This is a genomic window from Ornithinibacillus massiliensis (assembly GCF_018310345.1).
GTDB classification, from domain to species: Bacteria; Bacillota; Bacilli; order Bacillales; family Amphibacillaceae; genus Ornithinibacillus; species Ornithinibacillus massiliensis.
This window is the reverse complement of the sequence record NZ_JAGXBY010000002.1, coordinates 576,712-692,054: the sequence shown is the minus strand read 5'-3', so window position 1 is coordinate 692,054 and position 115,343 is coordinate 576,712. Positions and strand designations below refer to the sequence as shown.

General features: G+C 36.7%; 120 protein-coding genes (2 of these 120 only partly in view). 115 read left to right on the top strand and 5 right to left on the bottom strand.

Going from position 1 to position 115,343, the window contains the following annotated elements; genetic code table 11:
• Positions 1-100 carry the beginning of an Rqc2 family fibronectin-binding protein gene (locus KGF86_RS07795; protein WP_211741514.1) on the bottom strand. It extends 1,604 nt beyond the left edge of the window, so the window shows 100 of its 1,704 coding nt (coding positions 1-100); it begins with the start codon at positions 98-100; its stop codon lies off the left edge, out of view.
• Between the two features lie 114 nt (positions 101-214).
• On the opposite strand from KGF86_RS07795, the gene KGF86_RS07790 reads away from it, so the two are divergent.
• From KGF86_RS07790 to spoVM, 15 genes are all read left to right on the top strand, one after another.
• On the top strand, positions 215-2,872 hold the full coding sequence (locus KGF86_RS07790) for a calcium-translocating P-type ATPase, SERCA-type (protein ID WP_186868617.1): 2,658 nt from the start codon (positions 215-217) through the stop codon (positions 2,870-2,872).
• 445 nt (positions 2,873-3,317) lie between these two features.
• The gene (locus tag KGF86_RS07785) at positions 3,318-4,205 is read left to right on the top strand and encodes a YicC/YloC family endoribonuclease (protein WP_246521357.1); all 888 of its coding nucleotides are present in this window, start codon (positions 3,318-3,320) and stop codon (positions 4,203-4,205) included.
• A gap of 73 nt (positions 4,206-4,278) precedes the next feature.
• Positions 4,279-4,539, top strand: a complete 261-nt coding sequence (gene remA, locus KGF86_RS07780; protein ID WP_186868619.1) for an extracellular matrix/biofilm regulator RemA — start codon at positions 4,279-4,281, stop codon at positions 4,537-4,539.
• A gap of 25 nt (positions 4,540-4,564) precedes the next feature.
• Entirely contained in the window at positions 4,565-5,185 is a 621-nt protein-coding gene (gmk, locus tag KGF86_RS07775) for a guanylate kinase (protein ID WP_211741512.1), read from the top strand.
• A complete protein-coding gene (gene rpoZ, locus KGF86_RS07770) occupies positions 5,182-5,382 on the top strand; it encodes a DNA-directed RNA polymerase subunit omega (RefSeq protein WP_186868621.1) in 201 nt (66 codons plus the stop codon). Before gmk ends, rpoZ begins: the two co-directional genes overlap by 4 nt.
• Positions 5,383-5,489: 107 nt before the next feature.
• On the top strand, positions 5,490-6,701 hold the full coding sequence (gene coaBC / locus KGF86_RS07765) for a bifunctional phosphopantothenoylcysteine decarboxylase/phosphopantothenate--cysteine ligase CoaBC (RefSeq protein WP_211741511.1): 1,212 nt from the start codon (positions 5,490-5,492) through the stop codon (positions 6,699-6,701).
• Complete coding sequence (gene priA / locus KGF86_RS07760; protein WP_211741510.1) at positions 6,698-9,106, top strand: primosomal protein N'; 2,409 nt, start codon at positions 6,698-6,700, stop codon at positions 9,104-9,106. Before coaBC ends, priA begins: the two co-directional genes overlap by 4 nt.
• 14 nt (positions 9,107-9,120) lie before the next feature.
• Positions 9,121-10,062 (top strand): methionyl-tRNA formyltransferase, encoded by a 942-nt coding sequence (gene fmt / locus KGF86_RS07755; protein ID WP_211741509.1) that lies wholly within the window; start codon positions 9,121-9,123, stop codon positions 10,060-10,062.
• A gap of 1 nt (position 10,063) precedes the next feature.
• Positions 10,064-11,413, top strand: coding sequence for a 16S rRNA (cytosine(967)-C(5))-methyltransferase RsmB (gene rsmB, locus KGF86_RS07750; protein WP_211741508.1), 1,350 nt, complete (start codon positions 10,064-10,066; stop codon positions 11,411-11,413).
• A gap of 121 nt (positions 11,414-11,534) precedes the next feature.
• On the top strand, positions 11,535-12,296 hold the full coding sequence (locus KGF86_RS07745; protein WP_211741507.1) for a Stp1/IreP family PP2C-type Ser/Thr phosphatase: 762 nt from the start codon (positions 11,535-11,537) through the stop codon (positions 12,294-12,296).
• Complete coding sequence (gene pknB / locus KGF86_RS07740; RefSeq protein WP_211741506.1) at positions 12,290-14,311, top strand: Stk1 family PASTA domain-containing Ser/Thr kinase; 2,022 nt, start codon at positions 12,290-12,292, stop codon at positions 14,309-14,311. Before KGF86_RS07745 ends, pknB begins: the two co-directional genes overlap by 7 nt.
• A complete protein-coding gene (gene rsgA, locus KGF86_RS07735) occupies positions 14,312-15,193 on the top strand; it encodes a ribosome small subunit-dependent GTPase A (RefSeq protein ID WP_211741505.1) in 882 nt (293 codons plus the stop codon). It abuts the gene before it with no gap.
• 1 nt (position 15,194) lies between these two features.
• Positions 15,195-15,851: a ribulose-phosphate 3-epimerase gene (rpe, locus tag KGF86_RS07730; RefSeq protein WP_211741504.1), complete on the top strand. Its 657-nt coding sequence runs from the start codon at positions 15,195-15,197 to the stop codon at positions 15,849-15,851.
• Positions 15,852-15,863: 12 nt separating this feature from the next.
• A complete protein-coding gene (locus tag KGF86_RS07725) occupies positions 15,864-16,508 on the top strand; it encodes a thiamine diphosphokinase (RefSeq protein WP_211741503.1) in 645 nt (214 codons plus the stop codon).
• A gap of 32 nt (positions 16,509-16,540) precedes the next feature.
• The gene (gene spoVM / locus KGF86_RS07720) at positions 16,541-16,642 is read left to right on the top strand and encodes a stage V sporulation protein SpoVM (RefSeq protein WP_339215383.1); all 102 of its coding nucleotides are present in this window, start codon (positions 16,541-16,543) and stop codon (positions 16,640-16,642) included.
• A 311-nt stretch (positions 16,643-16,953) separates the two neighbouring features.
• On the opposite strand, the gene rpmB is transcribed toward spoVM, so the two are convergent.
• A complete protein-coding gene (rpmB, locus tag KGF86_RS07715) occupies positions 16,954-17,142 on the bottom strand; it encodes a 50S ribosomal protein L28 (protein ID WP_186868631.1) in 189 nt (62 codons plus the stop codon).
• A gap of 269 nt (positions 17,143-17,411) precedes the next feature.
• Between rpmB and KGF86_RS07710 the strand changes: the two genes are divergently transcribed.
• Both KGF86_RS07710 and KGF86_RS07705 read left to right on the top strand, forming a co-directional pair.
• Positions 17,412-17,774: an Asp23/Gls24 family envelope stress response protein gene (locus tag KGF86_RS07710; RefSeq protein ID WP_186868632.1), complete on the top strand. Its 363-nt coding sequence runs from the start codon at positions 17,412-17,414 to the stop codon at positions 17,772-17,774.
• A gap of 30 nt (positions 17,775-17,804) precedes the next feature.
• On the top strand, positions 17,805-19,460 hold the full coding sequence (locus tag KGF86_RS07705) for a DAK2 domain-containing protein (protein ID WP_211741502.1): 1,656 nt from the start codon (positions 17,805-17,807) through the stop codon (positions 19,458-19,460).
• Positions 19,461-19,987: 527 nt separating this feature from the next.
• Here KGF86_RS07705 and KGF86_RS07700 read toward each other — a convergent pair.
• Positions 19,988-21,259, bottom strand: coding sequence for an NCS2 family permease (locus KGF86_RS07700; RefSeq protein ID WP_211741501.1), 1,272 nt, complete (start codon positions 21,257-21,259; stop codon positions 19,988-19,990).
• A gap of 147 nt (positions 21,260-21,406) precedes the next feature.
• Here KGF86_RS07700 and sdaAB point away from each other — a divergent pair, with 147 nt between their 5' ends.
• From sdaAB to rnc, 9 genes are all read left to right on the top strand, one after another.
• A complete protein-coding gene (sdaAB, locus tag KGF86_RS07695; protein ID WP_211741500.1) occupies positions 21,407-22,069 on the top strand; it encodes an L-serine ammonia-lyase, iron-sulfur-dependent subunit beta in 663 nt (220 codons plus the stop codon).
• Positions 22,070-22,083: 14 nt separating this feature from the next.
• The gene (gene sdaAA / locus KGF86_RS07690) at positions 22,084-22,950 is read left to right on the top strand and encodes an L-serine ammonia-lyase, iron-sulfur-dependent, subunit alpha (protein WP_211741499.1); all 867 of its coding nucleotides are present in this window, start codon (positions 22,084-22,086) and stop codon (positions 22,948-22,950) included.
• Positions 22,951-23,053: 103 nt separating this feature from the next.
• A complete protein-coding gene (gene recG, locus KGF86_RS07685) occupies positions 23,054-25,087 on the top strand; it encodes an ATP-dependent DNA helicase RecG (protein WP_211741498.1) in 2,034 nt (677 codons plus the stop codon).
• 104 nt (positions 25,088-25,191) lie between these two features.
• A complete protein-coding gene (gene fapR / locus KGF86_RS07680; RefSeq protein ID WP_211741497.1) occupies positions 25,192-25,770 on the top strand; it encodes a transcription factor FapR in 579 nt (192 codons plus the stop codon).
• Positions 25,767-26,774: a phosphate acyltransferase PlsX gene (gene plsX, locus KGF86_RS07675; RefSeq protein WP_186868639.1), complete on the top strand. Its 1,008-nt coding sequence runs from the start codon at positions 25,767-25,769 to the stop codon at positions 26,772-26,774. Before fapR ends, plsX begins: the two co-directional genes overlap by 4 nt.
• A complete protein-coding gene (fabD, locus tag KGF86_RS07670; RefSeq protein ID WP_211741496.1) occupies positions 26,771-27,709 on the top strand; it encodes an ACP S-malonyltransferase in 939 nt (312 codons plus the stop codon). The genes plsX and fabD overlap by 4 nt, the downstream gene beginning before the upstream one ends.
• A complete protein-coding gene (gene fabG, locus KGF86_RS07665) occupies positions 27,709-28,449 on the top strand; it encodes a 3-oxoacyl-[acyl-carrier-protein] reductase (RefSeq protein ID WP_186868641.1) in 741 nt (246 codons plus the stop codon). The genes fabD and fabG overlap by 1 nt, the downstream gene beginning before the upstream one ends.
• Positions 28,450-28,482: 33 nt before the next feature.
• Positions 28,483-28,719, top strand: a complete 237-nt coding sequence (gene acpP, locus KGF86_RS07660; RefSeq protein ID WP_186868642.1) for an acyl carrier protein — start codon at positions 28,483-28,485, stop codon at positions 28,717-28,719.
• A gap of 69 nt (positions 28,720-28,788) precedes the next feature.
• Positions 28,789-29,472 carry a ribonuclease III gene (rnc, locus tag KGF86_RS07655; protein WP_186868643.1) on the top strand — a complete coding sequence of 228 codons (684 nt, stop codon included), beginning with the start codon at positions 28,789-28,791 and terminating at the stop codon, positions 29,470-29,472.
• A gap of 80 nt (positions 29,473-29,552) precedes the next feature.
• On the opposite strand, the gene KGF86_RS07650 is transcribed toward rnc, so the two are convergent.
• Positions 29,553-29,774: a DUF1128 domain-containing protein gene (locus KGF86_RS07650; RefSeq protein ID WP_186868644.1), complete on the bottom strand. Its 222-nt coding sequence runs from the start codon at positions 29,772-29,774 to the stop codon at positions 29,553-29,555.
• 314 nt (positions 29,775-30,088) lie between these two features.
• On the opposite strand from KGF86_RS07650, the gene smc reads away from it, so the two are divergent.
• The 80 genes from smc to KGF86_RS07250 all read left to right on the top strand — a co-directional run bounded on the left by smc (position 30,089) and on the right by KGF86_RS07250 (position 107,576).
• Positions 30,089-33,655: a chromosome segregation protein SMC gene (gene smc, locus KGF86_RS07645; protein ID WP_186868645.1), complete on the top strand. Its 3,567-nt coding sequence runs from the start codon at positions 30,089-30,091 to the stop codon at positions 33,653-33,655.
• 15 nt (positions 33,656-33,670) lie between these two features.
• The gene (gene ftsY / locus KGF86_RS07640) at positions 33,671-34,669 is read left to right on the top strand and encodes a signal recognition particle-docking protein FtsY (RefSeq protein WP_186868646.1); all 999 of its coding nucleotides are present in this window, start codon (positions 33,671-33,673) and stop codon (positions 34,667-34,669) included.
• A gap of 80 nt (positions 34,670-34,749) precedes the next feature.
• Positions 34,750-35,076, top strand: coding sequence for a putative DNA-binding protein (locus KGF86_RS07635; protein WP_186868647.1), 327 nt, complete (start codon positions 34,750-34,752; stop codon positions 35,074-35,076).
• 13 nt (positions 35,077-35,089) lie between these two features.
• Positions 35,090-36,439, top strand: a complete 1,350-nt coding sequence (gene ffh / locus KGF86_RS07630) for a signal recognition particle protein (RefSeq protein WP_186868648.1) — start codon at positions 35,090-35,092, stop codon at positions 36,437-36,439.
• Between the two features lie 133 nt (positions 36,440-36,572).
• A complete protein-coding gene (rpsP, locus tag KGF86_RS07625; RefSeq protein ID WP_186868649.1) occupies positions 36,573-36,845 on the top strand; it encodes a 30S ribosomal protein S16 in 273 nt (90 codons plus the stop codon).
• A gap of 14 nt (positions 36,846-36,859) precedes the next feature.
• The gene (locus tag KGF86_RS07620) at positions 36,860-37,087 is read left to right on the top strand and encodes a KH domain-containing protein (RefSeq protein WP_186868650.1); all 228 of its coding nucleotides are present in this window, start codon (positions 36,860-36,862) and stop codon (positions 37,085-37,087) included.
• A gap of 286 nt (positions 37,088-37,373) precedes the next feature.
• Positions 37,374-37,763: a YlqD family protein gene (locus KGF86_RS07615; RefSeq protein WP_186868651.1), complete on the top strand. Its 390-nt coding sequence runs from the start codon at positions 37,374-37,376 to the stop codon at positions 37,761-37,763.
• Positions 37,764-37,778: 15 nt separating this feature from the next.
• Positions 37,779-38,294 carry a ribosome maturation factor RimM gene (rimM, locus tag KGF86_RS07610; RefSeq protein WP_186868652.1) on the top strand — a complete coding sequence of 172 codons (516 nt, stop codon included), beginning with the start codon at positions 37,779-37,781 and terminating at the stop codon, positions 38,292-38,294.
• The gene (trmD, locus tag KGF86_RS07605; protein WP_186868653.1) at positions 38,294-39,028 is read left to right on the top strand and encodes a tRNA (guanosine(37)-N1)-methyltransferase TrmD; all 735 of its coding nucleotides are present in this window, start codon (positions 38,294-38,296) and stop codon (positions 39,026-39,028) included. The genes rimM and trmD overlap by 1 nt, the downstream gene beginning before the upstream one ends.
• Positions 39,029-39,336: 308 nt before the next feature.
• A complete protein-coding gene (gene rplS / locus KGF86_RS07600; RefSeq protein WP_186868821.1) occupies positions 39,337-39,681 on the top strand; it encodes a 50S ribosomal protein L19 in 345 nt (114 codons plus the stop codon).
• Positions 39,682-39,814: 133 nt separating this feature from the next.
• Positions 39,815-40,357, top strand: a complete 543-nt coding sequence (gene lepB, locus KGF86_RS07595; protein WP_211741495.1) for a signal peptidase I — start codon at positions 39,815-39,817, stop codon at positions 40,355-40,357.
• Positions 40,358-40,364: 7 nt separating this feature from the next.
• Positions 40,365-41,219 (top strand): ribosome biogenesis GTPase YlqF, encoded by an 855-nt coding sequence (gene ylqF, locus KGF86_RS07590; RefSeq protein WP_211741494.1) that lies wholly within the window; start codon positions 40,365-40,367, stop codon positions 41,217-41,219.
• 79 nt (positions 41,220-41,298) lie between these two features.
• Positions 41,299-42,069 (top strand): ribonuclease HII, encoded by a 771-nt coding sequence (locus KGF86_RS07585; protein ID WP_186868656.1) that lies wholly within the window; start codon positions 41,299-41,301, stop codon positions 42,067-42,069.
• A gap of 9 nt (positions 42,070-42,078) precedes the next feature.
• The gene (locus KGF86_RS07580) at positions 42,079-43,797 is read left to right on the top strand and encodes a hypothetical protein (protein WP_211741493.1); all 1,719 of its coding nucleotides are present in this window, start codon (positions 42,079-42,081) and stop codon (positions 43,795-43,797) included.
• Positions 43,794-44,072 carry an EscU/YscU/HrcU family type III secretion system export apparatus switch protein gene (locus KGF86_RS07575; protein ID WP_186868658.1) on the top strand — a complete coding sequence of 93 codons (279 nt, stop codon included), beginning with the start codon at positions 43,794-43,796 and terminating at the stop codon, positions 44,070-44,072. Before KGF86_RS07580 ends, KGF86_RS07575 begins: the two co-directional genes overlap by 4 nt.
• A 94-nt stretch (positions 44,073-44,166) precedes the next feature.
• Positions 44,167-45,333 (top strand): ADP-forming succinate--CoA ligase subunit beta, encoded by a 1,167-nt coding sequence (gene sucC / locus KGF86_RS07570; protein ID WP_186868659.1) that lies wholly within the window; start codon positions 44,167-44,169, stop codon positions 45,331-45,333.
• Between the two features lie 54 nt (positions 45,334-45,387).
• On the top strand, positions 45,388-46,290 hold the full coding sequence (sucD, locus tag KGF86_RS07565) for a succinate--CoA ligase subunit alpha (protein WP_186868660.1): 903 nt from the start codon (positions 45,388-45,390) through the stop codon (positions 46,288-46,290).
• Between the two features lie 195 nt (positions 46,291-46,485).
• Positions 46,486-47,337 carry a DNA-processing protein DprA gene (dprA, locus tag KGF86_RS07560; RefSeq protein ID WP_211741492.1) on the top strand — a complete coding sequence of 284 codons (852 nt, stop codon included), beginning with the start codon at positions 46,486-46,488 and terminating at the stop codon, positions 47,335-47,337.
• Between the two features lie 226 nt (positions 47,338-47,563).
• Entirely contained in the window at positions 47,564-49,642 is a 2,079-nt protein-coding gene (topA, locus tag KGF86_RS07555) for a type I DNA topoisomerase (protein WP_211741491.1), read from the top strand.
• A 428-nt stretch (positions 49,643-50,070) separates the two neighbouring features.
• Positions 50,071-50,979: a tyrosine recombinase XerC gene (xerC, locus tag KGF86_RS07550; RefSeq protein WP_186868662.1), complete on the top strand. Its 909-nt coding sequence runs from the start codon at positions 50,071-50,073 to the stop codon at positions 50,977-50,979.
• A 24-nt stretch (positions 50,980-51,003) separates the two neighbouring features.
• Positions 51,004-51,549, top strand: a complete 546-nt coding sequence (hslV, locus tag KGF86_RS07545; RefSeq protein ID WP_186868663.1) for an ATP-dependent protease subunit HslV — start codon at positions 51,004-51,006, stop codon at positions 51,547-51,549.
• 17 nt (positions 51,550-51,566) lie between these two features.
• Positions 51,567-52,958: an ATP-dependent protease ATPase subunit HslU gene (gene hslU / locus KGF86_RS07540; RefSeq protein ID WP_186868664.1), complete on the top strand. Its 1,392-nt coding sequence runs from the start codon at positions 51,567-51,569 to the stop codon at positions 52,956-52,958.
• A gap of 25 nt (positions 52,959-52,983) precedes the next feature.
• Positions 52,984-53,763 (top strand): GTP-sensing pleiotropic transcriptional regulator CodY, encoded by a 780-nt coding sequence (codY, locus tag KGF86_RS07535; RefSeq protein WP_186868665.1) that lies wholly within the window; start codon positions 52,984-52,986, stop codon positions 53,761-53,763.
• A 501-nt stretch (positions 53,764-54,264) separates the two neighbouring features.
• On the top strand, positions 54,265-54,660 hold the full coding sequence (gene flgB, locus KGF86_RS07530) for a flagellar basal body rod protein FlgB (protein WP_186868666.1): 396 nt from the start codon (positions 54,265-54,267) through the stop codon (positions 54,658-54,660).
• A gap of 3 nt (positions 54,661-54,663) precedes the next feature.
• Positions 54,664-55,122, top strand: coding sequence for a flagellar basal body rod protein FlgC (flgC, locus tag KGF86_RS07525; protein WP_211741490.1), 459 nt, complete (start codon positions 54,664-54,666; stop codon positions 55,120-55,122).
• Between the two features lie 11 nt (positions 55,123-55,133).
• On the top strand, positions 55,134-55,436 hold the full coding sequence (gene fliE, locus KGF86_RS07520; protein WP_186868668.1) for a flagellar hook-basal body complex protein FliE: 303 nt from the start codon (positions 55,134-55,136) through the stop codon (positions 55,434-55,436).
• Positions 55,437-55,564: 128 nt separating this feature from the next.
• Positions 55,565-57,175 (top strand): flagellar basal-body MS-ring/collar protein FliF, encoded by a 1,611-nt coding sequence (gene fliF, locus KGF86_RS07515; RefSeq protein WP_186868669.1) that lies wholly within the window; start codon positions 55,565-55,567, stop codon positions 57,173-57,175.
• A 12-nt stretch (positions 57,176-57,187) separates the two neighbouring features.
• Entirely contained in the window at positions 57,188-58,201 is a 1,014-nt protein-coding gene (gene fliG, locus KGF86_RS07510; protein ID WP_211741489.1) for a flagellar motor switch protein FliG, read from the top strand.
• Positions 58,194-58,937, top strand: a complete 744-nt coding sequence (gene fliH / locus KGF86_RS07505; RefSeq protein ID WP_186868671.1) for a flagellar assembly protein FliH — start codon at positions 58,194-58,196, stop codon at positions 58,935-58,937. Before fliG ends, fliH begins: the two co-directional genes overlap by 8 nt.
• A complete protein-coding gene (gene fliI / locus KGF86_RS07500; RefSeq protein WP_186868672.1) occupies positions 58,934-60,253 on the top strand; it encodes a flagellar protein export ATPase FliI in 1,320 nt (439 codons plus the stop codon). The genes fliH and fliI overlap by 4 nt, the downstream gene beginning before the upstream one ends.
• Positions 60,254-60,255: 2 nt before the next feature.
• Positions 60,256-60,702 carry a flagellar export protein FliJ gene (fliJ, locus tag KGF86_RS07495; protein ID WP_186868673.1) on the top strand — a complete coding sequence of 149 codons (447 nt, stop codon included), beginning with the start codon at positions 60,256-60,258 and terminating at the stop codon, positions 60,700-60,702.
• Positions 60,703-60,707: 5 nt separating this feature from the next.
• Positions 60,708-61,289, top strand: coding sequence for a MotE family protein (locus tag KGF86_RS07490; RefSeq protein ID WP_211741488.1), 582 nt, complete (start codon positions 60,708-60,710; stop codon positions 61,287-61,289).
• A 30-nt stretch (positions 61,290-61,319) separates the two neighbouring features.
• On the top strand, positions 61,320-62,600 hold the full coding sequence (locus KGF86_RS19570) for a flagellar hook-length control protein FliK (RefSeq protein WP_211741487.1): 1,281 nt from the start codon (positions 61,320-61,322) through the stop codon (positions 62,598-62,600).
• A 9-nt stretch (positions 62,601-62,609) separates the two neighbouring features.
• On the top strand, positions 62,610-63,116 hold the full coding sequence (flgD, locus tag KGF86_RS07480; RefSeq protein WP_186868676.1) for a flagellar hook assembly protein FlgD: 507 nt from the start codon (positions 62,610-62,612) through the stop codon (positions 63,114-63,116).
• Positions 63,117-63,130: 14 nt separating this feature from the next.
• A complete protein-coding gene (locus KGF86_RS07475) occupies positions 63,131-63,505 on the top strand; it encodes a TIGR02530 family flagellar biosynthesis protein (RefSeq protein WP_186868677.1) in 375 nt (124 codons plus the stop codon).
• A 78-nt stretch (positions 63,506-63,583) separates the two neighbouring features.
• Positions 63,584-64,384, top strand: a complete 801-nt coding sequence (gene flgG / locus KGF86_RS07470) for a flagellar basal body rod protein FlgG (protein WP_211741486.1) — start codon at positions 63,584-63,586, stop codon at positions 64,382-64,384.
• A gap of 61 nt (positions 64,385-64,445) precedes the next feature.
• On the top strand, positions 64,446-64,664 hold the full coding sequence (locus KGF86_RS07465; protein ID WP_186868679.1) for a flagellar FlbD family protein: 219 nt from the start codon (positions 64,446-64,448) through the stop codon (positions 64,662-64,664).
• Positions 64,657-65,076 (top strand): flagellar basal body-associated protein FliL, encoded by a 420-nt coding sequence (gene fliL, locus KGF86_RS07460; RefSeq protein ID WP_186868680.1) that lies wholly within the window; start codon positions 64,657-64,659, stop codon positions 65,074-65,076. Before KGF86_RS07465 ends, fliL begins: the two co-directional genes overlap by 8 nt.
• Before the next feature lie 31 nt (positions 65,077-65,107).
• Complete coding sequence (gene fliM, locus KGF86_RS07455; protein WP_186868681.1) at positions 65,108-66,106, top strand: flagellar motor switch protein FliM; 999 nt, start codon at positions 65,108-65,110, stop codon at positions 66,104-66,106.
• Positions 66,099-67,256, top strand: a complete 1,158-nt coding sequence (gene fliY, locus KGF86_RS07450) for a flagellar motor switch phosphatase FliY (protein ID WP_186868682.1) — start codon at positions 66,099-66,101, stop codon at positions 67,254-67,256. The genes fliM and fliY overlap by 8 nt, the downstream gene beginning before the upstream one ends.
• A 21-nt stretch (positions 67,257-67,277) precedes the next feature.
• Complete coding sequence (locus KGF86_RS07445; RefSeq protein WP_186868683.1) at positions 67,278-67,640, top strand: response regulator; 363 nt, start codon at positions 67,278-67,280, stop codon at positions 67,638-67,640.
• A 6-nt stretch (positions 67,641-67,646) separates the two neighbouring features.
• Positions 67,647-68,315 (top strand): flagellar biosynthetic protein FliO, encoded by a 669-nt coding sequence (locus KGF86_RS07440; protein WP_343221433.1) that lies wholly within the window; start codon positions 67,647-67,649, stop codon positions 68,313-68,315.
• Positions 68,308-68,973 carry a flagellar type III secretion system pore protein FliP gene (gene fliP / locus KGF86_RS07435; protein WP_186868684.1) on the top strand — a complete coding sequence of 222 codons (666 nt, stop codon included), beginning with the start codon at positions 68,308-68,310 and terminating at the stop codon, positions 68,971-68,973. Before KGF86_RS07440 ends, fliP begins: the two co-directional genes overlap by 8 nt.
• Positions 68,974-69,008: 35 nt before the next feature.
• Entirely contained in the window at positions 69,009-69,278 is a 270-nt protein-coding gene (gene fliQ / locus KGF86_RS07430; RefSeq protein WP_186868685.1) for a flagellar biosynthesis protein FliQ, read from the top strand.
• Positions 69,279-69,281: 3 nt separating this feature from the next.
• Positions 69,282-70,061 (top strand): flagellar biosynthetic protein FliR, encoded by a 780-nt coding sequence (gene fliR, locus KGF86_RS07425; RefSeq protein WP_186868686.1) that lies wholly within the window; start codon positions 69,282-69,284, stop codon positions 70,059-70,061.
• Position 70,062: 1 nt separating this feature from the next.
• Complete coding sequence (gene flhB / locus KGF86_RS07420) at positions 70,063-71,142, top strand: flagellar biosynthesis protein FlhB (RefSeq protein ID WP_211741485.1); 1,080 nt, start codon at positions 70,063-70,065, stop codon at positions 71,140-71,142.
• 19 nt (positions 71,143-71,161) lie between these two features.
• Positions 71,162-73,198: a flagellar biosynthesis protein FlhA gene (gene flhA / locus KGF86_RS07415; RefSeq protein ID WP_186868688.1), complete on the top strand. Its 2,037-nt coding sequence runs from the start codon at positions 71,162-71,164 to the stop codon at positions 73,196-73,198.
• Positions 73,195-74,319 carry a flagellar biosynthesis GTPase FlhF gene (flhF, locus tag KGF86_RS07410; protein WP_211741484.1) on the top strand — a complete coding sequence of 375 codons (1,125 nt, stop codon included), beginning with the start codon at positions 73,195-73,197 and terminating at the stop codon, positions 74,317-74,319. The genes flhA and flhF overlap by 4 nt, the downstream gene beginning before the upstream one ends.
• Positions 74,309-75,184, top strand: a complete 876-nt coding sequence (locus KGF86_RS07405; protein WP_211741483.1) for a MinD/ParA family protein — start codon at positions 74,309-74,311, stop codon at positions 75,182-75,184. The genes flhF and KGF86_RS07405 overlap by 11 nt, the downstream gene beginning before the upstream one ends.
• Positions 75,185-75,189: 5 nt before the next feature.
• Positions 75,190-76,242, top strand: coding sequence for a protein-glutamate methylesterase/protein-glutamine glutaminase (locus KGF86_RS07400; protein WP_211741596.1), 1,053 nt, complete (start codon positions 75,190-75,192; stop codon positions 76,240-76,242).
• A gap of 1 nt (position 76,243) precedes the next feature.
• Entirely contained in the window at positions 76,244-78,277 is a 2,034-nt protein-coding gene (locus KGF86_RS07395) for a chemotaxis protein CheA (protein ID WP_211741482.1), read from the top strand.
• A gap of 27 nt (positions 78,278-78,304) precedes the next feature.
• Complete coding sequence (locus tag KGF86_RS07390) at positions 78,305-78,775, top strand: chemotaxis protein CheW (RefSeq protein WP_211741481.1); 471 nt, start codon at positions 78,305-78,307, stop codon at positions 78,773-78,775.
• Positions 78,776-78,780: 5 nt separating this feature from the next.
• Positions 78,781-79,416 carry a chemotaxis protein CheC gene (locus KGF86_RS07385; protein ID WP_186868692.1) on the top strand — a complete coding sequence of 212 codons (636 nt, stop codon included), beginning with the start codon at positions 78,781-78,783 and terminating at the stop codon, positions 79,414-79,416.
• Complete coding sequence (locus tag KGF86_RS07380; RefSeq protein WP_186868693.1) at positions 79,413-79,907, top strand: chemotaxis protein CheD; 495 nt, start codon at positions 79,413-79,415, stop codon at positions 79,905-79,907. Before KGF86_RS07385 ends, KGF86_RS07380 begins: the two co-directional genes overlap by 4 nt.
• A gap of 48 nt (positions 79,908-79,955) precedes the next feature.
• Complete coding sequence (locus KGF86_RS07375; protein ID WP_186868694.1) at positions 79,956-80,726, top strand: FliA/WhiG family RNA polymerase sigma factor; 771 nt, start codon at positions 79,956-79,958, stop codon at positions 80,724-80,726.
• A gap of 32 nt (positions 80,727-80,758) precedes the next feature.
• Complete coding sequence (locus KGF86_RS07370; protein WP_211741480.1) at positions 80,759-82,129, top strand: flagellar assembly protein A; 1,371 nt, start codon at positions 80,759-80,761, stop codon at positions 82,127-82,129.
• Between the two features lie 56 nt (positions 82,130-82,185).
• The gene (locus KGF86_RS07365) at positions 82,186-82,491 is read left to right on the top strand and encodes a hypothetical protein (RefSeq protein ID WP_186868696.1); all 306 of its coding nucleotides are present in this window, start codon (positions 82,186-82,188) and stop codon (positions 82,489-82,491) included.
• A gap of 7 nt (positions 82,492-82,498) precedes the next feature.
• Positions 82,499-82,945, top strand: a complete 447-nt coding sequence (locus KGF86_RS07360; protein WP_186868697.1) for a DUF6115 domain-containing protein — start codon at positions 82,499-82,501, stop codon at positions 82,943-82,945.
• A 159-nt stretch (positions 82,946-83,104) separates the two neighbouring features.
• On the top strand, positions 83,105-83,854 hold the full coding sequence (gene rpsB / locus KGF86_RS07355) for a 30S ribosomal protein S2 (protein ID WP_211741479.1): 750 nt from the start codon (positions 83,105-83,107) through the stop codon (positions 83,852-83,854).
• A gap of 132 nt (positions 83,855-83,986) precedes the next feature.
• The gene (gene tsf, locus KGF86_RS07350; protein ID WP_211741478.1) at positions 83,987-84,871 is read left to right on the top strand and encodes a translation elongation factor Ts; all 885 of its coding nucleotides are present in this window, start codon (positions 83,987-83,989) and stop codon (positions 84,869-84,871) included.
• 97 nt (positions 84,872-84,968) lie between these two features.
• Positions 84,969-85,691, top strand: a complete 723-nt coding sequence (gene pyrH / locus KGF86_RS07345) for a UMP kinase (RefSeq protein ID WP_186868700.1) — start codon at positions 84,969-84,971, stop codon at positions 85,689-85,691.
• A gap of 2 nt (positions 85,692-85,693) precedes the next feature.
• Complete coding sequence (frr, locus tag KGF86_RS07340) at positions 85,694-86,251, top strand: ribosome recycling factor (protein ID WP_186868701.1); 558 nt, start codon at positions 85,694-85,696, stop codon at positions 86,249-86,251.
• Between the two features lie 577 nt (positions 86,252-86,828).
• Positions 86,829-87,593, top strand: coding sequence for an undecaprenyl pyrophosphate synthase (gene uppS / locus KGF86_RS07335; protein WP_186868702.1), 765 nt, complete (start codon positions 86,829-86,831; stop codon positions 87,591-87,593).
• A gap of 15 nt (positions 87,594-87,608) precedes the next feature.
• Positions 87,609-88,415, top strand: a complete 807-nt coding sequence (locus KGF86_RS07330) for a phosphatidate cytidylyltransferase (RefSeq protein WP_186868703.1) — start codon at positions 87,609-87,611, stop codon at positions 88,413-88,415.
• A gap of 48 nt (positions 88,416-88,463) precedes the next feature.
• Complete coding sequence (gene rseP / locus KGF86_RS07325; protein WP_186868704.1) at positions 88,464-89,732, top strand: RIP metalloprotease RseP; 1,269 nt, start codon at positions 88,464-88,466, stop codon at positions 89,730-89,732.
• Between the two features lie 225 nt (positions 89,733-89,957).
• Positions 89,958-94,247 carry a PolC-type DNA polymerase III gene (locus tag KGF86_RS07320; RefSeq protein ID WP_211741477.1) on the top strand — a complete coding sequence of 1,430 codons (4,290 nt, stop codon included), beginning with the start codon at positions 89,958-89,960 and terminating at the stop codon, positions 94,245-94,247.
• Between the two features lie 171 nt (positions 94,248-94,418).
• Positions 94,419-95,291, top strand: a complete 873-nt coding sequence (locus KGF86_RS07315; RefSeq protein ID WP_211741476.1) for an STAS domain-containing protein — start codon at positions 94,419-94,421, stop codon at positions 95,289-95,291.
• Between the two features lie 260 nt (positions 95,292-95,551).
• Positions 95,552-96,022 carry a ribosome maturation factor RimP gene (gene rimP, locus KGF86_RS07310; protein ID WP_186868707.1) on the top strand — a complete coding sequence of 157 codons (471 nt, stop codon included), beginning with the start codon at positions 95,552-95,554 and terminating at the stop codon, positions 96,020-96,022.
• A gap of 15 nt (positions 96,023-96,037) precedes the next feature.
• A complete protein-coding gene (gene nusA, locus KGF86_RS07305) occupies positions 96,038-97,138 on the top strand; it encodes a transcription termination factor NusA (protein ID WP_211741475.1) in 1,101 nt (366 codons plus the stop codon).
• Between the two features lie 13 nt (positions 97,139-97,151).
• A complete protein-coding gene (rnpM, locus tag KGF86_RS07300) occupies positions 97,152-97,430 on the top strand; it encodes an RNase P modulator RnpM (protein ID WP_186868709.1) in 279 nt (92 codons plus the stop codon).
• Positions 97,420-97,722 (top strand): L7Ae/L30e/S12e/Gadd45 family ribosomal protein, encoded by a 303-nt coding sequence (locus KGF86_RS07295; RefSeq protein ID WP_186868710.1) that lies wholly within the window; start codon positions 97,420-97,422, stop codon positions 97,720-97,722. Before rnpM ends, KGF86_RS07295 begins: the two co-directional genes overlap by 11 nt.
• Positions 97,723-97,742: 20 nt before the next feature.
• Positions 97,743-99,902, top strand: a complete 2,160-nt coding sequence (gene infB / locus KGF86_RS07290; protein ID WP_186868711.1) for a translation initiation factor IF-2 — start codon at positions 97,743-97,745, stop codon at positions 99,900-99,902.
• Complete coding sequence (locus KGF86_RS07285) at positions 99,899-100,177, top strand: DUF503 domain-containing protein (protein ID WP_186868712.1); 279 nt, start codon at positions 99,899-99,901, stop codon at positions 100,175-100,177. Before infB ends, KGF86_RS07285 begins: the two co-directional genes overlap by 4 nt.
• Positions 100,178-100,218: 41 nt before the next feature.
• Positions 100,219-100,563 carry a 30S ribosome-binding factor RbfA gene (gene rbfA / locus KGF86_RS07280; RefSeq protein WP_186868713.1) on the top strand — a complete coding sequence of 115 codons (345 nt, stop codon included), beginning with the start codon at positions 100,219-100,221 and terminating at the stop codon, positions 100,561-100,563.
• A 211-nt stretch (positions 100,564-100,774) separates the two neighbouring features.
• Positions 100,775-101,662 carry a tRNA pseudouridine(55) synthase TruB gene (gene truB, locus KGF86_RS07275; RefSeq protein ID WP_211741474.1) on the top strand — a complete coding sequence of 296 codons (888 nt, stop codon included), beginning with the start codon at positions 100,775-100,777 and terminating at the stop codon, positions 101,660-101,662.
• Positions 101,663-101,681: 19 nt separating this feature from the next.
• Positions 101,682-102,623 (top strand): bifunctional riboflavin kinase/FAD synthetase, encoded by a 942-nt coding sequence (locus tag KGF86_RS07270; protein ID WP_186868826.1) that lies wholly within the window; start codon positions 101,682-101,684, stop codon positions 102,621-102,623.
• Positions 102,624-102,771: 148 nt separating this feature from the next.
• Positions 102,772-103,041: a 30S ribosomal protein S15 gene (gene rpsO, locus KGF86_RS07265; protein WP_186868715.1), complete on the top strand. Its 270-nt coding sequence runs from the start codon at positions 102,772-102,774 to the stop codon at positions 103,039-103,041.
• Positions 103,042-103,164: 123 nt separating this feature from the next.
• Entirely contained in the window at positions 103,165-105,279 is a 2,115-nt protein-coding gene (locus KGF86_RS07260) for a polyribonucleotide nucleotidyltransferase (protein WP_211741473.1), read from the top strand.
• 100 nt (positions 105,280-105,379) lie between these two features.
• Positions 105,380-106,330, top strand: a complete 951-nt coding sequence (locus tag KGF86_RS07255) for a polysaccharide deacetylase family protein (RefSeq protein ID WP_186868717.1) — start codon at positions 105,380-105,382, stop codon at positions 106,328-106,330.
• 22 nt (positions 106,331-106,352) lie between these two features.
• Positions 106,353-107,576: a M16 family metallopeptidase gene (locus KGF86_RS07250; RefSeq protein WP_186868718.1), complete on the top strand. Its 1,224-nt coding sequence runs from the start codon at positions 106,353-106,355 to the stop codon at positions 107,574-107,576.
• Between the two features lie 28 nt (positions 107,577-107,604).
• Here KGF86_RS07250 and KGF86_RS07245 read toward each other — a convergent pair whose 3' ends face one another.
• Entirely contained in the window at positions 107,605-107,865 is a 261-nt protein-coding gene (locus KGF86_RS07245) for a hypothetical protein (RefSeq protein WP_211741472.1), read from the bottom strand.
• A 164-nt stretch (positions 107,866-108,029) separates the two neighbouring features.
• Here KGF86_RS07245 and KGF86_RS07240 point away from each other — a divergent pair, with 164 nt between their 5' ends.
• The 9 genes from KGF86_RS07240 to KGF86_RS07200 form a co-directional block, all read left to right on the top strand.
• Positions 108,030-108,263 (top strand): YlmC/YmxH family sporulation protein, encoded by a 234-nt coding sequence (locus KGF86_RS07240; RefSeq protein WP_186868720.1) that lies wholly within the window; start codon positions 108,030-108,032, stop codon positions 108,261-108,263.
• A gap of 178 nt (positions 108,264-108,441) precedes the next feature.
• The gene (dpaA, locus tag KGF86_RS07235; protein WP_186868721.1) at positions 108,442-109,326 is read left to right on the top strand and encodes a dipicolinic acid synthetase subunit A; all 885 of its coding nucleotides are present in this window, start codon (positions 108,442-108,444) and stop codon (positions 109,324-109,326) included.
• The gene (gene dpaB, locus KGF86_RS07230; protein WP_186868722.1) at positions 109,326-109,916 is read left to right on the top strand and encodes a dipicolinate synthase subunit B; all 591 of its coding nucleotides are present in this window, start codon (positions 109,326-109,328) and stop codon (positions 109,914-109,916) included. The genes dpaA and dpaB overlap by 1 nt, the downstream gene beginning before the upstream one ends.
• A 76-nt stretch (positions 109,917-109,992) precedes the next feature.
• Entirely contained in the window at positions 109,993-111,042 is a 1,050-nt protein-coding gene (gene asd, locus KGF86_RS07225) for an aspartate-semialdehyde dehydrogenase (protein WP_186868723.1), read from the top strand.
• 21 nt (positions 111,043-111,063) lie between these two features.
• Positions 111,064-112,317 (top strand): aspartate kinase, encoded by a 1,254-nt coding sequence (dapG, locus tag KGF86_RS07220; protein WP_186868724.1) that lies wholly within the window; start codon positions 111,064-111,066, stop codon positions 112,315-112,317.
• A gap of 6 nt (positions 112,318-112,323) precedes the next feature.
• Positions 112,324-113,196, top strand: coding sequence for a 4-hydroxy-tetrahydrodipicolinate synthase (gene dapA, locus KGF86_RS07215; RefSeq protein ID WP_186868725.1), 873 nt, complete (start codon positions 112,324-112,326; stop codon positions 113,194-113,196).
• A gap of 164 nt (positions 113,197-113,360) precedes the next feature.
• Positions 113,361-114,092, top strand: a complete 732-nt coding sequence (locus tag KGF86_RS07210; protein WP_186868726.1) for a ClpP family protease — start codon at positions 113,361-113,363, stop codon at positions 114,090-114,092.
• Positions 114,089-114,295 (top strand): YlzJ-like family protein, encoded by a 207-nt coding sequence (locus KGF86_RS07205; RefSeq protein WP_186868727.1) that lies wholly within the window; start codon positions 114,089-114,091, stop codon positions 114,293-114,295. Before KGF86_RS07210 ends, KGF86_RS07205 begins: the two co-directional genes overlap by 4 nt.
• Positions 114,296-114,416: 121 nt before the next feature.
• On the top strand, positions 114,417-115,343 hold the start of the coding sequence (locus tag KGF86_RS07200; RefSeq protein WP_186868728.1) for an FtsK/SpoIIIE family DNA translocase. 1,362 nt of this gene lie beyond the right edge of the window; 927 of the gene's 2,289 nt are visible here — the first part of the coding sequence; the start codon lies at positions 114,417-114,419; its stop codon lies off the right edge, out of view.

Sequence of the window (115,343 nt, the reverse complement as noted above, 5' to 3'; positions counted from 1 at the left end):
CCGTATCCGTAGGTTGATATATTTTTGTTATTTTTCCGGGGACAAGTGTGTCGGACAATTCTTTTGTCACAGCTCTTGTTACTATTCCGTCAAATGGCATTTGACTCACCTCACAATCCAAATTATAGCATTAAATAGGACAAGTCTGCATAGATATCACTATAAGATTTATGGTTTTGAAATGCTAAAGAGGTTAAGCGTGGAGGAATGCGTCATGAAAAAGTGGTATCAGTTAGATGTAGAACAAGTAGAACAAAAGCTTCAAGTAACCACCAATAGAGGGCTTAGTTCAAAACAAGTGGATCAACGGCATAAGCAGTATGGTTATAATGTTTTGGAATCGGCCAAAAAGCAATCGAGGTGGATAATTTTTTTAAAGCAATTTCAGGATTTTATGGTACTCATCTTACTTGCTGCTACTTTGATTGCAGGTATGTTAGGCGAATTTGTTGATGCGATTGCGATTATGGTCATTGTATTAGTCAATGGAGTTATTGGATTTTTTCAAGAACAAAAAGCAGAAAAGTCACTGGAAAAGCTTAAAGAATTGTCTGCACCATTAGCGCATGTCTATCGTGATCAAAAATGGGAAAGGGTTTTATCACGAGAGCTTGTGGTTGGTGATGTCGTTAAAGTGACTAGTGGTGATCGTATCCCGGCAGATATTCGCATCGTGCAATCGAATAGCTTAGAAACGGAGGAGTCCGCATTAACTGGAGAATCTTTACCAGTTATGAAACATGCTACTGCTATTACTAGGGATGGTCTTGATGCCGGAGACCAAGTAAATATGGGTTTTATGGGTACCTTAGTTACCCGTGGGTCAGGTATAGGAATAGTTGTAGGAACTGGTATGAACACGGTAATGGGACAAATTGCTTCTCTTATGTCTAATACGAAAAAAATTCCAACCCCATTAGAGAGAAAGCTTGCAGAATTAGGAAAGATATTAATTGTTGTTGCTATATTACTAACTATCTTAGTTGTTGGTCTTGGGGTAATACAAGGTCATCCAGTTTATAATATGTTTCTTGCAGGGGTATCGCTTGCGGTTGCAGCAATTCCGGAAGGGTTACCTGCTATTGTTACCGTTGCGCTTTCATTAGGTGTTCAACGCATGATTCGCAAGAAAGCCATTGTACGTAAATTATCCGCGGTAGAAACATTAGGCTGTGCTTCGGTTATTTGTTCTGATAAAACCGGAACGATGACAGAGAATCAAATGACTGTTAAGGAGATGTACGTAAATGGCGAATCTATTACCGTTACTGGTGATGGGTATGATATTGAAGGAAGCTTCTTACTCGGTAATAAGAAATTAACGGATGAGTATCCGAATTTAGAGAAGATGCTCCTATACGGCCAGTTATGTAATAATGCGGAGCTACAAGTAAAAAAGGGTAAATACATGGTTGATGGAGATCCAACAGATGGTGCATTATTAGTTGCAGCTAGAAAAATTGGTCTAAATCATTTAAGTAGAGATAATTTTCATATTGTGAAAGAAATCCCCTTTGATTCAGATCGCAAGCGAATGAGTATAGTGGTTGATGATGATAATGGGCAGCGGTTTCTAATTACGAAGGGTGCACCAGATGTTTTATTACCACGCTGTAATTATGTATTAGACAAGGACAATCGAAGAATTTTAAAGCAACAGGATAAGGACAAGATAGAACGTGCTATAGATGGAATGGCCAACAAGGCATTACGAACCATTGCGATAAGTATAAGGCCTTTATCTAAGGAAATGTCACTGGAAACGGCTTTTCTTGAAAAAGACTTAACATTTATTGGTTTGTATGGCATGATAGATCCTCCTCGCAAAGAGGTTAAAGCAGCAATAGAAGAATGTCGCCAAGCTGGTATTAAAACGGTTATGATTACAGGGGATCATGTAAAAACAGCTCGTGCAATTGCAAAAGAGCTTAAGCTTTTACCGGAAGATGGAATGGTATTAGAGGGCAGTCAGCTAAATCAAATGTCTACGGAAGAACTAGAAGATATAATTGAAGATGTATATGTATTCGCCCGTGTAACCCCAGAGCATAAGTTAAAAATTGTAAAGGCGTTTCAATCTCGAGGGCATATCGTTGCGATGACAGGGGATGGGGTTAATGATGCACCTGCCATTAAGGCTAGTGATATTGGGATTAGTATGGGAATTAGTGGTACAGATGTAACGAAGGAAGCTTCTTCCCTCGTTCTAATGGATGATAACTTTGCTACGATAAAAGCAGCTATTCAAGAGGGACGTAATATATACGAGAACATTCGAAAATTTATTCGTTATTTATTGGCATCAAATGTCGGAGAAATATTAGTTATGCTCTTTGCTATGTTATTAGGTATGCCACTACCATTAGTGCCAGTACAAATCCTTTGGGTTAATCTTGTAACAGATGGATTACCTGCGATGGCACTTGGCTTAGACAAGCCTGAAGATGATGTGATGAAACGTACGCCAAGAAGTCCGAATGAAGGAGTCTTTGCTAGGGGCTTAGGTTATAAAATTATAACAAGAGGTATCTTAATTGGTATCGTTACGCTAATTGCGTTTATGGTTACGTACCAGAATAATCCTGAAAACCTTGTATATGCTCAAACAGTTGCTTTCACAACACTAGTTATGGCCCAGTTAATTCACGTGTTTGACTGCCGTAGTGAAGTTTCTGTCTTTGACCGAAACCCTTTTGGGAATATCTATTTAGTACTAGCTGTGTTATCTTCAGTCCTTCTATTATTAGTCGTTATCTACTGGGCACCATTACAGCCGATATTCCATACTGTATCATTAGGATTACGTGACTGGTTGCTAATCTTAGGTCTAGGTGCAATACCAACTGTCCTATTTGGTTTTACAAGGAAGTAATTCAGCTAGAAAGAAAGTGTCTAATATCTAGAGGCTTTAGACAAAACGAATTCGAACAGAGGATAAACTGAACATGAAAGTTAGCGCATCAAATCCGCCCCGGAAATATACTACTTCCGTGGGCGGCTGGTGAGCCTCCTCAGAGCTAAAGCTCCCCAGGGTCTCACCGATGCCTTTCCTCACACAGGAGTCTCCGTATATTTCCGGGTAATGATAGTGATGGTTCGTTTTTTATTACCTTTGTTTTCGTTTTGTCCCCAGCCTCTTTTTGTGTTCTTGAGTAAAGAGAATGCTTATAATTTGGCTTGTACTGTAACTTTACCGTTCTATTTCAACCTCGAATTAGTTGCTTCCATCACAAATTGTATTCACTATTCAAAGTCCAATAATCGTAGGATGACAACAAGATATGCTATAATTAATGATAAGTTAATTGAAGTAGGTGATGTTTTTGGTGAAAAGTATGACTGGTTATGGAACAAGCACATTCAATTTAGAGAATACATCCATTACAGTAGAAATAAGATCGGTAAACCATCGATTTTTGGATATTGTACCAAAGTATCCGAGAACATTTTTATTCCTGGAAGATAAAATTAAACGGATTATAAAATCTTACTTTAATCGAGGCCGAATTGAAATACATATCGACATGGATGGAAAGGGTTTTGTTAATAAGTCCATTCTGACGGATTGGGATTTAATGGATCACTATATGCAACAACTACAAATCGCTAAGGATCGCTATTCGCTTCCTAGTGACATTCCCCTCTCTATGTTGACTGTTCTCCCAGACTTAATGACAGTTCAGGAAAATGAAGAAAAGCCAAGTCAACTTCAGGAACAATTATTAACTCATGTAGAACAAGCCTGTCAGCAAGTTGTAGAAATGCGTGTAGAAGAAGGGAAGTACTTAGTCGATGATATTATGAAACGTGTATCCACTATTCGAGATATGGTACGATTGTTAGAAGGACGAAGAGAAGCGGTTGTCGAGGAATATCGTTTACGTATAAAAAAACGTATTTCTGAATATGTTAATAACCAAATTTCAATAGAAGATGGTCGTATCCATCAGGAAATAGCCTTATTAGCAGAAAAGGGAGATATTACCGAGGAGCTGACACGACTACATAGTCATTTAGACCAAATGAAAGAGTTATGTCAAAGCGATGAACCAATAGGAAGAAAACTCGACTTCATCGTACAGGAAATGAATCGAGAGGCCAATACGATTGGGTCGAAATCAAATGACCACAAGATCGGAGAATGGACCGTAGGCTTAAAGAGCGAAATTGAAAAGATTAAAGAACAAGTTCAAAACATGGAGTAAAACTTTTTCTGACACTTTTATTTTCCTAAAAAAGCCTATATAATAGTTTAGAATGATTAAGGGGGAAGGCAAGTTGGGTTTACAATTAATAAATATTGGTTTTGGAAATGTTGTTTCAGCGAATAGAGTAATATCGATTGTATCACCTGAATCAGCACCAATAAAAAGAATTATCACCGTTGCACGGGATAACAATAAATTAGTAGATGCTACATATGGGAGAAGAACAAGGGCGGTTATTATTACCGACAGTGATCATGTAGTGCTTTCTGCTGTACAACCAGAAACGGTTGGCCAACGAGTACTAAGTCATGAAGAAATCGCTGATGAATAAACACGGGTAATTAGGAGGAAAAAACTTGATTGAAGAGAAAGGCATTTTATTTATTCTTTCAGGACCATCTGGTGTAGGAAAAGGGACTGTTAGAAAAGAAGTTTTTAAGCGTAAAACCGAATTACGCTATTCGATATCTATGACTACTAGAGAAAAACGTCCTGGTGAAGTAGATGGTGTAGATTATTTTTATAAGACAAATGAAGAGTTTGAAAAACTTATTGAACAAGGAAAACTGTTAGAGTATGCTAAATTTGTCAATAATTATTATGGTACACCTAAGGACTATGTATTGGAAACATTGGATAAAGGGCATGATGTGTTTCTAGAAATTGAAGTTCAAGGTGCCATGCAAGTAAAGCAGAACTTCCCAGAAGGCGTATTTATCTTCTTATTCCCTCCTAGTTTAGAGGAATTAAAAAATAGAATAACTAATCGTGGTACAGAAGAAGAGGATGTAATCCTTAATCGATTAAAGGAAGCGCGCAATGAAATTGAAATGATGGATGCCTATGATTATGTTGTGGTGAATGACGATGTTGACAAGGCAGTCGATAAAATCCAATCCATTATTCAAAGTGAACATTGTAAGAGAGAACGCATTGCCGCACAATATAAAAAGTTATTGGAGGATGAACTATCATGATGTTAGAACCGTCTATTGATGAATTACAAGAAAAGGTAAAATCAAAATATTCCCTTGTGACATTATCTGCGAAAAGAGCTAGACAGCTACGTGAATTAAAAAACCTGCGAATTGAAAGTCCAAAATCACATAAATTTGTTGGTATGGCACTAGAAGAGATTGCTGCAGAGGAACTAAAATTAGAAGATGAACAATAAAACGGATAATCCCTTGCATGTAAAATGCGAGGGATTATTTTTTATGTCGAAATTATGGTATAACTAGACTAGAAGATTTATTCATGACTGGAAAGGTGTATGTTACTATGCGAAATAAAAAAATATTGCTAGGCGTCTCAGGTGGAATTGCGGCTTATAAGGCATGTGCCTTAACGAGTAAATTAACACAACAAGGTGCTAATGTTAAAGTAATGATGACAGAATCGGCAACTAAGTTCGTATCGCCACTTACGTTCCAAGCTTTATCACGTAATCCAGTATATACGGATACATTTGATGAAAAAGATCCTAAAAAAATTGCTCATATTGAACTAGCAGATTGGGCTGATATTATCGTCCTAGCACCTGCCACAGCAAATGTAATTGGCAAGATAGCAAATGGCATAGCGGACGATATGTTATCCACTACCATACTTGCTACTAAAGCGGAAGTCTATATTGCACCAGCGATGAATGTCCATATGTATGAGCATCCTGCAGTAATCAAAAATATGCAAACCTTAACAGAGTATGGTTATCATTTTATTGAGCCAGGTGCAGGGTACCTTGCGTGTGGCTGGATTGGAAAAGGCAGACTAGAGGAGCCAGAAACGATTATTGAAGTAATTAAAGCCCATCAACAAGATACTAGGTTATTAGCTGGCAAAAAAGTATTAATTTCTGCTGGACCAACAAGGGAAAAGGTAGACCCAGTTAGATTCTTTTCTAATCGATCTACAGGGAAAATGGGGTATAAATTAGCAGAAGCAGCCTATGAATTAGGAGCTGATGTAACCTTAGTGTCTGGACCTGTTCATATCCAATTAGAATCAGGAGTAGGATCCATTAAATTGGTTCATGTCACCACTGCTGAAGATATGTATCAAGCAATGATGGATAATTTTCGAGAGCAAGATATTGTAATTAAAGCAGCCGCTGTCGCGGATTACCGTCCCAAAGTTACTTATGAGGAAAAAATGAAAAAGCAAGACGGTAATCTACATATAGAATTAGAGCGAACAAAAGATATTTTAAAAGAACTTGGAGAAGTGAAGACAAATCAATATCTGGTAGGCTTTGCTGCCGAAACACAAAAGTTACAAGAATATGGTCAGGATAAGTTGAGACGAAAGAATTTAGATGCCATCGTGTTGAATAATGTATCACAACAGGGAGCAGGGTTTGGTAGTGATACAAATATCGTGACGTATTTAAATAAAAACTTAGAGGAATACAAAATTCCAAAAGCATCAAAGAAAGAAGTAGCAATCCAAATATTGCAATATATATTACGTGATATGAAGGATGAGAAGGCGTGAGTATTGCGAAGGTTATAGTGGATGTCCAGGCAAAAACAATCAATCAGACATTTGATTACCTTGTTCCTGAACGGTTTCAAGATATTATCAAAGAAGGAATGCGCGTTATTGTTCCTTTTGGTCCTAGAAAGATAACCGGATTTGTTGTAGCAATAAAGGAAGAATCCGAATTTAATAAGCTTAAACCAATTCTTGACGTATTAGATATCCAGCCGGTTCTTACTAAAGAATTACTAGAATTAGGAAAATGGGTTGCGGAAGATACGTTAACATTATATATTACAGCTTATCAAGCCATGCTTCCACAAGTTTTAAAAGCACAATATAAGAAAGAATTAATACGAAACACAGAAGAACCTCTCATTCCGGAAATGGAGGACCTCTTTGCTGGCAGAGATGTGATAGGTTTTGAAGAATTTGAGCATTCTAGTATTTCATACTCAAAATTACAGCGAGCCATTCAGGATACAACGATTTCCATTAATTATGTCGTAAAGTCAAAGGTTACGAAAAGGCAAGTGACCTATATTGAACCGAATAAAGAGACTTATTTATTAGAAGAGGCGTTCATGGATCTATCACATAATGCCAAAAAGCAAAAGCAAGTTCTTTCGTATTTTATAGAATTTCCTGAACCAATAGAACAAAGTAAGCTCTTTAAATTAACGAATACAAACCGAACCGTAATAAGGGCGTTACTCGAAAAACAGTTATTAAGAGAGTATAAAAAAGAGGTATACCGTAATCCTTATGAGGAGGCCTCCTTTCAAAAAACGTATCCACTTACGTTAACAGTACAACAGGAGAGAGCACTAGAACCTATCAATAGAAAAATACAGCAAAAAGAACATGATGTATTTTTAGTTCATGGGGTGACCGGTAGTGGAAAAACAGAAATTTACTTACAAGCAATTCAAGAAGTTTTAGAACAGGGTAAAGAAGCTATTGTATTAGTTCCGGAAATTTCCCTTACCCCACAAATGGTTAGTCGGTTCAAAGGACGCTTTGGGGAAAAAGTCGCTGTTATGCACAGTGCGTTGTCTAACGGGGAAAAATATGATGAATGGCGTAAAATCCAATCTAAAAAGGTTAAGGTCGTAGTAGGTGCTAGGTCAGCAATATTTGCACCGTTTGAAAATCTAGGAATTATTATTATCGATGAAGAGCATGAAACGACATATAAACAAGAGGATCAACCACGCTACCATGCAAGAGATGTTGCCATAAAACGCGGACAATATCATCATTGTCCGGTAGTACTAGGTAGTGCAACACCAACATTAGAATCCTATGCCCGAGCAAAAAAGGGCGTATACCAACTTGCTACCCTTAGTGAACGTACTAACAAACAGGAAATGCCAGATATCGAAATTGTCGATATGCGAGAGGAATTGCATAACGGGAATCGTTCTATGTTTTCTACTAGGTTAAAAGAAAGTATGGAAAGTGCAATCAATCGCGGGGAACAAGTTGTTCTATTGCTGAACAGGAGAGGGTATTCTACTTTTGTGATGTGCCGAGATTGTGGTCATGTAAAGCAATGTCCACATTGTGATATCGCACTGACCTATCATAAACGATCAAATCAATTAAAATGTCACTACTGTTCGTATGAGGAACCAATGCCAAATCAATGCCCGGAATGTACTAGTGATGCTATCCGATATTTCGGAACAGGGACACAGCGTGTGGAGGAATCGTTACATGAGTTAATGCCCCATGCTAGAGTTATTCGGATGGATGTGGACACTACGAGAAAAAAAGGAGCTCATGAAAGACTGCTTAAAAGCTTTGCCAATAAAGAAGCAGATATATTATTAGGAACACAAATGATTGCCAAAGGGTTAGATTTTGCCAACGTGACGTTGGTAGGTGTGTTAACCGCAGATTCTATGCTGCATTTACCGGACTTTCGTTCAAGTGAAAAGACATTTCAACTATTAACACAGGTTAGTGGTAGAGCTGGTAGACATGAGCTTCCTGGACAAGTAATCGTACAATCCTATACACCAGATCATTATAGTATTCAACTCGCAAGTGAATATGATTTTAATCAATTCTTTTTACGAGAAATGCAAATAAGAAAGACATTTCGCTATCCTCCATATGTATATCTAGCATTGGTAACTGTTTCCCATCCTAATCACGTGAAGGTGGTACAAATTACACAACGAATTGTTCAATTACTTCTAAAAGTTGTAAATGAGGAAACCGTTGTACTCGGGCCGACCGCGTCACCAATAACTAGGATCAAAGATAGATATCGCTATCAATGCATGATAAAATACAGAAATGAACCTAACTTAAGAAAGTATTTAAAAAAGATAATCGACCAATTTGCGGATGAAGCTCGCAAAGAGGACTTATTAATTACAATCGATATGCAACCATATCACCTGATGTAGAAAGAGGTAATGTTATGAAACGAATCGTTTTTATGGGAACACCAGATTTTTCTGTCCCTATATTAAGAGAACTTGTTCAATCGGAATATGAAGTCGTTCTTGTCGTAACGCAACCAGATCGACCAAAAGGGAGAAAAAAGGTTATAACTCCTCCACCTGTAAAAGTAGAAGCAGAAACACATGGTATACCTGTTTTTCAACCGGAGAAAATTCGCCATGATTATCAACCAATCTTAGATGTAAAACCGGATATTATTGTGACTGCTGCATATGGTCAAATTTTACCGAATGAGCTTCTGGAAGGTCCACAATATGGCTGTATTAATGTCCATGCCTCCTTACTTCCTGAATTACGTGGTGGTGCACCAATACATTATGCCATTATGCAAGGCAAGAAGGAGACAGGGATCACCATCATGTACATGGCTGAAAAATTAGATGCTGGCGATATCCTTACTCAAAGAAGTATTCCGATTGAATTAGAAGACCATGTAGGTTCACTACATGATAAGCTTTCCGTCGTTGGTGCACAATTATTAATGGAAACATTGCCCAACTTGTTTAGAGGACAAATTCAACCAATTAAACAAGACGACTCCAAGGCTAGTTTTGCATCGAATATAAAACGTGAACAAGAAAAGATTAACTGGCATCAATCACATACCGAAATTTATAATCAAATACGTGGTCTTCATCCATGGCCAGTTGCCTTTACGACCTATGCTAATCAAACCATGAAAATATGGTGGGGTGAACCAGTAGAGCAGGTTCTTAATGGGGAGCCAGGTGAGATTGTGGCGAAAGAGAATGACGAAGCTTTTATTGTTGTATGTGGAAATCAAAAAGGAATACGAATTACCGAAATACAGCCAGCTGGGAAGAAACGAATGACTGTAAAAGATTATTTACAAGGCTCCAGTGATCGAATCCAAATCGGTATTAAAATGGGTGAATAATATGGAAAAATATCTTCTTAGAAATACAGCAATAGAATTATTAATGAGAATTGAACAAGATAGTGGTTATAGTCATCTATTAATAAGTCATGAGATTAATGCTAAGCATATATCACAAAAGGATGAGGGTTTATTAACGGAGCTTGTTTATGGAACCATTCAATATAAAATGACATTGGACTTTTATATCGATTCTTTTATTGATAAAAAGAAAAAGCTATCACTATGGGTTCGTATGCTGTTAAGGATGTCTATTTACCAAATGGTGTATTTAGATAAAGTTCCAGACCATGCCATTATTCATGAAGCGGTTGAAATAGCTAAGCAAAGAGGCCACAAAGGAATAGCCTCCTTAGTCAATGCTGTTCTTCGGAATATACAACGGAATGGTGTCCCAAAAATCGAAAACATAGAGGATCCTACAAAGCGTTTAAGTATTGCTACAAGTCATCCAGAATGGTTGGTCAAACGCTGGATAGATCATTATGGCTATGAGACGACAAAAGAAATGTGTGAAGCGAATTTACAACACAAGCCCATCTCGATACGGATTCAGCCAATGAAAATTTCAAGAGTCGAAGCAATGAAACAATTAGAGGATGAGGGCTATGTTGTTTCAACTTCACCGTTTTCTGAACAAGGAATTATCGTACAAAAAGGAAATGTTTTAAAATCTTCCTTGTTTATGGAAGGAATGGCTACGATTCAAGACCAAAGTTCGATGTTAGTTGGTGAAATGATTCAGGTTATGCCAGGTCAAAACGTACTGGATGCCTGTAGTGCTCCTGGTGGGAAGGCCACTCATATAGCGGAAAAGATGCAGAATAATGGCGTTGTGTATGCCCATGACTTGCATAAGAAAAAAATAAAGCTTATAGAAGAGAAGGCACAAGTATTAAATCTGACCAATATCAAAGCTGAACAACTAGATGCTCGGAAATTAGCAGAACGATATAAACCAGAAACCTTCGATCGTATATTAGTAGATGCGCCGTGCTCTGGTTTAGGTGTTATGAGAGGCAAACCAGATATAAAGTATAATAAAAGTGAAGAAGACATTGAAAGACTTGCTATCATTCAAAAGGATATTTTATCAACCGTTGCTCCATTGCTAAAGCCTGGTGGGCTATTAGTATATAGTACTTGTACGGTGGATCCTGGAGAAAATGAAGAAGTAGTGAAAGATTTTTTAAGAGAAAATAATAATTACCAAATCGATGAGCGGTTTTATGAGGACTTGCCTACTGAATTAAACGCTTCACCAGGTATTACACAATATGGGTTACAGATTTTTCCACAAAGCTATCAAACAGACGGTTTTTTCTTAACTAGAATGGTTAAAAAATCTTAAAAAATAATTAGAATGGATATGCTGACAGTATAAAGTACTAGAAAAGGATATTCTTAATTTGAAAAGTGTGTAATACTTATGTACAAAAGTAGAATGATGCTAAGGAAAAGGGGTGGTAGAAATGGAAGGACATTTTTTGACGGATCGTGGTCAAGTGAGAGCACATAATGAAGACTCTGGTGGAATATTCTCAAACAGTCACGGACAATATCTGGCAATTATTGCTGATGGTATGGGTGGCCATCAAGCAGGAGATGTTGCAAGTGATATGGCGACGACCATTTTGGAGAAGAAATGGAAAGAAATTAAAGGCTTTGATTCCCCAGAGGAAGTAGAAGAATGGTTACAACAATCTCTACTGGATGCAAATACGTCTATATATCAACTATCACTAGAAAAGGAAGAATGCCAAGGTATGGGCACTACTGTTGTTGTTGCTGTCTGTACAGGGGAATTTATTACGGTTGCTCATATTGGTGATAGTAGATGCTACTTATTCAACGATTTTAGATTTAAACAAATTACAGAAGACCACTCGTTAGTCAATGCACTTGTTCAATCGGGACAAATTTCAAAGGATGACGCGATGTACCACCCGAGAAAAAATGTTGTCCTTAGAGCTTTAGGAACGAATGAATTAGTTGAACCTGATATCCAAACCATTAATTGGGAAGCTGGAGACAGACTATTATTGTGCTCAGATGGTTTAACAGATAAAGTACATGACGGAGAGCTTGCTGATTATTTAAAGTCTACTGAAGATATTGAAGAGGTTGGCAAACGATTAGTTGATTTAGCAAATGAACGTGGTGGGGAGGATAATGTTTCTCTTATCATCATACAGCATGAAGCATCGTTGGAAGAAGGTGAACCACCATGCTAAATGGTCGTTTGCTTAGTGAGCGTTACCAAATAAAAGAAAAAATTGGCGGAGGCGGAATGGCAGACGTCTACCTAGCCGAAGACATTATATTAGATCGAAAAGTAGCTATAAAAGTGCTGCGATTGGAATATGCCAATGATGAAGAATTTATTGCTAGATTTGATCGTGAAGCACAGTCTGCCACGAGCCTGTCACATCCGAATGTCGTAACCATTTATGATGTTGGTGAAGAGGACCAAATTTTGTATATGGTGATGGAATATGTGGATGGGATGACATTAAAAGAATTTATTCAGCGGTATGGTCCGATCGATGTACCTGAAGCAATCGAAATTATGAAGCAAATCACAGCAGCGATATCTCACGCTCATGAGAATGGAATTGTTCATCGTGACATAAAACCGCAAAATATCTTAATTGATACATATGGTCATATTAAAGTTACAGACTTTGGTATTGCGATGGCGTTAAGTGCAACATCATTAACGCAAACTAATTCTGTATTAGGTTCTGTACACTATTTATCTCCTGAACAGGCAAGAGGCGGAATGGCTACGAAAAAATCAGACATCTATTCATTAGGTATCGTATTTTTTGAAATGCTTACCGGTAGATTGCCTTTTTCTGGACAATCCCCGGTTTCCATTGCACTGAAACATTTACAAAGTGAAACACCATCCGTTCGTAGGTTTAGCCCTGAGGTTCCACAAAGTGTCGAGAATATCGTACTTAAAGCGACAGCGAAGGATCCTTTTCATCGATTTGAAACCGTTTATGATATGGAAGATAATTTGGAATTGGCACTTTCTCCTGATAGGTTGGACGAACCTAAATTCACTCCACCAACAGAAATAGGAGAAGAAACTAAAGCTATCCCAATTATTACGGAGAACCAACTTGAAAATATCCATCATGATACGATTGTTCATCAGGCAAATGCTGAAACAAAGAAGGTAGAAGATAAAGAGAAGTCAAAGGGAAAAGGCAAAAGCACTTCTACAGCAAAAGGAAAAACAAAGAAAAAGCGCAATAAGAAAAAAATACTTATTATTTCTATTCTATCCTTTTTGCTTTTGTTAATCGTGGCTACCCTTCTGTTTATCGTTCCTGGACTAACGAAACCGAAGGATGTTACGATACCAGAGGATATAATCGGTCAAGAATTTAGTGAAGTAGAAGATGAATTAGAAGCCCTTAACTTAGTTGTCGAAAGGGAAGATATGCCTCATGATGAAATAGAGGAAGGAAAAGTCGTCAAAACAAATCCAAGACCAGGTAGAACGATTAAAGAAGGACAAACGATAACCGTTTATGTTAGTGAAGGTAAAGCAAAAGATATGTTTGGCGATTATGTTGGTAGACAAATTGGAGATGTCGAACGATTACTGGAAGAAAAAGGATATAAGCCACCGCAAATTTATGAGGTGTTTTCGGACGAACCTGCTGGTGTCATTATCAAGCAAACTCAGCCAGATCCTGGAGATGAGGTAGTTCCGGAAGAAACGACAGTTATTTTTGAAGTTAGTAAAGGGAAAGAACCTATCGAACTGGATAATCTAACTGGATTAACTAGAGAAGAGGCGAGAGGATATCTTGAAGCAAAAGGGTTAATAATGGAGCCTCATGAGGAGTACTCAGATACCGTACCAGAAGGTCAGGTTATTAGACAAGACCCTAGAGCTAAAACAGAATTAAATCAAGGTGATAAAGTAAATGTCTATTTCTCTATCGGTCCAGAAATATTACCTCCAAGATCCTATTCCGTGACACTTCCAATTGAATATACGTTGGAGGAAGAGGAAAACAATGAACCGATACAACAAGTAATTACCATTTATATACAGGATATGAACAATCCTGATATAACGGTTGCTAATGAAGAAATGTCAATCACGGAAGATACCGAAATAAATATAGACTTAATGATTGAACAGAAAAGTCAGGCGAGGTATCGAGTAATGCGTGATAATGAAGTAATTTATGATGAGACGATTTCATATGAAGAGGGTGAATAAATGCCAGAGGGCAGAATAATTAAAGCTTTGAGTGGCTTCTACTATGTACAAACAACTAAGGATATATTTCAATGTAAAGGTAGAGGAGTATTCCGTAAAAAGAATATTACACCACTTGTAGGTGACTTTGTATCCTTTGATATTCGTGAGGATAAAGAAGGCTATATTACGGAAATAAAACCAAGGACGAATGAATTAATTCGTCCTCCTATTGCGAACATTAGCCAAGCCATTATAGTCAGCTCCGCGATCGAGCCGGAATTTAGTTCGACCTTATTGGATCGGTTCTTAGTATTAATTGAGGCAAAGGGTATTCAACCCATTATCTTTATTACGAAAATAGACCTCCTTACAGAAGAACAATTACAGGTCATTCAAAAATATCAAGCAGACTATGAAGCAATAGGGTATAGGACAGAGCTGTTTTCTACTAAGAAAACGATGGATTCTGAGCGAATACAAGGCTATTTACAAGACCACGTCACTGTAATTGCTGGACAATCTGGAGTAGGAAAATCTTCTTTAATTAATGTATTAAGTCCTGACACGCAATTAAAAACAGCGGATATTTCCAAAAGTCTCGGACGAGGGAAACATACGACTAGACATGTCGAATTAATTGAAATTAATCATGGGTTAGTTGCGGATACCCCAGGATTTAGCGCGTTGGATTTTGATGAGATTGAAGCAGAAGAGTTGTCGGATTGCTTCCCTGAAATGCGTGAAAGGAAGGAATACTGTAAATTTAGGGGATGTTTACACGCAAAAGAACCAAAATGCGCAGTAAAAGATGCAGTAGAAAACGGAGAACTTCCAAAATATCGGTATGACCATTACATCAGTTTTTTGGAAGAAATACAAACACGAAAGCCGAGGTATTAACATGGTAAAAATAGCACCATCTATATTATCAGCAGACTTTGCAAAATTAGGGGAAGAAATAAAAGATGTGGAAAAAGGGAATGCAGACTATATTCATGTTGACGTCATGGATGGTCACTTTGTACCCAATATAACGATTGGTCCATTGATTGTGGAAGCTATTAAGCCAACAACGAAATTACCGTTAGATGTTCACCTCATGATAGAAAATCCAGATCAATATATTCCTGCTTTTGTAAAGGCTGGAGCATCGATTATTACGGTTCATCAGGAGGCTAGTGTCCATTTACATCGAACAATCCAATTAATTAAAGCAAATAATGTAAAGGCAGGGGTTGTCATTAATCCAGGTACACCTGCAGAAATGATTCGTGATGTATTAGGTGATGTGGACTTAGTGTTAATTATGACTGTGAACCCTGGATTTGGTGGTCAGTCGTTTATTGAATCAACGTTAAAAAAGATTAAGCAAATAGCAACATGGCGTGAAGAAAATGGCTATACGTTTGAAATTGAGGTTGATGGTGGAGTAAATGTATCGACAGCGAAACAATGTGTTGATGCTGGAGCAGATGTGTTAGTGGCAGGTAGTGCAGTGTTTAATCAAGAGGATCGGACAAAAGCAATATTAGATATTCGTAAAGCATGTGAAATGTAGAGGATAGAAGAAATGGTAAATATAGCAATTATTGGAAATGGCCCTTCTCATCTAATTCCAAATTTATCTCACTATCAACATAACATAGATATTTGGATTGGAGCCGATAGAGGGGCTCTTTCTATTATCCAACAAAATATAGAATTAGATTATGCTATAGGTGATTTCGATTCGGTAAATGATGGAGAACTCCAACAAATAAAGATACAAGCAAAGCGGTTTGAACAGCATAACGTGGAAAAAGATGAAACCGACTTGGAGCTTGCTTTAAGGCTTGCAATTTCCTTGCGTCCAACGATGATTTACTTTTTTGGTGTAACAGGTGGCAGATTAGACCACACATTAATCAATATCCAGTTATTACAACAATTGGTTAAAAAGAATATTGGTGGAGCTGTGATCGATAGTAAGAACCATCTTGAACTGAAGTTTGCGGGTTCTTATACGATTAAGAGATGTGAGAATTACCCGATTGTATCGTTTATTCCATTAACACAAGAAGTCAGTGGACTTACACTCGAAGGATTTTATTATCCGCTATCGAAGGCAACGATACATATGGGATCCACTCTTTCTATTTCAAACAAGCTAATCTCAAATAATGGTACTTTTTCATTTGATGATGGCATAGTATTAGTTGTAAGGAGTCGTGATTAGGTAAAAAAGCGATTCATGAAGCGTGTTTGGAAATGGAGGAGGGCGAACTTATGAAATTTTATACGATTAAGCTCCCTAGAGTAATTGGCGGATTTGTACGTGTTGTAATTGGTATTTTTAAGAAAGATAAGTAAGGCTTTGTTTTGCTTTTGTCAATAATTGGCAGAAGCAGTTTTTTTGAGGAATTTATTATGCGGGAGGAATTGCCAAGCCTGTGGCTCGTATTTAGTTCAACTATAATAAAGCTGAATTTAAACTATCGTGCTTTACCTTAGTGAGATGCAAGCGAGAACAGTGCGAGCATTGATAAACAACACATAAAGTGAATTCCCTCGGGTACTGTTAAATGGACTAGAAAGCTATAAAACTATAGAAAAAAGCACCCGTTTAGTTTGGGTGCTTTTAGCTAATAACTAATGTATCAGTAAAATGAATTAGGTATATATTATACGCGTTCCACTTTACCTGATTTAAGTGCGCGTGCAGAAACATAAACACGTTTTGGTTTTCCATCTACCATAATACGAACTTTTTGCACATTAGCTTTCCATTTACGTCTGTTGGAATTCATAGCGTGTGAGCGTTGGTTTCCACTAGTTGTTTTACGTCCAGTAACAACACATTTTCTAGCCATGTTAATCCCTCCTACTCTAAACAAAAGTCAAGTTAATACTTATACAATTTACCATAACTACGAAAAGATTGCAATACGTATATAAAGAATTTTCACTTGACAGAATGAATGTAATCGTTCATTGTAGTAAGAGGCAAAAAGTGTTGAGATTCTATTTATATACTTGTTTTGCCTTAAATCAATTTCTATTGAAATAATGACGTGATGTGCAAAAACATAATAATTGTAGTAAAATATCGGTAAGATAATGTTGTCTAAGGAGGATTATAATGTCCATTGAATTGAATACCAAAGATGGTCATGTAACTATAACGAATGAAGTTATTGCAACAATTGCTGGTGGTGCAGCTGTTGAATGCTACGGTATTGTTGGAATGGCATCTAAAAGTCAAATCAGAGATGGTATTGCAGAGATTCTTCGTAAGGAAAATTATTCTCGAGGAATCGTAGTTAGACAAGAAGACAATTCCTTACATATTGATATGTATATTATTGTTAGTTACGGTACTAAAATATCTGAAGTTGCACATAATGTACAATCTCAAGTGAAATACACCTTGAGTAAAACATTAGGACTTGAAATTGATTCCGTAAATATTTACATACAAGGGGTACGTGTAGCAAAAGATTAATTTTGCTACCCTGCTAAGGGAGGAACTATTGTGGCAGTACAAAAGCTTGACGGTATTATGTTTTCACAAATGGTGCTCACGGGAGCTCACCATTTAACCAATAATGCCAAGAAAATTGATGCTTTAAATGTATTTCCGGTACCAGATGGTGATACTGGAACGAATATGAACTTATCGATGACTTCTGGTGCAAATGAAGTACGGAAAAATAAATCGGAAAGTATTTCCGATGTGGCAAACGCTTTCTCTAAAGGATTGTTAATGGGAGCAAGAGGGAATTCTGGTGTAATTCTTTCCCAGATCTTTAGAGGGTTTGCAAAAGGGATGGATAAAAAGATATCCTTAACAACTAAAGATTTAGCGCTTGCATTTGATTCTGGTGTGCAAACAGCGTATAAGGCTGTAATGAAACCAGTAGAAGGTACCATTCTAACAGTAGCTAAAGATGCTGCGAAAAAAGCGGTAGAAATAGGCGAACAAGAAGATGATGTAATTGTTATGATGGAAAAGGTTCTACAAGAAGCTAAAGCTTCCTTAAAGCGCACACCAGATTTATTACCAGTTCTTAAAGAGGTTGGTGTAGTTGATTCTGGTGGACAAGGTCTTGTAACGGTTTATGAAGGATTTTTATCAGCGTTAAAAGGTGAAGAACTACCAGATGACGTAGTTGAGATGGATGATATGATAAATGCGGAACATCATAAATCTGCACAGGATTTTATGGATACTTCTGAAATCGAATTTGGTTATTGTACAGAGTTTATGGTGAAATTTGAAGAAGACAAGTTACAGGAAAATCCTTTTGATGAGTCTGAATTCCGTAATGAATTAAGTCAACATGGTGATTCGCTATTAGTTGTTTCTGACGAGGAAATTGTTAAAGTGCATGTTCACACAGAATATCCTGGTAATGTATTAACGATTGGTCAACGCCATGGTAGCTTAATCAATATGAAGATCGAAAATATGCGTGAACAGCATACTGCTATTGTCGGTGAGCCTGTTAAACCGGCTACACCAAAAGAGAAAGCAGAGTTCGGAATTGTGACGGTTGCAATGGGTTCTGGCTTAAAGGCATTGTTTGAGAGTCTGGGAGCAACAGTAGTAATAGAAGGCGGCCAAACGATGAATCCAAGTACACAAGACATTGCGGATGCAATCAATCAGGCTAATGCCAAGAATGTAATTGTACTACCAAATAACAAAAATATCGTGATGGCTGCAGAGCAAGCTGCTGAATTATCGGAAGTTAATGCTGCGGTAGTTGCAACTAAAACGATTCCACAGGGGATTAGTGCATTGCTTGCATTCCATCCAGAAGAAAATCTTGATGCGAATAAAGCAAATATGCTGGAAGCTAGTTCACATGTAAAAACCGGACAAATTACCTATGCGGTTAGAGATACACAAATTGATGGCATATCCATTGAAAATGGTAACTTCATGGGAATTGCTGAAGGTAAAATTGTAACGACCGATAAAGACCGTCTAGAAGCGGTAAAACAATTATTCCAAGAATTAATTACCGAAGACGATGAAATCCTTACGATTTTATCTGGTGAAGATGTGTCAGAAGATGAAGTGAATGAATTAGTAAGTTATGTAGAAGAGAATTATGAAGATGTTGAGATAGAAGTACACAATGGAAATCAACCAATTTATTCTTATATTTTCTCTGTTGAGTAATACAGTTTAATAAAAAGAAAACCGAACTTATTTGTCAATCTTTATGAATGACAGATAGTTCGGTTTTCTTTTTCGTTAAATTTTTCTCCGGAAAGGAAATTCTTACAGGGAAAAGGTGAAAAGAAGGGCGAAAGAAATTATCGTAAAGGAAAAAACGAATGATGAGCAAATACCTCGCTCCGGAAATATACTTCGCTTTCACTTCCAGTACAGGGGCGACATCTGATCGAAAAGACCATCGCAGTGTCTACCTTGCCGTCGGGCGGCTGGTGAGCCTCCTCAGAGCTAAAGCTCTTCCGGGGTCTCAACCGTGCCCTATCCTCCCACTGGAGTCTCCGTATATTTACGGGGCTAATGTGGTTGTTCGTATTTTATTACCTTTGTTTTCGTTATGTCCCAACCTCTATAGTTCGGTTTTCTTTTTTGTTAAATTCTTCTCCCTGGAAGATACTTTTTACTGGAGAAGATGAAACGAAGGACATAAAGAAATAGCCGACAGGAAAAAGACCTGTCAGCTATTTCTTTTCTTATATACCTGCTATTTTTAATGCGAAGTCACAAATGAAGAGTAAAGAGATAACCATAATAGCAGCAGATAATTCTTTTTGTTTACCTAAAGCAAGCTTAACAATTGGATAGGCGATAAATCCAAATGCCATACCGTCAGCAATACTATACGTAAACGGAATCATGACAATAATTAAGAATGCTGGAATAGCCTCTGAAATATTATCTAAAGGAATGTGACGAATATTTTGTACCATCAGAAAGCCTACTATGATTAAGATAGGACTAATTGCTACATTGGGAATCATGGTAATCCAAGGTATTATGAAGATAGTAGCTAGAAATAATAAGCTAGCAATTATCGCCGTCATTCCTGTTTTACCTTTAGAAGCAATAACGGCAGCATTTTCAGCTGCAGAAACAGTTGGCGATGTCCCTAAGAAAGCACTTGCTATTGATGAGATAGCAGTCGTTTTATAACCTTTTTGATACGCGCTCTCTCCACGCTTTAACATCGCTAGCTGCCCATTCAGTAGTCCCATATTCTCGAAAATCAATATCATAGCTAGCGGAAATACTGCTAGCCAAAATGAAAGTTCATTTATGGCTGAAAAAGATGGCATAAACACTACGTTACTACTTACATGATCCATCGTCGTACCAGATTCTATAATGCCAAAACAGTAAGCTAATATCGTACCAATTACCATCGTAATCAGAAAATTAGCTGGTACATTTTTAACAAATAAAAATATCGCGATAAATAATGTTAGGATACTAACTAGAATAGTTGGTGAGCTAAAATCACTGATTGATATAATGGTACTTTCACCATTCGTTATCAAACCACTTTTTTCAAGTCCAATTAATATAAGGAATAGCCCTAACCCAACACTTATACCGTGTTTTAACGAATCTGGTATAGCTTCTTTTAGGAGCAGCCCTAATTTGGTAAATGCTGTTACTAAGAAAAGCAAGGATGCTACTAATACGACAGCGAGCCCTTCTTGGAAGGTTAGTCCATTTCCTTGAATAATGGAATAGGCGAATAAAGCATTAATTCCCATACCAGGTATTAGAATTAGTGGTAATCTGCCATATAACCCCATAATCAAGGTGCCGACAAAGCTTGCTAAAATCGTAGCCATCATACCAGCTTCTACTGATATTCCGGCTTCACTAAGAATAGATCCGTTTACAACAACAATATACACTGTTGTTAGATAACCGATAATACCAGCGATAATTTCATTCCGATATGTTTTCTTTGTATACTTGGAAAATATAGGCATGTAAATTCCTAATTTCTTCGTATCCCTCTCCCACCCGATTATAAAATAATTATGTTATTCTATAATCCACAAATGATTATTATAATAGTTTTTGTTATAATTTACAATAGATGTTTAAATTGATAAGAGTATGAAGGCGGTGTCAAGATGAAATACAATTCTGTTTTTGATATTATTGGTCCAGTTATGGTTGGGCCATCAAGTTCGCATACTGCAGGCGCTGCACGTATTGGGTTGGCTGCCCGTAATTTGTTTGGAAAACAACCGAAATGGGCTAAAATATACTTATATGGCTCTTTTGCCAAAACCTATCAAGGGCATGGAACTGACTTTGCTTTAGCTGGTGGATTATTGGGATTTGAGACAGATGATATACGTATGAGAGATGCATTGAATATAGCGAAGGACGAAGGAATTAAAATAGAGTTTATTGAAGATAGTGCAAAAACAGACCATCCTAATACTGTTCGTATGGTCATTGGAGATGAAGAAGAACAATTAGAGATAGTTGGGATATCCATTGGTGGAGGAAAGGTCGAAATTACAGAACTAAATGGCTTTGAATTAAGGTTATCTGGTAATCATCCAGCTGTACTTATTATGCATAATGATAGATTTGGAGCCATTGCATCGGTAACCAAAATATTAGCGAAGCATGAAATTAACATTGGCCATATGGAAGTTAATCGTAAGGATGTCGGCAAAGAAGCATTAATGGTTATTGAGGTTGACCAAAATGTTGAAGATGAAATTCTATTAGAATTAGAAAAGGCTGACCACATTATTCAAATTGCAAAAATCGTTAGCTAAAGGGGAGAAGTACCATGTTCCGAACTGTTGCGGAATTAGTAGAAATTGCTGAGAAAGAAAATATGTTAATTTCTGAAGTGATGATCCGTCAAGAGATGGATGTTAAAAATAAAACACGTGAAGAAGTATTTGCAGAAATGGAAAAGAACCTGCAAGTGATGGAAAAAGCGATAGAAGATAGCTTAAAAGGGGTTCAATCAGTAACTGGTCTAACCGGTGGGGACGCTGTTAAAGTTCAAACCTATATGCGAGAGAAGACACCATTATCTGGACATTTAATGCTAGATGCGGTTAGTAAAGCAATGGGAACGAATGAAGTGAACGCTGCAATGGGTGTGATATGTGCTACGCCAACTGCTGGTAGTGCAGGTTGTGTTCCGGGGACATTATTTGCTGTTAAAGAACAACTGAACCCAACACGTGAGCAAATGATTCGCTATTTATTTACGGCAGGGGCATTCGGATTAGTTGTTGCGAATAATGCATTTATTTCTGGCGCAGCAGGCGGATGTCAAGCAGAAGTAGGTTCTGCTGGCGCCATGGCTTCCGCTGCGATTGTAGAAATGGCAGGTGGTTCCCCACAGCAATCGGCAGATGCATTTGCCATGACATTAAAAAACATGTTAGGACTTGTATGTGATCCAGTTGCTGGACTTGTTGAAGTTCCATGTGTAAAGCGGAATGCGGGAGGTGCTTCTTTAGCAATTGTCTCTGCTGACTTGGCCTTAGCTGGAGTGACAAGCCGTATCCCATGTGATGAAGTAATCGGCGCGATGTATCGGATTGGAAGACAAATGCCTGTAAGTTTACGAGAAACCGGTGAGGGTGGTTTAGCTGATACACCAACAGGTAGATTTTTAAAAGAAAAGATTTTTGGCTAATGAACATGTTCTATAATGAGCATTTTGTGTAAGATAATTTTTTAATTCTAGAAATATGTGAAGAAGATTTTCTAGAAGGTCTGTTTAGAAAGAGTGATAAATTATGCTAGATTATTCTGTATCCGAAGTAAAGGGAATAGGAGAGAAATTTGCAGAGGATTTAATGGCATTAAATATTCATACAGTGGAGGATCTTTTGCTGTATTTTCCTTCAAGATATGATGTTTTAGAAATTCTTCCGCTTAGTGAATTAATTCATGAGGATAAAGTAACGATTGAGGGAAGGGTACTAAATACCCCTTCTCTTTCCTATTTTGGAAGAAAAAAATCCCGCCTTTCGTTTAATGTTGAGGTAGAAAATATTGCCGTTAAGGTAGTGATGTTTAACCGGGCGTTCGCGAAGAAGCAACTTAATGTAGGGGATATCGTTACATTAACCGGTAAGTGGGATGCCCATCGTTTACAAATAACGGTCAGTAACTATCAAAAAGGCTCCATGGAAAAATCCTCCGATATACAACCTATTTATTCTGTTAGAGGCGATGTAACAAGTTTTCGACTTAAAAAGGCTATTCAACAAGCTATCCAAGATTTCGGAGACAAAGTGGAAGAGATTTTTCCTCCTGATATGATAACAGCCTATAAGATCCCGACACGTAACCATGCGATTAAAACCATGCATTTCCCCGAAAGTCGAACCGCTTTAAAGCATGCAAGAAGAAGATTTACGTATGAAGAATTTCTATTATTTCAATTGAAAATACAGCTATTACGAAAACGACGTAGAGAGGCTTCCATGGGGAATGCACAACATTATGATGAGGCTAAAGTGGCAAATTTCATTAAAGGATTCCCGTTTTCTTTAACCAATGCACAAACTAAATCATTAAATCAAATTTTATCGGATATGAAATCTCCCTATCGAATGAATCGATTACTACAAGGGGATGTTGGATCAGGGAAAACAGCTGTAGCTGCTATTGGACTCTATGCTACCATTACGGCAACTAAGCAAGGTGCCTTAATGGTCCCGACAGAAATATTAGCAGAACAGCATTACCAATCTCTAAAGGAAATGTTTGGAGAGCTGGCAAGAGTAGAGCTACTTACGGGATCGGTAAAAGGGAAGAAGCGAAAAGAGATTTTAGCAGATCTACAAAATCACCAAGTTGATATACTAGTAGGTACCCATGCACTAATCCAGGATGAGGTGCATTTTGCTGATTTAGGTCTTGTTGTAGTAGATGAACAGCATCGATTTGGGGTTGAGCAAAGACGAGCACTCTCTAGTAAAGGATTACACCCGGATGTGTTGTTTATGACTGCTACTCCAATCCCACGGACACTTGCTATTACGGCGTTTGGTGATATGGATGTGTCGGTCATTGATGAAATGCCTGCTGGGCGAAAGGAAATAGAAACCTATTGGACGAAGGCAAATACGTTCGATCGTGTACTAGGATTTATAGAAAACCATATTAAAGCTGGTGAACAAGCCTACATCATTTGTCCGCTTATTGAAGAGTCAGACAAACTAGATATTCAGGATGCTGTTGATTTATACAATCAATTAGTTGATTTTTATCCACCATCTATACGTGTCGGACTGATGCATGGGAGATTGCATCCAACCGAAAAGGATCAAGTGATGAAAGAATTTGCAGCTAATGAAGTTCAAGTACTCGTTTCTACCACGGTGGTAGAAGTAGGTGTTAATGTGCCAAATGCGACCATTATGGTCATTTATGACGCGGAACGATTTGGACTATCGCAATTACATCAATTACGAGGAAGAGTTGGTAGAGGAGATAAGCAAAGCTATTGTATTCTAATTGCTGACCCGAAAAGTGAGACAGGTAAAGAGCGAATGCGGATTATGACCGAAACGAATAATGGTTTCGAGTTATCAGAGCAGGATTTAAAATTACGTGGTCCAGGGGATTTCTTTGGAACGAAGCAGAGTGGAATACCAGATTTTAAAGTGGCAGATATGATTCATGATTATCGAGCACTTGAAACGGCGAGAAATGATGCTGCAGAAATTATCCAATTTAACTTATTGGAGGAAGACCCTAAATACGTTAAATTAAGGAATTTTCTAGATAATGAAGGGGTATTTGATAGAGTGCTTGACTAACTCTTACTTGCATAATTTCATCATGTAATATATATTACTATTAGTACCAAGTCATAATAGCAACAATTATTACCCTAAAATATAGAAAAGTGGATGGTGCTTTGATGAGGATACCGAAAGTAAAGAGACAAGAAAAATTAAAAGAAACAATTGAAGAGACTCCATTTATAACCGATGAGGAATTGGCAAAAAAATTTGATGTAAGTATTCAAACTATCCGTCTTGACCGAATGGAATTATCCATTCCAGAGTTAAGGGAAAGAATAAAAACAGTAGCAAAGCATCAGTGGAATGAAACCGTCAGATCTTTGCCACTAGAAGATGTTATTGGGGAAATTATCGACTTAGAGTTAGATAATCGAGCAATCTCGATTTTAGATATAGGACGAGAACATGTTTTTACAAGAAATAATATTGCAAGAGGACATCATTTGTTTGCACAGGCTAATTCATTGGCTGTTGCAGTTATGAATGATGAGCTTGCCCTAACAGCAAAATCTGTCCTTAACTTTAAGAGACAGGTTCGACAAGGGGAAAGAGTCGTCGCGAAAGCCTTTGTACAAGGTACAGATGAAAAAGGGCTAACGTTAGTACAGGTTGATAGTTTTGTAGATAGTGAAAAAGTCTTTTCTGGCGAATTCCATATGTATCGGTCAACCGATAAAAAGGAGAATAACCTATGAGAATTGCAATTGACGCTATGGGAGGCGATCATGCACCGAAAGAAATCGTATTAGGTGCAATGGATGCTGTCCAAGATATAAAGAACTTACAGATTACATTGGTTGGTGATGAGGAAAAAATCAATCAGTACTTAACGAACTCAGAACGAATTGAGATTTTACATACAGATGAAGTTATTACTGGAGATGATGAGCCAGTTCGCGCGGTAAGAAGAAAGAAAAATTCATCTATGGTAAAGGCAGCGGCTGAAGTGAAAGAGGGACGAGCAGATGCATGTATATCTGCTGGTAATACGGGTGCCTTAATGAGTGCAGGTCTGTTTGTTATCGGAAGAATACCTGGGATAGATCGTCCGGCATTAAGTCCGACCCTGCCGACATTAGAAGGGGAAGGCTTCTTAATGTTGGATGTCGGTGCAAATGTGGATGCAAAGCCAAACCATTTGCTGCAGTACGCGATTATGGGTTCAGTTTACGCTGAAAAGGTACGTTCGATAAAAAATCCACGAGTTGGCTTATTAAACATTGGTACTGAAGATGGAAAAGGGAACGAGCTAACGAAGAAAGCATTCGAATTAATGAAAAAAGCCCCGATTAACTTTGTTGGTAATGTGGAAGCAAGGGACTTATTAAACGGAGTCGCAGATGTAGTCATTACTGATGGCTTTAGTGGAAATGTTGCATTAAAGACGATTGAAGGAACAGCTTCTGTACTATTTTCTATGATTAAAGAAACCTTTATGTCCTCACTTAAAACAAAGCTAGCGGCAGGCTTAGTGAAAAAGGACTTAAAAGGATTAAAAGATAAACTAGATTATTCTGAGTATGGTGGGGCAGCATTATTTGGATTAGCAGCTCCTGTTGTAAAGGCACATGGTTCTTCTAACCACCGAGCAATCTATAGTGCCATAAAGCAGACCTGCCATATGGTCGACCACCATGTCATAGAGACCATTAAAGAAACAGTGGAGTCGATGCAAGTGGATGAGGAGGAAACAGAATGAAAAAAGTAGCATTTATGTTCCCAGGACAAGGATCGCAAACGGTTGGTATGGGGAAGGAAATTCATGATGCGTATGAGAGTGTTCAAAACCTATATACAAAAGCTAATGAAGTATTAGGGAAAGATTTACGTTCTTTGATGTTTGAAGGACCGTCAGAGAAGTTGACTGAAACAGAAAATGCACAACCTGCTTTATTACTTTCTAGTATCGCACTACAGAATTTACTAGAACAAGAGGGAATTCAATCATCTATGGTAGTCGGGCACAGTCTTGGAGAGTATAGTGCTTTAGTAGCTGCTAAAGCAATGACACTAGAAGAAGCTCTGCCATTAGTTAGCACACGTGGTCGCTTAATGGAACAAGCATTTCCAAAAGGGCAAGGGACCATGGCAGCCGTGTTAGGTTTATCGGTAGAGACGATCCAAGAAGTAGTTGATTCGATTACGGAAGAGATTGTGGACGTTGCGAACATCAATTGTCCAGGACAGATTGTTATTTCTGGTTCTGTTGCAGGAATCGAGGAAGCAAGTAACAAGTTAAAAGAAAAAGGCGCTAAACGGGTAATCCCGCTAAATGTCAGTGGTCCATTTCATTCAAGATTAATGGAAGCAGCTAATAATGATTTTGCGACATACTTGAACCAAGTGAACATAAAGAATGCCGAGATTCCTGTCTATGCAAATGTTACAGCAAATCCTGTTAATGACCAAAACGAAATAAAGGAATTACTTTTAAAACAGCTATATTCACCAGTTCGCTTTGAGGAATCGATTCGAAATATGATGCAAACCGATGTTGAGGCATTTGTAGAAGTAGGAACTGGAAAAGTACTTAGTGGATTAGTAAAGAAAATCGATCGAAAAGCTACGATATTTACTGTTCAAGACCAAGCATCTTTAAATGATTTTATTACATGGTATCGAGGTGAAGCGTAATGTTACAAGGGAAAACGGCAATCATCACAGGTGGTTCAAGAGGAATCGGAAGAGCTATAGCATTAGAATTAGCGGAAAAGGGTGCTAATGTGGTCGTAAACTATGCTGGTAATGAGGCAAAGGCACAGGCTGTTGTTGAGGAAGTCATCGCATTAGGTGCTAACGCAATAAAATTCCAAGCGGATGTTGCAGATGAAGAACAAGTAAAAGATATGATAAAATTAACCATCGAAACATTTGGTAGTGTTGATATTCTTGTAAATAATGCTGGGATTACAAAAGACAATTTACTAATGAGAATGAAAGAGTCTGAATTTGACCAAGTTATTAATACAAATTTAAAAGGTGTCTTTGTTTGCACGAAGTCTGTAACACGTCAAATGATGAAGCAACGTTCTGGTAGAATTATTAATGTGGCATCTATTGTAGGTGTAAGTGGTAATCCTGGCCAAGCAAATTATGTAGCTGCTAAAGCGGGTGTCATTGGACTAACGAAAACGACGGCTAAGGAACTAGCTAGTCGTAATATATTAGTAAATGCAGTAGCTCCTGGTTTTATATCAACGGATATGACGGATGCATTAACAGAGGAACAAACTGAAGGTATGCTAAGTATGATTCCTCTCGCAAAACTTGGCGAACCGGAAGATGTTGCTAAAGTAGTACGCTTTCTAGCATCTGATGATGCAAACTATATTACAGGACAGACCATTCATATCGATGGCGGTATGGTCATGTAATCGGTATAATACTTTGAAGGGAGGTGAACGTTAATGGCAGACGTATTTGAAAAGGTAAAAGAAATTATTGTTGATAAACTTGATGTAGAAGAGTCAAAAGTAACAATGGAAGCATCTTTTAAAGATGATTTAGAAGCAGATTCATTAGACGTAGTTGAGCTTGTAATGGAGCTTGAAGACGAATTCGATATGGAAATTGCTGATGAAGAAGCAGAAAAAATTAACACTGTTGGTGATGCTGTAAATTACATAAAGGATTTACAGGGCTAATATAATACATGTTTAAGGTCTCGCTAATGCGAGACTTTTCTATATATCAACAAGAGGTGGCAAGTATCTATGGATCGAAAAAAGTTAGAACAGATGCTTCAAATAGAATTTCAAAATATTGATGTAATCAGGCAAGCATTTACCCATTCATCTTATGTGAATGAGCATCGTGACATAAACACTTCTGATAATGAACGTTTAGAGTTTTTGGGGGATGCAGTTTTAGAACTCGGAGTTTCACAATACTTATATCGAAAATATCCTCAAATGCCTGAAGGGGAAATGACTAAATTACGTGCTGCTATTGTTTGTGAACCTTCATTGGAAACGTTTGCACGTAGCTTAAATTTTGGTGATCATATCCTTTTAGGTAAGGGAGAAGAGATGACGGGTGGAAGAAACCGTCCCGCTTTATTGGCAGATGTTTTTGAAGCTTTTTTAGGGGCTTTGTATTTAGATAAAGGATTTGACACAGCCTTACATTTTCTAGAAAAACACGTATTTCCTAAAATTGACACTGGTGCTTTTTCGCATGGGATGGATTATAAGAGTAAGCTTCAGGAGATAGTTCAGCAAGACAAAAATCAAACCATCGAATATCAAATTATAGAGGAAAAAGGTCCTTCACATAATAAAGAGTTTGTAGCAGAGCTGCGTATTAATGATAAAGTACTTGGCTCGGGGATCGGCCGTACCAAAAAGGAAGCAGAGCAGCGTGCAGCAAAAAATGCGCTAGATCAACTTGGAGTATAAAAAGAGGTTGCCCTACTTTAGAATGTCCTGTTATAAAGGTTACATTTCAATGTAGGGCAACCCCTTTTTTATGTACCATTTTATAGTCTTACTTTTCTAAGTTCCTCAATGAAGGCCTGGGTTTCTAATGCGGATAGATTCCCTTTCTTAACAACCATATCATACATAAATTTAATATCCTCATATTTTGAAAGGTCATAGTCCTCAGGGTCAAATAAAGAGCGATTCACTACGGATAAGTGATCTGCTAATTCGTTTAAAAGGTATGTAAGATTTTCAATTGTAGGGTTTTTTAAATTCATTTTCCACCTCTATGGTTAATAATAATGTGTTGATATGTTATGTACACTTCTTTTGTTTCCGTCTTTATGATAAAATAAATGCATTAAAAAGCCAATCCATATGGTTTATTATACTATATGCTAATGGAATCTTACCTTGTTAACCGTCTATATGCTCAATAGTTATGTCTCATATTAATTGAGGTATACTAGACACAGTTCATAGGATAATTATTATAGTGATAGTTTAACATATCATGGTAAAAAGAGAAAAAGGGAAAATGGAATCGAGCTTACATATTTTGGAGAGATTCGTTTCCGGTAGGAGAATGTTTATGTTTTTGAAACGTTTAGAAAGTGTTGGATTTAAATCTTTTGCAGAACGGATAAATGTTGACTTTGTGCCAGGGGTTACCGCGGTTGTTGGCCCTAATGGGAGTGGCAAAAGTAATATTACCGATGCTATCCGTTGGGTATTAGGGGAGCAGTCTGCAAAGTCACTACGTGGTTCAAAAATGGAAGATATTATTTTCCAAGGTAGTGATACTAGAAAACCGTTAAATATAGCAGAAGTAACGCTAGTACTTGATAATAGTGATCAAGCTCTACCGCTTGATTACGAAGAAGTTAGTGTAACAAGACGAGTTTATCGTTCTGGCGAAAGCGAATTTTATATTAATAAACAATCTTGTCGATTAAAGGATATCGTAGACTTATTTCTTGATTCTGGCTTAGGAAAAGAAGCTTTTTCTATTATAAGTCAAGGGAAAGTAGAGGAAATTTTAAGCTCTAAAGCAGAAGAAAGACGGACCATTTTTGAAGAAGCAGCTGGTGTGCTTAAATATAAACAACGTAAAAAGAAGGCAGAATATAAACTTGCCGAAACACAAGAAAATTTAAACCGCGTAGAAGATATTATATATGAAATAGAGAATCAGCTAGAGCCCTTACAAAGGCAAGCAGAAACAGCAAAAGAATATTTAAAGCAAAAGGATTTACTAAAAACTCAAGAAATATCGTTATTAATCACGGAAATCGAATTATTACATGAAGAATGGCAAGAGCTTTTAAAAGAAATAGACGCTGAAAAGTTGGATGAGATTGCCCTCAAAACACAAATTCAGAAGAAAGAAGCTAGCTTGGCTTCTGCTCGTGAAGAAGTAGAGCGGATGGATGATCAGATTAATGAATTACAAGAACGCCTACTGACAACGACCCAGCAGCTGGAACAATATGAGGGAAGGAAACAAGTATTCCACGAGCGTACAAAGCATTTCTCAGAAAATAAAGAAAAGCTAGTAATGCAGAAGCGTGAAGCAGAGGAACAGATAACCAATTTAGAGTCTGAGCTATTAGAGGAAACAGAGAAATTAGCTACGCTTCAAGAAGAGAAGAAAAAAACGAAAAAACTAGTTGAAGAGTTAAAGACAAGGTTAACAACAGATAAAGATAGTCTAGTTGATCAAATCGAAGAGCTTAAATCGGAATATATCGAATTCCTTAATAAGCAGGCAGCCAAGAGAAATGAAAGGCAATCAATTGCACAACAAGTACAGCAAATTAATGCCAAAAAAGATAAGCAAGCTGATAAGTTCCAGGATTTAATTGATCTAAGAGAAAGTTATTCGGAGCAATTACAGACACTCCATCAATTGGTAGAATCCTCAGAGGCTGAATATCGTCACGAAGAGGAGTCATTACGAAATTTAAAGAAAGAAATTGAAACTAAGCGTGATAAGTACCAGGAATCACAAACAAAACTATATCAAGGCTATCAATATATTGAAAAATTAAAATCGAAAAAAGAAATGCTTGAAGATATGAAAGAAGATTTTCAAGGGTTCTTTCAAGGTGTTAAAGCAGTTTTGAAGGCTAGAGAAGATGGGAATTTATCTGCAATTCATGGAGCTGTCATTGAGCTCATGGACGTTCCGAAGGCGTATATTACCGCAATCGAAACTGTACTTGGTGGGCAAGCGCAGCATATTGTTGTGCAAAATGATGCTTCAGCAAGACAGGCAATTTCTTGGTTAAAGCAAACAAATAATGGGCGAGCAACGTTTTTACCATTAGAATCCATTCAACCAAGATATATACCGCAAGATATATTGAATCAAATTAGAACACATTCAGGATTTGTTGGGATAGCAGGACAATTGGTAACAACGAACCCCTCTTATCAAAAAGCAATAGACCATTTAATGGGGCATGTTGTGATTGCAAAAACTCTAAAAGATGCGAACGAAATTGCCCGTATGGTTATGCGAAAGTATCGAATTGTTACCCTTGAGGGGGATGTTGTAAACCCTGGTGGATCAATGTCTGGTGGTGCACAAAAGAAAACAAATTCGTCCCTTTTCACCAGAGAAAAGGATCTCCAGGAGCTTACGGAAAAGCTACAGGATTATGAACTTAAGGCGCAAGATTTTGAACGACAAGTTAAGATGCAAAAGCAATTATTGGCAGATCTAGAACAGCAACTGAACCTAAGGGAACAAAGCCTTAGTGAAAAACAACAAGTGTTACAAGAGGCAAAATCGAATCACAAGGAAATAGAATTAAAGCTTGCATCTCTTTCAGAAAATCTTTCTGTATATGATCAGGATAAACAACAGTATGACCGGGATTTAGCTGAATTGGAGAACCGTGATCAAGAGTTGCGTTCAGAACTTATAGCGATTGAAGAAAGCTTACAATCCTTCCAAGCGCAAATTGATATGTTGTCCAAGCAGGAACTAGAATTAAAGGAAAATCAAGATCAAATACAACAAGACTATCATCACTATCAAGTTCTACTTGCTGAACAAGAAGAACGTGTAAAAAACCAACAAGAGAAGTCCAATATTCTGAAAGAACGATTAACAGAACTAACAGAGCGTTTTACCAAAATTGCTGAAGAGTTAGAAGAGCTTATCAGTATTTCACAATCGAATGAGACAGAAGAGGAAATCAATGAAAAATTAATAGAGAAAAGCAAAGAAAAAGAAGCTATAACGTTATCGATTCAAGAGATGCGTTCAGATAGAATGGTTCGTACACAGCGAATGCAGGATGAAGAACGAGAATTAAAAGAAGAAAGCAAGAAACATCATGGCCTATTACAGCATATTCAACAAAAGGAAGTAAAAGCAAATCGTATTGATGTGGAACTTGAAAATCGTTTATCTTTATTACAAACAGAGTATATGATGACATATGAAAGAGCGAAAAAAGAATTCGAGAAGGTTGAGAATGTCGAAGAAGCGAAGCATAATGTAAGTGAAATTAAAGCGAGACTTGAGCGCTTAGGTAATGTTAATATCGGAGCAATCGATGAATATGATCGTATTTCTGAGCGATATACATTCCTAACGGATCAACGAAATGATTTAGTTGAAGCAAAGCAAACCTTATTTGCTGTTATTAAAGAAATGGACGAAGAGATGGAACACTTATTTAGTACAACCTTTGGACAAATAAAAGATGAATTTGCCATTGTATTTAAAGAACTTTTCGGTGGTGGTCATGCCGAGTTAAAGCTTACCGACCCGAAAAATTTATTAGATACAGGTGTTGACATTATTGCACAACCACCAGGTAAGAAGCTTCAAAATTTAGGACTGCTCTCCGGTGGAGAACGTGCACTAACCGCTATCGCATTGTTATTTGCTATCTTAAGGGTACGTCCAGTACCGTTTTGTGTCCTGGATGAAGTGGAAGCGGCCCTTGATGAAGCAAATGTTGTCCGTTTCGCAAAATATGTTAAACATTATAGTGAGAATACACAGTTTATCGTCATTACACACCGACAAGGTACTATGGAACAGGCAGATGTATTATATGGGGTAACGATGCAAGAATCTGGAGTGTCCCGACTAGTATCCGTGCGTTTAGAAGAAACGAAAGAGCTTATACAATCATAAAGGGGTGTCATATACATGGGCTTTTTACAAAAGTTAAAAAATAAATTTAAACAAGATAATCAAGAAGAAGTCTCGACTAAGTATAAAGAAGGAATGGAGAAAACGAGAAAGTCATTCTCTGGTAGAATCAATGATTTAATAGCACGGTATCGTAAGGTAGATGAAGATTTTTTTGAAGAATTAGAAGAGGTATTAATCACTGCCGATGTCGGTGTTATGACCGTTATGGATTTAATTGAAGAGCTAAAATTCGAAGTACAACGTCGTAATATTAAAGATACAGAAGAAGTAAAGGAAGTTATCTCAGAGAAATTAGTCGATATTTATTATGGCGATGATGATCAAGAAATTGAGACATTAAATATACAAAAAGAAGGACTTTCTGTCGTTTTAGTAGTTGGTGTTAATGGAGTAGGGAAAACAACCTCGATTGGTAAATTAGCACATAAATTGAAAGCAGAAGGAAAAAACGTCATGCTTGCCGCTGGAGATACATTCCGAGCAGGGGCGATAGAACAGTTAGAGGTCTGGGGAGATCGTGCAGGTGTTGATGTAATCAAGCAATCTGCTGGAAGTGACCCGGCAGCAGTTATTTTTGATGCAATAAAAGCGGCTAAATCTAGAGATGTTGATGTGCTATTATGTGATACAGCAGGTAGGCTACAAAATAAGGTCAACCTGATGAACGAATTATCGAAAGTTAAACGAGTAATAGAAAGAGAAATTCCAGGAGCTCCCCATGAAGTGCTTTTAGTATTGGACGCAACAACCGGTCAAAATGCACTTAGTCAGGCAAAGACTTTTTCAGAAGCTACAGATGTTAGTGGGATTGTGCTAACAAAACTAGATGGAACTGCTAAAGGTGGTATTGTTCTTGCAATTAGGCATGAACTTCACATACCCGTAAAGTTTGTTGGACTTGGAGAAAAAGCAGAAGACTTACAAAAGTTTGATGCAAATGCATTTGTATATGGGTTATTTGCTGATATTTTAGATGAATCAAACGAGGATTAGAACGGTCTTCTACTTGCAAAAGGTTCATCTGTTCGTTAAGATAAAATGTAAAGGTAATTCACTTAACAAGGGGTGATGAAATGCTCGAGAAAACGACAAGAATGAATTATTTATTAGATTTTTACCAAGCATTACTGACACCCAAGCAACGTAGCTATATGGAAATGTACTATCTTGAGGACTATTCGTTGGGGGAAATATCAGAAGAAGCAAATGTTTCCAGGCAAGCAGTATATGATAATATTAAGCGTACTGAAGCAATGCTAGAGTCCTATGAAGAGAAACTACATTTGTATGAAAAGTTTGAGCAAAGAATGAAGATCATCCAGCAAATAGAAAGCTATATATCAGATATAGAAGATGATAAGCTTCATCAGTATATGAACCAATTAAAAGACTTAGATTAGGGGGACACCTTCTATGGCATTCGAAGGATTAGCCGAGCGCCTACAAAGTACGATAAAGAAAATTACCGGAAAAGGGAAAGTTTCTGAACAAGACGTTAAAGAAATGACCCGTGAAATTCGCTTAGCACTATTGGAAGCAGATGTTAACTTTAAAGTGGTCAAGGATTTAATTAAACGTATTAAAGAACGTGCAGTGGGGCAAGAGGTAATGGAGAGCCTTACACCTGGCCAACAGGTTATTAAGGTAGTGAAAGAAGAATTAACCGAGCTTATGGGAGGCGAGCAAAGTAAAATAGCCGTAAGTGACCGTCCACCAACCGTCATCATGATGGTTGGATTACAGGGTGCTGGTAAAACAACGACAACAGGAAAACTAGCGAACCTATTAAGAAAAAAACATAATCGCTCGCCATTATTAGTTGCCTGTGATGTGTATCGACCTGCTGCAATTAAACAATTGGAAACACTTGGCGGACAGCTAGATATGCCGGTCTTCTCTATGGGGACAGAAGCAAAACCAGTTGATATCGCTAAGAAGGCAATTGAAAAGGCTAAAGAGGAACACCGTGATTATGTGCTGATTGACACGGCTGGTAGACTTCATGTAGACACGGAGTTAATGGGTGAATTAGATGAAATTAAAGCCGCTGTTAAACCAGATGAAATCTTCCTAGTTGTAGACGCAATGACTGGTCAAGACGCTGTGAATGTAGCAGAGAGCTTTAACGACCAGTTAGATGTTACCGGTGTTGTTTTAACGAAACTAGACGGTGATACTCGTGGTGGTGCTGCACTTTCCATTAGAGCAGTTACAGGTAAAGCAATTAAATTTGCCGGTATGGGTGAAAAGCTGGATCAATTAGAGCCATTTCATCCAGAACGTATGGCATCACGTATATTAGGAATGGGTGATGTGCTAACACTAATTGAGAAGGCACAAGCATCAGTAGATGAAAAGCAAGCAAAAGCGTTAGAAGAAAAAATGAGAAATGCAAGCTTTACATTTGATGACTTTTTAGAGCAGATGGGTCAAGTGAAGCAAATGGGTCCACTTGATGATTTATTAGCGATGATACCTGGAGCTAATAAAATGAAGGGTCTTAAAAATGTACAAATCGATGATAAGCAGCTTGTCCATGTAGAGGCAATCATTAAGTCCATGACAAAGAAAGAACGTCAGGATCCAAGTATAATGAATGCCAGCCGTAAGAAAAGAATTGCCAAAGGCTCTGGTACATCTGTATCTCAAGTAAACAGGCTATTAAAGCAATTTGACGAGATGAAAAAAATGATGAAACAGATGACGAATATGCAAAAAGGAAAGAAAGGAAAAGGATTTAAGCTTCCTTTCAATCCGTTTTAAAATTTAGAAATACCCTTGATTTATAAGTGGTTTTCAACTATTATAATAGATGTAATGTAAAAACACTTTACAGACTTTCAAGTTTTTGATAAAATCAATTCTTGTGAAGAACATATTAATGGAGGTGCAAGTAATGGCAGTAAAAATTCGTTTAAAACGTATGGGTTCTAAAAGAAATCCTTTTTATCGTATTGTAGTAGCAGATTCTCGTTCTCCTCGTGACGGACGTTCTATTGAGCAAATTGGAACTTATAATCCTGTAGTTGATCCAATTGAAGTTAAAATAGATGAAGCAAAAGCACTTGACTGGATGGCAAAAGGCGCTAAGCCAAGCGATACAGTACGTAACTTATTCTCAAAAGAAGGCATCATGAAGAAATTCCACGAACAAAAAACTAACAAGTAAAGTAGTGTGATATCATGAAAGCCCTAATAGAGTCGATTGTTACACCATTAGTTGATTACCCTGAGGATGTTAAGGTAACGGAAAGAGAAGAGGACAGCAAGATTGTTTATCATCTTACCGTGAATCAGCATGACGTCGGCAAGGTAATTGGTAAGAATGGACGTATTGCAAAAGCGATTCGTACAGTGGTTTATGCAGCTAAGTCTGATGCTAATAAACGAATCTATTTAGATATCATGTGAGGGAAAGGGAAACCTTTCCCTTTTTTAGCAGATTGGGAACAAAGTGTACCCAAATCAATATAAGCATTATTTGCGTAGAGGATAAGCAGAGACAGTTTTTCTAATACATTCACAAGAAACTAGCTTCTTTCAATCATTTTAGCCTTAGAAATAATAAATACTTTTTGAAGGTGCACGGATTAGTTCCATTACACCATACTCGAAGGGAAATACTAGGAGTATATTTGGTAAGAGAATAACAGACGAATGGACACCAATAAAAGGGAAGGTTGAGGCGAGAAATAACGTGAATATCATAAAAAAGGTTGTCATAAAACAAGTAATCACGGATAAAAGTAAAGCAGCTTTAAAAGAAAAATTTATGAAACATAAAATGCGACTTGAACAAGAGTGTCAACAATTGTTATTCGAACAACGAAAACTACAAAATAAAAAAAGCTTGTCTAAACAGGAATTCCAAGATCGATTCCAGCAAGAGATAAAAAATAGAAAAGAAAAAATAAAGCTAGTAGAGTTTAAAATAGAGCAATTGGAAATGCTAGAAATTGGAAGCGAGATTGTTGAAGGTGAAGTTGAAGCTCTTGTTGAGGTGAAGGTTGGCACGCATTGGAATGAAATTATGGAACAAACAGCCATTATTATTAAAGACGGCGTTGTCGTCAGAATAGATAACTAGCAGCAGGTGAGAGATATGGAAGAAAAAATGTTTACAGTAGGAAAAATAATTAATACACATGGTATCCGTGGAGATTTAAAAGTCCTTCGAGTAAGTGATTTTGATGATCGATTTAAGGTTGGGAACTTGCTATATTTAGTTACGAATCAAAAAGTCATTCGCGAATTAGAAATTGATGGACATCGAATTCATAAAGGTTTTGATTTAATTCATTTTAAAGGCTTAGATAATATTAATGATGTCGAGCACTTTAAAGGCTCAACCTTGAAAATCAAGGAGTCTCAGCTTACTGAATTAGATGAAAATGAATACTATTATCATGAAATCATAGGATGTGAAGTATTCACTACGGATGGAGATAGTATAGGGAAAGTGAAAGAAATACTAGCTCCAGGTGCAAATGATGTATGGGTGGTAAAGCAACCAAAGGGAAAAGATATTTTAATTCCATATATAGAAGAAGTGGTAATTGAAATTGATGTAGATCATAAACGAATTATGATAGAACCTATGGAAGGATTGCTTGATTAATGCAAATTGATATTCTAACTTTATTTCCTGAAATGATTGAAAGTGTATTTAATACTTCCATCTTAAAAAAAGCACAGGAAAAAGAAAAGTTTCATTATAATCTCATAAACTTCCGTGATTATACGGAAAACAAACATAATAAAGTAGATGATTATCCTTACGGTGGCGGAGCTGGTATGGTATTATCTCCTCAACCTATATTTGATGCGGTAGAAGCGGCCACAAAGGATAAAGTAGCTAAACCACGAGTTGTTTTAATGTGCCCTCAAGGTGAGCGATATACACAGAAAAAAGCCGAGGAATTAGCAAAGGAAGAACATTTAGTTATTATTTGTGGACATTATGAAGGGTATGATGAGCGAATACGAGAGCATCTTGTTACGGATGAGATTTCGATAGGCGATTATATTTTAACTGGCGGAGAATTAGGGGCAATGGTTGTTGTAGATAGTGTGGTACGACTTTTGCCAGATGTTTTAGGTAACCAAGAATCAGCACCGCAGGATTCTTATTCAACAGGACTTCTCGAACATCCACACTATACAAGACCAGCCGATTTTAGAGGTATGAAAGTTCCAGAAGTACTTACTTCAGGAGACCATGCTAAAATAGAAGCCTGGCGAAAAGCCGAATCTCTAAAAAGAACCTATGAGCGACGAAAGGATTTGCTAGAAAATTATCCACTAACCGAGGAAGATAAGAAGATTCTAGAGAATTTTAAAAACCGAACGTAACAGAACATCAATGCTCTAATTTTCATGTAGCATACAGGAATAGGACGATCTATCCGCATCGTAATAGTTAAATATTATGTGTCCATGAAACAAAATCTACTTGCAAAGTAGAACATTCAGCTATGCTACTATAGTAAACTCGGGTAGCAGTAGGTGGAGCATGATTATTTTTATGATTAACTAGTTGAAGTCTATCTCGTATTATGATATATTAATTATTGTGCTTAAGTACGATTAAGTACGTATAAACGATGTTCCGCTGTTACCAATTGGAAATAAGAGCATTGGTTTGGAAGGAGTTGAACAGGATGCAAAAATTAATCGAAGAAATCACACAAGATCAGCTTCGTAACGATCATCCTGATTTCCGCCCAGGAGATACTGTAAAGGTTCACGTTAAAGTTGTCGAAGGCAGCCGTGAACGTATTCAGGTATACGAAGGTGTCGTTATTAAACGTCAAAACGGTGGAATCAGCGAGACATTTACAGTAAGAAAGATTTCTTATGGTGTAGGTGTAGAACGTACTTTCCCAGTACATTCACCTCGTATTGATAAAATCGAAGTTACACGTCGCGGTATCGTACGTCGTGCTAAACTTTACTATCTTCGTAATCTACGCGGAAAAGCAGCACGTATTAAAGAACGTCGATAAGACTAGAAATCAAAAAAAGCATTTAGAAAGGAGCTTGGTATTTTATTCAAGCTCCTTTTTACATAATATAATAAAAACAGAATTGCTACATGGTAATAACGAGTACAATATTGTAGGTTTCGGAGGTTGAATTATGGCTAAAAAGGGTAAAAGTGAGTGGCTAGATTGGATAAAAGCACTATTGATCGCATTCGGATTAGCCTTTCTTGTCAGAACCTTTTTATTCACACCCATTATCGTCGATGGTCCTTCTATGCAGCCAACATTACATGATCGAGATCAAATGATTGTGAATAAGTTTTTGTATAACTTTAACGAACCAGAACGATTTGACATTGTCGTATTTCATGCTAATGACCAAAAGGATTTTATCAAACGTGTTATTGCATTACCTGGAGAGCATGTAGCATATAAAGATAATATATTATATATAAATGGTCAACCTATTGAAGAAAACTTCCTTCATGATAAGGAAGTCTGGACATATAACTTTGAGCTAGAGGAATTAACAGGTAATTATAGTACCGTTCCAGAAGGGTATGTATTCGTATTAGGTGATAACCGTACAAACTCAACAGATAGCCGCATACTTGGTCCAATACCAATGGATCAAATAGTTGGGAAAGCAAGTGTTATTTATTGGCCATTCGATAGATTTGAATTCATAGGAGAGTAGACTAGCTATGACAATACAATGGTTTCCCGGCCATATGGCCAAAGCAAGAAGAGAAATAGAGGAAAAGCTTAAACTCGTTGATTTTGTAATGGAGCTTGTAGATGCGCGTGCACCACTATCTTCACAAAATCCAATGCTGCAGCAAGTATTACAAAGCAAAGAGAAAATGGTTTTATTAATGAAACGAGATTTAGCGGATTCGAAAGTAACAAATGAATGGATAGACTATTTTAAAGAACGTGGCATACCTGCATTAGCAGTTAATGTTAATGACAAAGCTGATATCAATCGAGTTATTCAGTTAGCAAAAGAACTAGGACAGAAAAAGCTTGAGAAATTAATAAAAAAAGGAATTAAACCTCGGCCGGCTAGAGCGATGATAGTAGGGATACCAAATGTTGGTAAATCAACTTTAATAAACCGACTTGCCAAGAAAAAAATTGCTAAAGTTGGTGACCGACCTGGCGTAACAAAACAGCAGCTATGGATCAAAGTGAAAAAGGAATTTGAACTATTGGATACGCCTGGTATTCTTTGGCCCAAATTTGAAGACCAAACTGTCGGATATCGACTAGCAGCAATTGGAACGATAAAAGATCAATTACTTTCCTTACAGGATATTGTGGCTTTCGTTATCAATTATTTACAAGAATATTACCCTAATTCGTTAGAAGAGCGTTATCAAATTGAGCAGACGGAAGATGACATGTTGGAAATTTTTATGAAAATTGGTAAGCTAAGAGGTGCTCTTGAAAGTGGTGGTAATGTCAATTTCGATAAGGTTTCGGATATTGTTATCCGTGATTTAAGAACGGGTCGTCTTGGTATGATTACACTAGAACGACCAACAGAGGAAGCATAAAGACATACATCAAGTTGATGGATGTCTTTTATTTTTTTTGGTACATGCCGATATAAAGGGAAGAAGGATAGGTGTTACAATGGGGAAACAATCAATAAATGAAATAAAAGTATTACTTCAAGAGGACAAGCTTTCAGATGCTGAGATAATGTTACTTCAATCGGATACACGTAAAGGTGTACAACAACTCATAAAAACGTATGAAAAAAGAAAACGGAATGAAGCAGCACTAGTGCAGGCCTATGAGGAGATGTGTACATATGAAAGAAAATGTTATCAAGTTGGTAAGAAATTAGTAGCTGGTATTGATGAAGCAGGTCGGGGGCCTTTAGCAGGTCCGGTGGTTGCCGCTGCCGTTATTTTACCCGTGGATTTTAAATTACTCGGTCTCAATGACTCTAAACAATTGAATGAAGCTAAACGAGAAGAATACTTTGAGGTTATTCGGGAAAAAGCAATCTCCTATGGGATATCCATCATTGATAGTCAAACAATAGATCAAATTAATATTCTAGAAGCGACCAAATTGGCGATGAAGAATGCACTATTACAGTTGAATCCTTATCCTCAGCATGTATTGATTGATGCGGTTAAATTAGATGATTTACCTTATAGTTCCGAAGCAATCATTAAGGGAGATGCAAAAAGTATATCGATTGCCGCAGCTAGTGTGCTTGCTAAAGTAACCCGTGATAGACTGATGAAGGAAATACATAACGAGTTTCCGATGTATGATTTCCGCTCCAATATGGGATATGGAACCCGTGAACATATGGTGAATTTAGTACAATATGGGCCATCGCCATACCATCGTAAATCATTTGCACCAGTTAAAGAGAATATAAAGTGAGTGATGTAGTTGAATATCCAAGATGTTCTAGGTAAAACGTTAACTAATAGTAAGGAGCCCGTTCAAACACTTCGCTTAGGTCAAATAGTCCAAGGCAGAATTTTGAAGCTTTATCCAAACAATAAAGCCCATATTCAACTTGGGGTGATGCAGTTAATTGCGCAGCTAGAGGCGCCATTAGAAATAGGAAATAACTATCACTTTCAGGTACAAGCATTAGGACAAGTAGCCCAGCTGAAAGTAATAGCAGAATCTCCTACTAATCCTAATAGGTCAGAGTTACCTATTATCCATTTACTACAACAGCTGGGAATAAATCCTACTAAAATAATGCAGGAATTTGTAAAGGTTCTCATGCAGGAAAAGATTCCATTTGAGAAAGGACAATTACAAAATTCTTATGTTCTATTAGAGTCTGCAAGTAATAAAGAACAGGCACAAGCTTTATTAAAAGAAATGATAGTAAGTCGTATGCCAATAAACGATTCTGTTTTTCAGGCCTTGTTTGCAAGTAAGTTTGGAAGTTTTACCAATCAACTTGAATCACTAGACTCGGTGTTACGACAGAATTTAGCTACGCAGCCAAATATAAATAATGGGTTAGTCTCCCAGATTAATCAATTAACCGGAAATACAAACCAAATACCGGTAAAACAAATTATTCCATTACTAAACAGTCCGGAATTAGTCTATGTTTTAAAAGCAAGCGGAATGATTGATCAAGATATTCCGTTTCGCATATGGAATAATCGGGTAATACAGAATGCAGACAACGGATTGATGAATTTAAATCAGCTGTTTACTACTAATACAGTAAAGGAATTACAAGCTAGCATATCCAAGCTGGAAGTAATACAACAGCATGCTTCTTCTCTATTAACTAAATGGGAGAATCTTCTTCAACAAAGTGTAACGAACAATGTTTCGATTTCTGAAGAAAATTTTACTAATTTGAAGCGAGAAGTGGAGTTAAGTACTCTTCCATTTACTTTAAAACATGGGGAATTACGTAATCACCCACAATCATTACGAGTCTTACTCCACCATTTAGCAACATTAAGTAACCAAGAAAATTATTCGAAAGTGGATTCATTTTTACATCATTTCATAAAGGAATCTTTTGTTCAACAGACGAAGACGATCTTGGAGGACATGGGAATACAGTATGAGAAAGCTATCTTGAAAGATGAAACTAATCCGAGCAATTCGTTAAAAGGAATGTTATTACAGCTTATCCAATCAAGTGATGGAACGATCCTAGAACAAGGAACCAAGCTATTACATGTTATAAATGGTATACAGCTACAATCATACAGTGAATCCGATAAAATGATTCAGGCTAATCTCTTATTACCAGGTGGTAGAATCGGCCTAGATAGTGATATTGCGTTAAACTTTGAAGGGAAGAAAACAGAAGCTGGTGAGATCAATCCTGATTATTGTCGAATTGTGTTCTTTTTGGAACTAGCAAACTTGGAACAAACGGTGATTGATATGAATATTCAAAAACGTTCAATCTCCATAACGGTATTAAACGATCAACCGATAGAAGGGATTACCCAGTCACTAAAACCGTTACTAAAGGAGGGATTAGAGAAGCTTGAGTACTATCTTTCCAATGTATCGGTTAAGCCGTTAACTAACCAAGAGAATGTGGCGAAGAATAGTAAACCAACGTACCAAACTAAACAACAAGCTTCCTACCAAGGAGTTGATTTTCGTATATGAATCAGATAAGAAAAAAGGCTGTAGCATTAAGCTATGAGCAAGATAAGAAGCACCCTCCACGAGTAAGTGCTACCGGAAAAGGATTAGTTGCGGATAATATTATTAAGATTGCTAATGAAAATCAAGTACCCATTATGGAGGATAAGACATTAGTTGAACTACTATCTGAGCTAGATATTAATGAAAAAGTTCCAGAGGAATTGTATCAGGCAGTAGCAGAAGTGTTTGCATTTATATACAGGGCTGACCAAAAGCTAGAGCAAAAAAATATTTAAAAATATTTTACGACAAAAGTTGGCTCTTTTCTTGTGCAATTTTCTGTTTTTTAATACAATAAAACTGCAGTGATTTTTGATGGGAGGACAAAGAATGAATATTCATGAGTATCAAGGGAAAGAAGTTTTACAGAGTTTTGGTGTAAAGGTTCCTAATGGATATGTTGCATATACGGTAGATGAGGCTGTAGAGGCAGCCGAAAAATTAGGTACATCCGTTACTGTAGTAAAAGCACAAATTCATGCTGGTGGACGAGGAAAAGCTGGTGGAGTGAAGGTTGCTAAGAATTTAGAGGAAGTACGTACATACGCTGAAGAAATTCTTGGTAAAACATTAGTAACTCACCAAACAGGTCCTGAAGGAAAAGAAGTTAAGCGTTTACTTATTGAAGAAGGATGTGATATTAAGAAAGAATATTACATCGGTGTTGTTCTTGACCGTGCTACCTCTCGTGTTGTAATGATGGGATCTGAAGAAGGTGGTACAGAGATTGAGGAAGTGGCAGCTGCTACTCCAGAAAAGATCTTTAAAGAAGTGATAGATCCTGTTGTTGGGCTAATGCCTTACCAAGCTCGTAGACTAGCATTTAATATGAATATTCCCGATGAATTGCTAGGGAAAGCAGTTAAATTTATGACTGGATTATACCAAGCATTTGTTGAGAAAGATTGCTCCATTGCAGAAATTAACCCACTAGTTACTACTGGTGATGGAGAGGTTTTAGCACTTGATGCTAAATTGAACTTTGATGATAACGCATTATACCGTCAAAAAGATGTGCTTGAATATCGCGATTTAGATGAAGAAGATGAAAAGGAAATTGAAGCATCCAAATATGACCTTAGTTATGTTGCGCTAGATGGTAACATTGGTTGTATGGTTAATGGTGCTGGTCTAGCTATGTCTACGATGGACATCATTAAGCATTACGGCGGAGAACCGGCTAACTTCTTAGATGTTGGGGGCGGTGCTACTGCAGAAAAGGTTACAGAAGCATTTAAGATTATTCTATCTGACAAAAATGTAAAAGGGATTTTCGTTAATATCTTCGGTGGAATCATGAAATGTGATGTAATTGCTGAAGGTGTAGTGGAAGCGACTAAACAAGTTGGATTAAATCTTCCATTAGTTGTTCGTCTTGAAGGAACGAATGTTGATTTAGGGAAGAAGATTTTAAATGAATCAGGATTGAACATTATTCCTGCAGACTCTATGGCTGATGGTGCAGAAAAAATAGTAACCTTAGTTAAAGAAGCTTAATGGATTTAAAATCTTGTATATTAATAGACTAGACTTTGGAAAGGGCGGACTATAATGAGTGTATATGTAAATAAAGATACGAAAGTAATTGTCCAGGGTATAACTGGTGGTACTGCAAGATTCCATACAAAACAAATGCTTGAATATGGTACAAAGATTGTTGGTGGAGTAACACCGAAAAAAGGTGGAACTGAAGTAGAAGGTGTACCTGTATTCAATACAGTACAAGAGGCGGTTGAAGTGACAGGTGCTACAGCTTCTGTTATTTATGTTCCTGCACCATTTGCAGCGGATGCTATTATGGAAGCGGTAGATGCTGAGCTAGACCTAGTTATTTGTATCACTGAACATATTCCAGTACTTGATATGGTTAAAGTGAAACGTTATATGGAAGGCAAGAAAACACGTTTAATTGGACCAAACTGCCCAGGGGTAATTACTGCAGATGAATCGAAAATTGGTATTATGCCTGGTTATATTCATACGAAAGGTCATATTGGTGTCGTTTCCCGTTCTGGAACATTAACGTATGAAGCTGTTCATCAATTATCACAAGCAGGTTATGGTCAAACAACTGCTGTAGGTATTGGTGGAGATCCGGTTAATGGTACAAACTTTATTGACGTATTAAAAGAATTCAATGAAGACCCTGAAACTTATGCAGTCGTCATGATTGGTGAAATCGGTGGTACTGCTGAAGAAGAAGCTGCTGAATGGGTAAAAGCGAACATGACGAAGCCAGTAGTTGGTTTCATTGGTGGAGCAACAGCACCTCCAGGAAAACGTATGGGTCATGCTGGTGCGATTATTTCTGGTGGTAAAGGTACAGCAGATGAAAAAATCAGAGTGATGAATGAATGTGGAATCGAAGTTGCAGAAACGCCTTCAGTAATTGGAGAAACAATGATTCGCGTTCTTCAAGAAAAAGGATTAGCAGAAAAGTGTAAAACACACTAATCTGTATAGCTAAAGGGGCAGGGACCTAATAAGGGATAATCAGAAATAGCCTATTGTATATCAACAAGAGGGATCTTCTGTGATTATCTACTTTGTCTCGGCCTCTTCCTTTATACAGATAGCATATAGAAGGGAAGTGACAATTTGTTACAAAATACAAGGCAAAGATTAATTCATCTCCACCGATGTCGTTATATGTCGAGAAGGAATTTACGACGTTTACTACGAATGGATCCCTCCTTAGCTTATATCTTCCTTATATCCTCAACCGAAATAAGCCATTATCTATCCATTAGAAAAAATCAAGCCGAGATACTATATCAGGATATACACAACACACAATTGATTCATGATACTTTACAGGATATAAAAGCCTATCATATCATTACGTTAATTGACGAAACCTATCCTCCCATGTTAAAAACAATTAAAGATGCACCAATCGTACTTTATTGCTATGGGGACGATACATTACTCTATAAAACTCCATCCATAAGTGTAATAGGTACTAGAAATCCTTCTTTAGATGCTATGAACAAAACAAAGTATATTATTAGTCCATTAATAAAGGATAACTGGGTCATTGTCAGTGGGATGGCTAAAGGAATTGATAGTTATGCACATCGACTGGCATTACATGAAGGGGGAAAAACGATTGCAGTATTAGGTAGTGGATTTGAGTATATCTACCCTAATGAAAATACATTCCTTTTTCAGCTGCTAGTAAAAGATGGCTTAGCCCTCTCAGAATATCCACCAAAAGTACCACCAAGAAAATTCCACTTTCCTGAAAGGAACCGAATTATTAGTGGACTAAGCTTCGCTACAGTTGTGATAGAGGCGACAGAAAGAAGTGGAACCATGATAACGGTAGATCAGGCATTAGATCAGGGAAGGGAAGTATTTGCTGTACCAGGATCACCCCATATCCCTCAATCAATTGGATGTCTGAAACTAATTCAGGAAGGGGCAACAATGGCAGTTACTTATGAAGACATTATGAGTGATTGGAGAAATAAGTCTTTCTTACGCACTAATCCAGAATGAAATTCATTCTATGTTTGACAATTATGTCGTATATATTTATTATTAGTGAGGATTTGATAATCAATTATATACTGGTAAATATACTTATTTTAATTAGGTTTAATTTGAAAATGTTGACATTTACTACATCAATTCTTACATTTAGATGTATAGCACTTTTAGGACACGAATGATTTAGGAGTAATGGTACTAGGTTTTTCGTTACCTCAGGCTAAGGAGGAAGAGAATGGCAGACTATCTCGTAATTGTAGAATCACCTGCGAAAGCGAAAACAATTGAACGATACTTAGGTAAAAAATACAAAGTAAAAGCTTCTATGGGACATGTTATTGACTTACCGAAAAGTCAGATGGGTGTCAATGTAGAAGAAGGTTATAAATTAAAATATATTACTATACGTGGTAAAGGTGATGTATTAAAAGATTTAAAAAAATCAGCTAAAAAGGCAAAAAAAATATATCTCGCAGCCGACCCGGATCGCGAAGGAGAAGCAATTGCCTGGCATCTTGCACATGCCTTGAATGTCGATGAAAATTCGAAATGTCGTGTAGTATTTAATGAAATAACAAAAGATGCCATTAAGGAATCCTTTAAAAATCCCCGCTCTATTGATATGGACTTAGTAGATGCACAGCAAGCTAGAAGAGTGCTGGATCGATTGGTCGGTTATAACATTAGCCCGTTACTATGGAAAAAAGTTAAAAAGGGATTAAGTGCTGGTCGTGTACAATCCGTAGCATTGAAGATGATTATTGACCGTGAAAATGAAATTAATGACTTTAAACCAGAAGAATATTGGTCAATTGAAGCTAGCTTCTTAAAGGATCAGGACTCATTTGAAGGAGCTTTTTACGGAATCGATGGGAAAAAATTAGAGCTTAAATCAGAGGCAGAAGTAAAAGAAGTTCTAAATAAACTAGTAGATAAACAGTTTACGATTAATACAGTGACGAAAAAGGAAAGAAGGCGAAATCCTGCCTTACCTTTTACAACTTCATCATTACAACAGGAAGCAGCAAGAAAGTTAAACTTCCGAGCTAAAAAGACGATGATGATAGCACAGCAATTGTATGAAGGTATTGATCTTGGAAAGGCTGCAGGTGGTATAACTGGTCTCATTACGTATATGCGTACCGATTCAACCCGTATTTCTGAAACAGCAAAAGGTGAAGTAAAGGAATACGTTGAGAATAAATATGGGAGTGAATATCTAGGTACTGAAAGAAAAGAAAAGAAAAGTGAAAATGCCCAGGATGCCCATGAAGCAATACGTCCCACATCAGTGATGAGAGAGCCAAACTCATTAAAGACAGTTTTATCTAGGGATCAATTACGCCTGTACAAGCTAATTTGGGAACGCTTTTTAGCAAGTCAAATGGCACCAGCTATCTTAGACACCATGTCAGTACAGTTAGTTAATAATAATGTAGAATTTCGTGCAAATGGTTCAAAGGTAAAATTTAAAGGTTTCATGAAGGTATATGTGGAAGGTACAGATGATAATAAAAAAGACGAGGATAAATTTTTACCGAATCTGGAAGAAGGAATGATTGTAGAGGCAAGTGAAATCAATCCGAACCAACATTTCACGCAACCACCACCACGCTTTACTGAAGCTAGATTAGTCAAAACGATGGAAGAGCTAGGTATTGGTAGACCTTCCACTTATGCTCCTACTCTTGATACGATTCAAAGACGAGGATATGTGACATTAGATAACAAACGATTCGTACCAACGGAACTGGGGATTATCGTTGTGGATTTATTAAAGGAATTTTTCCCGGAAATTATTGATGTGGAATTTACAGCCAAAATGGAACATGACCTTGACTCCATAGAAGAAGGAGAAGTGGAGTGGGTAAATATTATCGATGATTTCTATCATGGGTTTCAGAAGCGCTTAACAAAAGCGGAAGAGGAAATGGAAAAAATAGAAATTAAAGATGAGCCTGCTGGTATTGAATGTGAAAACTGTGGTCATGAGATGGTTTATAAAATGGGACGATACGGCAAATTCTTAGCTTGTTCGAACTTCCCAGAATGTCGAAATACAAAACCGATACTAAAAGAGATTGGCGTAACATGTCCTACTTGTAAGAAAGGTAATGTGGTAGAACGTAAATCTAAGAAACGACGTGTATTCTATGGTTGTGATCGCTTTCCGGAATGTGATTTTGTTTCTTGGGATAAGCCGATAGCAAGACCATGCCCTAAATGTGATTCACTCTTGGTAGAGAAAAGGTTGAAAAAGGAAACCCAAATTGTTTGTACAAATTGTGATTATCAAGAAAATACGCAAGGATAAAAGAGTCGCTCCTATGAGCGCCTTTTATTTTGCTTTCGTTCTGTAGTTGGCGTAAAATGTCTAATTGTGAAGAGTAAAAAAGTTCTAATTTGTATTAAATGTTTCGGTATTTTTGAAAAGGGTAAATAATAATGTGAATTTTGATTATAAATTTTTGAACAATTGGTAAAAATAGGGATAGGGTGTTTTTACATTTTTGAAGGTATCGGAAAATGTCGAAAAATTAGTTGTTACGGATTGACTATTTATAGTGAAGTCGCTATAATTATCCAGTGGTAAGCCGAACTACTTGACAGTACTAACATAAATACTTCGTTTAGTATTGCGGTTATTTCAGAATTTTGTTACAATTTTGTTAAGTTGATTGCAAAGTTAATCACATAGTGGTATATTTTTATGTGGCTGTTAAGCAAGTTTGGGGTGAGTATTTGGATTATCTTACACAACACAAACAGGCATTTACAGAGTACCTTCAAATTGAAAAAAATGCTTCGCCATACACTGTAGAATATTACAATCATGACTTAGAAGAATTTTTTGCTTTTGTAGAACGAGAAGGCTTTGAGTCCCTTCGAGAAATCGATCAGCGTGCTGTTCGTGTTTTTCTTACTGCTCTTTATGATCGACAGCTTTCAAGAAGATCTGTATCAAGAAAGATATCAAGTATACGAACTTTTTTTAAGTTTTTAGAGAGAGAGAATGTAATTGATTCAAACGCCTTTATGCTAATAAGTTTGCCGAAAGCTGCAAAGCCTATTCCGGGATTTCTCTATGAAGAGGAAATGGAAAAACTATTTGAAATAAATGATGCTAATGATCCATTAGGACAACGAAATCAAGCATTATTAGAAGCACTATACGGAACTGGGATTCGGGTGAGTGAATGTCAGAGTCTTAGATTGAAGGATATAGATTTTTCTGTTGGAACATTGCTTGTAAGAGGAAAAGGAAAGAAAGAACGATATGTTCCTTTTGGAAGCTATGCAGAAAAAGCACTTCAATTGTACATACATGACGGTAGAAAAAAGTTACTCGAAAAATCTGGTTCAAATTCCGAAGTGGTTTTTCTGAACTCAAGAGGTAATCCGATAACAACTAGAGGAATTCGATTAGTGTTGAAAAATATGATGGAAAAAGCAGCACTTACTATAAATGTACATCCACATAAATTAAGACATACCTTTGCAACACATATGTTAAATGAGGGTGCTGATTTACGAACAGTACAGGAACTCTTGGGACATGAAAGTTTATCATCTACGCAAATTTATACACATGTTACGAAGGATCATTTGCGTAATATTTACTTAAATAGTCACCCAAGGGCAAAAAAGTAAGGATGACGGAAGAGGTGATCTTTGTTGGCACAAGAAATTCATGCAACCACCATATTTGCAGTGAGACATAACGGTCATTGTGCAATGAGTGGTGATGGTCAGGTAACACTGGGGAATTCCGTTGTAATGAAACATAAAGCTAAGAAGGTTCGTAGATTGTTTAATGGTCAAGTACTAGCGGGATTTGCAGGTTCTGTCGCAGATGCGTTTACCCTTTTTGAAAAATTTGAAGGGAAATTACAGGCTTTTAATGGAAATCTGACTCGAGCTGCTGTGGAATTAGCACAAGAATGGCGCAGTGATAGAGTTTTACGTAAGTTAGAAGCTATGTTGATTGTCATGAATAAAGATAGTATGTTGTTAATCTCAGGGACTGGTGAGGTAATTGAACCAGACGATGGTATTCTAGCAATTGGTTCAGGTGGTAATTATGCACTGAGTGCTGGTAGGGCACTTGTAAACTACGCAGAGCATCTTACAGCAGCAGATATTGCACTAGCTGCAATGAAAATCGCGGGTGAGATTTGTGTGTTTACAAACGATCAAATTACGCTGGAAGTACTTGATTAAAGAGGAGGCCATGCATAATGGAGATGAACTATACTCCAAGACAGATCGTAAATCAACTAGATAATTATATTATTGGACAACAAAGTGCCAAGAAATCTGTTGCAGTTGCCCTAAGGAATCGATATCGCAGAACCTTATTAGATGAAAAACTCAAAGAAGAAATAGTCCCCAAAAACATCTTAATGATTGGCCCTACTGGGGTTGGTAAGACAGAAATTGCTAGACGTCTTGCGAAATTAGTTAGTGCCCCATTTGTGAAAGTTGAAGCAACTAAGTTTACTGAAGTTGGATATGTAGGAAGAGATGTTGAATCCATGGTCCGAGATTTAGTCGAAATGTCTTTACGAATGGTAAAGGAAGAAAAGATGAACGGAGTCATGGATAAGGCAAAAGAAGAGGCAAATAAAAAACTTGTAAAATTATTAGTGCCTCAAGTTAAGAAACAATCCACTATCTCCAATCCATTTGAAATGCTTTTTTCTAATCAAGGTAATCAAGAGGATTCAGATGAGAGTGAAAAGGATGAGGAGATTAAGAATAAACGGAGTAGAGTGGCACATCAACTTGCCATGGGGGAATTAGAAGACCATATTGTTACCATTGAAATGGAAGAAATTCCACCTTCCATGTTTGATCTATTACAAGGTTCAGGAATGGAACAAATGGGTATGAACATGCAAGATGCTCTTGGGCAATTTATGCCAAAGAAGAAGAAAAAACGTAAGCTTCCTGTTTCCGAAGCAAGAAAAGTTCTCATCCAACAGGAAGCTCAAAAGCTTGTTGATATGGAGGAAGTATCACAAGAAGCGATACAAAAGGCTGAACAGTCTGGCATTATTTTTATTGATGAGATTGATAAAGTTGCCGGAAAACAAGATAACTCTCCGAATGTATCACGAGAGGGAGTACAGCGAGACATCCTTCCGATTGTCGAAGGTTCTACTGTCGTAACGAAGCATGGTCCGGTTAAAACAGATCATATGCTATTTATAGCTGCAGGAGCTTTTCATATGGCTAAACCATCCGATTTGATTCCGGAACTGCAAGGGAGATTTCCAATTCGGGTAGAATTAGAGAAGCTTTCCGTTGAAGATTTTGTTCGTATTCTAAATGAACCTTCGAATGCTTTACTAAAACAGTATCAAGCTCTATTAAAAACAGAAGGTATAAATGTAGTATTTACAGACAAAGCTGTAAATAGAATTGCAGAAATTGCCTATCAAGTAAATCAAGATACAGATAACATTGGTGCTAGAAGACTTCATACCATACTAGAGAAGTTATTAGAGGATTTATCCTTTGAAGCACCTGATGTTTCGATGGACACGGTTGAAATAACACCAGAGTACGTCGATCAAAAACTTAGCACAATTGTTAAAAATAAAGACTTAAGTCAATTTATACTATAATAAATAAAATGGAGGAATAACTATCATGGAACTATTAGACCGCGCTAGAAAAATTAACTCAATGTTGCAAAAAGCAACAGGTAAATCAGTAAACTTTAACGACATGGCTGTATCACTAACAGAGGTAATTAAGGGGAATGTGTTCATCCTTAGTAGAAGAGGGAAATTATTAGGATATGCCATCAATCAAGAAATTGAAAATGAGCGAATGAAACAAATGCTTGAGGAAAGACAATTCCCAGAGGAATATACAGAAGGATTATTCCATATCCATGAAACAACTGCTAACCTAGATATTAATAGTCAGTACACAGTATTTCCAGTTGAGAACAGAGATCTATTCAAGGATGGCTTAACGACAATTGTACCAATTATTGGTGGTGGAGAACGTCTTGGAACATTAATCATCGGTAGATTAAAAGAATCATTTAACAATGATGATCTATTGTTAGCTGAATATGGTGCAACTGTTGTTGGAATGGAAATTCTTCATGAGAAGACAGAAGAGATTGAAATGGAAGCTAGAAGTAAAGCAGTGGTACAAATGGCAATCAGCTCTCTTTCTTATAGTGAACTAGAAGCTATTGATCATATCTTCGAAGAGCTTAACGGTAATGAAGGACTTTTAGTAGCAAGTAAAATTGCTGATCGCGTAGGAATTACAAGATCTGTTATTGTTAATGCATTAAGAAAGCTTGAAAGTGCTGGTGTAATTGAATCACGCTCACTAGGTATGAAAGGTACTTATATTAAAGTACTAAACGATAAATTCCTAGTTGAATTAGAAAAATTACGTTCTAGATAAATAGCTAAAAAGAGCTCCTGGGTGGTACCCCCAAAAGTTAGTTTTCTACTCTAACTTTTGGGATGGACCCCTAAGGTAGCTCTTTTTTATTTTCAACTTATTTGCCTCTTAAGCAGTTGACAATTAGGAAAGATATCCTCTAAACTGGCTCGTTATAATTTATCTTCTAATAATCCTTCAAGGAAAATAAGGCTAAACACCACATATTTACCAATAAATTCACATTTGTATAGATACTAAGTACTAAGTCTTTAGTATAATTAGTGTAAGATTTTTACATTTTTCACCAATCGAATTGTACTATTTAGGAAAGCGGTACCATAAATATTATCGTATTTTATAGTTAGATATACCTAGTATTACACTCCTGTTTTGCTTGTTAGACCAGAAAACTGTCGAATTTTGATAGACTTTGTATCGCATATAAATTACAATGTTCGTAGAGAAACGATTATTTGTGTCGGTCTTTAAAAAAATAGTAATCATAAGGAGGTTGCAATGATGGATTTGTTTAGTGGAACGATTAATACGTTACAACAATCACTTAACTACGCTTCGATTAAAAACCAGACAATAGCTTCCAATATTGCGAATGTGGATACTCCGAACTATAAGTCCAAGGAAGTGGTCTTTAAAGATGTACTTCAAGGTGAACTTTCCAATACGTTAACAGCTAAGCGAACAAACCCCAGACATTTACCGTTTGAACACGAGCAAAATTTATCTTATAAAATTGTTCAACGAAATAACACGTTGTATAACCATAACGGAAATAACGTGGATATTGATAAAGAGATGGCTGAACTAGCAGAAAATCAAATTTATTACCAAAGTCTAGTAGACAGAATTAACGGCAAGTTTAATAGTTTACAAACTGTAATAAAAGGAGGTAGGTAATCCATGTCTATCTTTAACGCAATGAATGCTAGCGCAAGTGCACTAACAGCACAACGCTTAAGAATGGATGTCATATCATCCAACATCGCAAATGCAAATACAACAAGAGCATCAGTAAATGAAAATGGTGCGGTAGAACCATACCGTAGGAAGATGGTAGAGGTAGAGCCTTCTGACCGTAATTTTCGTACTTTTTTAAATAAGGCAACGAATAATACCTCCAATAATCCTGCGAGTGGTGTGAAAGTGACTAGTATTGTAGAGGATGAAGAGCCATTTAAATTAGTTTACAATCCAACACATCCAGATGCTAATGAAGCTGGTTATGTACAAATGCCGAATGTCGATCCACTCAAAGAAATGGTTGATTTAATGAGTGCGACAAGATCCTATGAGGCCAATATAACCGCACTGAATGCTAGTAAAAGTATGTTGATGAAGGCTTTAGAAATTGGCAAATAAGGAGAATAGTGATGAGTTTATCGATTAATGGATTACATAATTCAACAATAAATTCAACGAATGGTAAGCAATTAATTACACCTGGAGAAGCACAAGCGAATTTCGCTAACTTGTTAAAGAATGCGATTTATAATGTCAATGAATTACAAGTAGAATCTGACAAAAAGACAGAGGCACTTGCTATGGGCCAAATCAATGACTTACATGACGTTATGATTACTGCTCAAAAAGCGAGTGTAACACTGCAAGCTACAGTTGAAATTCAACGTAAGGCAATTGATGCATATACCGAGATAATGAGAATGCAAGTATAAAAGGTATTCTATTAAAGTATATATCGGATTGACTTAATGGTCTTTTAACAAAAAATATAAAATTAATAACTAGACTTGTTATAAAGGTTTTGGTTGTTAATTTGTTTTCGAATTTGGCGGGGGAGTACATGAACAACGAAAAAATAATGAAATTAAAAGAAACGGCAAAAACTTTTTGGTCAAGCCGGTCAAAAGGTCAAAAAAGCTTAATAATTGGTTCTTCGCTTGCTGTGATTGCTTTAATAGCAGTTATTTCATTATTTGCGACGAAATCAGATTACATGCCATTGTATAAGAATTTATCGTTACAAGAGGTTGGGCAAATTAAAACGGAATTAGATGCTAGAGGAGTTCCGTATGAATTAGGCGATGGCGGTACTACTATTTCTGTTCCAAAAGAGCAAGCGGATAGTCTGTTAGTAGACTTAGCGGGTCAAGGGATTCCTAATAGTGGCAATATTGATTACTCCTTCTTTAGTGAAAATACTTCATGGGGGATAACAGATAACGAATTTAATGTGATGCACCTAGATGCGATGCAAACGGAGCTAGCGAATTTGATTACAAGAATTCAGGGGATTAATAATGCTACTGTAATGATTACCATGCCTAAGGAACCTATATTTGTTAGTGAGCAGACACAACCAACAGAAGCTGCCATCATAATAGAAACTGAACCGGGGTATCAGTTTGAAGGTAATCAGATCAAAGCATTATACCAACTAGTGTCTAAAGCAGTACCGAATCTACAACCTGAAAATATCAGCATTATGAATCAATATTCCGAGTTTTATGACATGAATAACGAAAATAGTAATGGATTCCAAGATGCATATACATATCAACAAACAGTAAAGCGTGATATCGAAAGAGATATTCAAAGAAGATTACAACAAATGCTTGGTACGATGGTTGGAATGGACAATGTCATCGTTTCTGTAACTGCTGATATTGATTTCACTCAGGAAAACAGAGTGGAAGAGATTGTTGAACCAACAGATCCTGAGAATATGGAAGGTTTACCAGTTAGTATCGAAACGATTCGTGAAACGTATTCTGGCGCTGGAGCAAATCAAGTTGGAGGAGTTGCAGGTGCTGGCGATGGAGACATCCCTGGATATGCAGGTGCTGATGCAGGTGATGATGGAGAATATGAATATATTAAGGAAACAGTTAATAATGAATTCAACCGGATTCAAAAAGAAATTATCGAAAGTCCCTATAAGGTCCGCGACTTAGGAATACAAGTTGCTGTGGACAGATTAGATTATGAAGGAAATAGATTAAACGCAGCACAAGAAGACGAAGTTAGAAATAGTATCAATGATATTTTAAATTCGATTATCGCAACATCGATTGATCCAGGATTTCAAACGGAGGATCTAGCTGATAATCCGAATGACCCTAGAACGTCAATCGTGTTTCAAGAATTTAGTGGTATGACTACTCCAACAACTGATCCTGGATTTAAGATTCCAGTCTGGATGTATGTAGTAGGTGGAGTATTACTTTTAATTATTATAATCTTAATAATTCTATTATTTAAGCGAAAGTCTAACGCAATAGCCGAGGAGAATCGTGAGGCAGCAATTGCGGTGGAGACTGTTGATACTGTTCCAGATATTGAAGTGGAAGAAGCAACAGAAACAATTCAACGTAGAAAACAATTAGAAAAAATGGCCAAAGACAAACCAGAAGAGTTTGCGAAGCTATTACGTGGATGGATAGGAGAAGATTAGGAGGTATGAAAGATGGCTAGACAACAATCGCCACTAACTGGAAAACAAAAAGCAGCAATTCTCTTAATCTCTCTCGGACCAGATGTATCCGCTCAAGTGTATAAATATTTAACAGAGGAAGAGATTGAGAGACTAAGTCTTGAAATATCATCTGTGAAAAAAGTTGATACGAACATGAAAGAGGAAGTAATAGAACAATTTCACCAAATAGTACTGGCACAGGATTATATCTCGCAAGGCGGTATCGGATATGCCAAAACAGTGTTAGAAAAAGCCTTTGGTGAGCAAGAGGCGAGCAATATAATCAACCGATTAACCTCTTCATTACAAGTGAGGCCATTTGATTTTGCAAGAAAAACGGATCCACAACAGGTATTAAATTTTATTCAAAATGAACATCCACAAACAATTGCATTAGTGTTATCTTATTTAGATCCGGAGCAAGCAGGACAAATACTATCTGCATTGCCACAGGAAATGCAAGCAGATATTGCAAGACGTATAGCGACAATGGATTCTACTTCTCCAGATATTATCAGTCAAGTCGAAGAAGTGTTAGAACGAAATATTTCTTCTTCTTTTACAGAGGATTATACACAAACTGGTGGTATCCAGTCTGTGGTGGAAGTATTAAATGGAGTAGATAGAAGCACAGAAAGAACCATTTTGGATGCGTTAGAAATTCAAGACCCTGAACTTGCTGATGAGATTAAGAAGCGTATGTTTGTATTCGAAGATATTGTTATCCTTGATAATCGTGCAATTCAGCGGGTTATCAGAGAAGTGGAAAACGAAGATTTACGCCTTGCACTGAAGGTTTCTAGTGATGAAGTAAAAGATATTGTCTTTAAAAATATGTCACAACGTATGGCAGAGACATTTAAAGAAGAAATGGAATTTATGGGTCCTGTTCGATTACGTGATGTAGAAGAGGCACAAACACGCATAGTAGCCATTATTAGAAGGCTAGAGGATATCGGTGAGATTGTTATAGCCCGTGGTGGAGGAGACGATATCATTGTCTAATACTCAACCAAGTTCCAAAAAAACGATTCAAATTATTCCAATTCAAAATAAGGTATCAGAACAAATAGTAATCAGTTCTGAAGAACAATTGCAATCCGAATTAGATCAGTTAAAAGCGGCCCAAGACCGATTAGAATTAATAAAAATACAACAAGAAGATTTAATTGCAAATACAGAGCAAGAAATTCAGTCGGCAAAAGAAGCTTGGCAACAGGAAAAACTGGAATTAATAGAGCAAGCAAGACAAGAAGGATTTCAGGCTGGCTTTGAACAAGGTAAGGTGGAGAGCCTTGAGCAATATCACCACCTTATTGAACAAGCCAATGGCATTATCGAAGCTTCCAAACTGGATTATCAGTCAACCGTTGAAAAAAGTGAAGAAACGATTCTAACACTTGCCGTACATGTCGCCAAAAAGATAATCAAGCAAGAAATAGACAAGGAACCGGATTTGTTTTTACCGATTGTAAAGGATGCTATTTCCACGATCAAAGATCAGCGTGAAGTAACCATCTATTTACATCCGGAGAATTATGAGTATATCCTATCTCAAAAAAATGAGTTGGAGAAAATATTAGAGTCAAAAGCGACCCTTTCTATTTACATAAACGAAGCATTAGAAGTTGGGAGCTGTGTGATAGAACATCCATTTGGGAAAATTGATGCAAGTATTCATACGCAATTAAGTAAAATTTACGAAGTTTTACACGAAGTACTATTGGAGCAAAAAGCATGAATATAGAAAATTACCTTAATAGGATTGAAGAAGCTGATGTATATAAGCGTTTCGGGAAGATTCACCGAGTAGTAGGAATTATGATAGAATCTGTGGGACCTGCAGCGAATATAGGAGAAGTATGTTATATTCATCCGGGTTTAAACAAAGGTAAAAAGCCAGTACTTGCAGAGGTTGTGGGATTTAATAATGAGAATATTATACTTATGCCTTACAACGAAGTTTCAGAGATTGGACCAGGGTGTTTAGTAGAGTCTACAGGAAAACCGCTTACTGTAAAAATAGGCAGAAGTTTAATAGGGAATGTCATTGATTCATTAGGGAAACCTTTAGATGGTTCAGAGCTGCCAAATGGTTTATCCAATTATTTAACGGAACAGGCACCACCAAACCCAATGTCTCGACCAACAATTAATGAACCAATTCAAGTTGGTGTAAAGGCTATTGATTCTATGCTAACTGTTGGTAGAGGTCAGCGAATAGGATTATTTGCTGGTAGTGGTGTTGGGAAAAGTACACTACTCGGTATGATTGCTAGAAATAGTAAAGCAGATATAAATGTAATTGCACTTATTGGGGAACGTGGGCGAGAGGTAAGAGAATTTATTGAAAAAGACCTTGGTCAAGAAGGGTTACATAAATCGATTGTAGTTGTTGCGACATCCGATCAGCCAGCTTTAATGCGTATTAAAGGAGCATATACAGCAACGGCGATAGCAGAGTATTTCCGCGAATTAGGTTATAACGTAAACCTCATGATGGACTCTGTAACCCGTGTAGCAATGGCTCAAAGAGAGGTTGGATTGGCAACAGGAGAACCGCCAACAACCAAAGGGTATACGCCATCGGTTTTCTCTATTTTACCAAAGCTATTAGAACGAGCTGGTACCGACAAAAATGGAGCAATAACTGCTTTTTATACCGTGCTAGTAGATGGTGATGATATGAATGAACCAATTGCTGATACAGTTCGTGGTATCTTAGATGGACACTTTGTAATGGATCGTAAGCTAGCAGAACAAGGGCAGTATCCCGCGATTAACATATTAAAATCCATTAGTAGGGTTATGAATCAAATTGTTTCCTCTGAACATCAAGAATTAGCACAAAGGGCGCGGGCGCTAGTTGCTAAGTATGAAGACAATAGAGATTTGATTCAGATTGGTGCCTATAAACGTGGTACGGATCATGAAATCGATCAAGCTATTCTATATTATCCAAAGATCATGACATTCTTAAAACAAGGTGTGTATGAAAAACTGTCGTTAGAAGAAACAATTGAAAACTTGAGAATGGTGCTTAATGGAGGTAATTGATCATGGCAGGGACCCAAGTCTTATCCAAAATATTGGATATACGAGAAAAGGAAAAGAAAGATGCCCAGCTTGCTTATCATAAGTCTGTTGATGCTTTCGAAGAGATAGGAACGAAACTATTAAAGCTACTACAAAAAAAAGAGGCAGCTGAAGCGGTTTATGAAGAATCATTAAGCTCTAATATGCATATTGATTTCATTCAGGATCAATTGGCTTACATTACTAGATTAGAAAAAAATATTCAAGCATTACAAGTTCAATTACAACGAGCAAGGCATAACATGGAGTCTAAGCAGGCGCTTCTATCTGAGGCACATATAGAAACGAAAAAATTTGAAAAGATTATTGAATTTCGTAATAACGAATCATTAACACAATTAAAACAAGCGGAAGAATCGTTTATGAATGAAATATCTATTCAACAATATCTTAGTCACAAAAATAGGTGATAGAAATGGCAGAGCAAAAAGTAGTTAAAGAAAAAGAAAAAATGAATCCTATCTTATGGTTCTTATTTGCCATCGTTATACCTGTTATTATCGCTATTACGCTAACAGCAATTGTATTATCGCTAGCTGGGGTAAATGTAATAGACTGGGCGAAAAATACAGGTAGTAATATCCCTGTAGTATCGTCCTTGATTCCAACAGATGATGAAGTTGCAGAGAAGAAGGAAGAAGAAAACTATCAGGCAACGATTGCTGCTAAAGATGAAAAAATTGAGCAATTGAACCAGGAAAAAACAGCTTTAGAAAGCTCAATAGAGCAATTAGAGCTTACCATTACTAAATTGCAGAGGGATTTGGAAGCTGCTAAACAGACAACAGAAGAGGATTCTAGTAAATCTATTAAGCAAATGTCGAGCTCTTTCAAAGAAATGAGTAGTGAACAAGCGGCAATCATACTAGAACAACTGGATCAGGAATCGGCTTTTACCATATTAAGTGAGATGTCTAATAAAGATCGTGGAGCTATTTTGGGAAATATGACGCCAGAGTCAGCAGCAGCTATTACGAAACTTTTTATTAATCAATAAGCGCACTTTTTTTGAAAGGAGGTGAAAGAAGTGAATGCGATTAACATGGTATCACAGACACTACGTAATGTATTGGAGACCTCAACTCCTAATGATAAACAGGCGAATACCTCTTCACTGTTTGCTAAGTTATTGCAACAAGGAAATATGATGAAGAATGGTTCATCTCTAGAGACAAAATCTTCCGGTAAAGAAATAATAACGTTAGAAGCATTACTAGAACTGAATATAGAAGATAATGAGTTAAGTGAAATAACAACAACTCAAGATCTTACTATATCAACGGGGACTGTGATGGAACCACTTGATTTGGAACAGCTACGTCTTCGACTTATTGGTCATCATCCTAATATTCTAATTCCAATGGAAGTGGAATCAGTTAATAGGGATGAACAAGTAAGCGATGAGATAGCGCGATTGGATGAGAGAGTGCTTGCTGTCGTACAACAAAAGTTAGTCGAAGTATTTACTAAATTTGAAAGCTTAGTTCGAGATGTTTCTACTGAGGAGGAGTTTAAAAGGATAGCTCCAAAATTATTAGATTTGCTAAAGCAATGGACTTCACTAGAAAAAGACTTAAGCAATCATGAAAAACAAGCGAAATCGTTAGAATTGACTGGCACAAAAGAAAACCAATTATGGAAAGAACTAGTTGTGGCATATCAAAACCGAGCTACGCTTTCCAATAAACTCCAATATCAAAACGATGCACAAGTCACGACAAAAGATGTTGTAAGATGGCTAGAAAATGCACTACATAATCAACAGGGAACAGAAAACGTGATGCCAAGTCAGAACACTAGCTTCTCGAGTCATACGTATGTACCTAAGCTAGAACAATATGTCATTTTCGTTAATCAAAACATGAGTGGACAAGTAGTAGAACAACAATTAATGGAGCAATTCCATCAGGTTTTAAAAACAAGTAAATTCTTATCCATGCCAAATGGAATGAATCAGCTTTCCATTTCCCTAAGACCTGAAAATCTTGGAGAAATGATGGTTCGTTTAACTGAAATTAATGGTGAAATGACAGTTAAGATTGTAGTAAGTACTCAAGCTGCTAAAGATATGCTGGAGTCCAACATTAGTCAGTTGAAGCATATGTTTTCCCCTCAACAAGTCGTGATTGAACGACAGGATGTAGGTGCTGGTCAAGGACAGGCACAAACAAAGCAGGGGGATGAACAATCCTTGCAAGGTCAAAATCAAGACCAATCAGATGATATGGATCACCAACAAGAAAGTAATCATAGTGGAGATGACTTTGAAGCAAGGTTAGATGAATTGATTCGAAATATGGAAGTGTAGGTGAATAGCATGCCAACAATAGATCCTTCTCTATATTTAAAAAATCAAACGACGACAAGAGAGGCTCCTGATAATAATCTTGGAAAAGATGATTTTTTAAAAATACTAATGGCACAATTACAAAATCAAGACCCAACAAATCCAATGGATGACCGGGAGTTTATTACACAACTTGCTCAATTTTCAGCTTTAGAACAAACAATGAATATGGCAACTGCTATTAATCAATTAGTTCAGAGTCAACAATTTAACCCTATTGTTCAGCATAGTCATTTAATCGGGAAAACAGTCTCTTACCGGAATTATGACCAAGAGGCAGACAAATGGCTACCACTGCAATCTAGTGAAGTTGTTGCAGTCGGCTTAGAAGAAGGTTATGCAGTTCTTCAATTAGCTAACGGGGACAAGGTGTTTGCAGATTTTATTTTAGGAATAAAAGAAACCGAACAGAACACCGATGAAGACTCAACTAATGAGCAAGTAGATAATGAAAAGGATAAGGTCGGGTCTGAATAAAGGAAGTGAAGATTATGGATCACCGAATTCATCAAATTCCTAGTCAACAGGCGTTACAATTTCCGATAACAGCTAAGAGTAAAACGAGTGATCAAGGGCTATCTTTCAAGTCGATTCTTAAAGAACAACAAGAGCTAAAAGTCAGCAAGCATGCTAGTGATAGATTGCAAGAAAGAAATATTCATTTAAATGATACACAATGGAAGATCATTAATGAAAAAGTTACCGAAGCAAGGGCAAAGGGTGTTACAGATTCACTCGTTGTGATGAATAATACTGCCCTATTAGTTAGTGCGAAAAACAACACAGTAGTGACAGCAATGAGTTTGGATGAAGCTTCTAATCGAATATTTACTAATATTAATGGAACCATTCTTATAAATGACTAGGCTGGACCCTTATGGGAAGCCAAAAGCTGTTGACTGATTGATACAGCTTAAATTTAACCGAAAAAGGGGAGTATGAAAATGCTACGTTCAATGTATGCTGGTATTTCTGGAATGAAAAATTTTCAAACAAAATTAGATGTTATTGGGAATAACATTGCCAATGTTAACACATCAGGCTTTAAGAAAGGTCGTGTTACCTTTCAGGATATGATGAGTCAGATGACATCTGGTGCACAAGGTCCAACTGCTACTCGAGGTGGGATTAACCCAGCACAAGTTGGTTTGGGGGCGCAATTAGGTTCTATCGATAATATTCATACCCAAGGTTTCCGTCAAACAACAAATAGTCCACTAGATTTTGCTTTAGAGGGAGATGGGATGTTTGTTTTACAAGATGGAGATACAACCTATTACACGAGAGCGGGTAATTTCTATCTTGATCAAGATGGTTATATTGTTAATCCACAAGGTTATTATCTTATGGGATTTGGAGAAGAGGGGGAAACGAGTCAAATTCAGATTCCTGAAAATGCACAAAGTTTTAGTGTGCAAAAAGATGGAACGATTAATTACGTTGATGAAGAGGGAATTCCTCAAGTTGCAGGTCAGATTGTACTTGCTAATTTCTCTAATCCGGCAGGGCTGGAAAAAGCAGGAAGCAATCTCTTTTTAAATAGCACAAACGCTGGATATACTGGTCTAGTTAGCCCCGAAACAGACGGTGCATCTATTGTAAGTGGTGCTTTAGAAATGTCTAACGTTGATCTTTCTGAAGAGTTCACGGAAATGATTACAGCTCAGCGTGGATTCCAAGCAAATACTAGAATTATTACAACATCGGATGAAATCCTACAAGAGCTCGTTAATTTAAAACGATAATAGGGAGGTAGGATGATGTCTTAGGGGGGAAATCCCCTCTACAGACATCTTCTTCCAATTTATGATAAAACTGAAACGACTAAATGGTGAATCTTTTACAGTTAATGCTTTTATGATTGAACAAATTCAATCCTACCCAGATACAACGATTACGTTAATCAATGGTAAAAAAGTAGTCGTAAAAGAGACAGAAGAAGATGTAACAGAACGTATAACAGCTTACTATAAGCGGATTGGTATTATACATTCACTAAGTGAGGTGAAAAATTCAATTGAGTAAACTTGTTAAAACGATGCTAATTTCATTAGTTATTATTATTTTAGTAGGTGTTGTTGGAGCAGTAATTGTCCTCAATGTACTAGAAAAGAAAGATAAAGATGGAGAACAAAGTATCGATGAGATTGTCGAATATTCTTATCAAACACCTGAAATTACAACTGACCTTAGTGATGGTAGCTTTGTTCGTATACAATTTCAAATCATAACAGATGGTAAGCATGCAAGAGAAGAACTCTCCAAACGTGAATTCCAAGTAAGAAACATACTGATTAAGGAATTAGCGAAAATGGATGAGCAAGAATTTAAAACTGGCCTTTCCGAGGTTGAGGATACGCTTAAACTGGAGCTAAATGAACTCATGACGGAAGGCACCATACAAGATGTTTATACAATCAATAAAATATTACAGTAGACTAAATACTCCTATATGGAGGTGAGTATCTTTGGCAGATGAAGTTCTTTCGCAAAATGAAATCGACGCACTATTATCAGCTTTAACAACAGGTGATATGGATGCAGAAGAACTAAAAAAAGAAGAAAGTGAAAAAAAGGTTCGTGTCTATGATTTCAAGCGAGCGCTACGATTTTCAAAAGACCAAATTCGTAGTATCGGAAGAATTCATGAAAATTACGCAAGGTTATTAACGACTTTATTTTCATCACAACTGAGGAGCTACGTGAATATTACCGTTGCATCAGTTGACCAAATTCCATATGAGGAATTTATCCGATCAATTCCCAAAGTCACGGTATTAAATCTTTATAATGTATCGCCATTGGATGGACGTATTATTATGGAGGTAAATCCGAACATTGCTTACGGGATGTTAGATAGATTACTAGGCGGTAGAGGAGATTCAATCAATAAAATTGATAATCTAACCGAAATAGAAACGATATTAATCTCTCAGTTATTTGAGAAGGCCACAGTTAGTTTAAAGGAAGCATGGGCATCCTTAATTGATATAGAGCCAGAACTAGAAGATATGGAGATTAATCCTCAGTTTTTACAGCTAGTATCACCCAATGAAACAGTAGTCGTTGTTTCTTTAAATACGGCTATTGGAGAAGTAAGTGGAATGATTAATATATGTATCCCGCATATTGTTTTAGAGCCTATTATTTCAAGGCTATCTGTTCAATATTGGATGCAAACCTCCACTAAAAAACGTGATCCAGAGGCTAGTGACAAACTGGCGAAGAATATTGAGAAGGTTCCAGTTGATGCGAAAGCAATTCTTGGTGAAACAACTATGAGTATTCAGCAATTTTTAGATTTAGCTTCACAAGATGTGATTGCGCTAAATCATCCAATAGATCAACCATTAATTTTAAAAATAAATGATGAACCTAAATTCCACGTACAGCCTGGTAAATACAAAAACAAATTATCTGTTCAGGTGTTGGAAGAAATAAAGGAAGGAGTTGAAGGAAATGAATGATGGAATGCTTTCCCAGGATGAAATTGATGCTCTATTAAATGTTGGTGCGGATGATGACTCCGAAGAGAAAACAAATGATGCATCTGAAAGCTCGATTGATATGAGTGATTATCTCTCATCAATAGAAATTGATACGCTGGGTGAAATTGGAAACATTTCATTTGGAAGCTCTGCTACTACGCTTTCAACCCTATTAAATCAAAAGGTAGAAATTACGACACCAAAAGTATCGATAATTCCTAAATCACAAGTAGAAGAGGCATTTCAATTTGAACATGTAAGTGTTCAAGTAAATTATGTAGAAGGTTTTACTGGAAAGAACGTACTAATTATTAAAAAAGAAGATGCTGCCATAATATCTGATATTATGCTTGGCGGAAATGGTTTAGGCCCATTTGGAGAGTTAAATGAGATTCATTTAAGCGCAGTACAAGAAGCGATGAATCAAATGATGGGGGCAGCAGCAACAAGTATGTCCACTGTTTTCGCTAAACGTGTTGATATTTCACCACCGTCCATATCGCAAGAAAAATTACAAGATGCAGCAGATGACAGTACAGCAGATGTGTATGTAAAAGTTTCTTTCCAACTTCAAGTTGGTAGCTTAATAGATTCTAACATTATGCAGCTAATGCCAGTTCCTTTTGCGAAACAATTAGTTGATGAATTATTGAATAATAGTCAGGAAAGCCATTCGGAATCAGCTGTGGCAATAGAGGAGTCAGTAAATTATCAAGAAACAACACCAGTTCAAGCTAACAATGCGACTTTAACTAGAGAAGCGACACCGGAGCCACAATTAATCGGTAATTCAATGAATCAAAACCAGGCGAATATACAACAAGCTGAATTCTCAACTTTTGAACAGCAAAGCCAAATGGTAAGTCAGCCAAGGAACTTAGATATGTTACTTGATATCCCTTTAAAAGTAACAGTAGAGCTAGGAAGAACTAGGCGTACTGTAAAGGATATACTAGATTTAACCTCTGGTTCTATTATTGAACTAGACAAATTAGCTGGGGAACCAGTAGATATTTTAGTAAATGAAAAATTAATAGCTCAAGGGGAAGTAGTAGTCATTGATGAGAACTTTGGTGTTCGAGTGACGGATATCATAAGTCAATCTGATCGACTTATGAAGCTGAAATAATCATACTAGGAGGAATTTGACATGAGTAAACGCATTCTAATTGTAGATGATGCAGCTTTTATGCGAATGATGATCAAGGATATTTTATTAAAGAACGGTTTCGAAGTAGTTGGGGAAGCGCAAGATGGTCTTCAAGCAATTGAGCTTTTTAACGAACTGAATCCAGATTTAGTAACGATGGATATTACGATGCCAGAAATGGATGGTATTACGGCTTTGAAAAAAATTAAAGAACAAAGTCCAGCTGCCAAAATTATTATGTGCTCTGCTATGGGACAACAAGCGATGGTTATTGATGCAATCCAAGCTGGAGCAAAGGATTTTATTGTAAAACCATTCCAGGCTGATCGAGTAATTGAAGCAATCCAGAAAGCATTGGATTAAGAAACGGTGAGGAAATTGGGTATAAAAAGTGGTGCGGGGATTCTGCTTGGTTTATTACTATTCCTAATAGTATCCCCTTTAACTGTTTTTGCTGATGGTGATATGGTTATTGATCAATATGATGAAAATCAGGATCAGAATAAACAAGAATCAGAAGAAGAATCCCCCGTTAACTTAAGTCCTAACCAAAGTATTAGTTCTGATAATGGTTCATTAGTTTTTGATTTAGTTAAATTGGTTTTTGCTTTGTTTCTCATTCTTGCATTAATATATTTCGTTTTAAAGTTCTTAAATAGACGTAATAAGCTTTTCAATCAAGTGAAGGTTTTAGAAAATCTTGGTGGAATAGCAGTTGGTCCTAGCAAATCAATCCAAATTATCCGTGTTGGAAGTAAGGTATACCTTGTAGGTGTAGGGGAGAATGTTCAACTTCTAGAAGAGATAGAAGATGAGGGGATGAAAGAAGAAATTCTAAGTAGCTATAACCAGCAGTCTGATTTCAAACCAGAAAACTTGCTATCACTTCTTCAACGAAAAGACAAGCAAACAAATGAGAATTCGAATGATACCAACGCAAATTTTAAAAATCTATTCTCTAATGAGCTAGAGAAACTGAAGGAAAATAGAAAAAAATTAGTGAATAAGCATACCGAGAAGGAAGATATCCATGAATGAATTTATCGATATGTTTTCTGGTTCCGACCCTACAAATGTTTCGACATCGATACGGTTAATCCTACTGCTAACGGTATTTTCCTTAGCGCCGGGGATTTTAATCTTAATGACTAGCTTTACTAGAATTGTTATTGTTCTATCATTTGTTAGAACATCACTGGCTACACAGCAAATGCCACCGAACCAAGTGTTAATTGGATTAGCATTATTTTTAACATTTTTTATTATGGCACCTACTTTTAGCGAGGTTTATCAACAAGGGTTACAACCATTATTTAATGAAGAAATTACACTGGATGAAGCATATGACCGGGCTAGTGAGCCCATTAAGAACTTTATGGCTAAACATACAAGACAGAAAGATTTGGCACTCTTTTTGAGTTATGCCGAAATTGAAGCGCCGGAAACCATTCAAGATATTCCGCTTACCGCATTAGTACCAGCTTTTGCGATTAGTGAATTGAAAACAGCATTTCAAATGGGCTTTATGATTTTTATCCCATTTCTTATCATTGATATGGCGGTTGCCAGTATTCTTATGTCAATGGGGATGATGATGCTACCACCTGTGATGATTTCATTGCCATTTAAAATACTTTTATTCGTAATGGTTGATGGTTGGTATTTAATTACGCACTCTTTATTGTCAGGGTTCTGACGTCTTTAAAATAGGGGAAAGGAGGGGTTATGGATTTGAGTAGTGAATTTGTATTATCTCTGGCAGAAAAAGGCATTTATACGGTACTTCTCATAACAGGTCCATTATTAATATTGGCACTTGCTGTTGGTTTACTAGTTAGTATATTCCAAGCAACTACACAAATTCAGGAACAGACCCTTGCTTTTATTCCTAAAATTGTAGCTGTTTTAGTTGGATTGTTATTTTTCGGTCCTTGGATGCTGTCCACCTTGGTAGAATTCACAGCAGATTTATTTCAAAATTTAAATCGGTTTGTAGGGTAAATAATGTTAGAGCTAATTAATATAAATAGTTTTCCAGTCTTTTTACTTATATTAGTCCGAGTATTAGGGTTCTTTGTTACAATGCCTTTATTTTCTTATCGAACCATTCCAGTACAATTTAGAATTGGTATTAGTGTATTTTTAGCATTTATTATTTTTTATACGGTTGATCCATCTGGAATTATATTCGATGAATTATATTTATTTTTGATTATAAAAGAGGCACTTGTTGGGGTTCTAATAGGACTAATTGGCTATATTATCATTTCAGCTGTTCAAGTTGCAGGTGGATTGATTGATTTTCAAATGGGGTTTGCTATTGCAAATGTTATGGATCCACAAACAGGTGCACAAAGCCCGATAACAGGACAATATTTCTATATTATCGCATTATTATTCTTATTATCGGTTGATGGTCACCATATTTTAATAGATGGGATTGTCAATAGCTATTCGTTTATCCCAATAGATGCATTTATTCCGTTTGAAAACGGGAGTATTGCAGAGTTTGTCATAAGGGCATTTAATAGTATGTTTCTTATAGCTTTCCAAATAGCGGTTCCTATTGTTGGCTGTCTATTCTTAGTAGATGTTGCCTTAGGAATTATTTCTAGAACGGTACCCCAACTGAATGTATTTGTAGTGGGGCTACCTTTAAAAATATTAGTAAGTTTTGTTGCGATCCTAGTTTTCTTAAGTCTCTATATCGTTTTAGTAAAAAATCTATTTCGTTATATGTTTGAAGTAATTCAAGGGTTAATGATGTTATTTGGAGGTGCTTAATATGCAATTACGATTGGATCTCCAATTTTTTGCTGGAGAAAAAACAGAAAAAGCAACTCCAAAAAAACGAAACGATGAGAGAAAGAAAGGGAGAGTAGCAAAAAGTCAAGATGTAAATACAGCCTTTTTACTACTATTTGTTTTAATCATGATGGCGGTATTTGGAAGTTTTATGAAGGATAATATGCTTGCCCTCTTCCAACACACATTTACCGAGTTTATTCATTGGGACCTTACCGAAAAAAACGTCTTTCAGCTGTTTAAAGAAATTATGTTGGAATTCGCTAAAATAGTGGGACCAGTAATGATTATAGCAGTGGTAGCTGGTGTTGGGTCTAATCTAATGCAAATTGGGTTTTTATTTACAACAGAGCCACTGAAATTTGATTTAAAGAAGATTGATCCTATTCAAGGTGCAAAACGTATTTTTTCATTACGTGCACTTGTGGAATTATTGAAATCATTTTTAAAAATAGTTGTTATAGGCTCTATCACATTCTTTGTTATTTGGCTATTTAAGGACGACATGCTCATGATTGCGTTTAAGAACGCAGAGAATGCACTTGCCTTTTTTGCAAGAACAACCTTAATCATGGGAATTGTAGCAACGATAGCTCTACTGTTCTTAGCGGTATTTGATTATACTTATCAAAAATATGACTTTGAGAAGAACATCCGAATGTCGAAACAAGACATTAAGGATGAATATAAAAATATCGAAGGGGACCCTTTGATAAAATCTAAGATAAAAGAAAAACAAAGACAGATATCGATGCGTCGGATGATGAGTGAAATTCCTAATGCCGATGTAGTAATTACAAATCCAACGCATTACGCAATTGCCATTAAATATGATGAAGAAAAAGCAAGTGCTCCTTATGTTGTAGCAAAGGGGGTAGATCATATTGCATTTAAAATTCGTGAGATTGCCAAAGCAAATAATGTGATCACTGTAGAAAATAGACCATTAGCAAGGTCGCTTTATGCCTCGGTAGAGATTGGTGAGGTAGTTCCAGAAGAATTTTATCAAGCGGTTGCTGAAGTATTAGCATATGTATACCGCATGGAGAAAAAAGTTTAAACCTTAAGGAGAGACTTCCATGAAAGCCCGTGATTTTTCCGTTTTAATCGCTGTAATAGTAGTCATTATCATGTTAGTCATTCCACTACCTGGATGGCTACTCAGTGTACTTATTTTAATTAATATTATTCTGGCACTAATCGTTCTATTAGTTTCCATGAACACGCAAGAGCCACTGCAGTTCTCGGTATTTCCAACCCTTTTACTGTTACTAACTTTGTTTAGATTAGCGTTGAATGTTTCTACAACACGTTCCATTCTAAATAATGCTGATGCTGGTGGTGTTGTGGATACGTTCGGTACGTTTGTTATTGGAAACAGTCCACTAGTTGGTTTTGTAGTGTTCGTCATTCTTGTCATTATTAACTTTTTGGTTATTACGAAAGGGTCAGAACGTGTATCAGAAGTTGCAGCTCGATTCTCACTGGATGCGATGCCAGGAAAACAAATGAGTATTGACGCAGATTTAAATGCGGGACTTATTTCAGAACAAGAAGCAAAAGATAGAAGGAAAAAGGTAGAAAATGAAGCGGATTTTCATGGTTCTATGGATGGTGCAAGTAAGTTCGTTAAAGGTGATGCCATTGCCGGTATCATTATAGTTCTCATCAATATTTTATTCGGTATTGCGATTGGAATGATGGATAAAGGTTACACGTTTCAAGAGGCTATTGATACGTATATGCGATTAACAGTAGGGGATGGATTAGTTAGTCAAATACCTGCCCTATTAATATCTACTGCTACAGGTATCGTGGTGACTCGTAGTTCTGCATCCGGTAATAATTTAGGTAGTGATGTTGCAGAGCAATTATTGCAATATCCTAAGTTATTACTAATAGCTGCAGGTACTATATTCTTATTAGGCCTTACTCCAATCAACTTTTTCTTAACAACGATTATAGCTCTTGTTCTGGCATTAGGCGCTTACCTGATGATGCGGAAGCAAAAAATACCAGTTGTGAAAGATGAGGAGGAAGAAGATCAAGCTGAAGGAACTGCGATGAAAACGCAAGAAAATGTCATTAATCTACTTAATATGGATCCAATTGAGTTTGAATTTGGCTATGCCCTTATACCCTTAGTTGATGCGAAACAGGGAGGGGACCTATTAGATAGAGTAATTATGATTCGTAGACAATTAGCAATTGAACTAGGAATTGTTATTCCAGTTGTACGGATACGAGATAATATTCAACTGAATCCGAATGAGTATCGATTGAAAATAAAAGGGAATGAAGTGGCTTCAGGCGAAATTTTACTCGATCATTATTTAGCTATGACACCTGATATAGATAATGATGTCATTGATGGTATTGAAACACAGGAACCTGCTTTCGGATTACCAGCTAAGTGGATTAGTGAAGAAAATAAGGATGAAGCGGAATTGTCTGGCTATACCGTGGTAGACCCTCCTTCTGTTGTTTCAACCCATATTACCGAAGTGATAAAACGTCAAGCACACACATTATTGGGTAGACAAGAAACAAAAGAATTAGTCGATCACTTAAAAGAAAGCTATCCAATACTAGTAGAAGAGACTACACCGGATCCGTTATCGATTGGAGATATACAAAAGGTTTTAGCAAAACTACTTAGAGAAAATGTATCGATACGAAATTTGCCTATCATCTTTGAAACATTAGCAGACTTTAGTAAGTTAACGAATGACCCTGAGCTCCTAGGAGAATATGTTAGACAAGCATTATCTGCACAACTGACTAAGCAATATGCCAATCAAGATAATTCATTAAAGGTAATCACTGTCTCTGGTAGGGTTGAAAAAATAATTGCGGATAATATTCAAACGACAGAACATGGTAACTATTTAGCATTAGACCCTGATTCACAGCAGTCTATTATAAAAGCGATTAGTGAACAGGTAGAGAATTTAGCGCTTCAAGAAGAGAATCCAGTTATATTATGTTCACCAGCAATTCGAATGTATTTAAAGCAATTACTAGACCGATTTCTACCTCAAGTTGTCGTATTATCCTATAACGAGCTTGAACCTACTGTACAAGTTCAAAGTGTTGGAGTGGTGAATGTAGCATGAAAGTAAAAAAATATGTAGCACCAACAATGCCTGAGGCAATGAAGCAAATTCGGAAGGAACTAGGAGCCGATGCGGTTATTTTAAGCTCTAAGGAAATCCAAGAAGGTGGATTTTTAGGTCTCTTTAAGAAAAGTAAGATTGAGGTGGTTGCGGCACTGGATCATAATCCTATCGTCTCAAAGTCGCGAACAAGTGAGAAACTAGGAGTACGCCCTACTCGTCCATCTAAGCTGAAGAATTCAGTAGAGACAGAACTTATCTTGGAAATGAAGAACATGCGTCGTATGTTAGAGAACCAATCAAGTCAGCAAAATCCTTCATTATTCCCGTTAGAATATCAAGTAGTATATCAGCATTTACTTGATCAAGAAGTAAAAGAAGACTTAGCTACTTCGATTGTGATGAATGTGGTAGAACGCCATAGAGAAAATAAAGTATTGCCAGATTCTCTAACGATTATAAATGATGTAAAAAAGGAAATTGAGTCCCAACTTGACGGACTTTCCTTCAAAGGGATCTCTGAAAATGCGAAAATTGTTCACTTTGTTGGTCCAACAGGTGTAGGAAAAACGACAACCATAGCAAAAGTAGCTGCAAAAAGTATCCTTCAGGACAAAAGGAAGGTCGCTTTCATCACCATGGACACTTACCGAATTGCAGCGATTGATCAATTGAAGACGTATGCCAAAATCTTAAATACACCTGTTGAAGTGGCTTATTCGGTAGAAGATTATATGAATGCAATGGAGAAGTTAAAAAACTATGATTTGATTTTAGTTGATACTGCAGGAAGAAACTATCGTGATGAACAGTATGTGAAGGAATTGTCCACAAACTTGAAGCAACAAGAAAACGTCATCCATTATTTAGTACTATCGTTAACGTCAAAACCCAAAGATATTTCTGATATTTATTACAACTTCCGCCACATCAATATGGAAGGACTAATTTTTACGAAAATAGATGAAACAAGACAATATGGAAGCTTACTCAACATTCCTCTAGGAGAAAATATCGGAATAGCTTATCTGACAAACGGCCAAGAAGTTCCAGATAATATTTTGAATCCAACAAAAGAAATCATTAGCGATTTATTAGTAGGTGATTTATTTGATTCATGATCAAGCAGAGGGTTTAAGAAGAAAACTAGAGGAAGCATCAAATAAACCAATACAAGCGAAGACGATTTCTTTTGTAAGTGGAAAGGGTGGCGTTGGCAAAACCAATATCTCTTTAAATTTCTCATTAGAGCTTTGTAAACAGGGGAAAAAGGTCCTATTAATCGATTTAGATATCGGGATGGGGAATGTAGAGATATTACTTGGTCTTCAAGCAAAGAGAACCATTGTAAATTTACTTCAGGACCAATTACCTATTTATGATATTATGGAACTAGGACCAAATGATCTAATGTTTATTGCAGGAGGAGCAGGGCTGACTGATATTTTTTCTGTGGATCAGGATAAGATGAACTACTTTCTAGCGCAATACAACAATGTTCTAGCATCATTTGATTATATTATATTTGATATGGGAGCGGGTGCCACTCAATCTAGTATTGATTTTGTTTTAGCATCAGATGAATGTATTGTCATTACGACGCCAGAACCAACTTCCATAACAGATGCATATAGCATGATTAAATATATTGCAAGTTACAATAGAACATTGCCAATACAATTAGTTCTAAACCGTTCAGATAATCTTAAGAAGGGCAAAACAACGGTAAATCGATTTCAGAAATTAATAGAGCAGTTTCTTGAAATAGATGTAAAAGTACTTGGCATATTACCCGAGGACAAAACAGTGACAGCTTCTGTTATTCAGCAGACTCCGTTTTCCATTAGCAATGACAAATCATCCATTGCTAAATCTATTAAGCAGCTAGTAGATAGCTATTTAAATAGAAAAGTAGAAACAAGTATAAAGGAATCTTCTACTTTTGTTGAAAGACTAAAGGGTCTATTAACTATAAAAGGAAGGTGAAGATAGTGACTCCCATTCGCGTAATCGTGATCGATGACTCGGCATTTATGAGGAAAATGATTACCGATATACTAGAAAGTGATAGTCGTATACACGTAATTGCAACAGCTAGGAATGGGGAAGACGGACTGAAGAAAATACAGGAGTTATCACCAGATGTCGTAACACTAGATGTTGAAATGCCAGTTATGGACGGCATCACTGCCCTGACACAAATCATGGATACAAATCCATTACCGGTAGTTATGCTATCTAGTTTAACAAAGGATGCAACAAATAGTACATTACAAGCGATTACGAGTGGTGCTGTAGATTTCATCACGAAGCCATCAGGTTCCATATCCTTAGATATCGCTACGATTAAGCAGGAAATTATTACAAAAGTAATTGCTGCCTCACAGGTTGATGTAACCAAAAAACGTGAGACTACAGAAACACCCAAACTAGTTGCTACGAAACAATTATATGCCAAGACACTAGTATTAATAGGTGCATCGACCGGTGGTCCACGGGCACTGCAGCGGTTAATAATGGACCTACCCAATGATTTTTCTAGTCCAGTACTTATCGTACAACATATGCCAGCTGGATTTACGAAGTCATTAGCTGAAAGATTAAATAATCTCTCTGCACTACATATTAAGGAAGCAACACATGGAGAAATAATAAAAGAAAGAACAGTTTATATAGCACCAGGCGATTACCATATGAAAATTAGAAGAGTAGGAACTTCCCATGCTATTGAACTAACAGGTGAAAAGGAGAGAGCAGGGCACCGCCCAGCGGCTGATGTGCTTTTTGAATCTGCTGCTGAAATAGCTCGTATGAATAAAGTAGCAGTAGTACTTACAGGAATGGGGAGTGATGGTTCATCAGGGATTGAAACATTAAAAATGCACGATCCTGATGCCATTGTATTAGCTGAATCAGAGGAATCAGCAATTATTTATGGAATGCCAAAAGCAGCAATTAAAACAAATGCTGTTAATTATATAGTTCACTTACATCAAATGGGAGAAATGATTTACAAGTTAACCAATAGATCTGGGGGGATGTAAAATGGATACTACACAATATTTAGATGTTTTTATCGATGAAAGTAATGAGCATATAGAAGTGCTTTATAAGAAGTTACTAGAATTAGAGAAGGACCCTAACGAGAAAGCCATCATAGAAGAGATTTTCAGAGCGGCACATACGCTCAAAGGTATGTCTGCAACAATGGGTTATAATGACTTAGCAACGTTGACCCATACACTAGAAAATGCATTTGATGCAATACGCTATGACCGTGTTCAAGTACAGTCTGATATGATTGATTTATTGGTTGATACGGTAGATCACTTAAATACGATGGTAGAAGATATTGCAAGTGGGGGAACTGGTTCACTAAATGTAAAGGAAATTGCTAGCAAACTAGAAATGATTGAAAAGGGTACGCCTATTTCAGAACCGAATAAAGAGATTAAGTTAGAGGTTGAATCTCCGACTATATCCAATGTATTTACAAACTTAGATGCATTTGAGTTATCTATTTTAAATGAGTCAAAAGAACGAGGATTCCAAAATTACGAGATTACAGTTCAATTACGCGAGGATTGTTTATTAAAAGGTGCACGAGTCTTCATGGTTTTTGAAGTCCTTGAGCAACTAGGAGAAGTAATCAAGTCCGAGCCTTCTGTTAATGATCTAGAAGAGGAGAACTTTGATGACACATTTTCTGTCATTTTAGTAAGTAATCAAGATACAGAAGAAATCGCGAAAAAGATTAAAAAAGTATCCGAAATAGAAGAAGTTTCGATATCTGATTTTTCTGTTAGCAATTATCGAGAAACAAATGAGAGTGAAGTATTACCAGCACCAACTGAAGAGGAAAATACTTCTGTAACGGAAAATAAGGTTGAGAAGAAAGATAAGGAGCAAGAAACGAAAAAAGCATCCCACAACAATAAAACGATTCGGGTTAACATTGATAAATTAGATGTACTAATGAATTTATTTGAAGAGCTTATTATTGACCGTGGGAGATTAGAACAAATTTCAGTAGATTTACAAAATGCTGATCTGAAAGAAACAGTGGAACGCATGGCGAGAATATCAAGTGATCTACAAAACATCATTCTTACAATGCGCATGGTACCAATTGATACCGTATTTAGTAGATTCCCTAGAATGGTTCGTAAACTAGCTAGAGACTTAAATAAACAAATTGATATCGAAATTATCGGTGCAGATACGGAGTTAGATCGAACGGTAATAGATGAAATCGGTGATCCAATTGTTCACTTGCTAAGAAACGCTATTGATCACGGGGTAGAATCTCCGGAGGAAAGAATTCGTAAAGGGAAGCCTGAGAAAGGTACGATTGAATTAAAAGCATACCATAGTGGAAATCATGTTTTCATCGAAATCTCTGATGATGGTGCTGGAATAAATAAAGATAAAGTCTTACAAAAAGCGATTAACAATGGCATTTTGACAGAATCTGCTGCAGAAGGTTTATCCGAACAACAAATTTATGAATTAATCCTAGAAAGTGGATTTTCAACTGCCGATAAAATCTCTGATATTTCGGGTCGTGGTGTCGGACTTGATGTTGTGAAAAATACAATTGAGTCACTAGGTGGACGTATTTCCATTGACTCAGAATATAATAAAGGTTCGGTGTTCTCGATTCAATTACCACTTACCCTAACCATTATCTCGGCATTGTTAGTTGAATTAAATAAAGAAAAGTATGCCATTCCATTGTCTTCTATTATTGAAACGGCAATTATCTCAAAAGAACAGATTTTATCAGCACATCATAAGAAAGTTATTGATTTTAGAGGAAAAGTAGTTCCTTTAATAGATTTAAAAGGTATCTTTGGTGTGGAACAAGAAGCAGCCCCAGATGAATATACATCGATTGTGTTTGTGAAAAAAGGTGAAAAGATCGCAGCGCTAGTCGTTGACTCATTCATTGGACAGCAAGAAATCGTCTTAAAATCACTAGGATCATTATTAAGCAATACTTTTGCCATCTCTGGAGCTACTATTTTAGGAGATGGAGAAGTGGCATTAATTATTGATAGTAACGCAATTATTAAATAAGGAATTTTAATTTGAGGGGGAAAAGAAATGAGTAATGAAACAGTAACGGAAAAGAAAGTGATTGTATTTCAATTAAAGGATGAAGAATTTGCAGTATCTGTACAACAAATTGGGTCAATTGAGCGTATTCAAACCATTACACGCGTGCCCAATACGGCACACTTCGTAAAAGGTGTTATTAACTTAAGAGGTGTTGTGACACCAATCGTTGATCTTCGTTCCCGTTTAGGAATAGAAGAGGCAGAATATACAGAATCCACTCGTATTATCATCGTTAATTTAGAAGATATGGAAGTAGGATTGATTGTAGACGCAGCTAATGATGTAATTGATATTTCAACCGAAACAATTGAGCCTGCACCAGAAGTGATTGGTGCTGTTAATGCAGATTATATCGAAGGTGTAGCTAAGCTAGAAAACCGATTATTAATCTTGCTAGACCTTAGAAAGGTTCTAACGAACGAGGAAATTAATGAGTTAAAAAATGTAGAAGGTTAAATCATATGAATTATCAACAACTTTCCCATTTACAGCTAGACGCATTAAAGGAAATTGGAAACATTGGTGCAGGTAATGCTGCAACTTCCATGTCAAAGCTAATACAAAAAAAGGTTGACATGGAAGTACCAAGTATTGATATTGTCGCATTTGATGAAGTGATGGAAATGGTTGGTGGTGCTGAAAAAATTATCGTAGGTATTTTATTTCAAATACTGGGCGAGGCACCAGGAATGGTTTACTTATTGTTCTCTATGGAGGAAGCAGAGACGCTTGTACAGGAAATGACCAACAATAATGAATTTACGTTATTTCCTGAAGGTGAACAGGATGAATTAGCTGTCTCTGCTCTTCAAGAAGCAGGAAATATGATAGCTGGATCTTATTTATCCGCGCTTTCTGATTTTACAAATATTAATATGCAACCATCTGTGCCGCATTTTAGTGTAGATATGGCTGGTGCAATTTTGACTGTTGGGTTATTACAGGTATCCGAGGTTTATGATTATGCTATTATCATCAACACGAAAATGAATGATGCGGAGAAAGTACAAAAAGGTATAAATGGACAGTTGCTGTTACTTCCATCGCCAGAATCATTCAACAAAATTTTTCAAGCTTTAGGAATTCAAGAATTATGAGTAAACAGTCTGTCGTAAAAGTAGGAATAGCGGATTTAAATATTGTAACAGCTCCTGATGTTATTAGAACGTCAGGGTTAGGATCCTGTGTAGGAGTAGTCATTTTTAATAAAAATAAACAAATAGCAGGCATGGCACATGTCATGCTACCAGATTCTAATCTCGGTAAACAAGCGACAATAAATCGATATAAATATGCAGATACCGCTATTGATATCTTAGTTGAAGAACTGATGAGTAGAGGTATCCGGAAACCACAATTACAAGCGAAAATTGCTGGTGGTGCACAGATGTTCCAAATTAATACGGGGAATGACATGATGCGAATTGGTAAACGCAATGTAGAGGCGGTTTTGACTAAATTAGCAGAACATAAAATTCCTGTTATTTCCTCTGATGTAGGCGGGAATTTTGGTCGTACAATTGAATTTGACCCACAGACTGGCCTTTTAAAAATACGGACGATTACCAAAGGTGAACACGTAATTTAATCGTACAAGATCGGATGACAAAAACTAGGACAGGGAGGAGCATTTCCTTTGGGTACAAAAATCTCTCCTCTAGAACAAGATTTATGGAATAAATGGAAACATAATCAAGATGACGATGCAGCAAATCAGTTAATCCAACAGTATATGCATTTGGTTCATTACCATGTAGAAAGAACGATGAGTCATTTGCCAAATAGTGTCATGAAAGATGATATAAAAAGCTTAGCATTATTCGGATTATATGATGCATTAAAAAAGTTTGATCTTGACAGGGATTTAAAATTTGATACGTATGCATCCTTTCGAATTCGAGGAGCCATTATAGATGGATTAAGAAAAGAAGATTGGTTGCCACGTTCTATTCGGGAAAAAACGAAAAAAATTGAACAAGCTACTCAAAAACTTGAGCAGCTATACCAACGAGAACCAACTTCAATGGAATTAGCCAATGCTCTAGATATGTCTGTTCAAGAAGTTGAAACGTACGTACGAGATTCGCTTTTTGCTAATATGCTTTCCATCGAGGATAAACCAAAGGATGGTAAATCCGAACATAAAGAAGGAATCGGCTATGCCATTCCTGATAACAAATCGGTTCAACCTGATGAACATATTGTAAAGAATGAACAATACAAAGATTTAGCTGATAGTATAAAAGGTTTAAAAGAGAATGAACAAATGATTATTAGTCTTTTTTATCAAGATGGATTAACCTTTACCGAGATAGGGCAGGTTCTTGGCTTAACAACTTCTAGAATCTCGCAAATTCATAAGAAGGCAATTTTTAAATTAAGAAACAAGCTTCAAGAAGCTTTATAAGGTTGATGTCTATTTAAAGGAGCAATAAAGTAATGATTGATCTTCGCGAATTTTTCAATATAAACATCTCAGCAGATCGTATGGTAGCCGAACTCGTATATACGGAGGAGTATCTTGCAAATCAAGAATTGGAAGTTACAGCTGAGTCTGTTACGAAACTACTTGCAGAATATAATATCAAATATGGCATTCAACAATCGAATGTAGACCAATTGGTTTCCAATATTACGCTGGAGGATTTTCCGTTAAAGATTGCAAAAGGAAAAGAACCTATTCACGGAATAGATGGCAAAGTAGATTACAAGATTAATTTTCATCCTGAGATTGAGAAAACGGATAATTGGAACTTTCGAGATGTCATGCAGATCCCCTCCGTAGAAAAAGGGGACAAGCTAGTAGAAATTTCGATGCCGACTACTGGTGTTGAGGGAATAGATGTGTATGGGAATGTAGTTTCTAGTAAACCTGGAAAACCAGTAAATTTGAAACCCGGTAAAAATGTTCAATTTGATGAGAAAAGTCAATCCTTCTTTGCTGAAGAAGTTGGTCAGGCAAGTATGCATGGGAACCTTATTCAAGTTCATCCTGTATATGAGGTAACGGATACTTTATCGATGAAAGAGGGTAACCTGGACTTTCCTGGAACTATTGTCATTCGAGGGAATGTCCCTTCAGGTTTTAGGGTACATGCTGGGGGAGACGTGAAAATATATGGCATGGTTGAAGCTGCTACTATATTAGCTAAAGGATCGGTTTACATTTCAGAAGGATTTTCAGGTCTCCATAAGGGATATATGGAAGCCGGTGAGAATATTCATATTGGCTATATTAACCAAGGAATGGTTCAGACGGCGGGGAATTTATATGTTGAAAACTCTATACTTCATAGTGATTGTGTGGTTGGCCGTGAATTAGTTTGTGAACGAGGTAGTATTATCGGTGGGCAAATATCTGCAGGGGAATCGATTCAAGTGAACCATGTTGGAAATCATATGAATACCAAAACAGTCCTCGTCCTTGGAAGAAGTCATAAAGAATTAGAAAAGTTAGAGAAACTAGAGGCTGAAAAGAAGGAAATTGAAGATACGCTGGAGAAATTATCTATAATTGGTGATAAATTGAGCCAAACTCCTAATCTTGAATCCAATCCCCAATTGGTTGCGACGTTAAAAAGGCAAAAAGCATCCTATGATAAAAATCAAGCACAGTTAAACTCAGTAAACGAACAGCTACGTTCTATGGCTAGCAACTCCGATTTGAATCAGGCTAAATTAACTGTCACTGGAAATTTATATGGTAATACCACCATTACATTTGGTAAATATACTAGAGTAATGAATACGGAACATGCACAAGTGGAATTTGAGCTTCTTCGAAATGAAATCTATATGCGTTCTATTTAACAAATGTTCCAAAATTTACTGATAGCTTGTTTGTATAGTGAAGGAAGTGATATAGGATGAGTTGGAAATCTGTTGAAATGCAGGTTGCGCTTCCAAGAACACAAGATGCAGGTAAACTACAAGAACAAATGCTTAAATCAAATCAGCATTTTCAGGAAGCATTGGCCCAGAGCCAAGTGAAACAAGACAATCAAAAACGAAAAAAAGTACAAGAGTTTGATGATATCCAATTACAAAAAGATAGCCAGAAGGGTGGTCCTGTACCTGGGGATAAGAAGCAACATAATCAAGAGGATAACACAGAGCAAGACCCTACAATCAAACACCCTTACCTTGGGAATAACTTCGACATTAGGAGCTAATTGATTTATGACATCATTTTTATTTATTGTGAGCTTTTTATTACATATTATATCTATTGTAGCTATCTATGCATTAAGTAAACAACTATCCATGAATAAGTCGAAAGATAGTTCGGAATTTATAAGTCTCATGGAAAACTATCTAGAAGAAATCAAGGAAGAAAATAGACGCTTGCAGAAGGAATTAGCCAATATCCAGCCCACTGCCAAGAATGAAGATGCCCCTATAAATGTAGAGGATGAACCTTCTTTAAAAGTGGAAGAACATGAAGAAATACCAACCAGTCTACCAGGGAGCGATATTGTAAAAGATGAGGTAGAAGTATCACAGCATTCCAGAATTCTACAACTTTATAAAGAAGGATTAGGCGCCGAAGAAATAGCGCGAAAATTAGGCTGTGGGAAAACAGAAGTAGAATTAATTATAAAGTTTCAAGAAAAAAGTAATATATAGCTTGATATCAATAATTCAGTATGATATATTTATTTCTGGTGTAAATACAAACTAATTATTTATAACCACACACGTTTGTTGATTTGTATAAAATGGTGCCGTATAGGTCTTTATACAGAAATGATGCAAACGGAGGAAAAAACCAAGGAGGAAAAAATAATGTCAGTAATTTCTATGAAGCAATTACTAGAAGCTGGTGTACATTTTGGACATCAGACACGCCGTTGGAACCCAAAAATGAAGAAATATATCTTCACTGAGCGTAACGGCATCTATATCATCGATCTTCAAAAAACAGTTAAGAAGGTTGAAGAAGCTTATAACTATGTGAAGGAACTTGCTGCAAATGGTGGTACTGTTCTTTTCGTAGGTACTAAAAAACAAGCACAAGATTCTGTTAAAGAGGAAGCAATCCGTTCTGGAATGTACTATGTCAACCAACGTTGGTTAGGTGGTACATTAACAAACTTCCAAACAATTCGTAAACGTATTAACCGTTTAGTAGAAATTGAAAAAATGGAAGAAGATGGAACGTTCGAAGTTCTTCCTAAAAAAGAAGTTGTCGGTTTATTAAAAGAAAAAGAACGTCTTGTTAAATTCCTTGGTGGAATTAAAGACATGAAAAAACTTCCAGATGCTTTATTTGTAATTGACCCTCGTAAAGAGCGTATTGCAATTGCTGAAGCACATAAATTAAACATTCCAATTATCGGAATCGTTGATACGAACTGTGATCCAGACGAAATTGATTATGTGATCCCAGCAAATGATGATGCTATCCGCGCTGTAAAACTTCTAACAGGTAAAATCGCAGATGCTATCCTTGAAGTAAAACAAGGTGAAGAACTAGAAGTAGCTGAAGAAGCTCAACCAGAAGAAGAAACAGCTGTTGCAACGGAAGAAGCTTAATTTCTGAAAAGGTCAGGTGATAAGAGGATAAGCCTTTTATCACCTTTTTTAAAGAAGTAAATTTATAAACCGAAAGCATATTAACAATAACAAAGATAATGTTAATAGAGACAATTATAAGGAGGATTCACAATGGCTATAACTGCACAATTAGTAAAAGAATTACGTGAAAAAACAGGTGCTGGAATGATGGATTGTAAGAAAGCACTAACAGAAACAAATGGTGATATTGAGAAAGCAATTGACTATCTACGTGAAAAAGGAATTGCTAAAGCAGCTAAAAAAGCTGACCGTATTGCAGCTGAAGGTTCTACATACATTGCATCTGAAGGCAATACAGCAGTACTTTTAGAAGTGAACTGTGAAACAGACTTCGTTACCAAAAATGAACAATTCAAACAACTACTAGTAGATTTAGGAAGTCATTTACTATCTCAAAAGCCTGCTACTGTTGAAGAAGCACTACAACAAAAGCTAAATGGTGACGGTGAAACAGTAGAAACTTACATCAACTCTGCTGTTGCAAAAATCGGTGAAAAAATCTCTCTACGTCGTTTTGAACTTGTAACAAAAACTGATAATGATGCATTCGGTGAATACCTTCATATGGGAGGCCGTATTGGGGTTCTAACTCTATTAGAAGGAACTACTGACTCAGCAGTTGCTAAAGATGTGGCGATGCATGTTGCAGCAGTAAATCCTAAATATGTTTCTCGTGAAGAAGTATCTGAAGATGTGATTAACCATGAGCGTGAAGTATTAAAACAACAAGCTTTAAACGAAGGTAAACCAGAAAACATCGTTGAAAAAATGGTGGAAGGTCGCTTAGGTAAATTCTTCGAAGAAATTTGCTTACTTGAACAAAGCTTCGTTAAAGATCCAGATCAAAAAGTTAAAAAATATGTAGAAGCAAAAGGTGCTTCAGTTAAAACATTTGTTCGTTATGAAGTTGGAGAAGGAATGGAAAAACGTTCTGAAAACTTCGCAGAAGAAGTAATGAGCCAAGTTAAAAAATAATGATAAAAAACAATAGGGGACATCTAATGTTCCCTATTTCACCATGAGCACATAGATTATGGTACTATGTTTAAATCTATTTCAAGTGGAGGTTATTATGACAACAGCTCGTTACCGTAGAATTGTACTTAAATTAAGTGGTGAAGCTTTAAGTGGAACCCAAGGATATGGCATTGAACCTAAAATTATTCAGTCTATTGCAGAACAAGTAAAAGATGTTGTTAGTCTTGGTGTAGAGGTTGCTATTGTTGTCGGTGGTGGCAACATCTGGCGTGGTAAAGTTGGTAGTGAAATGGGAATGGATCGAGCAACCGCTGATTATATGGGAATGCTTGCAACCGTAATGAATTCACTTGCATTACAAGATGCACTAGAAACAATCGATATTCCGACACGTGTACAAACATCCATTGAAATGCGCCAAGTAGCAGAACCATATATTCGGAGAAAAGCAATTCGCCACCTAGAGAAAAAGCGTGTTGTCATTTTCGCTGCGGGTACTGGTAATCCTTACTTTTCAACAGACACCACAGCAGCATTACGAGCAGCTGAAATAGAAGCAGAAGTAATCTTAATGGCTAAGAATAATGTAGATGGTGTTTACTCAGATGATCCTCGCTTAAATAAAGATGCTAAAAAATACGAGAACATTTCGTATATGGAAATGTTAAATGAAGGCCTTGGGGTCATGGACTCCACAGCTTCAACATTATGTATGGAAAATGATATTCCACTAATTGTATTCTCTATTACAGAAGAAGGAAATATTAAAAAGGTTGTCCAAGGTGAGACAATCGGAACGATAATAAGGGGGAAATAATCATGACAGATCAAATTATGAATGAATGCCAAGATAAGATGAATCAGGCTGTACAAGCATTTTCTAGAAATCTTGCAACGGTAAGAGCTGGTAGAGCGAATCCTGCTATTCTAGACAGTGTATTTGTTGAATATTATGGTGCTAACACACCACTTAATCAGTTAGCAACTATATCTGCTCCTGAAGCTCGTTTACTTGTTATTACTCCTTATGATAAAACAGCAATGGGGGATATCGAAAAGGCTATTCAAAAGGCTGATTTAGGTCTTTCCCCATCCAACGATGGAAATGTGATCCGTATTAACATCCCACCACTTACAGAAGAACGTAGAAAAGATCTTGTGAAAGTAGTTGGAAAATATGCCGAAGAATATCGTGTGCAAGTAAGGAATATTCGCCGTGATACAAATGATGCACTGAAAAAGGCAGAAAAAAATGGCGACCTCACAGAGGATGAACTAAGAGCTTCTCAGGACGATGTTCAAGAACAAACCAATAAGCATATAGCTGAAATTGATCAGTTAGCGAAGCAAAAAGAACAAGAAATTATGGAAGTTTAAGCTTGTAATATTCTATTATTTTAACTAATGAAATAGTAGAAGCCTAAAGTTCGCTACTTATTAGCGAACTTTAGTATTACTAATAGTTGGTACAATAAATTATACTATGTCGAGAGGCTAAATTGTTAAAAGTATATAGCTTACCAACGTATAAATAAGAGGCTGGGACAAAACAAAAACAAAGGTAATAAAAAACGAACAATCACTACATTAGCCCCGGAAATATACGGAGACTCCTGTGGGAGGAAAGGGCACGGTTGAGACCCCGGAATAGCGTTAGCTCTGAAGAGGCTCACCAGCCGCCCACCAACCGCAAGTATATTTCCGGGGCGGGTTTGATGCGCTAACTTTCGTGTTCGGTTTATCCTATGTTAGAAATAGTTTTGTCCCATCCTCTTTTGTATTCTCTTTTCATTAACGTTATAATGGGATTTATACATTTGATGATGTTTAATAGTAAAGAGTGAACGATTTTATGTTAAAATATAGTAATAATATGTCCAGTCATATCTGTTAGTTATGATACATACATATTATAGAATTTCTATATGCATTAACACCAGTGTTCGGAGGAACTATGCCAATGAAACTTCCTTTTTTTAAATCGAAGAATGAAGAAAGATTTATACAATCTGAAGAGTTAACCAACGTACCAGAACATGTAGCGATTATTATGGACGGAAACGGGCGCTGGGCAAAACGAAAGGGCCTACCAAGAATTGCAGGTCATAAAGCAGGGATGGATGTCGTGAAAAAAACGGTCGAAACGGCCGTTAAATACAACATTAAGGTTCTAACTTTATTTGCGTTTTCAACTGAAAATTGGAGAAGGCCAAAACAGGAAGTAGAATACTTATTACGATTACCAAAGGAATTTTTACATATTTACTTACCTGATCTAATGAAAAATAATGTACGTATTGAGACGATAGGTGATTTTGATTCCTTACCAGATTATACGAAAGAAGCGGTAAGGTATGCGAAGGAAAAAACGAAGAATAATGATGGATTATTACTCAACTTTGCATTGAATTATGGAAGTAGAGATGAAATATTAAGCGCCATTAAACTAATCATGAAGGATTTTGATGAAGACAAATTTTCCCTTGAGCAATTAGATGAGGAACGATTATCGCAATATTTATATACTAATCATCTATCAGATCCGGATTTATTAATTCGTACAAGTGGAGAACAAAGACTTAGTAACTTCCTCCTTTGGCAATCAGCCTATACAGAGTTTTGGTTTACTGATGTATTATGGCCTGACTTTAATGAAGAAATATTTGTCGAAGCACTTATGGACTATCAGAATAGGTCTAGGCGATTTGGAGGTATTTAAGGTGATGTATCGTATATGAAGCAACGAATTCTGACAGGAGTTATCGCACTAATCTTATTTATACCACTTTTAATAATTGGTAACGAGCCATTTACGATTGTAGTATATTTATTAGCAACGGTAGGATTGTACGAACTCCTTAAAATGCATAAAATAAATTGGTTTTCCCCACCGGGTTTACTAGCTATTATATTATTATGGTTACTATTATTCCCGGCAGCGGATGTAGACTTTACCATTTCTTTCCTTAATAACACTGCACAAATAATCGTAGTATTTGTTTTTGTCTTACTTGCTTATACAGTATTACTAAAAAACAAATTTACGTTTGATGATGTCGGCTTTGTCTTATTAGCTGTATTTTATGTTGGAATGGGGTTTTTCTATTTACTCCAAACAAGAAATGGTAGTGATGGACTAGCTTATATCTTTTTTGCCTTCTTATTAATATGGTCTACTGATACAGGGGCATATTTTGCAGGACGGGCTTTAGGAAAGCATAAATTATGGCCAGAAATAAGCCCAAACAAAACAATTGAAGGGGCTGTCGGTGGGATTATCCTTGCGATAGTAGTTGGGGTAATTTTTCATTTGATTTATGGCTTTCCATATAGTATAACTGCGATTATTATTATTTCGATAATGGTTTCCGTTTTTGGTCAAATTGGAGATTTAGTTGAGTCAGCATTTAAGCGTCATTACGACATTAAAGACTCAGGGAAGATTTTGCCAGGACACGGTGGGATTTTGGATAGGTTTGATAGTGCTATATTTGTATTTCCTGTTCTCCATTTAATCCTACAACTAATAACTGGAAACTAAGTGAGGGTTAGATACTTTTTTCTACTTCAATAAAGGAAGGTGTTAGGCTTGACAACAGTAATTGCGTTTATATTTATGTTTGGGCTTTTAGTATTCGTCCATGAATTGGGACATCTAATCTTTGCAAAGCGTGCTGGTATGTTAGCTCGCGAGTTTGCAATTGGATTCGGTCCAAAAATATTTGCCTTTATGAAAAATGATACCTTATACACAATTCGGTTACTTCCAATTGGTGGGTATGTGCGGGTTGCAGGAGATGATCCAGAAATCATCGAACTAAAGCCAGGTCATCATATCGGTTTGGAATTTGATGATGAAGGTAAAGTAAATAAAATAATTGTAAACAACAAATCGAAACACCCCAATGCCAGAGTAATTGAAGTAGAAAAAGTGGATTTAGACCATGAATTAATCATTCAAGGTTATGAAATTGATGAAGAAGATGAGCTTTTACATTTCGATGTAGATCGTAAGGCATTATTTGTAATGGACGAAAAAGAAACATTAATTGCTCCATATGACCGACAATTTGCATCGAAAACACCTGGCCAACGAGCAATGCAATTGTTTGCTGGTCCAATGATGAATTTTCTTTTAGCAATAGTTATCTTTATTATACTTGGTGTTGTACAAGGTGTTCCGGTGGATGAGGCAAAAATAAGCCAAATTCAATCCGGTAGTCCTGCTGAAGAAGCGGGATTCCAACCAAATGACGAGATTATTCAAATTGATGAGCAATCGATTTCTACTTGGGAAGAATTTACAACCATTGTACGGGCAAATCCTAGTGAAGAACTTGAAATGACGGTATTACGTGATGGTGAGACACTTAACTTAATGGTAGTTCCGAATGAAGTAGCTCCTATAGAGGGAGAAGGAGAACCAATTGGCCAGGTTGGTGTTACCCAGGCAATGGAAAAAACTTTCTGGGGTTCCTTTAAATATGGTGCTGAAAAAACCTATGAAACAACTTCAATGATCTTAACGAACCTAATGATGCTGATAACAGGTCAGTTAGGAATTGATATGCTATCTGGACCAGTTGGTATATATGATGCAACAGACCAAGTGGTACAAACTGGTTTTATGAATTTCTTAATGTGGACGGCAATTTTAAGTATTAACTTAGGTGTTGTTAACCTTGTTCCGTTACCAGCACTAGATGGTGGAAGGCTGTTATTCGTTGGAATTGAACTTGTTCGCGGAAAACCAATGGAACCAGAAAAAGAAGGGATATTCCACTTTGTTGGCTTTGCGCTACTAATGCTACTGATGATTATCGTAACCTGGAATGATATACAACGATTGTTCTTGTAATAAGTTGATACAACGCGATACACTCAACCACTTACCGTTAATTCAGGTAGGGTATAGTAAATTAAAAATATTACCATTAAGAAATGGTTGTATCTATTGATAAAAGAAGGTAGTATAGAAACAGAATAGGTAGAGTAACTGGGACCCTTGTCTTCATTTTAATGACAAGGGTTTCCATCGTTTCATAATATCCTGATTTGCTTAAGAGGCAGGAGGAATATAAGAATGGACATATCAAAAAAAGAGAAAATGAAATTATTGCTTCAGCAAATTGAAATGCCTGGGGAGCATGTTCAACAGTACTTTCAAGACAGTTCATTAACCAAGTTAGAAATCTTTAAGATAAAAAAAATATGGCATTTTCATATAGAAGTTGAGAAGGTTCTCCCTTCCAAAATCTATCAAGAGCTGTTAACAAGATTAAAGCATGCATTTCAGCAGCTTGCCGCTATAGAATTAACCCTTTATCCAGGAGATAATCACTGTAGTGAAGAATTGCTATGTGATTATTGGCAATTATTTTTACAGTTAACCCCAGATATATCTCCAGCTTACAGAGATTTAGTTTTTAATCAAAAACCAAGAGTTAACGGTAATAAGATTATGTTAACTGCTAGAAACGAGGCAGAGGCGACAGCTTTAAAGAAACGTTTAGATGAGAATTTTAAAGCCTTCTGTCAAAAAGTTGGAATCTCTTATTACCCATTAACAGTAGATGTTAAAACGGAAATGGAAGAGATTCAGAAGTTTCGTGAGCAAAAGTCTATTGAAGACCAAAAACTCATTCTAAAAACGATACAAGAAAAAGAAAAACGTGATAAAGATCGAAATGTGGAAGAAAATCAGCCATTTGTCATAGGATATAAAATCCAAGATGATGTAGTAGAGATGCAGGAAATCCAAGAGGAAGAAAAACGGATTACCGTACAGGGATATGTCTTTGATGTTGAGATCCGCAAATTACGATCTGGAAGAAGCCTATTGATTGCCAAGGCCACTGATTATACCGATTCCTTACAAATTAAAATGTTCTCTAGAAACGACGAAGATGCAGCGAAGTTCGAACAGCTTAAAAAAGGAATGTGGATTAAAGCAAGGGGAAGTATTCAAACGGATATGTACTCTAACGAATTAGCCATGATGGCTAATGATATGCATGAAGTACAAGTTGCTTCACGCCAAGATACCGCTGAGGACGGCCAAAAGCGAGTCGAATTTCATGCTCATACAACAATGAGTCAACTAGATGCGGTCGTTTCACCAGCTAGACTTGTAGAACAAGCAGCTAAGTGGGGGCATAAGGCGATAGCGATTACAGACCATGGAGGAGTACAAGGCTTTCCCGAGGCGCATAGTGCTGGTAAGAAGCACGGGGTTAAAGTGTTATACGGGGTAGAAGCAAATTTGGTTGATGATGGTGTTCCGATTGCTTATAACGAAAGTGATGTCGATTTATTTAATGCAACCTATGTTGTTTTTGACGTGGAGACAACAGGACTTTCGGCTGTATATGATACAATAATTGAACTTGCAGCAGTAAAAATTCATCAAGGAGAGATAGTCGATCGCTTTGAATCGTTTGCTAATCCACATCACCCGTTATCTCAAACAACAATTGATTTGACCGGAATTACCGATGATATGGTTAAGAATGCCCCAGAGATAAATGATGTTTTAAGAGATTTTTACAACTGGAGTGGTGACGCAGTATTCGTAGCCCATAATGCAAGCTTTGATATCGGATTCTTAAACCAAGGATATAACAAAATTGGGTATGACAAAGTAACTAATCCGGTGATTGATACGCTAGAGTTAGCTCGTTTCTTATTTCCAGAATTAAAAAACCATCGATTAAATACGCTGTGTAAGCACCTAGACATTGAATTAACACAGCATCACCGCGCTATTTATGATGCGGAGGCTACTGGTTATTTACTATGGAAGTTGGTACAAGCTGTTCTAAACAAAGAGATTACGAACCATAATCAACTGAATGATCATATGGGAGAGGGGAATGCGTATCAACGCTCAAGACCCTTCCACTGTACCTTAATCGCCAAAACACAAGAAGGATTAAAGAATTTATATAAATTAGTATCGTATGCTCATATTGATTATTTTTACCGGGTACCACGTATTCCACGCTCTGTTTTACAAAAGCATCGTGAGGGAATCTTAGTTGGTACTGCTTGTGATAAAGGTGAAGTGTTTGAGACGATGATGCAGACATCAGCCGAAGAAGCGGAAAAAGTCGCTGAATTTTATGATTATATTGAAGTACAGCCACCGAGTAACTATACCCATCTTCTAGAGAAAGAACTTGTTCAAAATGAAGCGCAAATTTTAGATATCATTAAAAAGCTTGTGGCGCTAGGAGAGCGAATGAATAAAAAAGTAATTGCCAGTGGTAATGTTCATTATGTTGATGATCATGAGAAAATGTATCGGCAAATTTTAATCGCATCACAAGCGGGTAATCCTTTAAATCGTATTACATTACCTGATACGCCGTTTCGAACAACTAATGAGATGATGGAATGTTTTAGCTTCCTAGGAAAAGAGAAGGCAGAAGAAATTGTCGTTCAAAATACACAAGCACTTGCAGATGAAATAGAAGAAATTTCACCGGTGAAAGATGACTTATATACACCGAAAATAGAAGGTGCCGATGAAGAAATTAGAAACTTATGCTATTCACGAGCAAAGTTTATTTATGGTGATGACATTCCGAAAATCGTGACAGATCGTTTAGAGAAAGAGTTAGATAGTATTATTAGTAATGGCTTCGCTGTTATCTATCTGATTTCTCATAAACTAGTAAAAAAATCGCTAGATGATGGATATCTGGTAGGTTCAAGGGGCTCAGTTGGGTCATCTTTTGTAGCGACGATGACGGAAATCACAGAGGTTAATCCTTTACCACCTCATTATGTATGTCCAGATTGCCATTATAATGAATTTATTACAGATGGTTCGTATGCTAGTGGATTTGATTTACCTGATAAAGCTTGTCCAAATTGTGGAACATCGCTTAATAAGGATGGGCAGGATATACCATTTGAAACATTCCTAGGCTTTAAAGGAGATAAAGTACCTGATATTGATTTAAACTTCTCTGGTGAATACCAACCAAAAGCTCATAACTATACCAAGGTATTATTTGGCGAGGATTATGTGTATCGTGCGGGTACAATTGGTACAATCGCGGAAAAGACTGCGTATGGTTATGTAAAAGGCTATGCATCTGATAAGAGCCTAGTCTTTAAAAATGCAGAAGTTGATCGATTAGTGAAAGGTTGTACTGGTGTAAAGCGTACCACTGGTCAGCATCCAGGTGGTATCATTGTAGTACCAGACTATATGGAAATCTATGATTTTACACCGATTCAATTCCCTGCAGATGATCGTAAAAGTGAATGGAAAACCACACACTTTGACTTCCATTCGATTCATGATAATTTGTTGAAGCTTGATATACTAGGACACGATGATCCGACCGTCATTCGTATGCTTCAGGATTTAAGTGGAATAGATCCTAAAACGATTCCAACGGATGACAAAGAGGTCATGAAAATATTTTCAAGCACGGAATCGTTAGGTGTTAAGCCAGAACAAATAAATAGTAAGACAGGTACATTAGGTGTACCAGAATTTGGAACAAAGTTTGTTCGTCAGATGTTAGAAGATACAAAACCAAAAACCTTCGCTGAATTAGTTATTATTTCTGGACTATCGCACGGTACGGATGTATGGTTGGGGAATGCCCAAGAATTAATAAACGATGGTATATGTCAATTACCAGAGGTTATTGGATGTCGTGATGATATTATGGTGTATTTAATGCATAAAGGGCTGGAAGCATCACTTGCCTTTAAGATAATGGAATCCGTACGTAAAGGGAAAGGCTTGCAGGATGAGTGGATTGTGGAAATGAAGAAGCATAATGTACCAGATTGGTATGTTGAATCTTGTAAGAAGATTAAATATATGTTCCCTAAAGCCCATGCAGCCGCTTATGTCTTAATGGCAGTACGTATTGCTTATTTCAAAGTACATTATCCAATTTTCTTCTATGCTGCTTACTTTACTGTTCGTGCAAGTGACTTTGACTTGGACACAATGGTTAAAGGATCGGAGGCTATTCGTAAACGTATAGAAGGGATTAATGCAAAAGGAAATGATGCTCCACCTAAAGAGAAGAGTTTATTAACGGTTTTAGAAGTTGCCCTTGAAATGTGTGAGCGCGGATTTTCTTTCCAAAAAGTGGATCTATATAAATCGAAGGCTAGTGAATTTGTTGTAGAAGGTAACACGTTAATCCCACCATTCAATGCAGTGGAAGGACTAGGAACGAACGCAGCTATCAACATTGTAAAAGCAAGAGAAGAGGGAGAATTCTTATCCAAGGAAGATTTGCGAGAAAGAAGTAAAATTTCTAAAACAATACTAGAATATTTAGATAATCATGGTTGTTTAGAAGGCATGGAAGAGAAAAATCAGCTTTCATTATTCTAACAATAGTTTAGGTTTGAGAGGTGACTTAATGTGGTATATACATTGGGGTGCTACCTCTCTTTTTTTCTATGTCATCTACCATAGCTGTCGAAAGTTTCACCTATAATTTTTCTTGAAAATAACGTTTGTATCCAGATATAATAATTTCAAATATAGAAGGAAGTGTGTCTAGTGCCTAATTTGATTAAAAGTGAAGATCTTCATGATTTTCTAGTTTTAAATCGGCCTTCATTTGAAGAAAGGTTACTTAGTGTTGCTGTTAATGTACGGGATAAGATTAATGAGATACATGTAATTGGTAATATAAATCTACTGGATAATGCACATCAACTTGTACTTTTAATCGTGGATGGTAAGCTTGATGAAGTAGAGGAGTTTGCGAAAAAAGAAGGCATAGTTTGGGCTAAGCATGCCATGACACTCAGCTTCAAATTGGAGTGGATTCGAGCAATCCGTAAAACGTTCTGGGAGTTTTTATACCATTTTGATACCCTTAACGGTCATAAGGTAAAGAATAGCGAAAACTTCTATACAGAAACGAGTATATATAATGAGCTGGTCGACTCATTCACCAATAGCTTTTTTATTAGCTATTCCAAGTATAAAGATGAGTTAATTGAGAAACAGCAAAAATTAGTAAACAATCTTTCTGTGCCAATAATTCCGATAACCCCAGACGTTAGTATTCTTCCACTGATCGGCACGATTGATACGAATCGGGCAAATGTAATCGAGGAAAAAGTCTTATTTGAAGTTGGTCGAATGAGAATTCAAACACTGATTATGGATCTATCTGGCATAGCCGAAATGGACAACGAAGCAATTCGGTTATTCCTAAAATTGTTAGATGGTGTAGGTATGATGGGAAGTAAATTAGTCATCACTGGTTTAAGGCGAGAGATTGTTCGCAATATGATTAAACTAGATGTAGAATTCGGTGGTAAAGCAACTACAAAGGCTTCCCTTCAAAAAGCTTTACAAGATTATTTAAAAATCGATACTAATCATAGTAGGGAATCCCTAGTTGATTTATTTTCCAAATAAAGAAATGTAAGGGCTATTTCTTCGTTATTTTCTTGCATAGCCATATTACTTATGGTATATTTTAGTAGTAAGTATCGATAGTATCGGACAAAAGAGTGGGCATTCCCACTCTTTCTTCGTAATCTGCCTACGTTGTGTAACATTCCCTTGCCTATTGGCAAGGGTTTTATATTGGTTTATCTTTTTAAATGAAAAATAGGCAGTTAGTCAATAATAAGATATAGTAAGTACAGCTAGAGTTAAAAGGAGGAGGGTTAGACTTGAGCTCTCAGGTTGTCAAAACAACAGAAGAACTAGTTAGGCCAATTCTAGAAGAAAAGAATCTAGAGTTAGTCGATATCGAATATGTAAAAGAAGGAAAAAATTGGTTTTTAAGAGTCTTTATTGATAAAGAAGGCGGAATAGACATCACCGAATGTGGCGAAGTGTCCGAGCAATTGAGTGAAAAGCTAGATGATGTTGACCCTATACAGGAAGCGTATTTCCTAGAGGTATCTTCACCAGGAGTGGAACGCCCCATCAAAACTGTGGAAGACTTTGCTAAAAGCATAAACAAAAATGTTTATGTAAAGTTATTTGAACCAATTAATGGTGAAAAGGCATACGAAGGTATTTTAGTAAATTTCTCAAACAATGTTGCTACTATTGAATACAAAGTGAAAACACGTAAGCATCAAGTAGAGATACCATTTGAGAAAATTGCAAAAGCGAGACTCGCAGTTACATTATAAGGGGGAAAGAAGAAAATGAGTAGTCAATTGTTTGATGCAATTGAAAATTTAGGTAAAGAAAAAGGTATTGATAAGGAGATCTTAATTGAAGCTTTAGAAGCTGCTTTAATATCTGCTTATAAAAAGAATTTCAAGTCCGCTACAAATGTTCGTGTTGAATTAGATAAAAAATCTGGTACAATGCGTGTGTTTTCACGAAAAACAGTTGTAGAGGAAGTATTGGATAACCAACAAGAAATTTCGTTAGAGGAAGCTAAGAAAATTAATCCTAATTACGAAATTGAAGATATTATAGAAGTTGAAGTGACGCCAAAGGATTTTGGTAGAATTGCTGCACAAGCTGCTAAGCAAGTAGTTACACAACGTGTTCGTGAGGCTGAACGAGGGGTTATCTTCAGTGAGTACTCAGACCGTGAAGAAGATGTAATGACTGGTATTATTCAACGCATTGACCCTAGATTCGTATATGTGAATTTAGGTAAAATTGAAGCGAAATTACCAGAGTCTGAACAAATGCCAACGGAAGAATACCAGGTTCATGATCGCTTAAAAGTGTTCGTAACAAAAGTTGAAAACACTAGTAAAGGACCGCAAATATTTATTTCTAGGTCACATCCAGGTTTACTGAAACGCTTATTTGAAATGGAAGTTCCTGAAATTTATGATGGAATTGTTGAAATCAAATCTGTGGCTAGGGAAGCGGGAGATCGTTCTAAAATCGCAGTATTTGCAGAGGACCCGGAGATTGATCCGGTTGGTTCTTGTGTTGGTCAAAAAGGGCAACGTGTACAAACGATTGTGAATGAATTAAAAGGGGAAAAAATTGATATAGTAGAATGGTCAGAAGATCCAGTAGTGTATGTTTCAAATGCACTAAGCCCTTCTAAAGTCATTGAAGTACTAGTCAATGAAGAAGAAAAATCTACTACTGTCATTGTACCTGACTATCAGTTATCACTTGCAATTGGAAAACGCGGTCAAAACGCAAGGCTTGCAGCTAAGCTAACCGGTTGGAAGATTGATATTAAGAGTGAAACAGAAGCTCGTGAAGAAGGCCTGTTAACAGAGCAAAACGATACAGATTACGCAGCTGTCGAAGAGGATTTATTCGAATAGGGGAGAGAAATATATGGTAGCAAAACGAAAAACTCCAGAGCGTAAATGTGTAGTAACAAATGAAATGAAGCCAAAAAAAGAGTTAATCCGTGTTGTTCGGAATAAAGATGGAGAGGTCTTTGTAGATGCTACCGGAAAGAAAAATGGTAGAGGAGCCTATTTAACAAAAGACCTAGAAGTAATTAATAAGGCAGAGAAGACAGGTGTACTTAGTAAGCATTTAAATGTACAAATAGATGAATCCATCTATGAAGAACTAAGAGCATCTATTAGTGATAATCATGAAAAGTAATTATTTAAATATTATTGGGATAGCATTTCGAGCCGGTAAATGTTCTACAGGGGAAGAAACGATTGTTAAAGACATACAAAAAACTAGAGCGAAATTAGTACTTATAGCAAATGATGTAGGTCCCCAAACACGTAAAAAACTGACAGATAAATGTCACACATATGGCGTTCCATATGTGATTGTATCCGATGATCGAGAAACATTATCAAATGCTATCGGAAAATCCCATAGAGTAGCTATTGCAATATTAGATGACGGTTTTGCAAATAAACTAGAATCTCTACTCGGGTAAATAAATTCGGGGGTGAACGTATGCGTAAAATGCGTGTATATGAATATGCAAAACAGCAAAATGTTACAAGCAAGGATGTTATAAACTTTTTAAAAGAGAATAATATTGAAGTTTCCAATCACATGTCTACGATTGAAAGTGACACGATTGCAAAACTAGATCAAAAGTTCTCGAAAAATCAAAGTAATCCTTCAGAAAAACAATCAAGTCCTGAGAAGAAGTCAAATGACCAGGAAACGAAGAAAGAAAAAGGGACTAATTTGAATTCAAAACCGAATAGTAACAAACAAGAACAACATAATAAAAAACAAATGAACCATAATAAATCAAAACCTAACCATAATAAACAGCAGAATAAAGGACCAAAGAATAAAAAGAACAAACAGCAGAATAAGCAGTTTGTAGAGCAGCCTGCTGTTAAGGAAACACCGAAAGAAATTAAGTATTCTGGAACACTTACGGTTAGTGAGCTAGCCGATAAGCTAAATAAGGAAGCTTCGGAAATAATCAAGAAGCTAATGTTCCTTGGTGTAATGGCAACAAAAAACCAAGACCTTGATGACGATGCTATCGAGTTAATCTGCGCAGAGTATGATGTTGAGGTAGAAAAAGAAATTATTTTAGAAGATACGGACCTAGATAAATACATGGAAGAAGATGATGAATCTGCTTTAGTAGAGAGACCTGCAGTTGTGACGATAATGGGTCACGTTGACCATGGTAAAACAACATTACTTGACTCTATTCGTAATACGAAGGTTACTGCTGGAGAAGCTGGTGGTATTACACAGCATATTGGTGCTTACCAAATTAAAAAAGATGGCAAAAAAATCACTTTCCTTGATACACCAGGACATGCTGCATTCACAAGTATGCGTTCACGTGGAGCGCAAGTAACAGATATCGCGATTATCGTAGTGGCTGCAGATGATGGTGTCATGCCACAAACAGTTGAAGCTATTAACCATGCTAAGGCAGCAGAAGTTCCGATTATTATTGCTGTGAACAAAATGGATAAAGAAGCAGCAAACCCAGACCGCGTTATGCAGGAATTAACAGAATATGAATTAGTTCCTGAAGATTGGGGCGGGGATACAATTTTCGTTCCACTATCAGCGCTTAAAGGGGAAGGCATTGACGATCTTCTAGAAATGATTATCCTTGTATCAGAAGTTGAAGAACTAAAAGCGAACCCTACACGTAATGCAACTGGTACAGTAATTGAAGCACAGCTTGATAAAGGTCGAGGTTCAGTAGCAACACTATTAGTACAAAATGGAACATTACACGTAGGTGATCCGATCGTTGTAGGTAATACATTTGGTCGTGTCCGTGCAATGGTCAACGATCTTGGTCAACGTGTAAAAGAAGCAGGTCCATCTACTCCGGTAGAGATTACGGGATTAAATGATGTACCACAAGCAGGAGACCAATTCCTTGTATTTGATGACGAAAAAACCGCCCGTCAAATCGGTGAAGCTCGTCAACAAAAACAAATCCAAGAAAATCGCTCTGAAACAAATAAGGTTAGCTTGGATGACCTTTTTGAGCAAATTAAGCAAGGTGAAATGAAAGAAATCAATGTCATTATTAAGGCGGATGTTCAAGGGTCTGTTGAGGCACTAGCTTCTTCACTTCAAAAGATTGAAGTAGAAGGTGTTAAAATTAAGATTATCCATACGGGTGTAGGTGCTATTACAGAATCAGATATTATTTTAGCCTCTGCTTCTAATGCCATTGTAATCGGCTTTAATGTTCGTCCAGATGCAAATGCTAAGAGCACTGCTGAGAATGAAAAAGTGGATATTCGTCTTCACCGAATTATTTATAAAGTTATTGAAGAAATTGAATCAGCAATGAAAGGGTTACTTGATCCTGAATTTGAAGAAAAAGTTATCGGGCAAGCAGAAGTACGTGAAACATTCAAAGTTTCTAAAGTTGGAACAATTGCCGGTGGTTATGTAACGGATGGAAAACTTACACGTGATGCTGGTATTCGTTTAATCCGTAATGGTGTCGTTATATTCGAAGGTGAAATCGATACATTGAAACGCTTTAAAGATGATGTGAAAGAAGTCGCACAAAACTATGAGTGTGGTATAACGATCAAAAATTATAACGACATTAAAGAAGGCGACATTATTGAGGCATTTGTCATGGAGGAAATTGAGCGAAAATGATCTTCTATCTTGAAGTAGAATGCATGATGTATGATGGTCACTCATTAAAGGATAAACGTTCAGTTATCAAAAGGATACTGGCTAAGTTGCGGAATGATTTCAATGTCGCAGTAACAGAGCTTGATTATCATGATCTATGGCAACGAACAAAGCTTGGTGTTGTTACGATAACCAATGAGCGTAATCATGGTGAGCAAATAATGCAGGAAGTACTTCGAGTTATCGATACGTATTCCGAATTGGAAAGAACGATTACTACGATGGAAGTCGTATAAGCAATCGGGAATACATGTGTTTAAGTAAAGAGGTGATTACTATGAGTAATTTACGAGCTAATCGAGTTGCAGAGCAAATGAAAAAAGAACTTGGTGAAATCTTAACTAGAAAAATTAAAGATCCCCGTGTTGGTTTTGTAACAGTGACTGATGTTGAAGTAACAGGTGACTTGCAACAAGCAACTGTATATATTTCTGTTCTTGGTGATGATGCTAAGAAACAGGATACATTACTTGGCCTTGCAAAGGCGAAAGGATTTATCCGCTCAGAAATTGGGAATCGAATTCGTTTAAGAAAAACACCTGAAATTACCTTTGAATTTGATGAAGCACTTGAATACGGAAATCGTATTGAAACGATATTACGTGATATAAATAAGCAATAAGTTAATATGTCTCGGATAAAAAATCTGGCTCTTTTGGGTCAGATTTTTATTCGGAAAAGGGTTAGAGATTTGGGGAAAGTGAGGTTTAAGTAGCGTTTCAGCGAAGCGATACAATGCTTGGATTTTAGCATAAACCCATTGTCTCATTCCCTTTTTTACATAAGAATATTTGAAATAGCTTAAAGTATAGACCTTTGGGGGTTATAATGGAATGGATGGCATTTTACCACTTTGGAAGCCAAAAGGTTTCACCTCACATGATTGTGTGATGAAAGTCAGGAAATTATTTAAAACAAAAAAAGTTGGTCATACGGGAACACTTGACCCGGAGGTAGAAGGTGTCTTACCAATATGTATAGGTCAAGCAACTAAAATCGTCCAATTTCTTACCGATACAACAAAAGTATACGTAGCAGAGCTTACGTTAGGTATGGCAACGGAAACAGAAGATGCACATGGAAAAATAATCGAAAAAGTAAGCGTAGAACAATTTCCTTCTAAACAGGAAATTAAAAACGTGTTACAATCTTTTAAGGGAGAAATCTTACAAGTTCCTCCGATGTATTCAGCTGTAAAGGTTGGAGGGAAGAAATTATATGAGTATGCACGTGCTAATCAAGAGGTGCAGCGTCCTGTAAGAAAGGTGACGATACATGAGATCACTTATCTTCCAACTGATGATGAAGTCATTCGTTTCCAAGTGACATGTTCGAAAGGGACGTATATCCGGACCTTATGTGTCGACATAGGAAAAAAACTTGGCTATCCAGCACATATGTCGCAGCTAGTACGGGAAGAAACCGGTGATATTAAAAAATGTGACACAGTAGATTTTGATACCATCGAAAATGCATGCTTAGTAGGAAAAGGACAAGAACTACTTTTACCAATTACTAGAGGTTTAACCCATCTGGATACGTATTATGTAGATGATAATGTAAAGCGAAAAGTATTGAATGGCCAGAAACTCAGAAGACCAGATCAAGTGTTGCAAACGAATCCTTTTAAAGTAATGTATGGTGAAGAATTATTAGCAATCTACACGATACATCCTGAAAAGGAAGATGAGATTAAGCCAATTCGTGTATTTAACGAATAACGGAAGTGCAGGTGAAAACATGAAAACAATTGAATTAACCTATCCCCATTCGATGACAGCAGATGAATTGCCAGAGACGGTTGTTGCTTTAGGGTTCTTTGATGGTATCCATAAAGGTCACCAAACAGTAATTAGACAAGCAGTATCTAAAGCAGAAGAGAAACATATGGAAAGTGCAGTCATTACGTTCTATCCACATCCTTCTGTTGTTTTGAAAAATAACCATGATGTAAAGTACATTACCCCGCTTAATGAAAAACAAGAGGTTTTAGAGCGCCTTGGGGTTGATCGATTATATATCGTGACTTTTAATAAACAATTATCATCGTTATCACCGCAAGAATTTATCGATCATTTTATTATCGGATTACATATTAAACATGTAGTTGCTGGATTTGATTTTACATATGGCCATAAAGGAAAAGGGAATATGGATAATATTGAGATGTATTCTCGCGGTAAGTTTGGTTATACAATCATTGATCAAGTTTCCATCGATAATGAAAAGGTAAGTTCTACAAGGATTAGAAGTTTATTAGCAGATGGTGAAGTAGAGAAAGTAACGGAATTGTTAGGAAGACCACTTGTAACGAGTGGTACCGTAATTGAAGGGGATAAACGCGGAAGGGAAATTGGTTTTCCAACTGCTAATATAAACTATTCCGAAGAGGCATTACTACCGAAGCCGGGAATTTATGCGGTAGGTGTGATGATTAACGGAACACGATTTAATGGGATGGCTAGTCTTGGAATAAACCCTACTTTTACAGAAAATCGTACTGACCTCTCACTTGAAGTGAACATTTTAGATTTTCACGATGATTTATATGGTAAAGAAATTGTCATTGAGTGGTATAAGTTCTTTCGTAATGAGGAAAAATTTAATCAAGTAGAAGAATTAATAGAGCAAATGAAACAGGATGAACAATTAATCCGAACCTATTTATCTAAACAAATTTAAGTAAAAGATAGGATTGTTTCTATTAATCCCTTGCTTTTTTGCTCAAAAAGTTGTAAGCTATAACAGTTAAAACCTTCGCTTGGCAAATCGAAACTCCGACGTTTGCTAGGGGACAGGGGATATCAATGAAATTAGGAGGTGGCCTAACATGGCTATTACAAAAGAACGTAAGAATGAAATCATTAATGAATACAAAGTGCATGAAAATGATACTGGTTCTCCAGAAGTACAAATTGCTGTACTAACTGAGGAAATCAATACATTAAATGATCACTTAAGAATTCATAAAAAAGATCATCATTCACGTCGTGGTCTTTTAAAAATGGTTGGTAAGCGTCGTAACTTACTAAACTACTTACGTAATAAAGACGTTACACGTTATCGTGAACTAATTAAAAAGCTTGGCTTACGTAGATAATGTAAAAAGCAGGAGTAATCCTGCTTTTTTTCTACGTTCATACATAGACGAAATTTACATTCCTGTTTATTAAGTATAAAATATAAGAATAGAAGTGTTTTTATGAAAGGAGTACTATAAATAATGGCAGAAGATAAACAAGTATTCTCCACAGAAATCGCCGGTAAACCGTTCGTTGTTGAAATCGGAGAATTAGCAAAGCAAGCAAATGGTGCTTGTATGGTGCAATATGGTGATTCATCAGTACTCGCCGTTGCAACCGCATCGAAAGAACCGAAGGATTTACCATTCTTCCCGTTAACAGTTAATTATGAAGAACGACTATATGCAGTAGGTAAAATCCCAGGTGGCTTTATTAAAAGAGAAGGTAGACCTAGTGAGAAAGCAATATTAGCATCAAGATTGATTGACAGACCGATTCGTCCGCTATTTCCAGATGGATATCGTAATGAAGTACAAGTAATTAGTACTGTCATGAGTGTAGATCAAGATTGCTCTACGGAAATTGCTGCGATGATTGGGGCTTCTATTGCACTTTCCATTTCCAATATCCCATTTGAACAGCCGATTGCAGGGGTTCATGTTGGACGTGTGGATGGGGAATTCATTATTAATCCGACAATTGAACAAGAGGCGAAGAGTGATATTGAATTAACAGTCGCTGGTACAAAGGATGCTATCAATATGGTGGAAGCAGGTGCAAATGAAGTACCAGAAGAAGTCATGTTGGAAGCCATTATGTTTGGGCATGAGGAAATTAAACGTTTAGTTGCTTTCCAAGAAGAAATTGTACAAGCTATCCAACCAGAAAAGTCTGAAGTAATATTATTTGAATATGATAGTGCTCTACTAGAGAAAGTTGAATCAGAAGCAAAGGATAAGTTACTTGCTGCTATTCAGGTGAAAGAAAAGCATGCTAGAGAAGATGCTATTAGTGAAGTGAAAAAAGAGGTATTGGCACGATACGAAGAAGAAGAAGCGGATGTTATCTCACAAGTTAGCGCTATTTTAGATAAAATGGTGAAAGAAGAAGTACGTCGCTTAATTACAAAAGAGAAAATTCGTCCAGATGGCCGTAAAGTAGATGAAATTCGTCCATTATCATCACGTGTTAGTGTCCTACCACGTGCACATGGTTCAGGATTATTTACTCGTGGACAGACCCAAGCTTTAAGTGTATGTACTCTAGGTGCTCTAGGAGATGTTCAAATCTTAGATGGGTTAGATCTAGAAGAGTCTAAACGATTCATGCATCATTATAACTTCCCACAATACAGTGTAGGGGAAACAGGACCAATGCGTGGGCCTGGTCGTCGTGAAATTGGCCATGGTGCATTAGGTGAAAGGGCACTTGAAAAAGTTGTTCCATCCGAAAAAGACTTTCCATATACGATTCGCTTAGTATCAGAAGTATTAGAATCCAATGGTTCAACTTCACAGGCTAGTATTTGCGCAAGTACGTTGGCAATGATGGATGCTGGTGTTCCGATTAAAGCCCCAGTTGCCGGTATTGCAATGGGCCTTGTTAAATCAGGTGATGATTATACGATTCTTACCGATATCCAAGGGATGGAAGATGCGCTAGGAGATATGGATTTCAAGGTTGCTGGAACGGAAAAGGGTGTTACAGCGCTTCAAATGGATATTAAAATCGATGGTTTATCGAAAGAAATTCTAGAAGAAGCATTAACACAAGCGAAGAAAGGTCGTATGCAGATCTTAGATTCGATGATGCAAACAATCAGTGAACCTAAGAACGAATTATCACAATATGCTCCTAAGATTTTAACGATGTCTATTAATCCAGACAAAATCCGTGATGTTATTGGTCCAAGTGGGAAACAAATCAATAAAATCATTGAGGAAACTGGTGTAAAAATTGATATTGAGCAGGATGGTAGTGTGTTTATTTCTTCTACTGATTCAGCTATGAATGAAAAAGCTAAACAGATTATTGAAGATATCGTTCGAGAAGTGGAAATAGGTCAAGTTTATTTAGGGACCGTGAAACGCATTGAAAAATTTGGAGCATTTGTAGAAATCTTTAAAGGCAAAGATGGATTAGTACACATCTCCGAATTGGCTGAGGAAAGAACGAACAAAGTGGAAGATGTAGTGAAAATTGGTGACCAAATTATGGTAAAAGTAAAAGAAATTGATCAGCAAGGAAGAGTAAATCTTTCTCGTAAAGCTGTATTAAAGGAACAAAAAGAGAAAGCTGAAAAATCAACATTATAAAGACAAAGAAGAGAAGCTGGAAATCCAGTTTCTTTTTTCATGTCTAGATTTCATATCTTGTCCTCCTCCTTCATATATATGAAAGGGAGGAGTGATGTTAATGTATAACTATCGAAATTATATACATGTCATTGTTTTTGTCATAATCGTAATGGTATCGTTTAATATAGAACATAATCCGTTTCAAGTGGAAAGTCAGGCCACTTTCTCTCCAGTAGAAGTAGCAAAAGGAGAAGATCCACTATATCAAGAAATTGAGGAGAAAAGTGAGCGATATAATGAGGAGCCGGAAGATGCCTATATAGATAGAGTGTGGAAGAAAATACCAGGCAGAAATGGTCGTCAAGTGGATATCGCTGCATCATACGAACGCATGAAAAAAGCTGGAGAATTTGATGAAGATTTACTAGTTTATCAACCAATACCACCAAAGGTTTCGTTAAACGATTTAGGGCCAGCCCCAATATACCGTGGACATCCTGATAAGCAGATGGTTTCTTTTCTAATTAACGTTTCATGGGGAACAGAGTACATTCCGGACATATTAAACACCTTAAAGGAACAAAAGGTTAAAGCCACCTTTTTCATAGAAGGAAAATGGGCTAAAGAGAATGTAGAATACGTGAAAATGATTAAGGAACAAGGGCATACTATTGGTAATCATGCCTATAACCATCCTGATATGGCAAGATTAGGGAGAGCTGAAATAGAAAAGCAAATCAAAGATACAAATGAAGTACTCCATGCTATTACAGGCGAAGATCCAAAATGGTTTGCCCCACCAAGTGGTAGCTATTCAGACGAGGTAGTAAAAGTTGCTGATGAATTACATATGAATACGATCCTTTGGAGTGTGGATACGATTGATTGGAAGAATCCAACAGTAGATGTTATGATGAATCGTGTAATTGGAAAACTTCATCCTGGTGCAACGATTTTAATGCATCCAACAGCCTCGGTTGCGAAGGGATTACCTTCCTTAATTACAGAGATTAAGGCGAGGGATTACAAAATAGGTTCAATCGATAAATTATTATCAGAAACACGATAGCTTGGTTACAGGAGGAACGAACTTGATAGAAAAACATACTAGCAAAAATGGACTACGAATTGTACTAGAAAAAATACCTTCCGTAAGATCAGTTACGATTGGTGTGTGGGTGTTAACTGGTTCAAGGAATGAAAATGAAATAAATAATGGAATTTCGCATTTTCTGGAGCATATGTTCTTTAAAGGGACAAAGACACGTACAGCAACAGACATAGCGGAAGCTTTTGACTCCATAGGTGGTCAAGTGAATGCTTTTACATCAAAAGAATATACATGTTTTTATGCTAAAGTATTGGATACACATAAGGAGCATGCTTTAGAAATTTTAGCAGATATGTTCTTTAATTCATCGTTTGATTCAGACGAAATGGAACGCGAGAAGAAAGTTGTTTATGAAGAAATCAAAATGTATGAGGATACCCCGGATGATATAGTGCATGATTTACTGGCTAGAGCATCGTATGGCCAACATCCATTAGGCTATCCAATACTTGGAACCGAAGAACACTTGAAAACCTTTACTCCAGATACATTAAGAGAGTACATATCTAGTCATTATACACCAGAAAATGTCGTTATTTCCGTAGCGGGTAACGTTGATGTATCGTTTATTTCTACAGTTGAAAGTTATTTCGGAAACTATAGCTCAAATGCGAAACGGTCCATGGTTACTAAACCAACCTTCTTAAGTGATACGATTGAAAGGCATAAAGATACAGAACAAGCTCATTTATGTATTGGTTATAATGGTTTACCGGTTGATTCAGAAGATGTGTATAGTCTTATTATTCTTAACAATGTTCTTGGAGGAAGTATGAGCTCCAGACTATTCCAGGAAGTAAGAGAAAAACGTGGACTTGCATACTCTGTATTTTCTTATCACTCATCGTTTTTAGATCATGGGTTACTTACTATTTATGCAGGAACTGGGAAAGAACAATTACCTTTGTTAAAAGATACGATTGAACAAACGGTTGATAACTTAATGGAAAAAGGTTTAACAGATAAGGAATTAAGAAATAGTAAAGAGCAATTAAAGGGAAGCTTAATGTTGAGTTTGGAAAGCACTAATAGTCGAATGAGCAGAAATGGGAAGAATGAGTTGTTGCTAAACCGTCATCGAACACTGGATGAAATGATTCAAGAGATTGATTCGGTTAGTCATGAGTCGATTAAACAGGTTATCGAGTTGACCTTTGGTAGTAAAGCACCATCTACTGCACTCATTGCTCCGAAAATTGGTTAACCAATACAAATTCATTTGTGTATAAGTTTTAAAACGTACTAGGATTATTGGGTAAGGTCATCAACGGGTGACTTTGCCCACTATTTTTCTTTTTAGAGGTATAGTGAAAAGCTAGCCATTTTTCGTCAATCGGCTCTGGTCTCCCGTTCCAATCCATATTATAGGATATAATCATTCGTTGCGATACACAGGTTAATTCTGGTTGTTGTTGAATTGTAATCTGTTCTGTTTTTGGTAGATAAGTTTCCCTGTACTTTTTTCGATAATCATGTGTTATCACACTTTTCATTCCCTCCATTATTTGCTAGTTATATTATATAGAATAATATGAAGAATCTCACACTTATGGTGAAATTTTTACGTATTATGAATAGAATAGAATATGAATGTAACATAGGGCTAGTTTTTTTAGCATATACTTATAAAAACGGGAGGAATTGGAGGGCTGAATCCGTGCGCTACAATGATATAAGTAATAAGGAAATAGTGAATATTACTAACGGTAAACGATTAGGAATATTAGGACAGACAGATTTGGAAATCGATGAACATACGGGGCAAATTCATTCGTTTATTTTGCCTAACTATAAATGGTTCGGTCTAAAGAAAGAAGGAGAAGTTGCTAAAATTCATTGGAATTCGATAAAAAAGATTGGCGAGGATATGATTATGATTGAAGCAGAATAGCGTTATGACGGCTAGTATCGATACAGAGATACTAGCCTTTTTTTGTCCCTTTTCATAACTAGCATTCACTATCCGCCTATAAAATCATAAGCTATAAAGAAAAATGCTTTAACTTGATATGGAGATATTGGCTTTTATCGATGACTTTTTATTTTGAGGTTGGAGGGTGTTCTAGGTAATGAAACAATTCATAGCTGTTATAGGTGGAGATGCTAGATATTTAGAGCTAATTAGACAACTGCAAGCTATTGAAAATATAGAGTTAGTTCTAGTAGGCTACGACAAATTAGAACAAGGATTTACAGGATTAAATCAAAAAGATTTTAATGAGTTAGATGTTGAAAATATAGATATTATTATATTACCTATTACCGGTGCAGATGAAGGGGGCAAGGTAGAGACGGTCTTTTCTGATCAAGATATCTATATTACAAAGGAGTGGCTTGATCGACTGAAAGAGAGTGCGGTTATTTTCACCGGAATAACTACCAATCATTTGACAGAATTAGTGGGGCATTCCAATAAAACATTAATCCCTCTACTGGACCGGGACGATGTGGCAATTTACAATTCAATCCCAACAGCTGAAGGTGCAATCATGATGGCTATTGAGAATACGGACTATACCATTCATTCATCTAGAGTAATTGTTGCTGGCTTTGGTAGGGTAGGGAATACGGTTGCCAATAAATTTGCAGCGCTTGGTGCAAAAGTTTCGGTAGCAACTAGAAATTCAACGGATTTAGCGAGAATTACAGAAATGGGTCTAACCCCAATCGCCTTAAATAAATTGTCTTCTTATACTAGTGAATGTGATCTTTTGATTAATACGATACCAGCTAAGGTAATAAACAAGGATGCCATTCAAAATTTGCCAGCAAGCGCAGTCATTATAGACTTAGCTTCAAAGCCTGGTGGTACAGATTTTGATTATGCAAAGCAACGAGGTATTGAAGCAATGCTAGCAAGAAGTTTGCCTAGTATAGTAGCCCCTAAGACTGCTGGTAAAATACTAGCAGATGTCATCATTCAAATATTAACAAAGGAAAAGGAGTTATTATGATGGATTTAAAAGGGAAAAGAATTGGGTTTGGTGTGACAGGTTCACATTGCACATATGAGGCAGTATTTGGTCCTATGGAACGACTAGTGGAATTAGGAGCGGAGGTTGTTCCAGTTGTTACTTATACGGTAATGAATGTTGATACGAAATTTGGTAAAGCAAAGGATCATATTGAACGAATCGAATCCATTACTGGGAAGAAAGTAATTTCTACGATGCCAGAAGCGGAGCCACTCGGTCCTCAAAATCCACTTGATTGTATGGTAATTGCTCCTTTAACCGGTAATTCTATGAGTAAGTTTGCCAATGCGCAAACCGATTCTCCGCCACTTATGGCTGCAAAAGCGACCATGCGAAACGGAGCTCCAGTCGTACTAGGAATATCTACGAATGATGCTTTAGGTCTAAATGGTGTTAATTTAATGCGTTTAATGGCAAGTAAGTATATTTATTTTGTTCCCTATGGCCAAGACGATCCATACAAAAAGCCTAATTCACTAGTTGCTAACATGGAGTTATTATCTGATACAGTTTCTTTAGCTTTGGAAGGTAAGCAATTACAACCGATATTAGTACCATTTTCGGAATAAATTGTGATAGAATGTATAGTTAAGATTCAGATAGTATTTAATAATTTTTATTCTTCTGGGGGAAGGGGTTATCATCATGACAAAAGAAACTTATAATGTAGCAGTAGTTGGAGCAACAGGGGCTGTTGGTCAAAACATAGTGAAATTACTAGAGGAAAGAAATTTTCCAATTAATGAACTAAAGCTTCTCTCCTCAAAGCGTTCTCAAGGAACAAAGATTATGTTCAAAGAGCAAGAATATACGGTAGAAGAAACAACGAACGAAAGTTTTAACGATATAGATATTGCTTTATTTTCAGCTGGTGGATCAGTGTCTAAGCAGTTTGCACCAGAGGCAGTGAAACGTGGTGCTGTAGTAGTTGATAATACAAGTGCCTATCGGATGGATGAGGAAGTACCACTAGTTGTACCAGAAGTAAATGAGGAGGATTTGGCATTGCATAAAGGTATTATTGCCAATCCGAATTGTTCGACAATCCAAATGGTAGCGGCTTTAAAGCCGTTAAAAGAAGCTTTTGGTTTGAAGAAAGTTATCGTATCTACCTACCAAGCTGTTTCTGGAGCAGGAAACCAGGCTGTAGATGAACTAAGAAGACAAACAGAGGGATTTTTGAATAATGAAGAGGTTACACCAAAAATATTACCAGTAAATGGCGATCGTAACCATTACCCAATTGCCTTTAATGCACTGCCTCAAATCGATGTATTCCAGGATAATGGTTATACGTTTGAAGAGATGAAGATGATTAATGAAACGAGAAAAATATTGCATGCACCTGAACTGAAAGTTACAGCAACTTGTGTTCGCCTACCATTTTTCACCTCTCATGCTGAAAGTGTATATATTGAGGTAGAGAAAGAAGGGTTACGAACGGAGGATCTTTGGAAGGTATTAGACAATGCGGATGGGATTGTTTTACAGGACGATCCAACTAACCAAGTCTATCCAACACCCCAAAGTGCTGCTGGAGAAAAAGAAGTATTTGTTGGTCGTGTAAGGAAGGACTTAGATGATGATAAAGGATTCCACTTATGGATCGTTTCTGATAATCTGCTTAAAGGAGCTGCATGGAATACCGTTCAAATTGCTGAACGTATGATTGAAAAGGGGTTCTTATTAAAATAGTTAGGTAGAGGTGTTTGAAACGTGCAGATATTAGTTCAGAAATTTGGTGGAACTTCTGTACAAAATGAACGAACTAGACAACATGTTATTCATCATATAGAACATGCACTACTGAATGATAATAAGCTTGTAGTAGTCGTATCTGCAATGGGAAGAAGTCCAGAGGCCTATGCTACGGATTCATTATTAAATTTAGTTCATTATCCAGAGCATGCAATCTCAGATCGTGAGCTGGATATGCTAATGGCTTGTGGTGAGATTATTTCTTCGGTTGTTTTATCGAATGAGCTTCGGAAAAAATCGATTAAAGCAATTGCGCTGACCGGGGCGCAAGCAGGCATCATGACGAATTCAGGTTATAATCAAGCGAAAATAAAAGAAGTGAATCCAATTCGTATTTACAATGAGTTAAAGACACATGATGTAGTGGTTGTTGCAGGTTTTCAAGGTAAGAATGAAGTTGGCGAACTCACAACATTAGGGCGTGGAGGGAGCGATACAACAGCTGCCGCTTTAGGTGTAGCATTACATGCAGAACGAATAGAAATATTTACAGATGTTAATGGCATTATGACAGCCGATCCGCGAGTAGTTAAAAATGCCCGTGCTCTTGATGTGGTAACATATCAGGAAATTTGTAATTTAGCTTATCAAGGTGCTAAAGTTATTCACCCGAGAGCAGTAGAAATTGCTATGAGAGAAAAAATCCCAATGTTAGTTCGTTCCACTTATGAGGAGGACGGAGGAACATTGGTAACCAATATAACGAGTAAAAATAAAGCAGTCGATGTATCAGACCGATTAGTTACTGGAATCGCCCATTTAGCTAACATTACCCAGATTAAAGTTCAAACAAAAGAGAAGGAAGCATATAGACTACAATCTGAAGTGTTTAAAGTTATGGCGGATGCGGGGATATCGATTGATTTTATCAATATTTCTCCTACTGGTGTCGTGTATACTGTTCCAGATTTACAAAGTAAAAAGGCTATTAATAAGTTGAAAGAAAAAGGCTTTAATCCAACTGTCATACAGGATTGTACAAAAGTTTCAGTAGTTGGTGCTGGAATGAACGGTGTTCCAGGTGTTGCCTCTAGAATCGTGCAAGCTTTAACTAATCATGGTGTGCAAATATTACAATCCGCAGATAGTCATACAACGATTTGGGTATTAATTCCTAGCAAAGATGTATATAAAGCAGTAAATGCATTACATGATGAATTCGAATTAGCAAAAGGGCCGACAATTTTACATGACTTTATTATAGAAAGGTGAGTATATATGAATTTTGGTAAGATTTTAACGGCAATGGTTACCCCTTTTAATCAAGACGGGGAAATCAACTATGACGAAACAACAAAATTAGTAAATTATTTAATAGACAACGGAACAGAAGGCTTAGTCGTTGCAGGAACAACTGGAGAATCCCCAACACTCACAAAGAAAGAAAAATTAGAGCTATTTTCACATGTCGTAAAAATTGTCGATAAGCGTATCCCTGTCATAGCTGGAACAGGTGGAAACAACACACAAAGTTCAATAGAGCTAACAATAGAGGCGGAAAAATGCGGTGTCGATGCCATCATGTTAGTGGCTCCTTATTATAATAAACCAAATCAACAAGGACTTTATACGCATTTTAAAGTTATAGCGGAAGAAACGACTTTACCAATAATGTTATATAATATCCCAGGGCGCTCTGTAGTGAAAATGTCTGCTGAAACGATTATTGAGTTAAGCAAAATCGACAATATCGTTTCGGTTAAAGAGGCAAGTGGAGACTTAGATCAAGCTGCTGAAATTATTGAAAATACGAGTGATGATTTTACCTTATATAGCGGGGATGACGGTTTAACTTTACCGTTGCTTTCCATTGGGGGAGATGGTATTGTCTCTGTTGCATCTCACGTAATTGGTAATGAAATGCAAGAAATGATTAGAGCATTCGAACAAGGAGACACAAAAAAAGCAGCAAAACTGCATCGTAAGCTCCTACCAGTAATGAATGGATTATTTGAAGCACCATCACCAACACCAGTAAAAGCAGCACTTAAAATGAAAGGCATACAAACAGGCGGTGTTCGCCTACCACTAGTGCCACTGACAGCAGAAGAAGAAAATAGAGTAAAGTCATTATTAGAAAATCTCCATTAAATAAGATTGGTTCAATTGAAATTGTGCTCTACAGGAGAGTAAATTTTAACAGATTTACTTTAAAAAGGATTCCTTAACCGGGAATCCTTTTTTCTATAGGAATGTATTTGAAGGGAAACGCCCATACTATGTTTATAGTGAATTTTGGAAAGGAGTGTTTATTTATGGAAAAAGATACAGAAAAGAAAGAGGGACAAGAAGAACAATCTAACCCATCTTCCTTAGTACAAAAAATTCAAGCGCTAGGTCAAACGAATGTCCCACAAGCACCAGATTCAAATATCCATGTGTTATCCATTATCGGTCAAATCGAAGGTCACATACAGCTTCCACCACAAAATAAAACAACGAAATATGAACATTTACTACCACAATTAATCGCGATTGAACAAAATCCTAAAATTGAGGGTGTCATTATTTTATTAAATACAGTAGGTGGAGATGTTGAGGCTGGACTTGCTTTATCTGAAATGATTGCGTCATTGTCTAAACCAACCGTTTCTATTGTATTAGGTGGCGGTCATTCCATCGGTGTACCAATTGCTGTTTCGACTAATTATTCTTTTATTGTGCCAACTGCAACGATGACTATCCATCCCGTACGTCTTACAGGACTTGTTATTGGAGTTCCCCAAACATTTGAATACTTAGATAAAATGCAGGAAAGAGTAATTAACTTTGTCGTTCATCATTCCAATATTAAAGAAGAGAAATTCAAAGATTTGATGTTTGCTAAAGGTAATTTAACACGTGATATTGGAACAAATGTGGTCGGTACAGATGCGGTGGAATATGGTTTAATTGATGAAGTTGGCGGTGTGAAAGAAGCAATGAAAAAAGTAACAGAGCTTATCAATCAAACAAAAGGAAATCAAGAACAGGGGGTTATTCAATGATTTTATATACGCCACTTTCAGAATCGGAGATATTCCCAACACCTGAAAATGTATACAGTAATAGACAATGTATTACATATGAGGGGAAAACATGTTTTGTAGAAAAGAATGATCATGGTGAATACCAGATTGTGCAACTATTGTCCACTGATCCACAAGATTATTTGAATCAAAAATTTACACCAGGTACGATTCTATCATAAAAGGGAATCGTTTAATTAGGTTGTCTATGATATACTATAGTTAATCAACATGATAAATACCCTTGCCTAACACGGCAGGGGTTTGTTTTCATATCAGCAGCGAGTTGTAAGAGGTGAGTATATGGTAAAGAAAAAAGGGAGAAAGAGGAAAAAAAGCACATTAAAGAAACAAGTTCAGTTTGAATTACTTGGACTTTTATTTGTATTCTTAGCAATATTCGGTAGTGGTGCTACTGCGATTAGTGGTGGTGCTATTCCAAGTGGCTTAGAGCATATTTTTCGATTCTTTTTAGGAGTATGGTATTTTACTGCATCTTTATTTTTATTAGGTATTGGCCTATATATTATGATTAAGAGACGTTATCCTAATTTTTGGAACAGGAAATGGATTGGAATCTATATTATTTTACTAGGAACTTTGTTATACACACATATTCAATCCTATGAGAATTTACTTGCTTCATCCAGTAATACATCTATCTTAAAAGTGACATGGACAACCTTTTTTGATTATGTAGCGGGTAATGCCTCAGCTGGTCAAGTTGGTGGCGGGATGATTGGGGCAATACTTTTTGCATTTTGCTATTATTTATTTTCATCTGTAGGAGCAAAAATCGTAGCTATCTTTTCGATATTAATTGGTATCATCTTTCTCACAGAATTTTCATTGGGAGATTTTGTTGCAAAACTAGTTTCACAAAGCAAATCTAACATGAAGAAATTACTAGATAAATTGAAAAATAGTAAAGCAGGAAAATCAGATGATAAGGTAGACGAGCTAATAGAAGAGGACTATGTCCCAACGGAACCAATAATCGAGACGAAAGAGGAGGCTTATCCTACCGTTACCTATGCTTTTGATGAGCAGCAGGTTGAACAAGCACCTAATTCGAAGGAAAATCAACGAGATAGTAAGGATATGGAAATAGAAGATGAGGCGGATGACGATGTGGAAGTCATGCCAATGACAGAAGCGGAAAATCCGGAATACATTTTACCCTCGCCAAGTCTATTAACAGAACCTGCTCAGAATTCGCAATATCATGAT

Coding starts and splice junctions, on each gene's coding strand:
- KGF86_RS07790 (WP_186868617.1), top strand. CDS start 215: ATGAAAAAGTGGTATCAGTTAGATGTAGAACAAGTAGAACAAAAGCTT.
- KGF86_RS07785 (WP_246521357.1), top strand. CDS start 3,318: ATGTTTTTGGTGAAAAGTATGACTGGTTATGGAACAAGCACATTCAAT.
- rpoZ (WP_186868621.1), top strand. CDS start 5,182: ATGATGTTAGAACCGTCTATTGATGAATTACAAGAAAAGGTAAAATCA.
- coaBC (WP_211741511.1), top strand. CDS start 5,490: ATGCGAAATAAAAAAATATTGCTAGGCGTCTCAGGTGGAATTGCGGCT.
- fmt (WP_211741509.1), top strand. CDS start 9,121: ATGAAACGAATCGTTTTTATGGGAACACCAGATTTTTCTGTCCCTATA.
- rsmB (WP_211741508.1), top strand. CDS start 10,064: ATGGAAAAATATCTTCTTAGAAATACAGCAATAGAATTATTAATGAGA.
- KGF86_RS07745 (WP_211741507.1), top strand. CDS start 11,535: ATGGAAGGACATTTTTTGACGGATCGTGGTCAAGTGAGAGCACATAAT.
- pknB (WP_211741506.1), top strand. CDS start 12,290: ATGCTAAATGGTCGTTTGCTTAGTGAGCGTTACCAAATAAAAGAAAAA.
- rsgA (WP_211741505.1), top strand. CDS start 14,312: ATGCCAGAGGGCAGAATAATTAAAGCTTTGAGTGGCTTCTACTATGTA.
- rpe (WP_211741504.1), top strand. CDS start 15,195: ATGGTAAAAATAGCACCATCTATATTATCAGCAGACTTTGCAAAATTA.
- KGF86_RS07725 (WP_211741503.1), top strand. CDS start 15,864: ATGGTAAATATAGCAATTATTGGAAATGGCCCTTCTCATCTAATTCCA.
- spoVM (WP_339215383.1), top strand. CDS start 16,541: ATGGAGGAGGGCGAACTTATGAAATTTTATACGATTAAGCTCCCTAGA.
- rpmB (WP_186868631.1), bottom strand. CDS start 17,142: ATGGCTAGAAAATGTGTTGTTACTGGACGTAAAACAACTAGTGGAAAC.
- KGF86_RS07710 (WP_186868632.1), top strand. CDS start 17,412: ATGTCCATTGAATTGAATACCAAAGATGGTCATGTAACTATAACGAAT.
- KGF86_RS07700 (WP_211741501.1), bottom strand. CDS start 21,259: ATGCCTATATTTTCCAAGTATACAAAGAAAACATATCGGAATGAAATT.
- sdaAB (WP_211741500.1), top strand. CDS start 21,407: ATGAAATACAATTCTGTTTTTGATATTATTGGTCCAGTTATGGTTGGG.
- sdaAA (WP_211741499.1), top strand. CDS start 22,084: ATGTTCCGAACTGTTGCGGAATTAGTAGAAATTGCTGAGAAAGAAAAT.
- recG (WP_211741498.1), top strand. CDS start 23,054: ATGCTAGATTATTCTGTATCCGAAGTAAAGGGAATAGGAGAGAAATTT.
- fapR (WP_211741497.1), top strand. CDS start 25,192: ATGAGGATACCGAAAGTAAAGAGACAAGAAAAATTAAAAGAAACAATT.
- plsX (WP_186868639.1), top strand. CDS start 25,767: ATGAGAATTGCAATTGACGCTATGGGAGGCGATCATGCACCGAAAGAA.
- fabD (WP_211741496.1), top strand. CDS start 26,771: ATGAAAAAAGTAGCATTTATGTTCCCAGGACAAGGATCGCAAACGGTT.
- fabG (WP_186868641.1), top strand. CDS start 27,709: ATGTTACAAGGGAAAACGGCAATCATCACAGGTGGTTCAAGAGGAATC.
- acpP (WP_186868642.1), top strand. CDS start 28,483: ATGGCAGACGTATTTGAAAAGGTAAAAGAAATTATTGTTGATAAACTT.
- rnc (WP_186868643.1), top strand. CDS start 28,789: ATGGATCGAAAAAAGTTAGAACAGATGCTTCAAATAGAATTTCAAAAT.
- KGF86_RS07650 (WP_186868644.1), bottom strand. CDS start 29,774: ATGAATTTAAAAAACCCTACAATTGAAAATCTTACATACCTTTTAAAC.
- smc (WP_186868645.1), top strand. CDS start 30,089: ATGTTTTTGAAACGTTTAGAAAGTGTTGGATTTAAATCTTTTGCAGAA.
- ftsY (WP_186868646.1), top strand. CDS start 33,671: ATGGGCTTTTTACAAAAGTTAAAAAATAAATTTAAACAAGATAATCAA.
- KGF86_RS07635 (WP_186868647.1), top strand. CDS start 34,750: ATGCTCGAGAAAACGACAAGAATGAATTATTTATTAGATTTTTACCAA.
- ffh (WP_186868648.1), top strand. CDS start 35,090: ATGGCATTCGAAGGATTAGCCGAGCGCCTACAAAGTACGATAAAGAAA.
- rpsP (WP_186868649.1), top strand. CDS start 36,573: ATGGCAGTAAAAATTCGTTTAAAACGTATGGGTTCTAAAAGAAATCCT.
- KGF86_RS07620 (WP_186868650.1), top strand. CDS start 36,860: ATGAAAGCCCTAATAGAGTCGATTGTTACACCATTAGTTGATTACCCT.
- rimM (WP_186868652.1), top strand. CDS start 37,779: ATGGAAGAAAAAATGTTTACAGTAGGAAAAATAATTAATACACATGGT.
- trmD (WP_186868653.1), top strand. CDS start 38,294: ATGCAAATTGATATTCTAACTTTATTTCCTGAAATGATTGAAAGTGTA.
- rplS (WP_186868821.1), top strand. CDS start 39,337: ATGCAAAAATTAATCGAAGAAATCACACAAGATCAGCTTCGTAACGAT.
- lepB (WP_211741495.1), top strand. CDS start 39,815: ATGGCTAAAAAGGGTAAAAGTGAGTGGCTAGATTGGATAAAAGCACTA.
- ylqF (WP_211741494.1), top strand. CDS start 40,365: ATGACAATACAATGGTTTCCCGGCCATATGGCCAAAGCAAGAAGAGAA.
- KGF86_RS07585 (WP_186868656.1), top strand. CDS start 41,299: ATGGGGAAACAATCAATAAATGAAATAAAAGTATTACTTCAAGAGGAC.
- KGF86_RS07575 (WP_186868658.1), top strand. CDS start 43,794: ATGAATCAGATAAGAAAAAAGGCTGTAGCATTAAGCTATGAGCAAGAT.
- sucC (WP_186868659.1), top strand. CDS start 44,167: ATGAATATTCATGAGTATCAAGGGAAAGAAGTTTTACAGAGTTTTGGT.
- sucD (WP_186868660.1), top strand. CDS start 45,388: ATGAGTGTATATGTAAATAAAGATACGAAAGTAATTGTCCAGGGTATA.
- dprA (WP_211741492.1), top strand. CDS start 46,486: ATGTCGAGAAGGAATTTACGACGTTTACTACGAATGGATCCCTCCTTA.
- topA (WP_211741491.1), top strand. CDS start 47,564: ATGGCAGACTATCTCGTAATTGTAGAATCACCTGCGAAAGCGAAAACA.
- hslU (WP_186868664.1), top strand. CDS start 51,567: ATGGAGATGAACTATACTCCAAGACAGATCGTAAATCAACTAGATAAT.
- codY (WP_186868665.1), top strand. CDS start 52,984: ATGGAACTATTAGACCGCGCTAGAAAAATTAACTCAATGTTGCAAAAA.
- flgB (WP_186868666.1), top strand. CDS start 54,265: ATGGATTTGTTTAGTGGAACGATTAATACGTTACAACAATCACTTAAC.
- flgC (WP_211741490.1), top strand. CDS start 54,664: ATGTCTATCTTTAACGCAATGAATGCTAGCGCAAGTGCACTAACAGCA.
- fliE (WP_186868668.1), top strand. CDS start 55,134: ATGAGTTTATCGATTAATGGATTACATAATTCAACAATAAATTCAACG.
- fliF (WP_186868669.1), top strand. CDS start 55,565: ATGAACAACGAAAAAATAATGAAATTAAAAGAAACGGCAAAAACTTTT.
- fliG (WP_211741489.1), top strand. CDS start 57,188: ATGGCTAGACAACAATCGCCACTAACTGGAAAACAAAAAGCAGCAATT.
- fliI (WP_186868672.1), top strand. CDS start 58,934: ATGAATATAGAAAATTACCTTAATAGGATTGAAGAAGCTGATGTATAT.
- fliJ (WP_186868673.1), top strand. CDS start 60,256: ATGGCAGGGACCCAAGTCTTATCCAAAATATTGGATATACGAGAAAAG.
- KGF86_RS07490 (WP_211741488.1), top strand. CDS start 60,708: ATGGCAGAGCAAAAAGTAGTTAAAGAAAAAGAAAAAATGAATCCTATC.
- flgD (WP_186868676.1), top strand. CDS start 62,610: ATGCCAACAATAGATCCTTCTCTATATTTAAAAAATCAAACGACGACA.
- KGF86_RS07475 (WP_186868677.1), top strand. CDS start 63,131: ATGGATCACCGAATTCATCAAATTCCTAGTCAACAGGCGTTACAATTT.
- flgG (WP_211741486.1), top strand. CDS start 63,584: ATGCTACGTTCAATGTATGCTGGTATTTCTGGAATGAAAAATTTTCAA.
- KGF86_RS07465 (WP_186868679.1), top strand. CDS start 64,446: ATGATAAAACTGAAACGACTAAATGGTGAATCTTTTACAGTTAATGCT.
- fliY (WP_186868682.1), top strand. CDS start 66,099: ATGAATGATGGAATGCTTTCCCAGGATGAAATTGATGCTCTATTAAAT.
- KGF86_RS07445 (WP_186868683.1), top strand. CDS start 67,278: ATGAGTAAACGCATTCTAATTGTAGATGATGCAGCTTTTATGCGAATG.
- fliP (WP_186868684.1), top strand. CDS start 68,308: ATGAATGAATTTATCGATATGTTTTCTGGTTCCGACCCTACAAATGTT.
- fliR (WP_186868686.1), top strand. CDS start 69,282: ATGTTAGAGCTAATTAATATAAATAGTTTTCCAGTCTTTTTACTTATA.
- flhB (WP_211741485.1), top strand. CDS start 70,063: ATGCAATTACGATTGGATCTCCAATTTTTTGCTGGAGAAAAAACAGAA.
- flhA (WP_186868688.1), top strand. CDS start 71,162: ATGAAAGCCCGTGATTTTTCCGTTTTAATCGCTGTAATAGTAGTCATT.
- flhF (WP_211741484.1), top strand. CDS start 73,195: ATGAAAGTAAAAAAATATGTAGCACCAACAATGCCTGAGGCAATGAAG.
- KGF86_RS07395 (WP_211741482.1), top strand. CDS start 76,244: ATGGATACTACACAATATTTAGATGTTTTTATCGATGAAAGTAATGAG.
- KGF86_RS07390 (WP_211741481.1), top strand. CDS start 78,305: ATGAGTAATGAAACAGTAACGGAAAAGAAAGTGATTGTATTTCAATTA.
- KGF86_RS07385 (WP_186868692.1), top strand. CDS start 78,781: ATGAATTATCAACAACTTTCCCATTTACAGCTAGACGCATTAAAGGAA.
- KGF86_RS07380 (WP_186868693.1), top strand. CDS start 79,413: ATGAGTAAACAGTCTGTCGTAAAAGTAGGAATAGCGGATTTAAATATT.
- KGF86_RS07370 (WP_211741480.1), top strand. CDS start 80,759: ATGATTGATCTTCGCGAATTTTTCAATATAAACATCTCAGCAGATCGT.
- KGF86_RS07365 (WP_186868696.1), top strand. CDS start 82,186: ATGAGTTGGAAATCTGTTGAAATGCAGGTTGCGCTTCCAAGAACACAA.
- KGF86_RS07360 (WP_186868697.1), top strand. CDS start 82,499: ATGACATCATTTTTATTTATTGTGAGCTTTTTATTACATATTATATCT.
- rpsB (WP_211741479.1), top strand. CDS start 83,105: ATGTCAGTAATTTCTATGAAGCAATTACTAGAAGCTGGTGTACATTTT.
- tsf (WP_211741478.1), top strand. CDS start 83,987: ATGGCTATAACTGCACAATTAGTAAAAGAATTACGTGAAAAAACAGGT.
- pyrH (WP_186868700.1), top strand. CDS start 84,969: ATGACAACAGCTCGTTACCGTAGAATTGTACTTAAATTAAGTGGTGAA.
- frr (WP_186868701.1), top strand. CDS start 85,694: ATGACAGATCAAATTATGAATGAATGCCAAGATAAGATGAATCAGGCT.
- uppS (WP_186868702.1), top strand. CDS start 86,829: ATGCCAATGAAACTTCCTTTTTTTAAATCGAAGAATGAAGAAAGATTT.
- KGF86_RS07330 (WP_186868703.1), top strand. CDS start 87,609: ATGAAGCAACGAATTCTGACAGGAGTTATCGCACTAATCTTATTTATA.
- KGF86_RS07320 (WP_211741477.1), top strand. CDS start 89,958: ATGGACATATCAAAAAAAGAGAAAATGAAATTATTGCTTCAGCAAATT.
- nusA (WP_211741475.1), top strand. CDS start 96,038: ATGAGTAGTCAATTGTTTGATGCAATTGAAAATTTAGGTAAAGAAAAA.
- rnpM (WP_186868709.1), top strand. CDS start 97,152: ATGGTAGCAAAACGAAAAACTCCAGAGCGTAAATGTGTAGTAACAAAT.
- KGF86_RS07295 (WP_186868710.1), top strand. CDS start 97,420: ATGAAAAGTAATTATTTAAATATTATTGGGATAGCATTTCGAGCCGGT.
- infB (WP_186868711.1), top strand. CDS start 97,743: ATGCGTAAAATGCGTGTATATGAATATGCAAAACAGCAAAATGTTACA.
- KGF86_RS07285 (WP_186868712.1), top strand. CDS start 99,899: ATGATCTTCTATCTTGAAGTAGAATGCATGATGTATGATGGTCACTCA.
- rbfA (WP_186868713.1), top strand. CDS start 100,219: ATGAGTAATTTACGAGCTAATCGAGTTGCAGAGCAAATGAAAAAAGAA.
- truB (WP_211741474.1), top strand. CDS start 100,775: ATGGATGGCATTTTACCACTTTGGAAGCCAAAAGGTTTCACCTCACAT.
- KGF86_RS07270 (WP_186868826.1), top strand. CDS start 101,682: ATGAAAACAATTGAATTAACCTATCCCCATTCGATGACAGCAGATGAA.
- rpsO (WP_186868715.1), top strand. CDS start 102,772: ATGGCTATTACAAAAGAACGTAAGAATGAAATCATTAATGAATACAAA.
- KGF86_RS07260 (WP_211741473.1), top strand. CDS start 103,165: ATGGCAGAAGATAAACAAGTATTCTCCACAGAAATCGCCGGTAAACCG.
- KGF86_RS07255 (WP_186868717.1), top strand. CDS start 105,380: ATGTATAACTATCGAAATTATATACATGTCATTGTTTTTGTCATAATC.
- KGF86_RS07245 (WP_211741472.1), bottom strand. CDS start 107,865: ATGAAAAGTGTGATAACACATGATTATCGAAAAAAGTACAGGGAAACT.
- dpaA (WP_186868721.1), top strand. CDS start 108,442: ATGAAACAATTCATAGCTGTTATAGGTGGAGATGCTAGATATTTAGAG.
- dpaB (WP_186868722.1), top strand. CDS start 109,326: ATGGATTTAAAAGGGAAAAGAATTGGGTTTGGTGTGACAGGTTCACAT.
- asd (WP_186868723.1), top strand. CDS start 109,993: ATGACAAAAGAAACTTATAATGTAGCAGTAGTTGGAGCAACAGGGGCT.
- dapA (WP_186868725.1), top strand. CDS start 112,324: ATGAATTTTGGTAAGATTTTAACGGCAATGGTTACCCCTTTTAATCAA.
- KGF86_RS07210 (WP_186868726.1), top strand. CDS start 113,361: ATGGAAAAAGATACAGAAAAGAAAGAGGGACAAGAAGAACAATCTAAC.
- KGF86_RS07205 (WP_186868727.1), top strand. CDS start 114,089: ATGATTTTATATACGCCACTTTCAGAATCGGAGATATTCCCAACACCT.